We start from the raw sequence: 84,169 nt of genomic DNA, 5'->3' as shown, positions 1-84,169 counted from the left end.
CGACACGATCGGCTACACGGTCTCGGACGGCCAGGGCGGCAGCGATACGGCCACGGTGACAGTCAACGTGGGCGCGGTGAACGACGCGCCGGTGGCGCAGGACGACAGCGCTGTCACGGCCGAGGACAGCAATGTGCAGATCGCGGTTCTGGACAATGACAGCGATGTTGACGGTGATACGCTGAGCGTGACCCAGGCAACGGCGCAGAACGGCACGGTGCTGATCAATGCGGATGGTACGCTGAGCTATTCCCCGGATGCCGATTTCAACGGGACCGACACGATCGGCTACACGGTCTCGGACGGCCAGGGCGGCAGCGATACGGCCACGGTGACAGTCACGGTAACGCCGGTGAAGGAAAACTCGGGTAAGGACGATCCGGATATCGTCAACGGCACCGAAGGGGATGATCGACTGTTGGGCGGCGCCAGCGCAGACCAAATAAATGGCTTGGGCGGCAATGACCTTATCAAGGGTGCGGCAGGCGATGACACAATTTTCGGAGGCGAGGGGAATGATACGCTAGAGGGTGGTTCAGGCGATGATTTTCTTTCAGGTGGTTCCGGCGTGAACTCGCTCAATGGCGGTCAGGGCGATGACCGTCTGGAGTGGGGTGGTTCAGATGATGTATATAACGGTGATGTTGGTCGCGACGTTTTGGTTGTGGCTGCCGGCAGCAACGTCGGCTCTGATCTGCTTCCTACTTTAAAAGGCAGCGACATCGAGGCAATTGATTTGGAAAATACATCCAGCGAAACACTCAATGTTACTTTTCAGGATGTAATTGGGCTTTCTTCCAAATCCGACACCCTGTTGGAGCAACTTCTGGGAAAGAGTGCAGCAGAGAGCGCGACGATCTACGGAGACAGTAGTGACACGGTGAATTTGGCGGGTGATCCTGCCGGAACATGGTCGTTTAGTGATTCCGTCAATGACGGTGTTAACGATTTTGACGTTTACGAGTTCGTCGATGGGTCTAGTAATGTGCTGGCGACGTTGGCAATTGACGATGATGTTTCGGTTTCGCTTCCAGTTGTTTGACGTGGACGAGCGTCATTTCAGCGAGAGTTGCGGAGATCACCTTGCCAAGACTTACCGGCAATATTTTTTCGGGGCGGAAATCTGAGCACGCCACTTTTTTTGAGTGGTAGCACGCGCATGCTATTGGTGCGTCTGAGCAATTCCGGCGCACTTTAGCAAATGCTGAACATAGGATGATGAGCACGCTGGGTGGTCAGAAAACCATCCGCGAACAACTTGTTACCCGCGCCATGCAACCGGAGGATTGGTTGCGTTACATCGTGGCGCTTTTGGTCCATGACATCGGTTTGTCCCGTGGCTTCCGCGTTGGCGATACCGACAATGACGGTGTGATCAACGAGGCAGCCGACCGGATTTGCCCGCTTCGCGGTGCGCCCGATGCCTTTCTCGCCTCGCACCACATTTACCGCGGCAAGATTTATGCCCGTCACCGCTTTTTGAATTCCGACCTGATTGACTAAGAGCGGATTGCCCAGGCCATTGAATACACCTGCTTTCCCACGCCGGATGATCCGTTTTAGGCGTGCACCGAAAGTGAACCCGCTTTGGTGCAGGCCGAGGACCGTATGGGCCAGATTGCCGATCCTTTCGTCCACCGCAATCGCTGCGGGCTTTATCACTAGTTCGTGGAAACAGTTTTTGCGGAAAAGCCTGGATACAATTCATCCATGGGACTGATGTAACCGTTTCTGAATTTCTTTTGGCGGGAGGTACAACCGCTCATCTGACCGGCGTTTCGGCATTTGGAGCAGACAATGGATGGCAAACACTGGGTGGCGCACCTCTATTGCCACGTCTTCCAAGGTCATCACCGTACCAGCTATCTCGGGCCATTCTCCGGCCCGTCGGATGACTCTCTTGCAGAAGGTGCCACTTGAAACGAACCGGGAGGTTTCGCAGCATTGATTTGTATTGGGAAATCGCCATTCCGTACGATATTTTCGGATCGGCAGCCAGGCATGCGGCGTGACAGGGCATCGCGTCATGGACAGGGATGTCAGCCCTGCCTCTCTCATGGCTCTATTGCAAAGCGCAAACGTCTTGCCTGGGTAAGGGCTCTCCACTCGGCATTACTCGGAGTGAGCCTCCTGCGGGTGCGCGGCGTTCGCCACGAGCCGCCTGGTGACCAAGCGCATCACGGCCATGGCGAATTCGGGGTCTTCATATTGCAATCGCGTAAAGCGTTTCTCGTTGAGTTCATAGACAATCGCATCCTCCAGGCAACGAACCGTCGCTGACCGCGCGGCATTGCTGTTAAAGAAAGCCATCTCGCCGAAAATCTTCCCCGCGTCCACATATACATGCTGATCCTCGACTTCAACGCGACCCTCAGCCAAGTAATAAAGGCTGTCCACCGGATCGCCCTTTTTGAAAATGACATCGCCCGCCTTGATGACACTTTTTTGGCCGTAGGTCATAGCGGCGGAGAAATCAGGTTTCGAGTCGTCGGTCAAATCTGTCACCAATCTGCGCAGTGCGATGAATTGGTAGAGGTGAAAGGCGTTTATGGATAGCAAGGTGATTTCAATCGCCAGAAGCGGCCAGATCTGAAGCACGCCACTATAGATGATGAAGCAGACAGACGACACCATTGCGAGCATCCGAAGCCGGATCATTGAATGCATTGAGAGAGTGGCCACTTTCAACAGGACAGCGAGCCAGCCAACGGCCTCAATGATGTAGTGCGCAGTGATTAGTTCCATTGGCTTATTTTCCTAATGAGCCCATCGAGCCAGGATCCAATTCATGAAGTGGGTAAGGCACTGCAGTGCTGTTGCCGCTTCCGTTAGGGACTATACAGGTCGAGGACGAGTTAACAAAAGAGTTTCACATCGGTGAGCAGGCATGCTGCAAGCTTTTACCTGCTTTAGAGACCAGCTTGGCACGAGACCTAGTGTCAGAAAAGAAATAGGCGTTCTTTGAATAGCATATCCTGTTCGGCCCCTGCGCCAAACGAGCGCAACAAGGGGGAGATTTGGCGACAGGGTTTTTGCCTCTTGGTGAGGATCATTTGCCCCCCGCGTGCTTGTTTAGAGTATACGCGATAAGGCTGCCGTGGCCAAACAGGGGGTGATGATGGCGATGCCATAGGTTGTCCTGCGGTGGGTTTTTGATCAACCGCCAGCCCATCCAAATCGCGATTGATGCAAAGACGACGCTTCCAAGTGCCTGTCCGATCAGAACCCCATGCGCACCCAGCAACATACCGCCAGTGACCACAAAGGGCCAAGTGCCTAGCGTGTTCTGCCCCCAGCCCAACCACGTCGAATAAGATGGGCGGCCCAGCGTATTAAACGAGGCGCTGGCGACGAATATTGCGCCACTGAAGAACGATGAAAGTGCCACCGGAAAACAGTAGAGGAAAATCAGTGATTTCGTTAAGTTCTCGGCACCGAACAACTCGGCGATCTGGCCACGGAAAACCAGCAATAACATGGTGATGGACATCACATAGATCGCAACAAACTTAAGAGCGTCGACATAAGCTCTTTTGACCCTATCCATATTGCCTGCGCCAAAATTCTGGCCGATGATCGGCCCGATGGTGCCCGAGAGTGCCCAAATTACTGAGAATGCAACCGGGGTCATCCTTCCGATCACCGCCATGCCGGCGACTGCCTCAGGGCCAAATTTCGACATTTCACGGGTAACGATCGCAGTGCCGATTGGCGTGGCCACGGTAGCTAATACAGCCCTAACGGCGAAGTGTGAAACCGTCTGAAAATCTCGCCAGAGCAACCTTGCTCGTGGGTAAACAAAAGCCTTGTGCCGGCGCAACGCCGGATAAAATGCAAAGCCGAGCGTAACGAACCTTGCTGCAACCGTTGCCCAGGCAGCACCCTGCAGGCCCATGTCCAAACCGAAGATCAAGATAGGGTCAAGTACGGCGTTGGTCACCGCCCCCAAAAGCGATGGGTACATCGCTAGCCTGTTCTCACCATAACAACGTAGCGCCGTTACCGCGACCATGGACAGTCCCGATACCCACGTAAATGGGATGACTATCCAAAGATAGGTTGCGGCCAGTTCGGCCACCTCACCCGTAGCCCCGAGAAGTCCTACAAAAAATTGAATATTCAACAATAAAACAAATGGTATAGCGAGCCCGGTAAACACAACAAACATCGCCGTGCTTGTGGCATATTCACGGGCCTCTTGCTCGTCGTCCTCACCGATTGACCGTGATACCAAGACACCTGCAGCTACCGATAGGCCGATATTGATAGCGCTGGTAAAGAACATAAGGGCGCTGGCATAGCCAGCAGCGGCGGCCATCTCCTCGTACCCGAGCATCGAAATGAATATCAGGTCGATCAGATCGACCGCATAGATCGCCATCAGGCCGATGCTAGCCGTGAAAGATGACACCGACACGTGACGCATGATGCTGCCAGTGGTAAACACGGCATTTTTCTTGGTCGTCATCTCAAATCTCTCATAGTTGTGCCGACCATCGGCTGTGCAAGTGTTCTGGAGTCGCAGAATTCTCCATTGCACTAAGCCAGTGTACAAGAATTAGTCGGTCTTGTCCGAGAAAACGGCATTGAGGCGGGCAGGGTGGCTTCGTAACCTTGCTATAATGACAAAATGCTCCTTTTTTAGGCGTTTCAAAACCCGCCCCGGGATCATTCGCGTGGCTGTGATGTTGTACGTCCGGTTTCAACTATCACTTCGCAATGTCGAGAATTTGTTGCATAAACGCGGCATCGAAGTCAGCTGTGACGCTGTGAGATATTGGAGGCGTCGGTTCAGCCAGATGTTCGCATCCGGGAGCCGAAAATACCGGGTAGCGGGGATGAAATCGAACAGGTTTGGATCTGTCCCGTTTTTGTGCCGCCCCAAGTGCTCGTTTAAGCCACCTTTCGTTCGAAAGCGGCAGGACTTTTCCGGCCCAGGGCTGAATGACGTCGCCTCGGATTGTAAAAGCCATTGATGTATTCGAGATTGCCATCTCAGCCTTCCGTCGTGTTTCCCATGACCATCGCCAGATCAACTCAACTTTTATGGTCTTGAAGAAGATCTCGACAGCCGCATCATCATAGCAATTGCCCTTGCCGGTCATGGATGCCTTGAACCCGTGCTGAGGCAGGATCTTCTGATAATCAATAGAACAGTATTGGCTGCCACGACCGGTGTGATGGATTCAGACTTTGGGAGGCGACCTGAACCCAATCGCCATCTTCAATGCCCGGATCGCCAAGCTTGAATGCCAACGCTAGTGAAGTGGCTATCCCGTGAGGCCGTTGCGATAGGTTTTTGAACTAAATCTCTTCAGGAACAGCCAGCCAGGTATTTAACCCCAGGTTAATCAGCATTTATTCATCCACGTCATCCATATCCGCCTGACCGGAAATTTTGCGGCGTACGTGGCTCCAGCTGAGGCCGATGCCTAGAACAGACGAGAGCGCCAGAAGGCCCAGCCAGACATTGAGAGAACGATTCTCAAGGCTCAGGATGCCGTAATCGTAGAGCACCCACAGCACAGCCGCGACAATTGCCAGTATCAGCCCCATGCCAAAGCCACCGATCGAGCGTAGCGTCGCGCGCAGGTAGATGATGTAGCCGACCAGCAGCAAAAGCCCCAGCAGCACAGCCAGCGGCATCTGATCGCTGAAATTGTTTTGCGCCCAGCGGGTATAGTTCAACTCGGTTGGATTGAATGTCGCCGACAGCAATCCAAAGGCCACCAGCCAGCGCAATACGAATCCCATGACACCTCTCCGTGACCGCTTGTGTCCGTATGGATTGCCCAAGTAGCAGGTACTGTCCAGAGCCTGCGGCGATTTAGAGGTTTCCCAGCCTCGCACAGATAGGTATACGGGCGCGGGTTTTATCTGGATAATCAAGAGGACCAGCATGGCAAATGTCGTCGTCGTAGGCGCCCAGTGGGGTGACGAGGGAAAAGGCAAGATCGTTGACTGGCTGTCGGAACGCGCCGATGTGATCGCGCGGTTTCAGGGCGGCCACAACGCGGGCCATACGCTGGTGATTGACGGCAAGGTTTACAAACTGAACGCGCTGCCTTCGGGTGTGGTGCGCGGCGGCAAGCTGAGCGTGATTGGCAACGGCGTGGTGCTGGACCCCTGGCATCTGGTGACCGAGATCGCGTCGATCCGCGAGCAGGGGGTCGACATCTCGCCCGAGACGCTGATGATCGCCGAAAATACGCCGCTGATCCTGCCCATTCATGGTGAATTGGACCGTGCCCGCGAAGAGGCAGCCAGCAAAGGCACCAAGATCGGCACCACAGGCCGCGGTATTGGCCCGGCGTATGAAGATAAGGTGGGCCGCCGCTCGGTTCGGGTGGCGGATCTGGCGGATGACGCCACGCTTGAGGCCCGGGTTGACCGCGCGTTGCAGCATCATGACCCGCTGCGCAAGGGACTGGGAATCGAGCCGGTGAACCGCGATGCGCTGCTGGCACAACTGCGCGAGATAGCGCCCCAGATCCTGCAATACGCCGCCCCTGTGTGGAAGGTACTGAACGAAAAGCGCAAAGCAGGGAAACGGATTTTGTTCGAGGGTGCGCAGGGGGCGCTGCTGGACATTGATTTTGGCACCTATCCCTTTGTGACATCGTCGAATGTCATTGCCGGGCAGGCGGCGACTGGCAGCGGCCTTGGCCCCGGCGCAATCGATTTTGTGCTGGGCATCGTCAAGGCCTATACCACCCGCGTCGGCGAAGGCCCGTTCCCGACCGAGCTGGATGACGAGGATGGCAACCGCCTGGGCACGCGTGGCCGCGAATTCGGCACCGTCACCGGGCGCAAGCGCCGCTGCGGCTGGTTCGATGCCTGCCTGTTACGTCAGACCTGCGCCACCAGTGGTGTCAATGGCATTGCTTTGACCAAGCTGGATGTGCTGGACGGATTCGAGGTGCTGAAGGTCTGTGTCGGCTACGATCTGGACGGCAAGCGCCTGGACTATCTGCCGACAGCGGCCGATCAACAGGCGCGTTGCACACCGGTTTATGAAGAACTGCCGGGGTGGTCGGAATCGACCGAGGGCGCGCGCAGTTGGGCAGATTTGCCTGCCAACGCGATCAAATATGTGCGCCGCGTGGAAGAGCTGATTGATTGCCCGGTGGCCATGGTGTCGACCTCGCCCGAGCGCGAGGATACGATCCTTGTCACCGACCCGTTTGCGGATTGATCCGTGGCACTGAGTTACAAAGCCCGACGTCGCTGGTCGCTGGTGATTCTGCTGATCGGACTGCCGGTCTATGTTGTGGTCGCGGTCACTCTTACGGATTGGCTCAGGGCCAGTTTTGAAAAACTGCCGTTTCTGGTGGAGTTGTTGGTTTTTGTCGGGTTGGGGGTTTTGTGGGTGTTGCCGTTTAAATTTGTGTTCAAAGGCGTCGGGCAAGCTGATCCCGAAGCCACTGATCAAGACTGATCAGAACTAAAGAACACCGAAGGGGCGCAGTGCCAGCACCACCTGTCAGGCAAAGCCCGCCAGAAGCGCCATCGTGCGAATAGTATAAATCAAGCCCGTAAGGGGTCAATTGGTAGGCAGGCAATAGCCGGTGCGAATTCGATTTTATCATCGTCGGCGCGGTGGCAATGGCCCTTTGAAGGTGGCGCGCGGGGCCTACCCCAACCCGCTTTATGACGCCTTTCTGCAGGCCGGTGCGCAGGCAGGGCAAGTCGTGTCGGATGATCTGAATGGTCGGAAGTGCGATGGCGTCGCCCGGCTGGATGCCACCAAAAGCACCAGCCGACGGTGCAGCGCGGTCGTGGCCTTTCTGAAACCCGCCATGTCGCGGAAAAACCTTGTGCTACGCACTGGGGCCGAGGCCCGGCGGATGCTGATCGAAGGCAGCCGCGCCGCCGGAATTGTCTATGTTCATAAGGGCGTTTCCAGAACTTCGCGGGCCACGGGTGAAGGGATTCTGACCGGTGGCATATCCCAATCTGCAGTACCATTTTGGTCCTTTGGGGTTTGAGATGCGTGGCGGCAGGATTGAGGTCAATCAAGCGGTTTCACTGAATGTCGATCATTCGGGCCCCCGGTCACGGGGGCATATTGCGCTTGATGCGGACAGCCCGGCCCTGGCGCCAAGGTTGCACTTCAACTACCTGCAAGATTCTGACGATCTGCGCGAGATCGTAGAAGGGGGCGCCAAAGCACGCGAGTTGGTTGCGCAGCCCGCCTTTAATGAATTCCGCGGGGCCGAGATGATCCCCGGGGCCTAAATTTCTACGGCCGCAGATGTTGGAAAAATGCTGCGTGCCCGGGTGGAAACAGCGTTTCACCCGTCGTGCACCTGCAAAATGGGGCAGGATGCGGTGGCGGTGGTCGACGGGCAGCTGCGGGTGCATGGGCTGGAGGGGCTGCGTGTGGTTGATGCGTCTGTACTGCCGCGAATCACCAGCGCAAATCTGAATGCGCCGACGGTGATGATTGCGGCCCGGGCAGCAGACTTCATTCTTGGAGTGCCGCAGCTAGACCCGATGGAAGAGGTTGCCGCGCAGACCCTGAGAAATGAAATGGTCTGAAACTCAGAGCAGGTGGCCCGACTTTTTCGCCTTTGTCGCCAGATAGGCGCGGTTATGGGTGTTTTCACCCACCTTCAGCGGCACGCGCTCGACCACGTCGATGCCGTTTTGCTGCATCATCGCAATCTTGCCGGGGTTGTTGGTCAGCAGACGTACCGCTTTGAACCCCATTAGCGCCAGAATATGGGCGCCGATGCGGAAATCACGCTCGTCATCCTCGAATCCCAGCCGGTGATTGGCCTCGACCGTGTCAAACCCCTGATCCTGCAGGCTGTAGGCGCGCATCTTGTTGGCCAGGCCTATGCCGCGCCCTTCCTGATTGAGGTACAGAAGAACACCGGCCCCTTCGGCCCCCATCTGCGCCAACGCGCCGCGCAACTGCGGGCCGCAGTCGCATTTCAGGCTGCCCATCAGATCGCCGGTAAAACAGGCCGAATGCAATCGCGCCAGCACCGGTTTATCACGCGAGGGCTGGCCAATTTCGATGGCGTAATGTTCTTCGCCACCGTCTTCGGGGCGGAAGATGTGCAGGCGGCCTGCCTCGGATACCTCAAGCGGCAGACGGGCGCTGACGACAGGATGCAACCGGCTGGTGTCGCTGAATTGCGCCGCGGCCTGCGTTGTGTCGATCAGTGTCAGACCATTGTTCAAGGCAAATCCCGCGCCATCCGTCAGGGGCAGCAAAATCGCTGCGGGCAACAGCCGGGCGGATTTCGCCAGTTGCAGCGCAAGCCGGTGCAGGTCGGCAGGCCCGTCGCGTTCCGAGATCAACGGGCCCTTCATCGGGGTTTTCAGATCATCGGCCGGATCGGCCACCCCCAGAACCCAGGGCATGGTAGCATCGGGCGGCAGGATCACGCGGGCCAGATCACCATCATAGGCGCGCGCCTTTAGCGTTTCAGCCCGGCGTGCGGTAATCACCAGTACAGGCTGGCCGCCCAGGGCGCGGATATCCGCCAGGCGTTGCGCGTCGAGTGTTTCTGCCGCCAGCATACACGCCGCCCCTTCGGCGCTGGCCAGAACCACCGGCACACCCATACGGATGTCGGCGCGGGCGCGGGCCAGGATCTCGGCAATATCTGGTGCAAGGCTCATGATGGAACGTATCTGTGTTGTGACAACCCCGATGTACAGGCTTTTGTAACGAAATGAAACAATCGCTCGCGCCGCTACACTTGGGCGTGATTGGAATGTAGCAGACCTTGTGGGATGGGGTATCGTCACACAAATGTGTCAAAACAACACGAGGAACTCACCCATGGGACAGCTTAAGAAAATTCTGTTGGTCGACGACGAAGAGGATCTGCGCGAAGCGTTGAGTGAACAGTTAGTCATGACCGAGGATTTTGATGTCTTCGAGGCCGGCAGCGGCGCCGAGGCGATGGCCAAGGCCAAAGACGGTTTTTACGATCTGGTCATTCTGGACGTGGGCCTGCCTGATACTGACGGCCGCGAGTTGTGTCGGTTGATGCGCAAGCAGGGCATCAAGGCGCCTATCATGATGTTGACCGGACATGACGGTGATGCCGACACGATTCTGGGCCTTGATGCGGGTGCCAATGATTATGTCAGCAAACCTTTCAAATTCCCGGTACTTCTGGCGCGGATACGCGCACAGCTGCGCCAGCACGAGCAATCCGAAGATGCCGTTTTCCAGCTGGGGCCGTATACGTTCAAACCTGCGATGAAGATGCTGGTTGACGAAAATGACCGCAAGATCCGGCTGACCGAAAAAGAGACCAATATCCTTAAATTCCTTTATCGTTCGACCGAAGGTGTGGTGCAGCGCGATGTGCTGCTGCACGAGGTCTGGGGCTACAATGCGGGGGTTACCACGCACACGCTTGAGACCCATATCTACCGTCTGCGCCAGAAGATCGAACCCGATCCAGGCAACGCCCGGCTTCTTGTTACAGAGGCGGGTGGTTATCGTCTTCTTGCCTAGGTTGTATTATTTTTATTTCCGGTCTAGGCTGACCTTATCGTGGACGAAATGACGGACCCCGTCGCATGTGCGGGTAATCACATGCACCTCCCTGTTGGACTGGCCCCGGCACAACGCCGGGGTCTTTTTCATTTGTGGGATATGCCGCTGGACCGACCACGGCGATTGCCGATGCGCAAAGATGCCCGGCAACCGGAAATTCCCGCCAGCGCCCCCTTTCTTCTTTGATCTGGGTCGTTATGTTGCCGGACGCCAGTCAAACTGAACGGAACGCCCCCATGCCCTTTACTCTTGCCACCTGGAACATCAACTCGGTCCGCCTGCGCGAACCTATTGTCAGTAAACTGCTGACCGAGGAAGGGCCGGATATCTTGTGCCTGCAGGAATGCAAAAGCCCGGTGGACCTGATGCCGCTCGAGAAGTTTGCCGAGCTGGGGTATGGCCATGTCGTGGCGCGGGGGCAAAAGGGGTACAACGGCGTCGCGATCCTTTCAAAGTTGCCGATCCAGGATGCGGGGGACATGGATTTCGCCGGGCTTGGCCATGCGCGTCATGTGGCGGGGAGGCTGGAAAACGGGGTGGTGATCCACAATTTTTATGTGCCGGCAGGGGGTGACATTCCCGACCGCGAGAAGAATGAAAAGTTCGGTCAGAAACTGGATTACCTGTCGGATATGCGTGACTGGTTTCGGGGTAGTCGTCCGGAAAAGGCGATTCTGGTCGGTGACCTGAACATTGCCCCTCGTGAAGATGACGTATGGAATCACAAGCAGCTTCTGAAGATCGTCAGTCATACTCCGGTAGAGGTGGAACATTTTGGCGCTGTAATGGACGCGGGCGGCTGGTCTGATGTTACCCGCGCCGATATCCCCCAGGGGCTGCTTTACAGCTGGTGGTCGTATCGGGCCAAAGATTGGGATGCCGCAGACAAGGGCCGACGCCTGGATCACGTCTGGGCCAGCGCTGATATCAAGGCAGCCGCGCATTCCAGTCGCATCCTGCGCGGCGCACGCGGATGGGAAAAACCCAGCGACCACGCCCCGGTATTTGCAACATTTGACCTTTGAATTTTACGGTTTCTTGCCCATATAGAGGGCAACTGGATTGAAGGAAGACAAAAGATGCTTGAACTGGGCCAAAATCAGAATGCCCCTGCCGCAGCCGACCTGATCAAGGATGTCTCAGAGGTCGATTTTATGGCCGAAGTGGTTGAAGCGTCAAAAACCGTGCCCGTGATCGTGGATTTCTGGGCGCCGTGGTGTGGGCCTTGCAAAACGCTGGGACCGGCACTGGAAGCGGCTGTGACCAAGGCCAAAGGCGCTGTCAAAATGGCCAAGGTCAATGTTGATGAAAATCAGATGATCGCCGGTCAGTTGCAAGTGCAGTCGATCCCGACGGTTCTTGCGTTTTGGCAGGGCCAGCCGATTGACGGATTTCAGGGCGCCGTTGCCGGGTCCGAGGTTGATGCCTTTGTCGCGCGCACAGTCGACGCCGCCGGTGGCGATTCCAGCGGGGGGCTGGATGAAGCTGTGGCCGCGGCCGAGGAAATGCTTGACGAGGGCGCCGCCGCCGACGCAGCCCAGACCTTTGCCGCGATCCTGCAAGAGGATCCGGTCAATGCGCCGGCCTATGCCGGACTGGCGCGGGCGCATATTGCGCTTGACGATCTGGATCAGGCCGAAGCCATTCTGAATGGCGCGCCGGCAGAAATCAGCCACGCCCCCGAGATGGAAGCCGCCCATGCCCAGCTGGAGCTGGCGCGTCAGGCCGCTGGCGCCGGGCCCGTGGACGACCTGAAAGCAGCGGTCGAGGCCGACCCGGACAACTTGCAGGCGCGGTTTGATCTGGCGCAGGCGTTACATGCCAATGGCCAGACCGAACAGGCAGTGGATGAACTGCTGGAGCTTTTTCGTCGGGACCGCGAATGGAATGATGGCGCTGCCAAACAGCAGCTTTTCACCATTTTTGACGCACTCAAACCAAACGATCCGGTGGTCCTGAACGGCCGGCGCAAGCTGAGTTCGATGATATTTGTCTAAGGCCCGGGCCGAACTAGATAAAAGGTATGATGAACCAGACCGATCTGCCAGAGATTCTGCCGGTGTTCCCCTTGCCGGGGGCTTTGTTGCTGCCGCGTTCGCGTCTTCCGCTGCACCTGTTTGAGCCGCGCTATCTGGCGATGCTGGAGGATGCGCTGAAAACTCCCCACCGGCTGATCGGGATGATCCAGCCCAACGAGGTGCCCGGGCGAGACGGCACAGGGCTGCACACCATCGGCTGCGCCGGTCGGGTCACACAGTTTTCGGAAACCGAAGATGGTCGCTATATGATTACGCTGACAGGTGTGTCACGCTATCGCATCAGCGAAGAGGTCGACGGATTTCCGCCTTATCGCAGGGCCAGAGTTTCCTGGGTGGGTTTTGATCGTGATCTGGGCCCGACGGATGTGGATACTTGTTTCGACAGGCCCGGCTTTCTGCGGTTACTAAGCCGGTATTTTGCAGCCCGAGAACTGCAGACAGATTGGGATACTCTGAAAGAAGCCGATGACGAACTGCTGATCAATTCTTTGTCGATGATGCTGGGGTTCGAGCCCGAGGACAAACAGGCCCTGCTTGAAGCGCCATCGCTCAGCACGAGGCGCGAAACCTTGATGACGCTGATTGAATACGCCCTGCGCGGGGGCAATGGAGAGGAGATCATGCAATGACCGAAACCGATAGTGCCCCCGCCTTTGACCGTCGCATGCTGGAGGCGCTGATCTGCCCGCAGTCGCAGACCACTTTGTCCTATGACGCCGAACGGCAGGAACTGGTCAGCAAGGCGGCCGGACTGGCCTTTCCCATTCGCAATGGTATCCCGGTGATGCTGGTGGATGAGGCGCGGGTGCTGGACTAGCCCCGTGTGGCTGTCAGCGCAAAACTGATCTGCACATCATGGCCCAATGTGCCCGCATCCTGGGTGCCCATGCCAATGTCGAAATCTCGACGATCAACGCTCAGGCTGCCACTGGCCTGCGCAGTGTCGCCTTCCAGCGTCAGTTCAAACGGCATTTCAACCGGCACTGCCTGATCGCGAATGGTCAGGCTGCCGCGTGCGATATGACCGTCGCCTTCGCGTAGCAAATCGGCGCTGAACGTTGCAGTGGGAAAGGCCTCGGCGTTGAAAAACTCTTTGCCCATGGCCTGATTGGTGACCGAGCCCAGCGTCAGCGATCCGATCGAAACAATAACCGTCACCTCACCCTGTTTGCCCATCCCCTCGGACGGGTCATAGCGGATGTCGGCAGTCCAGTCGGCAAAGCTTCCATTCACATCCGAGCCAAGCTGTTTCACCAAAATTTGCAATTGGCCGTCCTGTACCTGCCAGTCACTGGTAACCTGGGCCAAGGTGGCCTGAGGCGTGGTTGGCGCTTGGCTTTGCGTAAACCAGCCCAGCATCGCCGCACCGCCAAGTGCCCCGATCCAAATGGCCACAGCGGTGACGAAAGGCGCGACATGGCCCGGCTGTTGTTGCGTCGGCTGACCGGGCGTGCGACCCGGCAACATCCGGCGCAGAGTTGCATCGCCGTCGATCACATGATGTTTCAGCGCACCTGCGATATGTGCCCCGATGGCGCCGATCAGCACCCATTGCAGGATGTAGTGCAGTGTCGCGGTAAAATCGGCCAGACTAAGGCTTTTGGGCACAAAAGGCAGGTTTTGTCCGAAGGGCCACCAGATCGGGGCGAAACCGGTGGTTGCCGCGTGGTGCACCCAGCCCGATAAGGGCACCGCCACAAGCGAGCCGTAAAGCAGCCAGTGCACGGTTTCAGCGGCCCATGCCTCGGCCCGGCGGTCGCCGTTTAGAAGGCCGGGCTTGGTCTGTGTCAGGGCCCACATGATACGGGCAAGCGCCACGAAAAAAACGGTGACACCAAGGGTTTTGTGCACTGAGAACAGCCATTTTGCCCGGGCGATCATGGCCTCATCGGCTGTGATGTCTGGGTTGGAGATGTCATGCGCCAGATCATTGGCAAAAAGACCAACCGGAATGATCGTGAGAATCAGCAAGGCGGTCAGCCAGTGAAAGCCTTTGGTGATAGCGCCATACGTGCTGGCCGAGTTGCTGAGCGGCATGATCCAGGCCCTTTGCTCAAAAATTTTTATCAACCTAGATGATCCGCGCACCTAGGCAATTGCAATGGTTGCACAATAGCCGTGCAAACATGCAGCAACGGTGTTGACCGTTGCCTCTGCTGAGTAGTCGCGGTATCGGAGAAGGGTACATCAGGGAGCATTTCAGACATGAGCCGAGCATTGGTATTTCCCGGACAGGGCGCACAGACGATCGGTATGGGGCAGGAGTTGGCACAGGCCTATCCGGCAGCCCGCGCCGTATTTGATGAAGTTGATGATGCTTTGGGCGAAAAACTGTCCACGCTGATCTGGGAGGGAGAGCAGGATCAGCTGACCCTCACACAAAATGCACAACCGGCATTGATGGCCACATCGCTTGCCGCCATGCGCGCGCTCGAAGCCGAAGGCGTGGTGCTGGCCGATGTGGCAAGCCATGTCGCGGGGCATTCTCTGGGTGAATATTCGGCCCTGGCCGCCGCAGGAGCGCTGAGCATCGCCGACGCGGCCCGCCTGCTGCGTATCCGCGGCGAGGCGATGCAAAAGGCCGTTCCCGTGGGCGTGGGCGCCATGGCAGCGCTGCTTGGACTGGATTTCGAAACTGTCCGCGAGGTGGCCGCAGAGGCCGCGATGGGCGAGGTCTGTCAGGCGGCTAATGACAACGATCCGGGTCAGGTCGTGGTGTCGGGTCACAAGGATGCCGTTGAACGCGCCGTTGAAATTGCCAAGGAACGTGGAGCGCGGCGGGCGATGTTGCTGCCCGTCAGTGCCCCGTTCCATTGCGTGTTGATGGAACCCGCGGCTGGGGCCATGGCCGAAGCGCTGGACCATGTCGAGATTAGCGAACCCGTCGTTCCGCTGGTCGCCAATGTGGTGGCCAAAGCGGTAAGTGACCCGACAACCATCCGGTCGTTGCTGGTGGATCAGGTCATGGGGTCGGTCCGGTGGCGCGAATCCGTTCTGTTCATGGCTCAGGCAGGTGTGACAGAGATGTGGGAGGTCGGCGCAGGCAAGGCCCTTTCGGGCATGGTGCGGCGGATCGACAAAACCATCGCCTGTCAGGCTGTGGGCACCTCTGAAGAGGTGAAGGCTGCCGCTGCAAGCATGCTCGCGTAACGTACTTATTTACAAGGAGATATCATGTTCGATTTGACAGGAAAAACCGCTTTAGTAACAGGGGCATCCGGTGGTATTGGCAGCGAGATCGCCAGAGTATTGCATGGTGCGGGTGCAACCGTGGGCATTAGCGGAACCCGTGTTGAACCGCTGGAAGCTTTGGCTGCGGAATTGGGCGAGCGCACGCATGTCCTGACCTGCAACCTGAGCGACGCCGAAGCGGTCGACGCGCTGCCCAAGCAGGCACAGACCGCCCTGGGCGGACTTGATATTCTGGTTAACAATGCCGGGATCACACGCGATCAGCTTTTCATGCGCATGTCGGATGATGAATGGAACAGCGTGATTGACGTGAACCTGACCGCAACAATGCGTCTGTGTCGTGGCGCGATACGCCCGATGATGAAGGCCCGTTGGGGGCGGATTATCAATATCAGTTCGATCGTTGGCGCCACAGGCAACCCTGGTCAGGCGAATTATGCGGCCTCAAAGGCGGGCATGATCGGTATGACCAAATCCATTGCCAGCGAGGTTGCCAGCCGGGGTATTACCGCCAACGCCGTTGCGCCAGGATTTATTGCGACAGCCATGACAGACAAGCTGACCGAAGAGCAAAAGGCGGTGATCTACGCCAAAATCCCAGCCAACCGAATGGGCACCCCGCATGAGATTGCAGCAGCGGTTCTGTTTCTGGCCAGTTCAGAAGCAGGGTATATCAATGGTGCAACGCTGCATGTGAACGGTGGGATGTCGATGCGCTAGTTCAGATCAGGGCAATTTCCCCTGACAGGGAATCAACTCTGATGGCATTTGCGGTTTTAGTAAGGGCTGTTCCAGATACGGATATTACCAGCGCCAGCGCCGAAAAATGATCTGGCTAAGTGAAAAGTACAATATATCTGAAACCCGTGGTAAAAGCTCTTTTGCCCTTGCGCACAGTATCTTGCTGAATACAACTTGGGCTTTGTGAGAAATCTAAGGGCTTGCAATTTTCGCTCCGCTGCCCAATTTGGGAAAACGTTTGCCTAAGACGCGCCATGTGCTATAGGCGGCGCAGATTTGCCGGAGGTTTCCCCCGGTGGCCCGCGAAACGGGCGATCACAAACCGCCCGCTTGGGGCGTTATCAAGGCCGCTACCCGGCTTGGGCGGGGGCAGAAAACGGGCGATGCGCCCAAAAAACGATGAGGATTATGACATGAGCGATATCGCAGACCGCGTTAAAAAGATCGTTGTAGAGCACCTGGGTGTGGAAGAGGACAAGGTGACTGAAAAAGCCTCGTTCATCGACGATCTGGGCGCTGACAGCCTGGACACGGTTGAGCTGGTCATGGCCTTCGAAGAGGAATTCGGTATCGAGATTCCCGACGATGCCGCCGAAACAATCCAAACCTTTGGTGACGCGGTAAGCTTTATCACCGAAGCGTCGTAAACCGACGAATTCAACGCCCAGGCGTTTTAGGGCTCTGCCAGGCCGGCAGGGCCCTTTTTTGACTCTGCGCGCTTTCACGGGGGCCGCGAATGGACGATATCATGCCGATTTGAAGATAGTGACGCTTTTGGTTACACTGCATAGGTGTACTGACCCGGCGGATGACTGCGGGTCAGGGATCAATACAAAGGGCGCTGCTGTCATGATCATCTATCCCACACTTGAAATTCTGAATGGTAAATGCGTGTCACTCACCCGCGGCCGTCTGGACGAGCCGGTGATCTGGCATGTGGACCCGGTTGAAACCGCGCGCAGCTTTGCTGCTGAAGGGGCCCAATGGATGCACCTGACCGACATTGACGGGCTGCGAGGCGGTGACGGCAACAATGAACTGCTGGAAGAGATTATCCGCAGTGTTGGCATTCCGGTCCAGTTGGGGGGCGGGTTCCGTACCCGCGAAAGTGTCACACGCTGGATCGACAAGGGGGCAGGGCGGATTGTGATCGGCACAATGGCTGCTCAGGATCCGCATATGGTTAAGGGTCTTATCGAACAATATCCCGATCAGATCGTTCTGGCCGTCGATATCTATCAGGGCCAGATGATGACTGATGGCTGGCGCCAGGTCAGCAGTTTCAGCCCTGAAACCTTTATTCAGGCGTTTGAAAATGCGCCGCTGGCCGGCGTCATCGTGACCGATATTGATGCAGATATCGAAGATCGGGATGGTAGCCTGGGGGTAATCAGTGGCCTTGCCAGCGCCACCCGGCACCCTGTCATTGCCCGCGGGACGGTGCGCAGTGTCGATGATGTGGCACGGCTGAAATATGTTGCGAACATTGCGGGCACACTTATTGGCCGGGCGCTGCTGTCAAAAGACGTGGACCTGTCCGAAGCCCTTGCCGTCGCGCAGCCTACGCCTGAGCCCACAGCTGAATTTCAGTAATAAAAGGCCTTCCCGGCGACAGAAGCGTATTTCTGCCGCCGGGTAGATGCGCGATGGACTTGCCCCCCGGGTGCAAGGCAGGGTATGAGCAGCCAAAGAGATAAGAATTGAAAGGGCAGCATCATGCGTCGTGTCGTTGTCACAGGTCTGGGCCTGGTTACTCCGCTGGCTTCCGGGGTTGAGGAAACGTGGAAACGGCTGCTGGCAGGAGAATCCGGTGCGGGGAAGATTACCCGCTTTGATGCCAGTAACGTGGCCACCGATTATGCCTGCGAAGTACCGCTGGGCGATGGCAGTGACGGCACTTTCAATGCCGACGACTACATGCTGCCGAAAGAACGCCGTAAAGTGGATGACTTCATCCTGTATGGCGTTGCCGCAGCCCAGCAGGCGGTAGAAGATGCCGGTTGGATGCCCGAAGACGAGGAAGGCCGCGAACGTACCGGCGTTATGCTGGGATCAGGTATCGGCGGGCTGCGTTCGATCGAAGAAACCACGCTGACCATTCGTGATAAGGGCGTGCGCCGCGTGTCGCCGTTTTTCATCCCCGGCGCGCTGATCAATCTGATCAGCGGGCAGGTCAGCATCAAATACGGCTTCAAAGGCCCGAACCACTCGGTGGTAACAGCTTGCTCTACCGGGGCGCATGCCATTGGCGATGCCTCGCGCCTGATCAAATATGGCGATGCTGACGTAATGATCGCCGGTGGGGCCGAAGCTGCAATCTGTGAGATTGGCATTGCCGGGTTCAATGCGTGCAAGGCGCTGTCAACCAAGCGTAGCGACAACCCCAAAGCCGCCAGCCGCCCTTATGATGCAGATCGCGACGGGTTCGTGATGGGCGAAGGGGCCGGTGTTGTGGTGCTGGAAGAGTTGGAGCATGCCAAGGCCCGTGGCGCCAAGATCTACGCCGAGGTGTTGGGCTATGGCTTGTCGGGCGATGCCTATCACATCACCGCCCCCGCTGAAGATGGTGATGGCGGTTTCCGGGCAATGACAGCCGCGCTGAAACATGCCGGGCTTGACCCGTCGGATGTGGATTACATCAACGCGCATGGCACCTCGACCATGGCGGATACCATTGAGTTGGGGGCAGTCGAGCGTCTTTTGGGCAATGCAGCCGCCAAGACTTCGATGAGCTCGACCAAATCGGCCACGGGGCACCTTTTGGGGGCAGCCGGGGCGATTGAAGCAATCTTTTCGATCCTGGCCGTACGCGATCAGGTGGTGCCGCCAACGATCAATCTGGATAACCCCGCGGTCGATACACCGCTGGATCTGGTGCCCAACGTAAAACGCGAGCGCGAGGTGAATGTGGCCATGTCCAACAGCTTTGGCTTTGGCGGCACAAATGCGTCGGTCTGTATCGGGAAACTGCGGTGATGTGGCGGCATATTGCCTCTAACGCACTGACTTTTCTTGTTGTTTTGATCTTCCTTCTGGGGGGGGTAATCCTTTGGGGGCAGAACGAATATGTCACCCAAGGCCCGCTGGACGAGCAGATTTGCCTGCGCGTAAAACCCGGAAGCACCATGCGCGGCGTGTCCCGCGAGCTGGAGTCGTTGGGAGCCATCACCAACGGCTCGATCTTTCGGGTCGGGTCTGAATATTCTAATAAAAAAAGTCAATTGAAGGCTGGCAGCTGGCTTATTCCCGAGGGCTCCAGCATGTCCCAGATCACCGATCTTATAACGCGGGGCGGGGCAAGCACCTGCGGCACCGAGGTGGTCTACCGCATCGGGGTGACAAAATCTGAAGTGCAGGTGCGCGAACTGGATCCGGCGACGGACCGGTATGTCGAAAAAGCCGCCTTTGACCCCGCGGAAGACGATCAGCCCGAGGCCTTCAAAACCGTTCGGAAACAACAGGATACAAGGTATCGCGTTGCCGTCGCCGAAGGCGTTACCAGTTGGCAGATCGTGGATGCCCTGGCGCGTGTGGATGTCCTGGAGGGCGATGTCGCCAAAGTGCCGCCCGAAGGCAGCCTTGCGCCGGACAGTTATGAGGTAAGCGTCGGGCAGGACCGTACCAGCGTCATCGAAAAAATGCGGCAGTCCCAGGATCTTATCCTTGCCGCCGCGTGGGAGAACAGGGCCGACGGACTGCCGTTGGAAAACCCCTATGAGGCGCTGATCCTGGCTTCGATCATCGAAAAGGAAACCGGGGTTCCGGAAGAGCGCGGGCAGGTCGCCAGTGTTTTTACCAACCGACTGAACAGGGGCATGAGACTGCAGACAGACCCGACAGTGATTTACGGTGTCACCAAAGGGCAGGGTGTGCTGGGCCGTGGCCTGAGGCAAAGTGAACTACGTGCTGAAACCCCTTGGAATACCTATGTAATTGATGCTTTGCCGCCAACGCCCATTGCCAACCCCGGCCGCGCCAGCATCGAGGCGGCTGTAAATCCGGATGACACAAATTTCGTGTTCTTCGTCGCCGACGGCACGGGGGGACATGCCTTTGCCGAAACGCTGGAAGAGCATAACAAAAACGTCGCCAAGTGGCGCGAGATTGAAGCCAAGCGCGCGTCGGAGTAAGGCATAGCCCGAGGCCAAGGCGTATCGCAACGCCCGGTTTGCACTTTTTGGGATGTGAAGAAAGTTCGGCCCACTTCGCTGTCATGTCGAACTTTACCACCTTCCGACGCAAAATCAGGGTGCGCCAGTCAGTATATTTTTCGGCTTTGACTCTGATCAAAGCGGAAAAATGAGGTTTGCGCTAACCCTTCGCGATACCAGCGAAGGAGACGCACATATGACCGAGGCCACCGCCCCTAAACCCCCCGTGGCACCTGCCAAAAATGCAAAGGCGCCCGCTAGGCCTGCGCCCGATACTGCTCATGTACCAGAGGCTGAAACCCCGATAAGTCTGCGGCAAGCGTTTGAGAATGGTGAATATCCCTATCAGGACAAACTGGGCCGTGGCCCCTATGAGCGGCAAAAGGCACTTTTGCAGGCGGAGTTGCTGAAAGTGCAAATCTGGGCACAGGACACCGGTCAGAAGTTTGTTCTGCTGTTCGAGGGGCGTGATGCGGCAGGGAAGGGTGGTACGATCAAGCGCTTTACCGAGCATCTGAATCCACGATTGGCGCGGGTTGTAGCGCTGAACAAGCCAACGGACGAGGAGCGTGGCAACTGGTTTTTCCAGCGCTATGTCCAGCATCTGCCAACCAGCGGTGAAATGGTGTTTTATGACCGCTCGTGGTACAACCGCGCGGGCGTTGAGCGGGTGATGGGATTCTGCCAGCCAGGTGAATATCTTGAATTTATGCGCCAGACGCCTGAACTGGAGCGGATGCTGACACGGTCCGGTATCCGACTGTACAAGTATTGGTTCTCGGTCACGCAAGAGGAACAGCGCCGCCGTTTTGCCAGCCGCGAAACCGACCCGCTGAAGCAGTGGAAGCTCAGCCCGATTGACAAGGCCAGCCTGGACAAATGGGACGATTATACCGAAGCCAAAGAGGCGATGTTCTTTTACACCGACACCGCCGATGCGCCCTGGACCGTGATCAAGTCGAATGACAAGAAACGCGCCCGCCTGAACTGCATGTTGCATTTCCTGAACTCACTGGATTATCCTGGTAAAGACCCCGAGATTGTGCACGCACCTGACCCGCTGATCGTGTCAACAGCGCAGCATGTCCTGCACGAATCTGACCACATTCTGGGCAAGGCGCTGCATCCGGACAATCGCAAACCCAGATAAGCCTGTCACCTTATTGCCGCCACGCCCCTGTACTTGACGGTGCCGTGGCGACCGTGGCTTGCCCGGTGGTGCGCCCCCGCGTAGGAGGGGCGCATGACCACAGGACTTTCATACCGTCAACATGCCCGAGCCACGTTGCTTTTGGGGATGCCGTTGATTGGCAGCCATCTGGCACAGTTTGCCATCAACCTGAGTGATGCCGTGATGTTGGGCTGGTATTCGGTGGATGCCCTGGCCGCCGAGGTGCTGGGCGGCACCTTGTGGTTTGTGCTTTTTATCGTCGGCTCGGGATTTGCCTGGGCGGTGATGCCGATGGTGGCCTCTGCACAGGCGTCGGGACAGGACACACAGGTGCGCCGGGTCACACGTATGGGCATATGGGCTTCGCTGATGTTTGGCGTGGCGGTGCTGCCGGTCATGATCTGGTCAGAACCGCTGTTGCTGGTTTTGGGCCAGGACCCCGGCACATCGACACTGGCGGCCGACTACCTGCGGATTGTCGGCTGGTCAATCTTGCCCGCCCTTCTGGTCATGGTGTTGAAATCCTATCTGGCCGCGCTCGAACGGACACAGGTGGTGCTGTGGATCACTGTCCTGGCGGTCGGACTGAACATCGTCGTCAACTACCTGTTGATTTTTGGCAACGGGGGTTTTCCTGAAATGGGCGTGCGCGGTGCCGCGATTGCCTCGCTTTGCGTCAGCGTGGCATCGCTGCTGGTGTTGATGATCTATGTGGTGTGGGCAACGCCCGAACACGCCCTTTTCCAGCGCTTCTGGCGTCCCGACTGGGAGGCCTTCGGCCAGGTGTTCCGGCTGGGCTGGCCCATCGGCGTCACAAGTCTGGCCGAGGTTGCTCTTTTTGCCGCCTCCTCGGTTATGATGGGTTGGCTGGGAACAGTGGCGCTGGCCGCACACGGCATTGCGCTGCAGGTCACGTCAGCGATTTTCATGATCCACCTTGGCCTGTCGAACGCCGCCACTGTGCGAGCGGCGCAGGCCTATGGCCGCGGCGACGTGTCGGGTGTACGCGACGGCGCCAGCGTTGTGATCGTCATGTCCGGAATGATAGCGGCCCTGACGGTCGTTTTGTTTCTGGCAATGCCGGAGATCCTGATCGGCCTGTTCCTGAATCCCGACGAGCCCGCCCGCATCGAAGTGATTGCCATCGGCACCGGGCTTCTGGCGGCGGCAGCGCTGTTTCAGCTGGTCGATGCCGGGCAGGTCATGGCCCTGGGATTGCTGCGCGGGGTGCAGGACACCCGCGTGCCGATGATCATCGCCGCCCTCAGCTATTGGGTGGTGGGGGTGCCGATCAGCTATCTGCTGGGATTTACCTTTGGCATGGGCGGTGTCGGCATCTGGCTGGGCCTTGCCGTAGGGCTGGCTTTTGCCGGGGTTTTCATGATGGCCCGGTTCTGGGGCTGGTCGGCACGCTTAGGCGGTTAGATATCTGTCTTCAGCTGACTTTTCTGATGCCCATCACCCGCGCGCGGGCACGCGGATCGCTGTCAAACAAAGCGGCCAGTTGTTCGGTCATGGCGCCCGCCAGCTGATCTACATCCGTGATCGTCACGGCACGTTCGTAATACCGGGTCACGTCATGGCCGATGCCGATGGCCAGCAGTTCTACCTGCTTGCGCTTTTCCACCATGGCGATGACGTCACGCAGGTGTTTTTCCAGATAGTTGGCCGGGTTGACCGACAGGGTACTGTCATCGACCGGGGCGCCGTCGCTGATCACCATCAGGATCTTGCGCGCCTCTTTGCGCGTTGCCATGCGCCGGTGGGCCCATTCCAGTGCTTCGCCGTCGATATTTTCCTTTAGCAGCCCTTCTTTCATCATCAGGCCAAGATTGTCGCGTGTCCGGCGCATCGGGGCGTCGGCGGATTTGTAGATGATGTGGCGCAGGTCATTCAGGCGACCGGGTAGTTGCGGGCGTCCGCTCGTCAGCCACTCCTCGCGGCTTTGTCCGCCTTTCCAGGCGCGGGTGGTAAAGCCCAGGATCTCTACCTTCACGCTGCACCGTTCCAGCGTGCGGGCCAGAACATCGGCGCAGATGGCAGCGATTGAAATCGGACGGCCCCGCATCGAGCCAGAGTTGTCCAGCAAGAGCGTCACCACGGTATCGCGGAAATCAGTGTCTTTTTCCACCTTGAAGCTCAGCGGTGTTGTCGGGCTGGCCACCACGCGCGCCAGGCGTCCGGCATCCAGAATGCCCTCTTCGCGGTCAAATTCCCAAGAGCGGCTTTGCTGGGCCTGAAGGCGGCGCTGCAACTTGTTGGCCAGACGGCTGACCGCGCCTTTCAGCGGCTCAAGCTGCTGATCCAGATAGGCGCGCAGACGTTCAAGCTCGACCGGTTCAGCCAGATCCTCGGCGCGGATTTCCTCGTCATATTCCGTGCTGAAAACGGTATAATTAGGGTCGGCGTCCGATACGGGCTGCGGCGCGGGCGGCTCTAGCGGGGCCTCGCCCTCGGGCATTTCGGTCTCGTCCCCCATGTCCTGATCGGCCATGTCGTCCATGCTGACCTGGGCCTGACTTTGATCCTGGCTATCGTCTTGGCTTTGCTCGGGGTCGGCGTCGGCCTGATCGTCCTGACTGTCATCATCGCCGCTGCTGTCGGGCTCTTCCTGATCTTCGCCCGCCTCTTCGGCCTCGTCTTCCTGATCGTCATCCATAATGTCGGGGTCATCGCCCAGCTGATCGCCATAACCCAGATCCTCGATGATCTGGCGCGCGAACTTGGCAAATGCTGCCTGGTCGGCAAGGATATCCTGCAGGTTTTCCAGCGTGCCGCCGGCCTGTTCCTCGATAAAGCCCTGCCACAGCTCCATCACGTTCTGCGCGCCCGCAGGCAGATCGCGGCCCGTGGCCAAATGGCGGATCAGGTATCCGGCAGCCACCGGCAAGGGCGCTTCGGCGGTGGTGCTGATCTGCTCATAGCCCAGCCGGGTGGCCTCGGCGTTGATCTTGGCGTCGATATTGCTGGCGGTGCCGGGCATTTCGCGCGCACCTACGGCTTCGCAGCGGGCGGTTTCCATGGCGTCATACAACTCGCGTGCCATTTCGCCTTGGGGATTATAGCGCGCATGCAACCCGTCATCGTGAAACTTGTGCCGCAGCGCCAGCGCATCGGCGGTGCCACGGGCCAGCAGAACCTCTTCGCGGGTCATCCGGCGCGAAACCTGCGGTAAGCGCATCGCATCGCCGCTAATGCCCGACGGATCAACCGAATAGGACACCGTCAGATCGGCGTCATCGGCCATCACCTTGGTGGCCTGCGCCAGCGCCTTTTTGAACGGATCGGCGGGGTTGTCGGTGGGTTTGTTCATTAATCCAAAGTCCGCCAAAGTTTCTTATCAGATCTCAATTCGTCGACCTGTTCTTCCACTTCCTCGAAGATATCAGGGTGTTCTCTAAAGATCGACACTCTTTCGCTACGCAGCAAATTTCGATGCGTTTGGCAATCGCGGCGCCGAGGTCAACTGCGGCTGATATCGCTAGTTCTCTTTTTTTCACCCCAAACTAACACTCGCCGCGCTTTCCGGCAGTTCCTCGTCAAAGCAGCGCTGATAGAACTCGGCCACGGTCTGGCGTTCCAATTCATCGCATTTGTTGAGGAAGGTCAGGCGGAAGGCATAGCCGACATTGCGGAAGATTGTGGCATTCTGCGCCCAGGCGATCACCGTCCGGGGGCTCATCACTGTCGACAGCTCACCATTCATGAAGGCGGTGCGCGACAGATCGGCGACCGTCACCATCCGGCTGATGGTCTTGCGGCCATCGGCGGTGTTGAACACCGGGTTCTTGGCGATCACGATGGCGGTTTCGGCGTCATGCGACAGATAGTTCAGCGTCGCGACCAGTGACCAGCGGTCCATCTGGCCCTGGTTGATCTGCTGGGTGCCGTGATACAGCCCCGTCGTGTCGCCCAGACCCACAGTGTTGGCCGTGGCAAACAGGCGGAAATACGGGTTGGGTGTGATCACCTCGTTCTGGTCCAGCAGCGTCAGCTTGCCGTCGGCTTCCAACACCCGCTGGATCACGAACATCACATCGGCACGACCGGCGTCGTATTCATCGAACACAATGGCGGTGGGATTGCGCAGGGCCCATGGCAGGATGCCCTCGTGGAATTCGGTAACCTGAACGCCATCGCGCAGCTTGATCGCGTCCTTGCCGATCAGGTCGATCCGGCTGATGTGGCTATCCAGATTTACCCGCACCGTGGGCCAGTTCAGCCGGCTGGCCACCTGTTCGATATGGGTTGATTTGCCGGTGCCGTGATAGCCCTGAATCATCACTCGGCGGTTATGGGAAAACCCCGCCAGGATCGCCAGTGTCGTATCCGCGTCAAATTTGTAGGTCGTGTCCAGATCGGGCACACGCTCGGTCCGGTGGTCAAAGCCTTTCACGATCATGTCGGTGTCGATACCGAACACTTCGCGGACGGAAACCTCTTCGGTTGGTTTCGCATTGATGTCCAGAGTTCCGTCAGCCATTTCCGGGTCCTTCATTCGATCCTGATATTTGCGCTATGTGGTGCAACATATTGCGAACAAGGGCAAGGGGAAGGGGGAACAATCCTGTGGCCTTATCAACGCCCGGGACTGGTTATATCGCATCGACGGGAAAATCCCGCTGAAAAGGTTATTCCGCCCGGCAACCGGAAACCGCGCGGCACCTTTCGGGTGTGTGTTTTTGCAAGGCATGAACGGCCCTGCGGTAACACTGCTCACCGGATTGTGCAGTGCGGTGGTCTTGCCGGGCTATCCTGCCGGTCATATCTCAACTTTACGCTGACAGGAGATTTCAGATGAACAGACGCAGCTTTTTGAAGGCGGGTGTGGCCACCGGCACCTTGTTTGGTCTGGGCGCTGGTGCCCGCGCGGAAGAACGGTTCGAGGTCGCCCGCACCGAGGCCGAATGGCGCGCGATGCTGGATGACCTTGAATATTACGTGATGCGCGAAGAAGGTACCGAGCGCGCGGGCAGTTCACCGTTGGACAAGAATTATGCCGAAGGTGTCTATCATTGCCGGGGCTGTGATCTGGCACTGTATTCGTCCGAGCACAAGTACGACAGCGGCACGGGCTGGCCAAGTTTCTGGCAGGCACTGCCCGGTGCGATTGCAACCAAAGCCGATCGCAAGCTGTTTTCTGTCCGCACGGAATGCCATTGCCGCCGCTGTGGCAGCCATCTTGGCCATATTTTTGACGATGGTCCGGCCCCCACCGGGAAACGCCACTGCCTGAACGGGGTGTCATTGGTATTCAAGCCTGCCTGATCTGCTGAAAAATTGCACAACTGCCCTGCAGGATCAGCGCAAAACATCTGATAAACGGTCTTTGGAAAGCATCAAGCCAGAGGCCGTTTCCATGCCTATTTACATTGGGTTACGTCGAAATATTGCGATTGCAGGGCTTGTCGGGCTATGCGGGGTGGCGGTTGCTATCACCATGCTGATCAGCTTTCCAGCCGAAGCTGAAATGTGGTTGCCCGTCTTGTCATTTATAGGGGCTTTCGGTGGTGGTGTGGTTGCGGCCCCTTTATTTGGTCACGCCAAATGGTTGGGGTGGTTCTTGGCGTTTTTGGCTGGTCTTTTTGCCACATATCTAGGCTCTGCAATCACAATTTTCATTGCGGGGATTTTAGTCTTCATTTTGTTGGCACCGATCAAGGCAATCATCGCCGGTCCGGTTTTTGTATTTGCGTATTTGGTCGAATATCCATTGGGGTTTGTTGTCTGGCTGTTTTTTATGGCGCTCATACACGTGAAGGCACGGCATTGGCGAAGAAGGGGGCGAGACAGATCAATTTTGTAAGGTATACACGTACAAACCTTACAGACCTTACAAAACTTCGGGCGGTTCGCTTCGAGCGAATTACTTGAAGTTCCTGCTGACCTTGACCTGATCCCAGGCCCAGACAACCTGCTGCAACTGTTCTTCCTGCGCACGGTCACCGCCGTTGAGATCAGGATGAAGAACCTTGATCAATGCCTTGTAAGATTTACGAATTTCAGCCTTGGTCCAGTTGTCCTGGGCCTCCAGAATTTCAATCGCACGCCGTTCGGTCGGGGGCAGTTTACGGTTGCCTGTGCGGGTCTTGCCGGGATTCTGCGTGGCATTGACGCCAAGCACCTGATGCGGGTCCTCAATCCCCAACCGCGCCCACGCCCGCGCTTCGGGGTCGGTGAACTCTTTGGTTTCGCGCTCCCAGACTTTATCCTTTGACATCTGAGCGTTAATCTCGGCTTCTGTTGTGCCGTCAAAAAAATTCCACTTCAGATTATACTCGCGGATGTGGTCCTTGCAGAACCAGAAATAGTCGTCCAGCACATCCGGTGCCTTGGGCGCGCGGTATTTGCCCGCCTCCTGACATCCCTCGTGTTCACACACCCTGGTCGAGGTTTCGGACGCCCCCGACATCCCGCGGCGGCCGCGGGGGTTTTTCTTTTTGGCCGAAGAGACGGACATATCGAAACCGAATGGATCAGACTTGGACATAAGGTAACCTTTGCGAGTCGGAGACGAGAGTTTAATCTAAAACGCGGTGAATTGAAGGGGGCCAAAGCGAAAAATATTTTGTCTTCAGCGGTGACATGCTGGTGGCCAGGTATGGCGTTTTCAGGTTAGTGAATTGATGTCATTCAGGAATCTGGCTTTGTGGGGTTCCAATATAGAAAAACAAAATTCTCATTCCTCGTGAGCAAGCTGATTTTTCCTGGTTCAGGGGCGCTGTGACCGTTCTGTGATCAATCGCCGCTTTTGGTTGTGTCGTCGCCCTCGGACTTGGGGTTGTCCGAAGTTAATTCCTCATCGTAAGAATCTGATTTCTCACCCTTTATTTCGGGGTCACCCGTCGGGTTTTCAAGGGCGTTTTCCTTGATTTCTTCCCCTATGACACCCCTGCGAAACACCAGAACGCTGCGATAGACCGTGTGCGACGAGGTCAGGCCCTGACGTTCTTCGCTGGGCAGGACATCAGCACGCTGATATTCCCAGCCTTCGACGGCCATTTCGTTCATAAGCTCTTCTAAAGTGCGTGAAAATCGATCTTCTGGTTTTTTGAGTCCGGGCGCCTTGCGTCCCTTTGACGGAGCGGGAATGACCTTGTATTCATAAGTCTGCATAAAAATGTCCAATAGTTAACGGGCGCTGTATCCTAGCTGCCCTGACCGGTAGTGCAAGGCACATCGCGATTTGTACGTTTCAGCCGATGTTTCGGACAAGGCACATGCAAAATGTAGCTTATTGGGCTTTTTGCAGGCCGGGCAAGGGCGTGTGCCGAGGCCTCGCGCTGCAACAGGCGGTTGCCGACTACCCCTTGAGAGCGGTCCTGGCCAGCGACTGGTTAGGTGGTGCGTGTCACCGCCCCCGGATGCGTGTCCGCGGGTCAAGCGCATCGCGCAGCCCGTCGCCCAGATAGTTCACGCTGAGCACCGTCAGCGATATCGCAAGGCCCGGCCAGAACACCCGTTCGGGGTAGTCCTGAAGATATTGGGTGGCATCGTTCAGCAGCCGCCCCCAGGTGGGAAAATCAGGCGGAAAGCCGAGCCCAAGGAAACTAAGCGCGGATTCCGTGATGATGGCGTTGGCGATACCCAGAGTGGCCGAAACCATGATCGGTGAAAGAATGTTGGGCAGGATATGCCTGGTGATCATCCCGAAATTTGTCGTCCCGATCGAGCGTGCTGCCAGTACAAACTCGCGCTCTTTCAGGGCCAGAACATCAGCGCGGACGATTCGGGCGGTGGGCATCCAGCTGGTGGCACCGATAGCGACGACAATCAGAAAGAAGATGCCGGTTTCGGGGCCGAAGGTCGCGCTTAACGTTTCGCGGAACAGCATGACCATGACCAGCAGCAGCGGCAAAAGCGGCAGGGACAGGAAGAGATCGGTCAGCCGCATCAGCGGGCCGTCCAGCCGCCGGAAGTACCCTGCAATAACGCCCATGAAACCGCCGAGCGCCAGTGCCAGCGCCATGGCTGTCAGACCCACGGCGATTGAGGTTTGGCCGCCTGCCATCATCCGCGCCAGTGTATCGCGGCCCAGCTGATCTGTGCCGAAGGGGTGCGCCCATGTGGGCCCCTGATTGCGCGCGCGAATGTCGATATAGGTGGCATCCAGCGTCCAGATCAGCGGGCCCAGAAAGACGATTGCGATGATCAGCAGAAACAGGATGCCGCCAATCAGGGCGCCGCGATGGCGCTTGAACTGGCCCCAGATCTCGGACCACTGGCTGCGGGGTGGGGGCATGGCAGGATCAGTCATAGCGGATCCTTGGGTCCAACACGGCGTAGAGCAGATCGGCGATGATGTTGAAGGCCACGATCAGAACGGCCAGCATGAAGGTCACGGTCTGCACCATGGGCAGGTCGTTGGCCTGAATGGCGGTTATCAGCAGCTGGCCGAGTCCGTTAACCTTGAAAATCTGTTCGGTGATGATGGCGCCACCAAAGATTTGCGGCACGCCCAAAGCGATCACGGTGATCACCGGAATCATCGAGTTGCGCAGCACATGAACCATGACAACTGTGGTTTCGCCCAGGCCCTTGGCGCGGGCGGTGCGCACGTAATCCTGCCCCAGATTGTCCAGCATCGAGGCGCGCATGTAGCGGCTGATCTGGGCGGTGGTCTGCAGGGCCAGAACCATCACCGGCATGATCATCTGCTTGAATTGCATAACAAATGTATCCCAGCTGGTGACGCGCAGGGTGGTGTCATAGATCGAGGGCAGCCAGCCGAGGTGAACCGAGAAGATCACAATCACCAGAACACCGGAAAAGAAGGGCGGGACCGAATAGCCGACCATAGTTATGAAGGTGCCGACCTGGTCGAAGACCGAATACTGCCGGTAGGCCGAGTAGATGCCGATGGGCAGGGCAATGAGGATGCCCACCACATAGGACATGCCCACGACCCATAGGGTCTGGGGCATGCGTTGTACGATGACATCCATGACAGGGCTGCGGAATTGCCAGCTGAGCACGCGTTGCTGACCCTCGGCCAGGGTGGTGCCAAGAATATGGTCGCTTAGCACCATCGGCTCGACCACGAAGAACTGCCACAGCCATTTGCCAAAGCGGATGTGTGTAGGCTCGCCCAGACCAAGCGCGATGCGCATTTTTTCCTTAACATCGGGCGGGACGGTCAGCGGTACATTGGCCATCGGATCGCCGGGGGCGAGTTCAAGCAGCAGAAAGATCACTAGACTGATGAACAAAAGCGTCGGTACCGCCAGCACCAGTCGTCGGATCGTGTAGGTGAGCATTCGCGGCGCCCTTGTGTTTCAGCCTGTTGTTTTGTCGGCGCAGAGGGGTCTGATCACTTGATACGATACCAGTCGGCGGCATTCCACAGTTCGCTGTCCCACATGTTCAGTTTGACGCCGCCAAGGGTGTTGGACCGGGCCGAGACACGACCGCGATCAACCAACGGGATGATGACATAACTGTCTCGGGTCAACATGTCATTCAGTTTGCGGGCAATATCGCCGCGTTTATCCAGACCGGCGGTGCGGGTCAGCTCCTTGATCAGGGCGTCATAGTCGGGGTTGCAGTAGCGGTTGATATTCTCGCCCTGCCACTGGGTTTCGGGGCGCGGAGCCTTGTCACAGGTGTATTGCGCCAAGTAGGATTGCGGATCGGTGCCGTCAAAGTTGTTGGCGTACATTTCGACATCGGCGTAGAACTTCTGGAAGGTGTCCGGGCTGCCCGGATCGCCGCCAAAGAACACCGAGGCAGAGATATTGCGCAATTCGGTTTCAACCCCGATGTCGCGCCACCATTGTTTGATCAGGGCCTGAAAGTCCTGACGCACGGCATTGGTCGAAGTCTGGAAGAGCAGCGACAATTTGCGGCCGTCTTTTTCGCGGATGCCGTCGCCGTTGCTGTCGATCCAGCCGGCCTGATCCAGCAGGGCCCTGGCGCCGTCGACATCCTGCAAAAGGCATTCGGTGTTGTTTGACGCATAGATGGCAGGCGCCGGTACAAGGTTGCAGGTCGGGCGGCCAGCCTGACCATAGCCGATTTCGACCAGCAATTCGCGGTCGATAGCCATGCTGAGTGCCTTTCGCACGCGCATATCCGACAGGATGGGATGGGGATGTTTGGCGGTCGCGCGTTCGCCTTCGGGGAGGTTTGGCGAGGGGTCGGTCAGGTTGATCTCGATGCGCTCAACCAACGAGCCGAAGGAGGAAACAGGCACGCCTTTGCCGGCCTTGGCCATGTTCGCCAGAACATCCGGTGCCAGTTGCAGATTCCAAGCATAGTCGAACTCGCCGGTTTCAAGAACGGCACGGCCTGCGGCAGTTGCATCGCCGCCGCCCTTGAAAGTCATGCTGGCAAAGGCGGGTTTGGCTGGATCGCGATAATTGGGGTTGGCCGAGAACGAGATGACATCGTTTGGGCGAAACTCATCCACTTTGAATGGACCGGTGCCGATGGGGTGAAAATTGGCGTCGGTGCATTCGGGGGCCTTGGCGCCAAGACAGTTGGCGAATTGTGCCGCCTGCAGAATCGGGGCCTGACCGCCCATGAAGGGGCCGTAGGGGTTGGGGGTGGAATCCTCGAAATTCACTTTGACGGTCAGGTCATCAATGACCTCGACCAAGATCACGCCCTCGTATTTGGCCAACTGGGCGCAGCCGCCTTCGGGATGCATGCAGTAGTCTGCGGTAAATTTGGCGTCATGGGCCGTAAAGGGCGTGCCATCGGACCAGACAAGTCCCGGTTTGATGCGCCAAGTGATGGATTTGAGATCAGCCGAGACCCCGCCGTTTTCCACGGTTGGGATATCAGTGGCCAGGTAAGGCACCATATTGCCTTGCGCATTGAAACGTCCCAGCGGTTCCAGCACCAGACTGGCGGCTTCCAGCTCTTTTGTGCCGCCGGAAAGATAGGGGTTCAAGATGGAGGGGGCCTGCCAGTAAATGACATTGACGTGGCCATCGGCCCCGCGCTTGGCCCAGGTTGCCGGTGCAAAGCTGGTGGCAAATGCCACAGCAAACAGGATTTCTCTAACGGCCATAAGGATCAACTACCTCCTGATATCGGGCAGACCGAACGACGAACGCTTTATTTTATGCTGTTCGCCCGGTTTTCGGAACATCTGTATGAGATATGAAATGTCAGCGCGGGTGGCCCAAACACAGAACGCTGAATTGCGGCAACCTTTAAAAGATGAGGTATCACAAACCGGAATGGGCAAAATTGCAAGGTTTGTCTGGGCCGATGAATGAAACAGGTGTTATTTGGCACCAACCGGCGTTTGACAGCGCAGGGTTGAACTGGATACCGTCGTGACACTTTCCTGAACGACAAAAAGTGACGCGCATGCTGGACCACCCGATTGCCCGGATCGAGAATCTGCGGGTTGAATTCCAGACCCGCGATGGCCCGGTGGTCGGTGTCGAGGATGTCTCGTTCAAGGTGCAGGCGGGTGAGACGGTCTGTATTGTGGGCGAATCCGGGGCCGGGAAAACAGTGTCGTCTCTGGCGTTGATGCGTCTGGAAGGGTTTGGCGGCGGTGAAATCAAGGGCGGACGTCTGATTTTTGACCGCAAGGCGGGCGGCGAGGTGGATCTGGCGCAGGCCGGGCAGGGCCTGATGCGGACGATCCGGGGCAATGAGATTGGCATGATCTTTCAGGAGCCGATGACGGCACTGAATCCGGTGTTCACCGTAGGACGGCAACTGACCGAAGGCTTGCGCCTGCACAAGGGGTTGGGGCGGCATGCCGCCCGGGTAAAGGCCCTGGCGTTGTTGCAAGAGCTACGCATCCCCGAGCCCGAACGGCGGCTGGAGCAATATCCGCACGAATTGTCGGGGGGCATGCGGCAACGGGTAGTGATTGCCATGGCGCTGGCCTGCGGGCCACGTCTGTTGATAGCGGACGAGCCGACAACGGCGCTGGATGTAACCATTCAGGCCGAGATACTGGCCCTGATTGAACGGCTGAAACGCGAGACCGGCACGGCGGTGGTATTTATAACCCATGATATGGCCGTGGTGGCGCAGATGGCTGACCGGGTGGTGGTGATGCATCGCGGTCGCAAGGTGGAAGAAGGGCCGGTTGAACAAATATTCGAGGCGCCCCGGCACGAGTATACCAAGGCGTTGCTGGCCGCCGTGCCCAGGCTGGGCGAGATGCGCGGTAAAACTGCGCCTGAGCCGATGAAGCTGATGGGGTCAGAGACGCGTGCGGTGCCGGTCAGGGGCGGCGAAGAGGTGCTCCTGAAGGTTCAGGGGCTGACAACGCGCTTTGCTGTCAGAGGCGGATTTTTCCGCCGGACGGTGGCCAATGTGCACGCGGTCGAGGATGTGTCTTTTACGCTGAACAAGGGACGCACACTGTCGCTGGTGGGCGAGTCGGGCTGCGGCAAATCCACCACCGGGCGGTCGATCCTGCGGCTGGTCGAACCGCTGGAGGGACAGGTGCACCTGGATGGCGTGGATATCATGGCGCTGGACGCGCGCGGTTTACGTCAGGCAAGGATGAACATGCAGATGGTTTTTCAGGATCCGTTTGCATCGCTTAATCCGCAGATGAAGCTGGTCGATCAGGTGGCCGAGCCGATGCGCAACTACGGGCTGGTCCACCGTGGCGAGATCAAGGACCGGGTTGCGATGCTGTTTGACCGGGTGGAACTGCCGCGCAGTTATCTCGGGCGGTTTCCGCATGAGCTGAGCGGCGGGCAAAGGCAGAGAGTGGCGATTGCCCGGGCGCTGGCACTGAACCCGAAGCTGATCGTGGCCGATGAGGCGGTCTCGGCGCTGGATGTAAGCGTGCAGGCACGGGTGCTGAACCTGATGATGGAACTGCAGGCCGAACTGGGGTTGAGTTATCTTTTCATCAGCCACGACATGGCGGTGGTGGAACGCATCAGCCATGATGTGGCGGTGATGTATCTGGGCCGGATCGTGGAAAAGGGGCCGAGGGCGGCGGTTTTCGAAAACCCGCAGCACGCCTATACGCGGGCATTGCTGAAGGCGGTGCCGATTGCTGATCCGCGTCAGCGAAAATATGAAAAAGATATGATATTCAAGCCCATACCTTCGCCGGTTCATCCGGTTGGCTATGAGCCTGAGGCGTCAGTTTACATCAAGGTAGAGCCCGACCATTTTGTGCTGACCTCGGAAAGCGGGTATTGAGGGCAAGGGGGTAATGTCCGGTTTGTGAACTTAGCTGCCCGGCGGCGCGGTGCGCCTTGATTCCTGGCAACAGGGTTCGCCCGCTCTGGGCGCCTAGTGGATTTGGGGCAATTTTCGCTTTGGGTTGCTGTCTCGATGAAGAAGCGAAGCCTTGCTGACGTTTCGCAAGGCCAGTCTGGCGATCCCGGGAGGACTCGAACCCCCAACATCCTGATTAGAAGTCAGGTGCTCTATCCAGTTGAGCTACGGGACCGCTTGTGCGCAGCTTTACCCGCTACAAAGACCGAGATCAAAGGCAAATCGCTGGTTTACCCAAAAGGATCTTCTGGATAGCTCACACCGGCCAGGTACAGGCCGTACGGTGGGCAGACCGGGCCGCAGGCGGCGCGATCACGCGCCTCAAGTGCGGTTTTGACATCCTCGGGTGCCCACGATCCGTCACCGACACGTTCAAGCGTACCGACAAAACTGCGCACCTGGTTGTGCAGGAACGAGCGCGCCCGAATATGAAAATGCATTTCCGGCCCGCCCCGGCCCGTGGCTTCGACGATATCCAGCGAATCCAGTGTTTTTACCGGGCTGGCTGCCTGACAGATGGTTGACCGGAAGGTGGTGAAATCATGCTTGCCCAGCAGATAGGAAACGCCTTGGCGCATCGCATCGGCATCCAGCAGCCGGGGCACCTGCCACACCAGCCCCCGATCATGGGTGGCCGGGGCACGCCGCATCAGCACGCGAAAGAAATAGTGCCGCTCGAGCGCTGAAAACCGCGCGTGCCAGTCATCGGGCACAACTGCGCATCCGACAATTGCCACCGGCTGTGGCTTGAGATGGAAATTCAACGCCTCGGACAGGCGAAACGGGCTCCAGTCCTTGACCGTATCGCAATGGGCTACCTGCGCCAGCGCATGTACGCCCGCATCTGTACGCCCTGCCGCTGCAATCGTGTGGGGACCCGGCTCCAGCTTGTCCAGGGCGGCCTCGATCGCACCCTGTACCGTCGACAGATCGACCTGCTTTTGCCATCCGGCAAAAGGGGCACCATGGTATTCGACTTTCAGGGCGTATCTGGGCATGAAGCGTCCAATAGCCCGGCAACACCGGGGGAACAATCCCCCAAACCTCCCCTCTGGCATGTAGGTCCGGGCGCGCCTATCTTGAACATCAAGAAGGCGCAAAGGGGTAGTGGCTTGGTAATAGCGACGATAGCGGACGGGCTGACACGCGGGGTTGAAACCGTTACCGACACGATTTCCGAGGCATTGTTCGAACCGGTGATTCGCCTTGGCGTGACCGGGTTGGCGCGGTCGGGCAAGACGGTGTTTATCACGTCGCTGGTGGCCAATCTGATGGACAGGGGCCGGATGCCGGGCCTGCTGGCGGCGTCAGACGGCCGGATTTCAGCGGCGTTCCTGCAGCCGCAACCGGACGATACCGTTCCCCGTTTTGATTTTGAGGCGCATCTTGGGTCGCTGACCGCCGCCACGCCCCATTGGCCCGACAGCACACGGGCCGTATCGGAACTGCGCCTGTCGTTGCGGGTGCGACCGGCGGGCCTGCTGGCCGGCCTTTCCGGGCCGCGCACCGTGCATCTGGATATCGTGGACTATCCCGGGGAATGGCTGCTGGATCTGGCGCTGCTGGACAAGACCTATACCCAGTGGTCCGCCGAGGTGCTGTCGCGGTTTGATTCGCGCGCGCAGGCGGCCGACTATCTCAGGCATGCTCGGGCCACCGATACCACCGCCAGGCTGGACGAGCCTACGGCCCGATTGCTGGCGGAAAGCTTTACCGCCTACCTGCATGCGGCGCGGGATGCGGGCTTTTACGACTGCACGCCGGGGCGCTTCTTGCTGCCGGGCGATCTGGCGGGCTCTCCGGCGATCACCTTTGCGCCACTCTCGGCACCCGCGTCACCGCCCCGAAAATCGCTTTGGCGTGAGATGGAGCGGCGGTTCGAGGCCTATAAATCGCAGGTGGTCAAACCCTTCTTTCGCGATCATTTTGCCCGCATTGACCGGCAGGTGGTGCTGGTAGATGCCCTTGGTGCCATCCACAAAGGCCCCCAGGCGGTCGAGGATATGCGCCGTGCCATGACAGATATTCTTAGCGCCTTTCGCCCTGGACGGAACGCCTTTCTGTCTCAGCTTTTTCTGGGTCGCCGGGTTGAAAAAATCCTGTTTGCGGCGACCAAGGCCGATCACCTGCATCATTCCCAGCACGCCCGTCTGGCCGCGATCATGCAGGCGTTGACCCGCGAGGCGCGCGACCGTGCCGATTTTGCCGGGGCGGATACGCAGGCCATGGCTATCGCCGCCCTGCGCGCCACGGTCGAGCAAACCATCACCCATGACGGCAGGCCGCTGGATTGCGTGCGCGGCCAGCTTCTGGACAGTGGTAAACAGGCGGCTTTTTACCCCGGCGACTTACCTGAAGACCCTGCGCGCCTGCTGTCACCCGCCCGCCAAGGCGCCGAAAAATGGCTGGACGCCGATTATCAGGTGATGTCCTTTGCGCCTGCCAAACTCAGCCTCAGACCCGGTGAAGGCCCGCCGCATATCCGTCTGGATCGCGCCGCACAGTTTCTGATCGGGGACAGGTTATGAGCCCGTCGCCCGCCCGGCTCAGGCACGTGCCGCAGCTGGCGGCGATTCTGTGGTCTTTTACCCGGGATACGCCGTGGCTGCCGCAGGTGCGCAGCCGCAGGACGGACCTTGGGCTTCTGACAAAGGTGGTTCGGCGGGGCTGGGTCAGACTGATCCGTGACGGGCGGGGTCCGGCCGGGTTTATTGCGCGTGACGGTGCACGTGTCCATGCGATCTATGTGCATCCGCGGGCGCGCGGCAAGGGGTTGGGACGGCTCCTGCTGGACGATGCCAAATCCTGCGCCGACCGGCTTGAGCTTTACGTCGTGCAGGCCAACAAACCGGCCCGTCAGTTCTATGCCGCGCAGGGCTTTGCCGAAGTGTCCCGCAGTTCCGGCGTTGGCAATGATGAAAGCCTGCCGGACATCCTGATGGTCTGGCCACCACATAAACCGGCACCAGAAAAGGCAATGACATGACCCAAGGCCCGATCCTGATTGACCTTGAAGGGGTCGCCCCCGCGCCTGCACCGGATGCCGCCCCGCCGGTGCCCGATGACGATGTCACACCGCCGCCTTCGGGCCGAGCGATGCAGACAGTGGCCTTGCTTGCCGCGCGGAACCCTTCGCGTCTGGCGCGGCTTTTCTGGTCTTTGCTGCTGACCCTCATGGGGGTGATGATTTCTGTGGCGGCATGGGACTTTGTTACCGGTCTGATCGCGCGCTCACCGCTGCTGGGTTATGCGGTGACCGGGCTGATCACCGCTTTTGCCCTGGTTTTGCTGGTCATTGCCCTGCGCGAACTGGCTGCATTTTCACGCCTTGGCAAAATTGACAGTCTGCACCGCGCCGCCAGCGCGGCCCTGTCACAGCAGGACCTGGGGCAGGCGCGGGCGGTCGTTACCCGGCTGACCCAGCTATACAAGGGTCGCGAGGATACCCGCTGGGGTCGTGACCGGCTGGCGGAATATGGCCCCGAACAGTTTGATGCCGCAGGTCTGCTGGGCCTTGCGGAAACCGAACTTCTGACCCCGCTTGATGCCGTCGCCATGCGCGAGATCGAGGCCGCTTCGCGTCAGGTGGCCACAGTCACGGCCATTGTCCCGCTGGCATTGGCCGACGTTGTAACCGCCCTGACGGCCAATCTGCGGATGATTCGCCGCATTGCCGAAGTTTATGGCGGCCGCTCGGGCACCTTGGGCAGTTGGCGACTGGCGCGTGCTGTCATGACGCATCTTGTGGCCACAGGTGCGGTGGCCGTGGGCGATGACTTGATCGGCTCTGTCGCCGGGGGCGGGGTGTTGTCCAAATTGTCCCGCCGGTTTGGCGAGGGCGTGGTAAACGGCGCCCTTACCGCCCGTGTCGGTGTCGCCGCAATGGAGGTCTGCCGCCCCTTGCCCTTTACCCGCGCCAAACGCCCGTCGGTTACTGGGCTGGTCAAACGCGCGCTTGCGGGTCTGTTTTCAACAGGCTAACGTCGTCTAGCCGCGAAATTTAAGACAGTTTGCTGATGGAATTTCTGCTTAACCTCGCTGGACTTTTTGGTCTCGTCATCCTGTTTGGCGTGCCCTATCTGCTGGTTTCGCACGCCCGTCTGAAAACCCGCGTTGGCAGGCTTGAAGAAGCCTTGAAAGAGGTCTCGCCCCATATCGCCGCGCCAGAGCAGGGGCCTCTGTCGAGCCCCCCCGCGGATGCAGACAAAACCGCTTACACGACCGCAGAACAGGAACCGCAACCCTCTGTGTCGCAACCCAAGGCCCGGCCCCAGGCCAAACGCATTGTCACGCCGCCTGACGATGTGATCGAAAATGAGGGCGAAACGCCCCGCGCTTATGTCTTTCGCGCTGACAAGGCTGCCGCCCTGGGGGACTGGTTGCGGGACAATTGGGCACTGGCCGTGGCCGGGGTGTCGCTGGCGCTGGCAGGCGTGTTCATGGTTCAATATGGCGTCGAAAAAGGTCTTTTGACCCCGTTCTGGCGCGTCATGGGGGCGCTTGGCCTTGGGACGGCACTGATTGCGGGCGGAGAGGGGATTCGCCGCCGCTATGGTGACGAAACCCAGGGAACAAGCCAGTACCTGCCGTCAACCCTGTCAGGGGCCGGTCTGGTGGCGCTGTTTGCCGGAGTGATGGCAGCGCATGTGTTGTACGGTCTGATTTCACCGGGCACGGCCCTTGCCGGACTTGTGATCGTCTGTGCTCTGGCCATAGTGCTGGGCTGGTTCTACGGCCCGTTTCTGGCTGCGGGTGGCATTATCGGCGCCACTGCCGCGCCGTTCCTGCTGGATGGGCAATCGGATGCGCCCTGGCTGTTTTACTATTACTTCGCCCTGATCGCGCTGGCCGGGCTGGCGGTGGACTCGGTCAAACGCTGGGCGTGGGTTTCGGCCATTGTCTTGTTGGCCACGGTGCTGGCGTCGAGCATCTTGTACCTTGGCGGTGCCGGAGAGCTGCATTTTTTGGTCTTCATGCCGCTTGTCACGGGGCTGGCGTTGATCGTGCCGGAGCGCCGGATAGTTCCGGCCCACGGCGGCACCTCTTTGTTGGGCGCAATAACCGGCACCCGCCCGTTTCCCGAGTTTCCAACCCGCCTGGCCATCGCCATGGTGCCCGCCACAACCGTTGCCGGGGCCTATGTCGCTTCGCAGGCCGCTACGGCCGATACGGTCTGGCTGGCGCTTTTCATGCTGGCGATCCTGTTGGTGGCCACAACCATGTGGATGCGCCATGCCTCCGCACTCGAGGATCTGTCGCTGGTGCCCGCTGCGGGCCTGTTGACCGTTATTGCCCATCAGGCCCTGACCAATGGGCCGCTTTATACCGCATTTCAGGCGATGATCGAACGCGGCCCTGAAACCGCACCACCTCTCACCGTCACTATCCTCACGGTTCTGGGGGCCGCCGGATCGCTGCTGGTGTTCTGGCGAATGCAACAGGCGGTCACGCAGTGGGAAAATTCGGCCCCGGCGATCATATGGGCTTTGGGCGCTGCGGCCTTCGGACCTGCTGTAGTTTTCACATTCGAGTTTCTGTGGGCGCCGGCGCCGGTCCTGGGCAGCTACCTGTGGGCGCTGCACGCGATTGCCCTGGCCGCCGCCATGACACTTTTGGCCGAACGCACCGCCCATGGCCCTGACCGCGCCGAACGCAGGCTGCGCACCGCCCTTTTTGCCATTGCCGCGCTCACCCTGATCGCGCTGGCGCTCTTCCTGATCCTGACAAAAACCGCGCTGACACTGGCACTGGCGGTTATGCTGCTGGGTACAGCGCTGGTTGATCGCCGTTACGATCTGCCGCTTTTGGGCTGGTTCATCCAGACCGGCGCGGTGGTGATTGGCTATCGGCTGGTGATTGATCCGGGATTCATCTGGGCCGCCGATGACGCGCCGCTGATGCAGGTATTGCTGGCCTATACAGGTACGCTTGTGCTGCTGACCACAACTTGGTTCACTCTGTCGCACCGCGCAGATACGGCGACCAGAGTGATCGTCGAAAGTGCGATATGGACCATTGCTGCGGTCTTTGCCTGTGTTCTGCTGTTCCGGATTTTCGGTGAAAACGAACTTGGCAGTCACTGGGGCTTTGGCCTGCTGGCGACGGTCTGGTTCATTTCTTCTGCCAATCAGCTTTACCGGCTTCGGGCCGGTCATCGTGTGCTCCGCCTGATCAGAATCGGTCTGGCATTGATATTCGGCGCAATTGGCGCGGTCTTTGTCTTGCTGCAGAGCACTATGGCAAACCCGTTGATCTCCGGAGGTGAAACCGTGTCTGGTCCATTGGTCTTTGACAGCCTTGCGGTGGCGTATCTGCCACTGGCACTTACATTTGCCGTTGCGGCGTGGAAGCTGGAACATCTGCACCGTTGGTTGCGGGCAACCCTTGTGGTGATTTCAGCGGGGTTTGCCAGCTATTACACCGGTCTTGAAATTCGCCGTTTCTGGCAGGGCGATGATCTGAGCGTGTCTGGTGTCACCCAGCCCGAGCTTTATACCTACACCGTGGCCCTTTTGCTGGTTTCGGTCGTGTTGCTTTTTGTGGCCTTCTCGCGTCGTTCCGATTTGCTGCGTAAAATCGCGATGGCGGGCGTGGCCCTGACCATTGCCAAGGTTTTCCTGATTGACATGTCCGGCCTGACCGGACTGATCCGGGTGGCCTCGTTCATGGGGTTGGGTCTTGGGCTGGCGGGCCTTGGATGGCTAGATCGGATAATGACGCAGCAATGGCAAAGGGGTACGCCCGAAACCTAACGCAGTTTTGGTATGCCGCCAGGCAACGTCTCGCGGTCCACCAACCCGGCGCGCAGACTGCGGCCGATACGATGCGCCAGGGCCGACCAGGCGGCGGCCTGATCGGGGTTCAATTCGGCCCTGAGTACAGAGTCAAACAGGTCAAGCCAGGTTGAAAACATGCCCGGCCTTACATTGCGTGCGGCCACATGCGCCGCCATCGGGCTGCCATCATAGCACCGCTCGTGCAGGATGGAATTTGCCCAGAAATTTGCGATCTTGGCTTCGTGCCTGGGCCAGTCCGTAACATGCGCGGCAAACACCGGCCCCAAACCGGGGTGGCGGCGAATTGCCTCGTAAAAGGTGGCGACAACCCGCTCGATCTGCGCGCGTGTGATGTCAAACCGTGGGGGCAGGGCGTTACTCATTCCCTTTACTTGCCCATCCAGACACGTCCTTGCAAGACCTCAGATGTCGCGCCCCCGCATTGGCGCGGCCAGATCACCGCAGACCAGCCGCCCCGGCGCCGACCCGGTCAGGCACCGCCTGACCGACCGGCCGAATAAACAGACCCGAGCCAACCGGCCGGGGCGCCTCAAACTGATCATGCACCGTGACAGCATGGCCATCCCGTGCCAGTACCGCTGCCGCGGCCAGCCCGCCAATGCCGGGTCCTGCGATCCCGATTCTCAAACCCGCTATACCATGCCTTTATACCCGCTCGCAGGCCAACCCAGGCTAGTCTCTTGGCCTGTGCACCTGACAATCTGGCGCACCCTGCACGCGGCTCTGGACGCCGCCGGGACAGCGGCCTATAAGGCCTGCATGACACGGATACTGGCGATCATTATTCGAATTACATGCCCGGCGCTCTGATATATTCGAGCCGCCGGGAAAAGGCGTATGTACCAGCGCGCCGCCCCCTGACACCCTGACAAGACCAGTAGACAAAGGACGCCACCGATGTGCGCCGAAACACCCGATTACAAAGACACGCTGAACCTGCCGCAGACCGATTTCCCGATGCGCGCTGGCCTGCCCAAACGCGAGCCTGAATGGCTGGAACGCTGGAACCGTATCGGTATCTACGACCGCCTGCGCGACAAGGCCGAAGGGCGTGCGCCCTTTACCCTGCATGATGGCCCGCCCTATGCCAACGGCCACCTGCATATCGGCCACGCGCTGAACAAGATCCTCAAGGATATGGTGGTGCGCAGCCAGCAGATGATGGGCAAGGACGCTCGCTATATTCCCGGCTGGGATTGTCATGGCCTGCCCATCGAGTGGAAGATCGAGGAACAATACCGTGCCAAAGGCCAGAACAAGGACGACGTGAATATCGTCGACTTCCGTCAGGAATGCCGCAAATTCGCCGAAGGCTGGATCGACATCCAGCGCGACGAATTCAAGCGCTTGGGCGTCACCGGCAAATGGTCGAAACCCTACCTGACAATGGATTTCCGCGCCGAGCGCATCATCGCCGAGGAATTCCAGAAGTTCCTGATGACCGGCACGCTTTATCAGGGGTCGAAACCCGTGATGTGGTCGCCGATTGAACAGACGGCGCTGGCCGAGGCCGAGGTCGAATATCACGACAAGGAAAGTTTTACGATCTGGGTGAAGTTCAAGGTTGTTGATCCGGTCGCAGGGAGCGGCGCAAAACTTCAAAATCGTGATTTGGTTGGCGCCTATGTTGTCATCTGGACGACCACCCCCTGGACCATACCAAGCAACAAGGCCGTGGTTTATGGCGAAAACTTCGCTTACGGCCTTTACGAAGTCACGGGCACGCCGGATGAAAGCTGGGCCAATGTCGGCGACCGCTTCATTCTGGCCGACAAGCTGGCCGGGGATGTAATGACCCGCGCCCGTCTTGAGGACGGCATGTATGTCCGCGTACGCGATGTGACGGCAGATGAGCTTTCCACACTATCACTGCAACACCCCCTGGCCGGTGCCGAAGGTGGCAATGGCGAATGGGACGATCTTCGCGATTTCCGCGCGGCTGATTTCGTCACGGATGAAGAAGGCACCGGGTTCGTTCACTGCGCTCCCTCCCACGGGATGGAGGAATATGAACTGTATCGTGATTTGGGTATGCTGGAACAGGTCATCACCTACAACGTGCTGGATGACGGTTCTTTCCGCCCCGATCTGCCGTTCTTTGGGGGCAAATACATCCTCAACCGCAAGGGCAAAGAGGGTGACGCCAACAAGGCCGTGATCGACAAGCTGATCGAAGTGGGCGGGTTGCTGGCGCGTGGCAAGATCAAGCACAGCTATCCACATTCCTGGCGGTCCAAGGCGCCGGTGATCTATCGCAACACGCCGCAATGGTTTGCCGCCATCGACCGCCCCATCGGCGACGGGCAGGACGACTATGGCACCACGATCCGCGAACGTGCGCTCAATTCCATTGACCAGTTGGTGACATGGACGCCCAAGACCGGGCGCAACCGGCTTTATTCGATGATCGAAGCACGGCCCGACTGGGTGCTGTCGCGTCAACGTGCCTGGGGTGTGCCGCTGACCTGCTTTACCAAAGTGGGCGCGCTGCCGACCGACGCCGACTACCTGCTGCGCGACGAGGCCGTGAATGCCCGCATCCTTGAGGCGTTCGAGGCCGAAGGGGCGGATGCGTGGTACAAGGACGGGGCCAAGGAACGGTTCCTTGGCAATGATTACAGCCATGATGACTGGAACAAGGTCGACGATATCCTTGACGTCTGGTTCGATAGCGGCTCGACCCATGCCTTTGTCCTGCGCGACCGCGAAGACGGCTCCGAGGACGGCATGGCTGACCTCTATCTTGAAGGCACAGACCAGCACCGCGGCTGGTTTCATTCCTCGATGCTGCAGGCCTGCGGCACCATCGGCCACGCACCCTATCGCGGCGTGTTGACCCATGGTTTTACGCTGGATGCAAAGGGCGTGAAAATGTCCAAATCCATCGGTAACACCATCGTGCCCGAAGAGGTGGTAAAACAATATGGCGCCGATATCCTGCGGCTATGGGTGGCGCAAACCGATTATACCAATGACCAGCGGATCGGGCCCGAAATCCTGAAAGGCACCGCCGACAGCTATCGCCGTCTGCGCAATACCATGCGGTTCCTGCTGGGCGCACTGGCGCATTTTGACGAATCCGACCGGGTTGACCCCGCTGATATGCCTGAGCTGGAACGCTGGGTGCTGCACCGTCTGGCCGAGCTGGATCACCGCGTGCGTACTGGCTATGCTGCTTATGATTTCCAGGGGGTGTTTCAGGCGCTGTTTACCTTCGCCACTGTCGAACTCAGCGCCTTTTACTTCGATATCCGCAAGGATGCGCTTTATACCGATGGCGATACACCGCGCCGCCGCGCTGCGCGCACCGTGTTGGACATCCTGTTCCACCGGTTGACCACTTGGCTGGCCCCGGTTCTGGTCTTCACCATGGAAGAGGTCTGGCTTGAGCGGTTCCCGGGTGAGGACAACAGCCTGCATCTCATGGATATCCCTGACACGCCTGCCGACTGGCTGGACGAGCCGCTGGCAGCAAAATGGGCCCAGGTCCGTCAGGCCCGCCGGGTGGTCACTGCCGCACTGGAGGTGCAGCGCACCGACAAAGTGATCGGTGCCTCGCTTGAGGCCGCCCCGGTGGTCCATGTGCGCGACCCCGAGTTGCTGGCCCTGTTGAAAACAGTGGTGTTCGAGGATGTCTGTATAACCTCTGACATCTCGTTGACCGCAGACCCCAGCCCGACCGAGGCTTTCCGCCTGCCGGAAGTGGATGGCATTGGGGTTGTGTTCGAGCCGGCCGAAGGCGAAAAATGTCAGCGTTGCTGGAAAATTCTGCCAGATGTGGGTCACCATGCCCACCCCGGCACCTGTGCGCGCTGTAACGACGCCTTGAGCTGAGCCGCCAAGACAGCGCAGCTTCACGGACGGGATTTGGATATTTTTGGCAAGAAGAAAACGCCTGCAGCGCTTTCATTTTCTTCTTGCTGGAAATACCCCCGCCGGAGGCATCCAACGGTTTCGCGGGCCCGATAGCAGAGGTCTAACGCCGTTCTTCTGCCTTGGCCGCATCCCACAGCGCATCCATTTCAGCCAGATCCGATTGCCCGGGCGTCTTGCCGCGCTCGGCCAGCAAGGCCTCGACCCGCCCGAACCGGCGGGTGAATTTGGCATTGGCGGCGCGCAGAGCCTCTTCGGGGCAGACCTTCATGTGACGCGCCAGATTTGCCATTACAAACAACAGATCGCCAAATTCCTCTTCCACTTTTTCGTGGGACAGATGTTCGGATGCCTCGCGCAACTCGGCGGCCTCTTCGGTGATCTTGTCCAGCACATGGCTGGCGTCGGGCCAGTCAAATCCCACCCTTGCCGCACGTTTTTGCAACTTGACCGCCCGCAGCAGGGCAGGCAGGCCCACCGCGACCCCATCCAGTACGCCGATCTGTGCCTTTGCGGCGCGTTCGGCGGCCTTGATCGTCTCCCAGTCGCGGGTCTGCTGCTCGGCTGATTTTTCACGGCTTTCATCGCCAAAGACATGCGGATGGCGCGCGACCATCTTGTCGGCGATGTCAGTCACCACATCGTTGAAATCGAACAACCCCTTGTCGTCAGCGATCTGCGCATGAAATACGGCCTGCAACAGAAGATCCCCCAGTTCACCACGCAGTTCCTGCCAGTTCTTGCGTTCAATCGCATCGGCGACCTCGTAGGCCTCTTCGATCGTGTAGGGTGCGATTGTGGTGAAGTCCTGCTCGATATCCCAGGGGCAGCCGGTATCGGGGTCGCGCAGGCGGCGCATGATTTCAACCAGACGGGGCATGCCGCCCTTGGGATCGTGAATCAGCGAGTCATCTGGCATTGCGCACCTTTCAACTTTGGGGTTGAGTGGACCCTGACGGTCAAACAAAAGGAAGTCCAGACATGGCTGTGATCAACCGCATTTCCGGGTTTGCCGATGATATGACCGTCTGGCGCCGACATCTTCATGAAAAACCCGAATTGGGGTTCGACTGCTATGAAACCGCGCGTTTTGTGGCAGAGCGTTTGCGCGAATTTGGAATTGAACAGATTGAGGAAGGCATCGCCACCACCGGTATTGTCGCAGTGATCGAAGGACAGGGTGACGGGCCGGTGATTGGTCTGCGTGCAGATATGGACGCCCTTCCCATTGACGAGGCAACAGGGGCGGAATGGAGCTCAAAAATACCAGGCAAGATGCACGCCTGTGGCCATGACGGCCACACTACCATGCTGCTGGGGGCGGCAAGATACCTTGCCGAGACCCGTAATTTTCGGGGGCGCGTGGCGCTGATCTTTCAGCCAGCCGAAGAGGGGCCCGGCGGCGGGCAGGTGATGGTCGACGACGGTATATTGGAACGCTACGGGATTGAGCAGCTCTATGCCCTGCACACGGCCCCGGGACACGCGCCGGGTAGTTTTCACACCGCACCGGGCCCGATCATGGCTGCGGTCGATACCTTTCACATCGACATCACGGGTGTGGGCGGGCATGGTGCGATGCCGCACGAAACCCGCGACCCGGTTGTGGCCGCTGTGGGGATGGTGCAGGCGATTCAGACGATCGTCAGCCGCAACAATTTTGCGCTGAATGATCTGGTAATCTCGGTCACCCAGATTCATACTGGCAGCGCCGAGAACATCGTGCCGGAAACGGCTTATGTGAATGGTACCGTGCGCAGTTTTGATCCGGAGGTCAAAGCGATGGTGCGTCAGCGGATGCAGGACATCGTCGGGGGGCAGGCCGCCGCCTATGGGGTAGGGGCCGAGTTGCGCTATGAAGAGGGCTATCCGGCCACGGTCAACGATCCTGCCTGTACCGAACTCGCGGTTCAGGTGGCGCGGGAAATTTCGGGTGCAGAGGCCGTCAACGACCGGCACGTACGTGAAATGGGGGCCGAGGATTTTTCCTATATGCTCAATGCGCGCCCCGGATCTTATCTTTTTATCGGACAGGGCGATGGCGCGACATGGCATCACCCGGCCTTTGATTTCAACGATGAGATTGCCCCTGTGGGCGCGTCGTTTTTTGCCCGCCTTGTCGAGCGGGCCCAGCCGTTGGGTTGATGCCCTTCTGAGCATCGTCCACCCTCCCACCCCGATCCTCAAAAAGGGCATCAGTACCATGGCACTTGAAGACGCTAAAAATCAGGTAGATCAGGCATTTACACGCGAAAGCTTGCGTGGTGAAAGCAGCGAAAACGCATTTGGTGGCGCAACTTCATTCTTGCGACGGCGCTATACCAAGGACCTGACAGGTGTTGATATAGCTATCACCGGTGTTCCGTTTGATCAGGCCGTGACGAACCGCACGGGCACCCGTCTGGGGCCGCGCGCCATTCGCGAGGCCAGCACCCTGCAGCCTTTCGATGCCCCATATGGTTGGGACGGGTACGACCCGATGACCGAGCTGGACATTGTGGATTACGGCGACCTGGCCTTTGACTATGCCATGGTCAGTGATTTTCCCGATGCGTTGACGGCCCATATTCGCGGGATACTGGATGCAGGCGCTGCCAGTATCTGTCTGGGCGGGGATCACTATATCTCGTTTCCTATCCTCAAGGCCTATGCTGAAAAATTCGGCCCCCTGGCGCTGTTGCAATTTGATGCCCATACCGACACCTGGGTGGATGACAACATGGAGCGGATCGACCATGGCACCATGTTCTACAAGGCGATCAAGCTGGGGCTGATTGACCCCAAACGTTCGGTTCAGGTGGGTATTAGAACCGTAAATACCGACACAATGGGGGTTAACATCATTGATGCGCGCGAGGTTCATGAACGTGGACCCGTGGAAACAGCCAGGAAGATCAAGGAGATACTGGGCGATTCTCAGGTATATGTAACCTTCGATATCGATTGTCTGGATCCCGCCTTTGCCCCCGGCACCGGCACACCGGTCTGGGGCGGGCTTTCAACAGCGCAGGCGGCCATCCTTCTGCGCGATATTGCCGGGATCAACATGGTTGGCGGCGATATCGTCGAAGTCTCGCCGCCCTTTGATACAACCGGGGCCACGGCCGTTGCCGGTGCGCATGTGGCGACGGAGCTTTTGTGTCTCTGGGGCTGGGCACGGCGAAAAACCGGCTAAAGGGTTTCGACGCATTGCTGGTTCAGAAAAATAAGCCGAAACGCTTTAGAACCGCTCATTCTGAAAGGCACGGCGGATTGCGTCGGTCATGCCTTTTCGCGCCGGGGTTTCACCTGTTCCGGCTGTGCCCAGCACAAGGTTTGAAACCGGCATCACGGCAAACCCCTGTTCTGGTGTGAGCTGCACCAGAGTATCGTTAAGGCTGCTTTCTCCCAGCAGGCCAATGGCAATACCGGCCTCGATCGCGGCGGCGACACCGGTTACGCTCTGGCTGGAAAAGATCACACGATACGGGCGACCAAGCCGGTTCAACGCCTCAAGTGCCGCGTCCCGCCACCAGCAGTCCCGGTCAAACAAGGCCACAGGCAGCACGTCTTGTGTTAGCAGATCATGATGCCGCGAGGCGACCCAATATGTCTGGTCGCGCCAGAGTACGCTATCCGGGTTGTCCGGGCGCTCAACTTCATAGACGGCTAGATCAAGCGCTCCGTTCGCCAGGGCCTGCGGAAACCGTGCACTCAGATCGCAGGTTACGTGCAGTTCTACCGAAGGGTGTGATTGCGCAAATTCGGCGATAATCTGCGCCAGAAACCTGTGGCTGTGGTCATCTGGCACTCCGATACGCAGGCTGCCGGTCATACCATCGGCACGAAGGCTTCTCAGGGTTTGATCCAATCTGCTGGTCACCTCCCGTGCGACGGGTATCAGCTGCTCCCCGGCTTCGGTCAGTGTCACACCGCGCCCGTGCCGGTCGAACACAGGTTGTCCAAGCGTTTCTTCCAGCCGTTTGATCTGCAGGCTGGCTGCGGATTGTGATCGAAAGATGCGGGCCGCCCCGTCTGTCACTGAGCCTGCATCAGCGATTGCAAGGAAGGTGCGCAGCAGATCGCTATCAAGAGTATCCATTCAAATTACTCATAGTAGATATAGGAGGTATTCGTTTTACGACTAATTTCTGAACATGCATACTGCAAATCAGCAGCAGGAGATTTTGTGGTGTTTTCACGTACAAACCTTACAGACCTTACGCATCATCGCAGAAGATACAATTTTCTGTGGGGTGGCCTTGCCGTTGTTCTGGCCGGTTTAACCTTGGTGATGCCAATGGCGATGTGGGGGGCGGGGGTCTTTGTGGTCAAAGGGCTTTTCTCTGTCGCACCGCTGGTTGTTCCGGGTATTGTGTTGGCGGCATGGATCATGGCCAGCGGCGCCGATGGTCATATCGCAAAGGTCTTTGAGGGGCGTTTGGGCTGGACCATTGTTGCCGCATCCGCCATCGGGGCGGTGACGCCGGTTTGCGGGGTCACTGTCCTGCCACTCATGACAGGGCTATTGGCGGCAGGCGTGCCCCTGGCGCCCGTGATGGCCTTCTGGCTGTCTTCGCCGGTCACAGATCCGGCCATGCTGGCCACCACAGCGGCCACGCTAGGATTTGCATTTGCATTTGGTAAAACCTTGGCTGCCTTTGGCCTGGGCCTGTGGGCCGGGGTAGTTGCGGGGTTTTTCTTTAATCGTGGATGGTACGTAAACCCCTTACAGAACAATCGTTTAGTTGCCACAATTTCAGCAGCGCGTTGCGGAGAATCCCTTGCGTTTAAAATCAACGTCTGGGCTGACGCGTCTCGCCGAGCGATGTTTCGTAAACAGTTTATTGCCACTATGAAACTGATCCTGATCTGCCTGATCCCGGCCTTTGCGGCCGAGCATTTTCTGAATCAGTTTTTGCACCCAGAAGCGCTTGGCGTGTATCTGGGGGATGATGCGTGGTGGGCTATTCCGCTTGCCGTCTTGGTGGGTGCCCCTGCCTATGTCGACGGATACGCTGCCCTGCCATTGACCCGCAGCCTGCTGGACCACGGAATGTCACCGGGGGCTGCCATGGGCTTTCTTGTGTCGGGCGGAGTGGTCAGCATCTGGGGGGCCATGGCGATATTTCCGGTTTTACGGTTCATACCCTTTTTCCTGTATCTGATACTGGCGGTATCGGGTTCGCTTGTGGCGGGGTATGCCTTTGATTTTGTGATGTAACTGTCATGCCGCCACCGTGGCCGTGGCTTTGTTTGCGGCACGCTCATCGCGAGAGAACAGGATGTCATAGAAAACAGGCGCCGCGATCAATGTCAGGACCGACGCAAAGGCCAGACCGCCCATAATGGTGACGGCCATCGAAACAAAGAACGCATCACCCAGCAACGGTGCCATGCCCAGAATGGTTGTCGCCGCCGCCAGCACCACCGGGCGGACACGAGAGACGCAGGCCTCGACAATCGCCTCGCGCAGCGCTTTTCCCTCGCGGCGCACGATGTCGATCTCTTCGACCAGAACAATGCCATTTTTCAACAACATACCCGACAGGCTGAGAAGCCCCAGCAGCGCGGTAAAGGTAAACGGCAGGCCCGTGCCCAGCAGGCCCAGAACCACGCCGTTGACCGACATGGGGACCAGCAGCCAGATGATCAGCGGCTGTCGCAAGGCAGTGAAAAGCAGGATCGAGATCAGCACCATGATCAGAATGCTGGCGGGCAGTTGCGCAGCAAGGCTTTTGTTGGCATCGCGCGCGCTTTCGAATTCGCCGCCCCATTCCATCTTGTAGCCAAGAGGAATCTCCATGGCCTCGATGGTATTGCGTATTTCTGCATGTACCGTGGCGGCTGTAAGGTCAGGTGGAATATCGGCGCTGACCGTCAGCGTTTTCAGGCGGTCGCGCCGATGCACCAGAGTGTTCTGTGCCTCGAACGTCATGCCGTCGATCACCTGCTCGAGGGGCACAAAGCTATTTGCTGAGGTGGACCAGACCAGATGATCGACAAGGCCGGTGTCCGAGTCTTTCGCCTGTCGGACAATGATCGGGATCAGGCGTTCATCTTCCCGCAGCACGCCACCAGTGATCCCTTCGGTCGCGAAACGGATTGTGTCGGCGATGTCATCGCGGGTGATCCCGGCGGTTTGCGCCCGATCGGTTGCGTAAATGGGTTTGAGTACCAGTTCCTGTTCACGCCAGTTGGTGCGCAGGTCGCGAATGTTGTCGCTGTCCGCTGCCATGCGCCGGGCGGCCTCGGCCCCAAGCGTTCGCAACACAGCAGGGTCGCTTCCCGAGAATCGCACCTGTATCGGATCACCGCCGCCAGGGCCAAAAACCAGACGTTTTACGCGAAATTCACCCTCGGGCAGGGTTTCGGCGGCAAAGCTTTCTAGTTCGGCGCGCAGGGGCGGAATCTGATCCAGATTTTCGGTCCGTATGATCATATGCCCGTATGACGGGTTGGGCTTTTCCGCCGCATAGGTCAGCATGAAGCGGGTCGCCCCCTGACCAACGTAGGTTGTTGTTGAAACCACGTCCTCACGTCCTGAGAGCCATTTTTCAAGGCGCATCATATGGGCCGATGTCGTTTCAATCGAAGTGCCTTGCGGCAATTTGTAATGCACAAAGAAAAGCGGTGTGTTGGAATTGGGAAAGAATTGCTGCTTGATCTGGCCGAAGCCTGCAAAGCAGGCGATTGTCACCGCCATCAACCCCAGAACCACCAGCCAGCGCTGCCGCAGCGCCCCGCGCAACACCGTCGCGTAGATGCGAAACATCAGGCCGCCATAGGCATCCGGCTGATCATCCGCGCCTTTAACTTGTTTGAAGAAATAATGTGCCAGCAGTGGGGTGGCGGTCAGGGCAAGCCCCCAACTCAGCAGCAGCGAGATGCCAATCACGGCGAAAAGCGAGAACAGGAATTCACCGGTTGAATCCGGGCTGAGACCAATCCCGGCAAAGGCCATGATTCCGATTACGGTGGCCCCCAATAAAGGGATCTGGGTTTTCGAAGCGGCCTCATCTGCGGCCTCCCGCGAGGATTTTCCACGCTGCATGGAAACCTGCATGCCCTCGGCCACCACGATGGCATTGTCCACTAGCATGCCCATCGCAATGATCAGCGCGCCCAGCGAAATCCGTTCCATCTCGATTGAAAATATTGCCATGAAAAACAACGTGCCAACCACGGTCAGCAAAAGAGTAGAGCCGACCACAACCGCCGCCCGCCAGCCCATGAAAATCGCCAGAACGATAACGACAATGGCAACTGACATTGCAAGGTTTACCAGAAAGTCGGTGCTGGCTTCATCAACGACAACGTGCTGCTGGTAGATGGGATGCAGGTCAACGCCATAGGGGATCTCGGGGTCAAGCTGTGCCAGATGGGCATCTACCCGTTTGCCGACTTCCACGATGTTTTCGGTTGCCAGGCCTGCAATCCCAAGGGTGAACGCCTCGGTGCCGTCGAACCGGACGATCAGGCTGGGGTCGTCTTGGCGACCGCGGTGCACTTCGGCGAAATCGAACAGGTTCAGCACCTCGCCGCCAACCCCGATTGACAGACCGGCGATGGATTCCACCGTATCGGATCCCTCGGGCCTCTGAATCAGGCTGCGGGTGCCATGGTTTTCAAGTTTACCGGAATCGGTGACGGAATCTGCTGTCGCTATTGCGTTGACGATGGCCGAAGGAGGGATGTTCTGATTGGCGGCCAGCGCCAGATTGGGTTCAACAAAAATGGCCTCGTCGGGAAGCCCGGACACGTCGACATCCGCGACACCCGGAACAGCCAGAATTTCCCGGCGTAAGAACGTGGCAAGCCGGTGGCGCTCTGCGTCCGAAAATCCCGGCGCCGTCACGGCATAATAGATACCAAAGACGTCCCCGAATGAATCGTTGACCAAGGGCGACGAGACACCATCGGGCAAAGCGCGCGCTGCATCACGCACCCGGCTTCTGAGTTTGTCCCAGACCTGAGGCAGTTCCGAGCCATCATAGGTTGCCTTGATTTCAATCTCGATCAGCGAACTGCCCGGCTGATTGACCGATGTGATGGTATCGACTTCGCCCATCTTCTGAATGGCGGATTCAAGAGGCTCAGACACTTCCCGCGCCACTTGTTCAGCGGATGCTCCGGGATAGCGCGTCGAGATTACAGCGTTCTTGATTGTAAAAGCCGGGTCTTCCAGTCGGCCAAGGGCGCTAAATCCCCACAGGCCACCAAACAGACAACCCAGGATAATGAGCCAGGTAACAACAGGCTTGTCGATAGAGACACGGGCGACTGACATGGTGCGCTCCTAATTCGGGAAACCGGTAAACCGGCGCACGTTTTGCCCGTCGTGCAATGCGTTGCCACCTGCCGCGACAACCTGCTCCCCCGGGGTCAGGCCGTCCAAAACGCGAAACTGCCCGTTCTGGGCGGCCTCAAGCGTGACGGGGCGCCGCATGACGGTGCCGGTTTCCGCGCCAGAGTAAAGCATGACCGACGTGGCCCCATCATTGCCGATCATCACCGCAGACGAGGGCAGGGCGATGCTTTCCTTGCCTTCCAGAATGGTAGCAAACACTGTCACTGACGATCCGGGCAATACCCGCATACTGTCCGGCAGATCCAATCCAAAGGTCAGGCGGAATGTTTGACCAACCTGAGAGGTTTCAGCGTTGAATTCGCGCACTTCCAAAGGAAACTTCCGGTCACTGGTCGGAAAGCTGGCATAGACCTTGACGTTAGGATCTTTTCCGGCGCGCTGAAACAGGATTTCGGGGACATCAATTTCAATTCGAAGCTCTGACATATCATGCAGACGCACTACGGGCGTTCCCGCCGAAATGGTGGTGAAATTTGCCACGTCCCGCACAGCCACCAGCGCATCATAGGGGGCGTAAAGTGTGGCTTCTTCCAGAGAACGCTCAGCATTGCGCAGGGCAATCGCCGCCAGGCCGGCCTGGGTTTTGGCATCATCCACACTGACTTGTGCCACGGTATTGCCTTCCAGCTTTTGCAGGCGGGCAAGATTTCTGTCGGCCTGTTCCTTTTCCAGCCGGGCTTGTGCCAGGGCCAGTTCAAAAGGCTCCAGATCAAGCCGCGCAATCAGGCTGCCCTTGGACAAGGGATCACCTTCGATCACCGGAAATTCCACGATTTGCCCCCCCACCTGAAACGCCAGATCAACGGTTTCCCGCGCCACGACCTGACCAAAAAACTGGCGGGAAATTGCGCTGGACGTTGACTGAACCGTAATCAATTTGACAGGTTTTAGCGCCTCTTGCGCGGCGGAAGGTGAGGTCAAAACCATGATGAAAGCAGCGAGATGAAAAAAGCGCATGGAAATAAAACTACCCCTTCTGCAAGATCAGATTCGGCTTAATCTAAGCTGATCGTAACTTTGTGAGCATAAGTATTGTAGCCTTATTTCGCGTTGCATGCCTGTGGCATCCTGCAAAGCAATACGCGCCCGACAGAAAGTCGGACGCGAGAGGGCCGTGAGTGGTACGGGCTTGCCCGAAGGATCAGGCGACTTGCATTGGCACAAAGCGCCATGCATCGCCAGTTTCAATGATCCGGCCAATTCCGGGGAATGGAAAATGATAACCGGCGACCAGCGTTTTCGAGTCCGCGGCTGTCCTGAACAGTTTCCGGCGTGTCGCAGCTGCAATGTCGGGGGCCATTTCGACCGCCAGTGCCCAGTCCGGCTCTTGCGGGCCCACTAGGTAATGCACTGCGGCATCCATCAGGTGCAGCAGGCTTGCACCACCGTCTTCCAGCAGAAAGGCGTGATGACCCAGAGTGTGACCAGGGGCCGCTACGGCGGCGATTCCCGGTACAATTTTATCGCCATCACCATATGTCTTGATGAGGCCTTGCAATGGAGACAGCTTGGCATTGCCTACGGCGATCATCGTGTTCATGAAATTTTGCTCGTCGCCCGGTTTCTGGGTCCAGAATTCCAGTTCGTCCGGTGGGATGTGATAAATGGCATTCGGGAAACAGGGCTGACCGTCCAGCGTGCAGCCGCCGATATGGTCGGGGTGGCCGTGGCTGATGATAACATCGGTAATGTCATCCGGCGTCACCCCGATTGAAGCCAGACCAGCCAAAAGGCGCCCGTTGTCGGGATCGTTCCCAGGAAAGGTGATGTCCCCCATACCGGCGTCCAGCAGTACCTTGTGACTACCTGTTTCTACCAGGGTGATTTGCATATGCGCCGACACGGTATCGGTTGGCAGGCCGTAGTTGGCCAAAAATTTGGCCATGCTGCCTTCTGGCTGGTTCATCGCAAACATGGGGGCCGGAAATGTAAAACGGGCATCGTCGATGATCGTGATCCGCATGGCCCCGATTGAAAAGCGGTACAAGGCACGAAACGGCGCCAGTTCGGCTGCGGCCCGTGCTGGCGCTGCCAGTCCGATCAAAGGTGTGGCCGCGCTTGTCGCCAGGGCCGAAGTCAGAAAGGTGCGGCGGGTGGTTTTGAGGTTGGTCATGATCTGTTCCTGTAAGTTGCGGTTCGATAGTGCCAACCTGAAGGTGATCTGCCGGACAGGGTATATGCGTCTGTTCAAAAGAATTGATCCTGCGTTCACAGGTGCAGTGCCCGGGCTTGCCCCAAGCCCTGTAAAGGTAAAAGATTTGATCCAGATTTCAGCTTTGGAGAACCGGATATGAACAATGCCCCGGATGCCACCGACGCCCTGAGCGACGTATTGCGGTTGGTCCGCCTGCGTGCCTGTGTGTATTTCGTGCGGGATATGGCGCCGGGGTGGGGGCTTGAGGCGCCGACCTGCACCAATGGGCCACTTCACATGGTTCTGGAGGGCCGTTGCGTTCTGCGTCACGACGGGCGCGATACCGAATTGAGGGCAGGGGACGCGGTGCTGTTGCCCCATGGGGCGCCTCACGCCATGCTGGAAACCGCTGATGCCCGGGCCGAGCCGGGACCGGAGGTGATGAAACGCCTCATGGATAGCCCTAACGAAAAACCCGCCCATCCGTCTACACGGATGTTATGCGGACATTTCGAGTGGGACGGTACGCTGGATCATCCTATGTTCGCGGAACTGCCGGACCTGATTGTGGTGCGCGATGTCTTTGCGCGTGATGGGGCCGGGTTGTTCCGGATCGTCGTGGATCTGATCACAAATGAGCAAACGGGCGATGCGCCGGGGGCGTCGGCGGTGGCAGACAGAATGGGGGAAGTGTTGTTTGTCAGTCTGTTACGCGCCTGGATGGCCGATCATTCGCCGGTGCAAGGGGTGCTGGCGACGATGCACGATGCACGGTTGAACCGGGCGCTGACCTATATCCACGAAAACCACGCCGCCAACGTAGACCTGACACTGCTGGCGCGTGAGGCAGGCATGTCACGCACATCATTTGCCACAAGATTTCATGATGTTATGGGAAAGCCACCTGCTACTTATCTGACTGAATGGCGGATGCTGCAGGCGCGCAAATTGCTGGTCCGGACCGAAACACCGATTTCCGAGATTACCGAGGCGGTGGGCTATGGCTCGGATGCGGCCTTTACACGAGCGTTCAAGCGGCGCTTTGGCGAAACACCGGCCAGATTGCGGCGTACGGCGGGGGGATAGGGGCGTACGAAGCGTACAGTTTGTACGTGGATTTCGTACGCGACAGGGCCCGAATGCAAAGGCAGGCGTACAAAACGTACGTCTTGGCGAGGAATCCCGCAGAATGAAGGACGATGTCGCAAGGCTTGTCGGCGTCCGCACGCGGCCTTTGGCGTGCTGTGGGCTTGGATTGCGGCGGGCCGAAATGTAGCCAGCCTGTCGCGCTTTTTCGAATCCCGGTTCGCCTGGTGAACCCCGAGCTGTGAAACCTCAGATAACTTTGACCTTCACGTCACAAACTGACCCAAAATGGAAAAACCGACCTTCGCGCACGATGCAGCGAAAGAGGAAAAAGAGCCCATTTGTATGTACCGGCTGCTGTTCGCAACTGAGATTTTGGCGTGGCTTGCGGTAGTCGCTCATATGTATTCGGCCTGTTTATCGGCTCGCGGGCCGTGGCCATTGTGGGTTACGCACGCGCCTTGATCTCATTACTAACCAGATCGGTGACGACCATTTGGGCTCTCAGATTCTGGGGGCGTAGTTTCTCCGTTCCATGCTGTTCTCCTTCGCGAACTCCGTTGGGTCTTGGCCGCTAGATCGCGGCCAAAGCCTCGTCTCTCTCAACCTCGTACTTCGATCCGTAGCGCAGAACGCTCCAGGCGGTGCGGGCGAGTTTGTTGGCCAAGGCGACCGCAGCCTTATTGTGCGGCATGCGTGCTACAACGCCCCGAAGCCATGGGCCTAATCCCAAGCTGTCCCAACGATGTGGGCGCATCAGAATGACATTGGCGGCCTGCACCAGCAGCATCCTCAGATAGCTGTTGCCGCGTTTGCTGATCCGACCAAGGATAGTCTTCCCGCCGGTATTGAACTGGCGCGGCACCAGGCCCACCCAAGCTGCAAAGTCCCGACCTCGATCAAACACCTCGCCCTTGCCAATGGCGGCAACGATGGCCGTCGAGATAAGCGGGCCGATCCCAGGAATGGTCATGATGTTGACGCTGTTCTCCTCCGATCGGCTGATCTCCTCGATCTTCGACGAGATTGCCTTGATCCGCTCATCGACCCAAAGCCAATCGCCATAGAGACCCATCAGGATCGCGCGCATGCGTGATGAGATTTCATCGCGCCGGTTTTCGAGGATCGCCTCAAACGAGCTCTGCAGTGCATGCCGTCCCGACCGCACGGTGATGCCTTGCTCAATCAGGAACGCCCGGATCTGATTGATCGTCGCGGTGCGGCGGGCCACCAGCCTGGAACGCACGCGATGCAATGCCTGTAGGTCCAACTGGTCCTGGCTCTTCTCGGTGACCGTACGCAGGTTTGGCCTCATCGCTGCCTCTGCGATTGCCTCCGCATCGTTGTAATCGTTCTTTTGTCCCTTGTTGAAAGGCTTTACGTAGATCGCCGGGATGATCCGAGGCTCAAAACCGAGCCTTCGCAGCATTCGACTGACAAAGTGCGCGCTCATGCATGCTTCCATGCCAACTACGCAGCGTGCAAATTTCTCGAACGTCGGCTTCAACGCCAACCGCTTAATCTTCTTGCGTAAAATGCGCTCACCCGCGTGATCAAACCCAACGAGGTGAAAGGTGTCCTTGCCGATATCGACGCCAATGACTGCGATGTCTTCTGGGCTTTTGGATTTCATGACTGCTTCTCCTGATTTGCAGAAATAGGCAAAGCCTAACCTGCTGGGTGAAGCAGCCGGTACATCCCATTAGTAACAAATGCTGTAAACAGCGCTGCGGGCAGCAACGGACGGAGAGCGGAAGTTGTGTGCGATTGCGCAGAAGCTGGGTTATCTCAAATTGAAGCGGAGATTCCTGCCTTAGAGAAATCACAAGAGGGTTCGGGTTGCTCTATGGCGTAGAGGGAATCCAACTTATAAATCAAGTTCGTATCGGGCGCTCGTCGCAATCCTTCGCACAACGGACTAAGCTAGCTTTTTGTGCCAGGCGGGATTTATGCTAAATTGCAGTATTCTGATCGCTGCATTTTTAGAAAAACCAAAAGGAGGTTCCTCCATGAAACCCATATTAGTGATGTTAGCAACGGCGATGGCACTATTGGTGCCTCTGGCTGCAAATGCGCAAGATGAGATGCGCACCGAGCAAGTGCGCTTTGCTGCGGGCACGTCCGGCACAACGATCAATGATTCCATTACAGGCTATGACAGCGTCCTATACAAAGTTGGTGCAGAGGCAGGCCAGCAGATGAAAGTGCGGCTGGAGCCATCCAACTCCGCCACCTATTTCAATATTTATGAGCCGGGCAGCGGACCTGGCGATCAGGCGCTGGCCAATAGCCAGTTCACCGGGCCCATGGTGCCAGATCTTAATCTCTTCGACGGGCCCCTACCCACCTCGGGCGAATATACCGTCTCGGTCTACATGATGCGGAGTGCTGCACGCCGCAATGAGAGATCGGACTATATGATCGCGATCAGCATTGATGGCGAAATCGATGATACCGTACAGGCCGACTATGCTGACGGGCTGCAAGGTGGGCCTGATTTCTATCAGGTGGCAACGTCGGGTGGCGGAATGTTGAACCTGCGTGCAGGCCCGTCTGCAGGCGCAGGGCTTGTGGCCCGTCTGAACAGTGGACAAAACCTGCGCAACCTTGGTTGCCGGATGTCGGAAGGCCGTCGTTGGTGTCGCGTCGCAACACTGGCCGACCCCGGCTATGAGGGGTGGGCCGCAGGCGATTTTCTGATTGAGGGAAGTGGCAAGCCCTCTTCGACAGTTTTGTCCGGCGATAGTACGTCGACAGTCGTCGTGCGATTTCCGTCGGGAAGCACAGGAACCGAGCTGACAGGGTCGTTAGAGCCAGGCGAGTCTCGTCGGTATGTGCTTGGGGCCGCCAGCGGGCAGAACCTATATGTTCGGGTCGCTGCACAAGGCGAAGGTATGTCCTATCAGATCTTTAACCCCGACCAGTCTTTCCTGCTTGATCAGATGACGGCAGCACAAGAATACCGCGGCCAGCTTTGGCAGTCTGGGGATCACGTGATCGAGGTGATCAACCGCGGTAGCGCCCAGACGTCATACAATGTGATCTTTGGCATCGACTAAGCCAAAAACGCCCGTTGTCTGCTCTGCCGCAGATGGGCGGCGCAGGGCGGTCTGTCCGCCAGGTAGGATTTTAGGGAAGGGTTGCAGATGCAGATGAAAATGTTGGTCAACGCGGAATTGGGTGCTGGCGAGGGTGTCGCTTTGGACGCTTGCGCGGCGGCGGTTCAACAATGATGCGGCTGGCTGGCAAACGCGCCTTTGTGACAGGCGGACGGCAAGGGATCGGTCGTGGGATCGTCGACGCCTTTATAAGCGAAGGGTCGAGGGTGATAACATGTGGTCGCGGCCCGCGGCCCGCTGATCTGCCCAACGGTGTCGGCTGGTTTGAACTGGACGTCGCACATGCCTTGGATGTTCAATCGGTGTGCGACGAGATCGGACCCATCGATACCTTGGTAAACAATGCCGGCGTTCAGGTTGAAAAGACCGTGGTGGACAGCACGGATTCGGATTGGGACTTGGTCATGGGGGCAAACGCACGCGGCGTTTTCAACGTTTGCCGTGCGTTTATCCCGCAGATGACGACTGGTGGCTCGATCATCAATATCGGCTCCATTTCCGGCAGTGTCGCCGATCCCTCCATGGCGCTTTACAACGCGTCAAAGGCGTTTGTTCACGGGCTGACGCGCTCGATCGCGGTTGATCATGGCCCCGGCGTGCGGTGTAATGCGATCTGCCCGGGATGGATTGAGACCGGGATGTTGGAAGCAGGCTTTGATCTTGCACAGGATCCCGCCAAGGCACGCGCGGACGCACTTGCCCGCCACGCAACCCGGCGCTTTGGCAAGCCTGCCGATGTCGCATCCATGGCGGTTTGGTTGGCGTCGGACGAGGCTGATTTTGCCACAGGTCAGCTTTTTACGATCGACGGTGGCATGACATCCGCTTCGCCGCTCAATCCGGGGTTATTCTGATGCCAGACATCCAAGAAAGAGCTGTCACGGGCGGTGGCGACAGGGGACTGCAGGCCTTTTGCGACCGTTTTAAAGACACGTTCAATGGCTGGTGGGGTGACTTAGGCACGCCGCAACTCGACGCGGCAGCAATCGCGAAACTTGTGGCAGTCATGGCCAAATAAGTGCGCTGTGGCGATGTGTGTAAAGTAGCCATTTGTTGTTTAGCGGACATGGGTCGCTCTGCAGTAAATTGGTGGGTTTGGGCTGGTTCCGGGCTGTCGCCGCGTTTTGCACGAAAGGCGGCCATGAGCGGCTGAGGCGGGCAAAAAGAATCGATACCAGATCGGTGCCCTGCAAGAAAAGTTCTGGCTTGTTGCCTGGCTGTCATACGTGCATGATCGATTGAAAACAGGTCTATCGGGCCAGGGAAAGACAGATGACGGGCACAATTCGTGCGCTATACAAACAGTTTAGCGGAACCGCCCGGGATATTGCTCCAATTTTGATCATCGTGGCGTTCTTCCAGATGGTGGTGCTGCGTCAGCCCTTCGAAAACATCTCTGATCTTGCGATTGGCTTTGCCTTTGTCCTGCTAGGGCTGACGCTGTTCATCCGCGGGCTGGAAATGGCGTTGTTTCCATTGGGTGAAACCCTGGCCAATGCACTGGCCGCGCGCGGATCACTGCCGCTGCTGCTGATTTTTTCGTTCTGGTTGGGGTTTGGCACGACCGTGGCCGAACCGGCGCTGATCGCCGTGGGCGAAGAGGCCACACGTGTCATGGCCGCAGCGGGGGTGATCGAGAGTGATCCGGCCAGCCAGAAAGCCCATGCCAATGCGCTGCGCTATACGGTGGCGGCCTCGGTCGGGGCTTCGCTGGTTATCGGTGTGTTTCGTATTCTCAAGGGCTGGCCGATTCACTGGCTGATCATTGGCGGCTATATTGTGGTTGTGGCGCTCACGCCTATCGCCCCGCGCGCGATTATCGGCATCGCTTATGATTCAGGCGGGGTGACGACCTCGACCATCACCGTGCCGCTTGTCACCTCATTGGGGGTCGGGCTGGCGCACGCGATCAAGGGGCGCAACCCGATGATTGACGGCTTTGGTCTGATTGCGTTTGCCAGCCTGATGCCGATCATTTTCGTGTTGCTGTTCGGATTGGTGGTGGCGGCATGATCTGGTCGATGGTCACAGAACTGAGCCAGGTTTTCATCAGCATTCTGAAGGATGTCGCCCCCATCGTGGTGGTGCTGCTGGGTTTTCAACTGGGCATACTCCGCCGTAAGCTGCCACATCTTCGCAAGGTGCTGTTCGGTTTGTTTTATGTGGTGGTGGGGTTGACGTTTTTCCTGTTCGGCCTGGAACGAGCGCTGTTCCCGCTGGGCCGCGAAATGGCAAGACAACTGACTGACCCTGCCTTTATCGGCGGTGGTCCGGGTGTCGTGCCGGGGTGGGCGGATTACTACTGGACCTACCTTTTTGCCTTTGCCATCGGCTTTGCCACCACCATCGCCGAGCCTTCGTTGATTGCAGTGGCGATAAAGGCGCAAGATGTTTCGGGCGGCTCGGTCGGGGCTTTCGGCCTGCGTGTCGCGGTCGCCGTCGGTGTCGCGTTAAGCCTGTCGGTGGGCACGTTCCGCATCGTCAGCGGCACGCCGCTTTATGTGTATATGATCGTCGGTTACGCCATTGTTGTGGTTCAAACCATGTTTGCTCCGCGTATGATTGTGCCTCTGGCTTACGATTCAGGCGGGGTGACGACATCAACCGTAACCGTACCGCTGGTGGCGGCGCTTGGGTTGGGGCTGGCGTCGAACGTGCCGGGCCGTTCGGCGCTGCTTGACGGGTTCGGTCTGATCGCGCTTGCGAGCCTGTTTCCAATGATTACGGTTATGGGCTATGCCCAAATCGGCACCTGGCTAGAGAAACGGCGACAGAAACCAATTCCCACCACTTCCACTCCCGAAGGAGGCCCGTGATGAAATTCAAACTGCTCATCGTGATGACCCAGGACGAACTGACCGACAAGGCCATCGAAGCCGCCCGCTCAGAGGGGGCCACGGGGTGCACCGTGATCACAGGTGCCCGTGGCGAGGGGCTGACGCCGCAAAAGACATTTCTTGGTCTGAATTTGGCCGGGCAACGCGATGTGGTGCTGTTTCTGGTCGAAGAACACATCAGCCGAGACATTCTGGAAGCAATTGCCGCGGCCTGCGGATTCGAGGAAACGCCAGGTGCGGGGGTTACCTTTCAGATCGACATCGAGGACGCTATCGGCATGAAAGGTCAGATGCAGAGCATCATGCAGGATATCAGCAAGGAGGATCTGTGATGGAAGAGACATTCGTCAGGGTTGATACGCTCATGCGCACCGATCTGCACCGGATCGACGGCTTTGCCAACATCCATGAGGCACTAGCAATGATGCGCGAAAACAAGGTCAGCTCGCTGATCATCGACCGGCGGCATCCCGGAGACGAATACGGTTTTCTGACGGTCAACGAGATTGCCTCGAGGGTGATCGCAGAAAACCGATCATTCGAACGCACCTCTGTCTATCAGGTCATGGAAAAGCCGGTCCTGACCATTGTTCCGGACATGAACGTAAAATACGCCGTGCGGTTGCTGACACAGCTTGGCAGGCGGCGGGCACTGGTACATGGCGATACCGGGCTTCTGGGTTTCGTGTCGCTGCGGGATCTGGTGCTGAGCTATGCCGGATAAGGGTTTCACAGCGTCGGGCGATGCGACGCTTTAACGTTTCGCCGTGCCCCGTTTAATCCAAACCTTTTGAACGGCTTTATTTGATGCGTGGTTTGGCCGGTAGAGTGGGCCCTGTTTTCAAGGCCCGGGTGCCACGCCATATTGCGTGTCCGAGACCTTTTCCAGCCAATCCACCGGCGAGCCATCCAGTGCTTCCTGAATCGCCAGATGGACCATCGCGACATCGGGTGCGGCCCCGTGCCAATGTTTCTCGCCCGGCTCGAACCACACGGTGTCACCGGGGCGGATTACCTGCACCGGGCCACCCCATGTCTGCGCCAGCCCCAGCCCCGAAAGCACAAGCAGCGTCTGACCCAGCGGATGGGTATGCCAGGCAGTCCGCGCGCCCGGTTCAAACGTCACAACCACAGACCGCACCCGCGCCGGATCGGGCGCCGACAAGACCGGATCAATCCGGACCGTCCCGGTAAAATAAGCCTCTGACCCTGCCTCGGATGGCCGTGCGCCGCTTTGTTTGATATCCATTGGAAATCCTTTTGCCAGTCCCGTCCGTCATCAGACGCCCCACTCTATGCGACAGGGCAGGCAGCGTGCAAACGCTGTTCCTGTTCCCTGCAGGCTGTTAGACAGAAAGCTGTGCGGCCTCGTGTCATATAGATTTGCAGGCTCTGGACGACCGACCGGCCCGGATATCGTCAGGCGGCACCCCGCGCCCGGCGCCTTTCAATTGAGAAAACGGTGAATTCAGGCAGGCCACCGTCACCTCTGTCACAAATAGTCCTTGTGTTTACGTGTTATTTCAGCATCATATTCACTTAATGGAATTTATATGAGGTTTGCCAATGACCCCCGACAGACGACAGGTTCTGACCATGCTGGGCGCCACCGTTTTTGGCAGCATCGCAGCCCGGACCTTTGCCGCCGACAGGTTTGATCTGGGTGGCATCCGCATCACCACTGTAAGCGATGGCAATCTGGTGTTGCCGGGCGATTTCATGTTCGGCGGTTTGCCCGAGGAAGAACTGGCTGACATCCTGATGCGCCACGGTGTCTCTCGCGACGAAGTGCACCCGCCTTGCAACGTTACCCTGTTACAGGACGCTGACCGTACCATTCTGTTCGATGCCGGTTCAGGTTCGGGTTTCATGCCAAGTGCGGGGGATCTGGTTGATACGCTTGATGCGCTTGATGTGGCGCCTGACGATATTACTCATGTGGTCTTTACCCATGCCCATCCCGATCATCTCTGGGGGGTGCTGGATGATTTCGACGATCCTGTTTTTACCAACGCCAGTTATCTGATCAACCAGGTTGAATGGGACTACTGGCGCGATCCAGACACCGTAAACACCATCGGCGAGGCGCGCGCAGCTTTTGCCGTGGGGGCCGCCCGTCGTCTGGAAGCTATCGAAGACGCCTGTGAATTCTTTACTGCCGGACAAGAGGTGTTGCCCGGAATCATGTCCCACGCCACATATGGCCACACCCCAGGTCACACGTCATTCGAGGTGCGCAATGGCAATGACGCGGTGATGGTGGTGGGCGATGCCATTGCCAACGCCCATGTGGCGTTTGAACGCCCCGACTGGGCCAGCGGATCGGATCAGGATACGGAATTGGGGGCGGCAACCCGGCAACGCCTGCTGGACCAACTGGCCACAGATCAGATTCCGATGGTCGGATTCCACCTGCCGCATGGCGGTCTTGGCCGTGTCACGCGCAAGGACGGTGTCTTTCGTTTTATCAGCGAGGTTTAACCATGTTCCGCTATACGCTTACCGCCCTGGTGCTATTCACCGCCAGCACCGCCATCTCCAGTGAAAACATTGCCGATAAATATCCCGGCTCGCTGCTTTACGACGAACCGGTCGAGGTGATCCCCGGCGTCTGGTCCGCGATCGGGGCCACCGCGCCGCCCACTTATGAAAACTCGGGCCATAACAACAACCTGAGCTTTATCGTCACCGGCGACGGGGTTGTCGTGATCAACGGCAGCGCCGCCTATGCCCTGGCAAAGGCCCTGCATGACGAGATCAAGCGCATCACCGACCAGCCGGTAAAACTGGTGTTCAACGAAAACGGGCAGGGCCACGCCACGCTTGGGAATTCCTACTGGGCTGAACAGGGCGTGCCGATTGTCGCGCATGTCGATGCCGCCCACGAAGTTGAGGAGAACGGCGGCCCCAACCTTCAGGCGATGAAGGGCTACAATCGCGACAAGGCCGAGGGCACCACCGTGCAGGTCCCGACCGAAACCTTCAGCGACGAATATATTGTTGAAATGGGTGATTTCCGCATCGAGGCGCGCCACCTTGGCCCCGCCCACAGCCCTGGCGATATCGTTGTCTGGCTGCCCGAGCAAAGCCTGGTGATCTCGGGCGATATGGCGTTTCACGAACGCATGCTGCCGATCTTTGCCGACACGATCACCGCCGACTGGCTTGAGACATGGGAGAATGAATTCGAGGCCCTGGGCGCCACCTATGTCATTCCCGGCCACGGCCATCCCACCAACATGGCGCAGGTGCGCCGCTATACCCGTGACTATTTGATCTATCTGCGTGGCAAGATCCGCGACCATATCGACGCGGGCGGCGAACTGACCGATGCCTATTATGTCGATCAGACGCCCTATACCCACCTTGATACGTTTGAGGAGTTGGCCAAGAAAAACGCTGGCCGGGTGTTTGAACAGATGGAATGGGAATAGCCTGCACGCCCGGAGCCGCTGAATTTTTTCAGGCCATAAATATTCGCTGAGCGGCGACGCGATGCGCCTTGAACCTGGACGGGTGCTGATTTTGAGGTCCGACAGGTGCCGTGAGATGATATTCATCCACAAAAAAAGCCCTGCGGAAGCAGGGCCTTTTTGTTCAAGACCGGGCCTGTGGTCAGGCGTTGGCTTCGCGGATCTTGTCGGCGGCGGCTTTGTCGTAGGGGACGCCGTTTTGGTCAAACAGCGTGTCAAGTTCGCCCGAGAGGGTCATTTCGGTGATGATGTCACATCCGCCGACAAATTCGCCTTTGACGTAAAGCTGCGGAACGGTGGGCCAGTCGGAATAGTCCTTGATTCCCTGGCGGATCGCCTCGTCGGCCAGAACGTTCACATCAGCAAATTCGACACCCATGAAATTGAGCACGCCAGCCACGCGGCTTGAGAACCCGCATTGCGGCATATCCTTGGTACCCTTCATATAGAGCACCACGTCATTGGCTTTTACGGTCTCGTCGATCTGGGTTTTGGCGTCGGTTGTCGTCATGTCAATCTCCGGGTTAATTTGCATCACTGCCAAGGCCATTTTCCGTCGTATTTGTCGGCTAGGCGGGCGTTTCGTTTCATGGCTTGGGTCATCAGCGCGATGTCGGTGGCTTCCATGCCAAGCGGCGGTTTGTTCTCGGGGCGGCGGTGAACCGCGTGGCGCGACAGAGGGCGTTTGGTACGGCGGCGCAGCAATGCCTCGGCTATGGCCGCCACCACAGCGACCACCAGAAGACCAAGGAGCGCCCAGGCCATGGTTACTCTGGTGCCTTGGTGGTCAGGGCGAGCGCGTGCACTTCGCCCTTGGGCCCGTCCATCTTGCCCTTGAGGGCGGCATAAACGGCGCGTTGCTGCTGGACGCGGTTCATGCCGCGAAAGCTTTCGTCGATCACATGGGCCGCGAAATGCACACCGTCGTCACCCTCAACCGTAATCTTGGCATTGGGCAGGGTTTCGCGGATCAGCTCTTCGATATCAGAGGCGGTCAGGGCCATAAGGCGTCTCCTTGGCTGGTTTCCTAGGATGTAGAGCGGGGCCGGGGCGAGTGCAAGATGCAGCGTGGATCGCTTTGGGTCTCTGGTGGTGAATTCAAGCGGAACGGCAGCGCCGCGCAGTATATCTGGGAAATGAGGGACGCTGTCCGCCAAGTTGAAATTCAAGAAATTTCAACGCCCTCCCTAGGATAGTTTGGGGGATAAGAAATTGGCACCTGAGGGGTTAAATTTCCTGACCTTTTTTTAGAAGGTCGTCGATCAGTTTGCGTTGTATCGCACCGCTGTCGCCGCCACCATATTGCAGCGCGCCGCCGGAATAAAGCGTGCCGTAGCTTTGCGCGAGGTTGACCACCTGACCCAGCCCGGAGATGAATTCATCCTTCTCGAGCGGAGACAGGGGATGGATGAAAGCGGCCCAGAGCGTTTCCTGCGCTATGGCATAGCGCGCATCGAGGGCGGAATCGAAATTGGCCTGCATCATGCGGGTCATTTCCTCGGGTGATATGTCGGCCGATTTGCGGATGGGGGTGATGGCCCGCATGCGATTTGCGGTTTCATCGGTAACAATCAGGATGGCCGTGTCCGAGATCATCAGTTGCCAGACGTGGCCGTTGGATTTGGCATCGGGATCGAGCGCACGGATGATTTTATCAAGCCGGTCGAGTGTCATTGCGGCCTCGGGCTGAACCTGTTGTTCAGGGGCGGTTGTATCCTGGGCGTGCAGGGCAAGCGGGAACAGGAGAAGAATGGCGGCCAGCAGGTTGCGGAGCATCAGTAATCCTTTCGTGCGATTGCTGATGAGACTGACACAGAGTTTCGATGCGCGCTATTGGGCTGATGAAAATGTGATCATCAGCCAAAGGTTGCGCCAAAGCTGCTGCGGAAGATCTGCGAAAGGCCTGACAGTGGCGCGCGCGAGTGGCCCAACTGCACGGAATCGCCGGTGAATTTGCCCACCGAATGGATCACGATACCTGCCTCGGCCGCCGCAGACATCAGTGCCTCGGCCTGATCAAAATTACAGGCCACAAGATAGCGCGCCTGATCTTCGCCAAACAGTGTGGCGGTGTCTTCGCTATCAAGATGCACGCCGACGCCAGCTGTTTCGGCCATTTCAAACGCGGCCAGCGCAAGGCCGCCATCCGAGAGGTCGGTACAGGCCTTGATCAGGGCATGGTTCGCCCGGATGAAATCGCCATGGCGTTTTTCGGCATCAAGATCAACGGCGGGTGCGTCGCCCTCGACCCGGTTGAAGACCTCGGCCAGAAGGGCGGACTGGCCCAGATGACCGGTAGTTTCACCGACCACCAGCGCAACATGCCCGTCGCGGGCCTGACCTGTGATAGCGGTTTCTGGATCGCGGATCAGACCCACGGCGCCAATGGTGGGCGTGGGCAGGATCGCGGTGCCATCGGTTTCGTTGTAAAGCGAGACATTGCCTGAAACGATGGGCATATCAAGAGCTTTAACTGCGGCCCCTATACCTTTGATTGCGCATACAAACTGGCCCATGATTTCGGGTTTTTCCGGGTTGCCGAAGTTCATGTTGTCGGTTGTGGCCAGCGGCACGGCGCCCAGGGCAGTAAGGTTGCGATAGGCCTCGGCCACAGCCTGTTTGCCGCCCATTGCCGGGTTGGCCTTGACGTAGCGTGGTGTGACATCCGAAGTGAAGGCCAGCAACTTGTCGGTGCCATGTACACGCACCAGGCCAGCGCCCTGACCGGGCGTGCGGGCCGTATCGGCCATGACCATGGTGTCATATTGTTCATACACCCATTCGCGTGAGCAGTAGTTGGGCGATGCAATCAGCGCCTTGAGCGCGTCAATCGGATCAATCTGCGGGACGGTGTCGGCATCAAGCGGCGTGGCCGGGGCCGGTTCAACCCACGGGCGGTCGTATTCAGGCGCGGAGCCCGACAGAGTGGCCAGCGGCAGGTCTGCCTTGATCTGGTTGCCGTGCATGATCAGGAATCGGTCTTCGGCAATTGTTTCTCCGACAATGGCGAAATCGAGGTCCCATTTTTCGAATACTGCGCGCGCCTGGGCTTCTTTTTCGGGGCGCAGGACCATGAGCATGCGTTCTTGCGATTCCGACAGCATCATTTCATAGGCGGTCATGTTGTCTTCGCGCTGCGGGACGCGGTCGAGGTTGAGTTTGACGCCAAGCCCGCCCTTGTCGCCCATTTCAACGGCGGAGCAGGTCAGGCCCGCCGCGCCCATATCCTGAATCGAGATCACGGCGCCGGTCTGCATCAGTTCCAGCGTGGCTTCCATCAGGCGTTTTTCAGTGAACGGGTCACCGACCTGAACGGTAGGGCGCTTTTCCTCGATTGAATCGTCGAATTCGGCACTGGCCATGGTCGCGCCGCCAACACCATCGCGGCCGGTTTTGGCGCCAAGGTAGACGACAGGCATGCCGACGCCCGAGGCCGCGGAATAGAAAATCTTGTCAGTGTCCGCGATGCCCGCAGCAAAAGCATTGACCAGACAGTTGCCATTATAGGCCGGGTCAAACCGCACCTCGCCACCCGCGCAGGGCACGCCAAAGCAGTTGCCGTAGCCGCCAACACCCGCGACAACGCCGTGCACCAGCTGGCGGGTTTTGGGGTGGTCCGGTTCACCAAACGAGAGCGAGTTCATCGAGGCGACCGGGCGCGCGCCCATGGTAAAGACGTCCCGGAGGATGCCGCCCACGCCGGTGGCGGCGCCCTGATAGGGTTCAATATAGCTGGGGTGGTTGTGGCTTTCCATTTTGAAAACCACGCACTGGCCATCGCCGATATCGACGATACCTGCGTTTTCACCGGGGCCGCAGATGACCTGAGGACCCTCGGTCGGCAGCGTGCGGAGCCATTTCTTGGATGACTTGTAGGAACAATGTTCGTTCCACATGGCCGAGAAAATGCCCAACTCGGTGAACGTCGGTTCGCGGCCGATGATTTCGAGGATACGTTCGTATTCGTCGGGCTTGAGCCCGTGGGCCTCAATCAGTTCGGGAGTGATTGCCGGATCCTGCATATGAAAACTATCCCCCAAGGTGGCTATGTTTGGCGTCTCTTTAGGGTATCGCGCGGCGGGGGGGAAGGGGCTGTGTAATGCTCGCTTGACCAATTGTGGCTTATGGTCTTCTGTTGGGCGAAAATCTGGAGGGATCATGGAGAATTTGCAGAACCCCTGGCGGGGCAAGGGCCTGAGCGAGGCCGTGCTTTCAGGCGCGCCCGCTCCCAGCGTGGATGCCGCCGCACCTTTGGGGTTGCTCAAGCAATGCCCGGCGGCAGCGCAAACGCCGGTAATCCGAATTGAAGGTCTGGGTGCGCAGGTCTGGGCCAAGGATGAACGCCAGCGCATGAATCTGGGAAGCTTCAAGGCGCTTGGGGCGGCATATGTGATTGCACACAGGGCCGCCAACAGTGGCGCCGATGATCTGACAAAGGCGCTGCAGGGCCAGACATTTGTCACGGCCAGTGCTGGAAATCACGGGCTATCAGTTGCCGCGGGTGCGCGGGCCTTTGGCGCCAAATCGGCGGTCTATCTGGCAGAAACGGTGCCGGAAAGTTTTGCCGTGCGGTTGCGCGACAAGGGGGCGATCGTCGTGCGTGCCGGATCGGACTATCAGGGCAGCATGGACGCGGCGATGCAGGCGGCCGAAGATAACGGCTGGACGTTGCTTTCTGACACCTCGTGGCCGGGATATTTCGACATTCCACATCGTCTGATGGAAGGCTATCTGGCGATGGCGGCCGAAGCAGCCGAACAAATACCGGATGTGCCGACGCATATTTTTTTGCAGGCCGGTGTTGGCGGACTGGCCGGGGCCGGGGCGGCGTATTTCCGCAAGGTCTGGGGCGATGCGCCAAAGATCATCGTGGTCGAGCCGGAATTTGCCCCGGCACTGCAGGTCAGTATCCGCGAGGGCAAATGTGTGAATACCGAAGGTCCGGTATCGGACATGGGGCGGCTGGATTGCAAAGAGCCGTCGCTGATTGCGCTGAAGGGGCTGGCGCGGGATGCCGATGAATTCGTGACCATCACCGAGGAAGAGGCTTTTGCGGTGTTGCCTGTGCTGGCCGAACAGGGGGCAGCGACCACCACATCGGGGGGCGCGGGGCTTGCGGCCGTAATGGCCATGGAGTTGGGTGCGGAGGCCCGTGTGCTGTGCGTCATCAGTGAAGAGGCGTGATCGTAAAGGCGGTTTCGGCAACCGAATTTCAGGCGCGCGCGGCTTGGTTTAGCCGCTTGCAGGGGCTGGCTTGCCAGCGCTCTGATGCGGGCGCCTGATTGACAGAATGCCGTTCCACTGTTCCAGCTGGCGGTGTTGATTTCTTGGAATTTATACCCCCGGGGGGCCAGTAATGCAGTTATTGCATCTTACCGAAGACGCGCAGGGTGTTTCGCATTTTAAGGATGTTGAAATTGCTTTGAATGAAGGTGACTTTGCACCGCCTGCGCCTGTCATGCCGATATCTGACAAAGAAGCCTGCAAAAATCTTCTGTATCTGGTGTTGCCCGCGGGGTGGGGCGGGGCAAAGCACCCGTCGCCCCGCCGTCAGGTTGCGTTTTGCCTGTCAGGTTGGTTGCGGGTAGAGGCCGGAGATGGCGAAGTAAGAGAATTTGGTGCCGGTGCAATCTGGCGGATGGAAGATGTATCCGGATCAGGGCACAAGACAACAGTTATTGGGTCTGAGGATGTTCAGCTGGCAATCGTGCAGCTGGAATAATCAGCGTTCTGCCAAATAAGCGGGCAATGCAAAAAAAAGGCCGAGCACTAAGCTCGGCCATAGTCCAACAGGGAGGTATGAAGGCGACGCACCATGTGGCTGTCACCATCAAGAGTGGAATTAGGGATGCGTTTCGAGTCGTTCAAGGGAAATAATGCCGCACTTGCAGCATTTCCGCTATGCGATATGTGCATGGCTTGCCTAAAAAATCAGCTAACAGATTGTTCTTTAAGCTTTTTGCGATAGGCAAAAATTTCTTCCTGAACGAAGTCACGAAATGCTGCAATACGTTTTGAGTGCCGCAGCTCCTCGGGGTAGGCGAGAAAAACGGGAACTTCGATGGACTCGACTTCTGGCAGGACCCGCACCAGATCGGGGAAATCCTGGGTCAGATAGTCTGGCAGTACACCTATTCCAAGGTTGTTGAGCGTCCCCTGCAATACGCCAAAATAGTTGTTGATCGTCAGCAACGGAGGGATGTCATAGGACATGATTTCCTGCACGAGCGTGGCACCTGCGCCTACCTGGGCCGAGCGCGGGTTCTGGCAAATCAGCCGGTGCTCGTTCAAATCGGACAGCGTTTCGGGTGTGCCGCGTTCCGCCAGATATTTTGGCGACGCATAGAGGCGCATATGCACACTCATCAACCGTTTGCGAATCAGGTCGGCCTGGCTGGGCTCTTTCATGCGGATGGCGACATCGGCCTCGCGCATGGGCAGGTCAAGCACGCGTTCCTCAAGCATCAGGTCGATCTTGAGGTCCGGAAACTTTTCATAAAGCTGAGGCAGGCGAGGGGCCAGCCATAGGGTGCCAAAGCCGATAGTGGTGGTGACACGCAATTCGCCAAAGACTTCTTCTTCGCTGTCGCGGATGCGGGCGGTGGCCGTGTCCAGCCGTTTCATCATGGCGCGGGTCGCATCGAACAAAAGTTCGCCCTGTTCCGTCAGAATCAGCCCGCGCGCGTGGCGGTGAAACAGGGTGGCGTTCAGCGAATCTTCGAGCGCACGAATCTGTCGTGACACGGCAGATTGCGACAGGTGCAGTTGATCGCCCGCGTGTGTCAGGCTGCCGACGTCTGCCACAGCGTGAAATATTCTGAGTTTGTCCCAATCCATACGTGAAACTTTCTATTCCTTACCGCGCTCAAGACGCAATAGCAGATAACCCCCGCGTGTTTACATGCTTTACGGCTTGGATACCAAATTTTCTCCTTGGTAGGTCAGGAATTTTGACCTAATATTGCACTATATTAAGATCAAACTCCGTACAACAGGGGATGCACACCATGAGCACGCAACAGGTATCATTGAATGATCGGTTCGATCTGGAAAAACCCCAGGTATTGTTGAACGGAACCCAGGCGCTGGTGCGGCTGATGCTGGTCCAATCCGCGCGGGACCGTTTGGCCGGGCTGAACACGGCAGGATATGTGACCGGGTATCGGGGATCGCCCCTCGGGGCGGTGGATATGCAGATGAACCGGGCCGCAAAACAGCTGGCCGAAGCGCATGTGCGCTTCGAGGAGGGGCTGAACGAAGATCTGGCCGCAACAGCGCTGTGGGGCAGTCAACAGGCCGAGTTGCGCGGCGAAGGCAAATATGATGGCGTATTCGGCCTTTGGTACGGCAAGGGCCCCGGCGTGGACCGCACCGGTGATGTGATGCGTCATGCCAATATGGCAGGCACCAGCGCCCATGGTGGTGTGTTGATGGCGATGGGGGATGACCATACCGGCGAAAGCTCGACCGTGCTGCACCAAAGCGAATGGGCGATGGTGGATGCCTATATGCCGGTTGTCAGTCCGGCAGGGGTGCAGGAAATCATCGACTATGGCCTGTATGGTTTTGCCCTGTCGCGGTTTTCCGGCCTTTGGGTCGGGTTGAAAACGATGAAAGATACGGTCGAGGCCACATCGGTTGTCGATGGTCGCACAGACCGGATGCAGTTTGTAACGCCCGAATTCGATATGCCCGAGGGCGGGTTGAACATTCGTATGGGCGATACCCCACACGCGCAAGAAGCGCGGATGATTGACCATAAACGCTTTGCCGCCGAGGCGTTCAGCCATGCCAACAAGATGGACAAGCGGGTTTGGGGTAAGCCCGGTGCCAAGATCGGCTTGGTCGCCGCGGGCAAGAACTGGCTGGATCTGGTGCATGCGCTGGATCTGCTGGGGGTGGATGCGGCTGAGGCCGAGCGACTGGGGATAACAACCTACAAGGTAGGTCAGACTTTTCCGCTGGACATGAAGGGCTTTCACGACTGGGCCGAAGGGCTGGACCTGATCGTGGTGGTCGAGGAAAAGCGCAAACTGATCGAGGTTCAGATCAAGGAAGCGATCTTTGATGATCGCAAGGGCCGCAGGGTTTACGGTTGGCACAAGGGCGGCGGCGCCGGCTCGATGCACGGCGAAGAGCTGTTTCCCACGCGCGGGGCGCTGGACCCCATCATGATTGCCGAAAAACTGGGGCAGATCCTGATCGAAGAGGGGCGCGGGACCGAGGCCGTGAAAGCCGGGCTGGAGGCGTTGAGTGAGGCGCGCCGCAACGACAATGTCAAAGAGATTGCCACCCGCACGCCCTATTTCTGTTCGGGCTGCCCGCATAACAGTTCCACCAAACTGCCAGAAGGCAGCCGCGCTTATGCGGGAATCGGATGTCACTATATGGTGCAGTGGATGGACCGCGAGACAACCGGCTTTACCCATATGGGTGGTGAGGGGGCCAACTGGATCGGCGAGGCACCGTTTTCAAACCGCAAGCATGTGTTTCAGAATCTTGGCGACGGCACCTACAACCATTCCGGCGTGCAGGCCATTCGGGCGGCCTTGGCGGCGGGCACCAATATTACCTACAAGATCCTCTATAACGATGCCGTGGCTATGACGGGCGGGCAGCCTAATGAAGGTGGATTGGATGCGCCGCGTATTGCCGCCGAACTTAAGGCGATGGGGGTGAATAACCTGTCTGTCGTTTATGACGAAAAGGAAGATATCGACTTTAAAGCATTCCCTCAGGGCATTGAAATAAAAGAACGTTCCGAACTAATGGATGTGCAGAAACGCCTGCGCGAAGTCGAAGGCGTTTCGGCGATCATATACATTCAGACCTGTGCCGCGGAAAAGCGCCGCCGCCGCAAGCGTGGGCTGTTTCCTGACCCCGACAAACGGGTTTTCATCAACACGGATGTCTGCGAGGGCTGCGGCGATTGCGGGGTGCAGTCGAACTGTGTGTCGATCGTGCCGGTAGAAACCGAACTGGGGCGCAAACGAGCGATTGATCAGTCCAGTTGCAACAAAGATTTTAGCTGCCTCAAGGGGTTTTGCCCGTCTTTTGTAACGCTGGAAGGTGCGAAAATCCGCAAGGAACAGGCGATTGACCTGGACCTGCCTAATCTGCCACTTCCGAACCTGCCCCAGATCAACGGCACCCATAATGTGGTCATCACAGGTGTGGGAGGTACCGGCGTGGTGACCATTGGCGCGGTGCTGGCGCAGGCGGCACAGATCGACGGTAAGGGCGCGGGTATGATGGAAATGGCCGGGCTGGCGCAAAAAGGTGGCGCTGTGCATATCCATTGTCGCCTGGCAGAACGCCCCGAGGACATCAATGCCATCCGCGTGGCCACGGGTGAATGCGATGCGCTGATTGGCGGGGATCTGGTGGTGTCGGCAGGGGCCAAAACGCTGGGCCTGACGAAGCGCGGCCGTACCGGGGCGGTGGTGAACCGTCATGAGATCATTACCGGCGATTTCACCCGCGACACCGAATTCAGACTGCCCGCCGACCGGTTGGAACTTGCGCTTGAGGCGCGGTTGGGTGAGGCGGTGCAACTGTTTGATGCCTCAGATCTGGCCAAGACGGCGATGGGCGATTCTATTTTCTCGAACATGATGATATTTGGCGCGGCATGGCAGCGCGGGCTGATCCCGCTGAGCCATGACGCGATCACACAGGCCATCACGCTGAACGGGGCTGCCGTGGCACAGAACCTGCGGGCCTTTGAAATCGGTCGCTGGGCGGCAGTGCATCCTGATCAGGTCGCAAAGCTGCTGGCGCCGAACGTTGTTGAGCTGCCCAAATCGCTGGAGGATAAGATTGCCTTTCGCGCCGATCACCTTGTGGCCTATCAGGGCAAGCGACTGGCCAAACGCTATCGCAAACTGGTCGAGGCTGTCAGGGATCCGGCCCTGCAAGAGGCCGTGGCCAAGGGCTATCACAAACTGCTGTCCTACAAGGATGAATACGAGGTGGCGCGGCTTTTGCTGAGCAGCCGGGAGAAGGCGGCGAAGGAATTTGACGGCGATTTTCGCATGTCGTTTCATCTGGCCCCGCCTATTTTGGCAAAGGTCGGCGCGGATGGGCGGCCCAGAAAGCGCGCGTTCGGGCCGTGGATGGCGGGGCCATTGAAATGGCTGGCACGGATGAAGCCCCTGCGCGGTACACCACTGGATGTGTTTGGTTATTCGTCTGAACGGCGAATGGAACGCGCGCTGATCAAGCAGTATGAAAAAGACATCAGGGCAGTAATGCCACTGCTGGGGCCTGATACCCGGGATGCGTTGCTTGCGCTGGCTGAACTGCCTCTGCAAATCCGTGGGTTTGGCCCGGTGAAGTCTGCCAATGCAGCGAAAGCCGCCAAACGTCGCGAGGAATTGCTGTCGGTAATCAACGCAGGTGGCAAGCCTTCGGCGCAGGCGGCGGAATAAGCGGCAGAATTCCTGTATCGTGGCCGTTGACACGCTGTTATTGCCGCTTGTCGCCAGGATAAAGGTTGCAAAATCCCGGATGGAATTCTTGCGCCGCAGGGCGTATGAGCTTTCTTCAGGACAGAATGATCCCTTTGATCAGGGATTCGCAATTTAATAGCAGCCTTGGGGCCTGACAGATGGCAGTGGGTATCTTTGACAGTGGTCTCGGCGGCCTGACCGTTCTGGACGCGGTGGAAAAGCGGCTGCCAGAGGTGCCGTTTGTCTATCTGGGCGACAATGCCCATGCGCCTTACGGCGTGCGCGACGCCGAGGATGTTTATCAACTGACCACCAAAGCGGTTGAGCGGCTGTGGGAAGCGGGCTGTGATCTGGTGATTCTGGCCTGCAATACGGCCTCGGCGGCGGCACTGCGACGGATGCAGGAAAGCTGGATTCCTTCCGACAAGCGGGTATTGGGTGTGTTTGTACCCCTGATCGAGGCACTGACCGAACGCCAGTGGGGCGACAACTCTCCGCCGCGCGAAGTGGCGGTGAAACATGTGGCCCTGTTTGCCACGCCTGCCACTGTCAGCAGCCGGGCGTTTCAACGCGAACTGGCGTTTCGGGCTATCGGTGTGGATGTCGAGGCGCAGGCCTGCGGCGGCGTGGTGGATGCCATTGAAGAAGGTGACATGATCCTGGCCGAGGCACTGGTACGCAGCCATGTGGATGCGTTGAAACGCAAAATGCCTGACCCGCAGGCGGCAATTCTGGGCTGCACCCATTATCCGCTGATGCTGGATATATTCCAGGACGCGCTTGGGGTTGATGTGGCGGTTTACAGTCAGGCCAATCTGGTGGCGGAAAGCCTGGCGGATTACCTTGACCGGCACCCCAACATGCTGGGCAATGGTGTTGAGCGCAAGTTCCTGACAACCGGCGATCCCAAACTCGTGTCAGCGCGGGCGACGCAGTTTCTACGACGACAGATCACGTTTCAATCTGCCTGAGGGCCTGATCCTGCAGGCCGTGGCCCAGAGGCCACCTCAGGGTGGATGAGTGCCCACGTCGCATTGCCGTGGCGTTAAAACTCTCTTAAATGCACACAACACTTGCAGAAAGCAGACGTCTGACATGACCCATAAAATCGCAATTCTGGGCGCCAGCGGATATACCGGCGCCGAACTGGTCCGGCTTATTGCCACCCATCCCACTATGGAAATTTCAGCGCTTGCCGCCAATTCCAAGGCCGGGCAGGCCATGGCGGATGTGTTTCCCCATCTGCGCCATCTGGATTTGCCTGAACTGGTGACAATCGATGAAATTGATTTCGCCGGGATTGACCTGTGTTTTTGCGCCTTGCCGCACAAGACCAGCCAGGAAGTTATCAGCGCTCTGCCGAAGGATCTGAAAATCATCGATCTTTCCGCTGATTTCCGGCTGCGCGACCCGTCGGCTTATGAAAAATGGTACGGCAACCCGCATGCGGCGACAGAGATGCAGAAAGAGGCGATATACGGCCTGACCGAGTTTTATCGGAACGAGATTGCCAGCGCCCGCCTTGTGGCTGGGACGGGCTGCAACGCGGCAACCGGGCAATATATTCTTCGGCCGCTGATCGCGGCGGGGGTGATTGATCTGGACGAGATCATCCTTGACCTGAAATGCGGTGTGTCCGGGGCCGGGCGCAGTTTGAAAGAAAACCTGCTGCATGCCGAACTTTCCGAAGGCTATCACGCCTATGCCGTGGGCGGCACGCACCGGCATCTGGGCGAATTCGACCAGGAGTTTTCGGCGGTTGCAGGCCGAGAGGTGAAAATCCAGTTCACGCCGCATCTGATTCCCGCAAACCGGGGCATTCTGGCGACCGCCTATGTGAAAGGCGACGCGCAGACTGTGCTGGATACGTTGAATGCGGCCTATGATGATGAGCCCTTTGTTGTGGTACTGCCCTTGGGTCAGACACCCAGCACCCGGCATGTCCGGGGCAGTAATTTCTGTCATATTGGCGTTGTCGCTGATCGGCTGCCGGGCCGGGTGATAGTTGTGGCGGCACTGGACAACCTGACCAAGGGCTCTAGCGGGCAGGCCTTGCAGAATGCAAATCTGATGTTAGGTGAAGATGAGACGGCGGGCCTGATGCTTGCCCCGGTATTTCCTTGAAGAATGCGAGGTAGAGGAGTGAAATCGCTTAAGAAAAAACGCCGGGTTCAGGTGATATCACTTGCGGCCGTGGCCTTGATCGCGGCCACTGCGTTGATTGGATACGCGATGCGTGACGGGATCAATTTCTTTCGCTCGCCCAGTCAGGTCATCGCCGAACCGCCGGCGCCGAACGAGGTGTTTCGTATCGGGGGTCTTGTGGAAGAGGGCAGCCTGATACGTGGCGAGGGGGAAGTCATCAGCTTTAGCGTGACGGATGGCGGCGGTGTGGTGCCTGTTACCTACAAGGGTGTTCTGCCAGATCTCTTTGAGGAAAATCAGGGAATGGTCGGCACCGGAACTTACGTTAACGGTGTCTTCAAGGCCACTGAAATTCTTGCGAAACATGATGAAGATTACATGCCGAAAGAGGTCGTTGATGCGCTGAAGGAACAGGGCGTCTACAAGGAACCGGACGGTAGTTAAGCCAGCCGTTAACCGAACCGGTCGCAGCCTGTTGCCCGATTGAGGTAGCAGGCGGATGGCCAGATGCGAAGCGTTTCAGAGATTGCAAAAGAGATTGTCGCCCGTGAAGGCGGCTTTGTTGATGACCCCGACGATCCGGGCGGGGCTACCAAATACGGCGTGACATTTCACACGATGCGCCGACTGGGGCTGGACCTGACCGGGGATGGGCGGGTGAGTGTCGAGGATGTCAAACACCTGACCCGCGCCCGGGCCGAAAACATATTCATCACCCACTATTTTAACCAACCGCGCATCGCAGAGCTGCCGCAAGTGTTGCAGGCCAGCGTGTTCGATATGTATGTCAACGCCGGCGCCAATGCGGTGAAAATCCTGCAGCGGCTTTTGCGCCAGATGGGGCAGGCGGTGGACGTGGACGGCGTGATTGGACCGCAAACCATCCAGGCTGCCGATACTGCGGCCACGGAAGCCCCCGATCATATTGCCGATGCGTACGGCATTGCCCGGCGCAATTACTATTTCGGCCTGGCCGACCGGCGCGCAGCCAGCCGCAAATACGCCCGATCACGGGCCGGGGGCAAAGGCGGATGGATCCGCCGCGCGGAAGAGTTCATTTCGCTACGGTTTCATCTGCAAGACGCCGAATTTCAGAAAAGGACAGCGGCATGGGATTGATCGAGCGGGTTCTGACGGTCGTTTTTGGCGGGGCGCGCAACATCGTGGCGGACACAGCCGAAGTGTTTCGTGAAAACACCGAGGCCGGGGCCGGGCGACAGGCAGAGTTCAAAAAACAGGTCGTGACGCAATACGGGCAAGAGTTTCATAGCAATCAGCGCGGTTGGTTCGACCGTGTCATGGATGCGGTCAACCGCCTGCCACGCCCGGCCATGGCACTTGGGACGCTGGCGCTGTTTGTCTCGGCCATGACCGATCCGATCTGGTTTGCCGAGCGGATGCAGGGCATTGCGCTGGTGCCCGAACCGCTTTGGTGGCTTCTTGGTGCAATTGTATCGTTTTACTTTGGGGCGCGACATCAGGCGAAAGGGCAGGAGTTTCAACGCTCTGTCGCGGTAACGATGGCGCGCGCACCGCAGGTTGTTGAAAACATCACCGCCCTGCGCAAACTGCGTGCCGGCAGCCCCGGCGTGGCAGATACCGGGCCGGATGCAAAGCTGGCCCTGGCAGCTTTCACACCGGGCGAAAACCCGGCACTGGATGACTGGCACAAGTCGCGGGGCTGACCCCCGCGACAAAGTGATCGATTTGTGGGCGAGATTGACGTTGGCCCGGCTGGCACTGCGCCCTATACTTGGGTCATGATTACAGAACTTGGCCACTTCGCCCTTATCCTCGCCTTTGTGACCGCCTGCTTTCAGGTGGTCGTTCCCCTTTACGGTGCACACAAGCGCTGGCCCGGCTGGATGGCCGCGGCTGAACCTGCCGCGACCTTGCAGTTTCTGCTGACAGCGGGGGCCTTTGCATCGCTGACCTGGGCTTTTCTGACCTCTGATTTCTCACTCAAGCTGGTGACGCTGAACAGTCATACGGCCAAGCCGCTGCTGTACAAGATCACTGGTGTGTGGGGCAATCACGAAGGATCCATGTTGTTGTGGGTGTTGATCGTGGCGCTATTCGGCGGTTCGGTCGCCTGGTTCGGCAGCAATCTGCCACCCAGCCTGAAGGCGCGTGTTCTGGCAGTGCAGGGCATGATCGGGGCGGCTTTTTTCGCCTTTATTTTGTTCACATCCAATCCGTTCTTGCGGCTGGCAGTGCCACCCTTTGACGGCAATGACCTGAATCCGCTGTTGCAGGATCCGGGTTTGGCATTTCATCCGCCGTTCCTTTATCTGGGCTATGTCGGCCTTTCGATGACTTTTTCATTCGCGGTGGCCGCCCTGATCGAAGGTCGGGTCGACGCAGCATGGGGACGCTGGGTGCGGCCCTATACGTTGGCGGCATGGATATTCCTGACGATCGGTATCGGTCTGGGCAGCTGGTGGGCCTATTACGAGCTGGGCTGGGGCGGTTTCTGGTTCTGGGACCCGGTGGAAAACGCCAGTTTCATGCCTTGGCTGATCGCTGCGGCCTTGTTGCATTCCTCGATCGTGGTGGAAAAACGCGAATCGCTCAAAAGCTGGACTGTTTTGCTAGCGATCATCGCCTTCGGTTTTTCGATGGTTGGCGCGTTTATCACCCGCTCGGGTATCATCACCTCGGTGCATGCCTTTGCCAGTGATCCGGAGCGGGGTGTTTTCCTGCTGGCGATACTTGCTGTGTTCATGCTGGGCGCGCTGACGCTGTTTGCGGCGCGGGCTAATGTCATGCAGGCCAAAGGTGTCTTTGGGCTGGTCAGCCGCGAATCCATGCTGGTGATAAACAACATTCTGCTGGGCGTCTCCGCTTTTGTTGTCTTCACGGGTACTATCTGGCCTCTAGTGGCTGAATTGTTCTTTGATCGGAAACTGTCAGTCGGGGCGCCGTTTTTCAACATGGCGTTCACGCCTTTCATGCTGCTGCTGGGGTTGATCCTGCCGGTAGGAGCCATGCTGCCGTGGAAGCGGGCGAATCTGGGCCGGGTGATCCGACAGCTGAGGGGCGCCTTTGTTCTGGCGATCGCCATCGGGGCACTGGCCTGGGCCTTGCAGACCGGGCGGTCTGCCCTTGGGCCGGTTGGCCTGTTTCTGGCGGCGTGGCTGGTGTCAGGCTCGGCCGTGGATCTGTGGAGCCGCACGGGGCGCGGTTCAGGCCGTCTGGCGCGCCTCAGGCGCCTGCCAAGGGCCGATTGGGGGAAATCCGTGGCCCATGGGGGGCTAGGTATCACAATTGCGGGTATCGCGGGCATGATGGCGTGGTCGGTAGAAGATATCCGGGTGGTGCAGCCCGGTGAGGCATTCGAAGTTGCGGGCTTTACCCTGTCGCTGGACAATGTCGCGCGCGTCGAGGGGCCCAACTATATCTCGACGATGGGAGAGGTTTCGCTTCGGCGTGGCGACAGTCTGATCAATACGCTTTACCCGGAAAAACGGATTTATCCGGTAGCGGGTATGCCGACCACCGAGGCCGCCATCGACAATGGTTTCCTGCGCGACGTGTATGTCGTGGTGGGGGACCCGCAGGGCAACGGCGGATGGGCGATCCGGACCTATTACAAACCTCTGGCCAACTGGATCTGGGGGGGCGCCATCCTGATGGCGTTTGGTGGTGCGCTTTCCTTGAGTGACCGGCGCTACCGTGTGGCGGCGGGCAGCCACAAGGCGGCCGCGGTCGGAGTGCCCGCGGAATGAAACGGCTGGTTTTGTGCCTGTGTCTGATTGCGGCCCCGGTTTTTGCGGTTCAGCCTGACGAAATTCTGGACGATCCCGCGCTTGAAGCGCGGGCGCGAGAACTGAGCCAGGGATTACGCTGTCTGGTTTGCCGCAACGAAAACATCGACGATTCAAGTGCGCAGCTTGCCCGCGATCTGCGCCTGCTGGTGCGCGAAAGACTTGTTGCAGGCGATACGGATGAAGAGGCCGTTGCGTTCATTGTGGACCGCTACGGTGAATATGTACTGCTGAAACCCCAGTCGGGCGGCTCAAACCTGATCCTCTGGGGGGCGGGTCCATTGATGCTGCTTTTGGGCGGCTTGATTGCTGTTGTCTATTTGCGAAGGCGCTCCAGGTCGGTTGAAGGCGGGGATGCGAGCCTGAGCGACGACGAAAAGGCAAGATTACGCGAAATCATGAAAAACTGACGTGTCGTTTCTCTTTTACGCAGGGCGGTATTGGGGTTTGATTGACACAGATTTTATCCTGGAAGGCGCGCCCGAATGAAAGACTATCAAACCATTTCCCTGTTCATCGAGGATGATATCGCTGTCCTGAGCCTGAATCGTCCGGACAAGATGAATGCCCTCAACGCGCAGATGCGGGCTGAGATCCGGGACGCGGCCATATTTGCGGCCAGGGAGGCCCGCGTTCTGGTCATGACCGGCAACGGAAAAGCATTCTGTTCGGGCCAGGATCTGAGTGACGGCGGGAATGTCGCCGCGATGGACCTGGAGCGGGTTCTGCGCGATGAATATGTTCCGATGCTGCGTGCAATTACCGATTGCCCGGTTCCGACGATCAGCGCGGTCAATGGCCCGGCCGCAGGAGCCGGGGCGAACCTGGCGCTGGCGGCGGATGTGGTGATAGCCACCGAAAGCGCCTATTTCCTGCAGGCCTTTACCCGGATCGGCCTGATCCCGGATGCAGGCGGCACCTATTGGCTGCCTCGCCAGATGGGCACCGCCAAGGCGATGGGGGCCGCGCTTTTTGCCGAACCGATCAGCGCGCGGCAAGCCAGCGACTGGGGAATGATCTGGGAGTCCGTTGAGGACGACGCGTTTGACGGCAAATGGCGGGCCCGTGCCACGCATCTGGCCAAGGGGCCGACGCTGGCC

Annotated in this window: 78 protein-coding genes, 1 tRNA gene and 3 pseudogenes (1 of these 82 cut by a window edge); 52 read left to right on the top strand and 30 right to left on the bottom strand. The window is 58.4% G+C overall.

The annotated features are described in order from the left end of the window. Positions 1-1,042 (top strand): Ig-like domain-containing protein (locus tag PEL8287_RS03435; protein WP_139837675.1); only part of this gene is annotated, 1,042 nt, incomplete at its 5' end. A 122-nt stretch (positions 1,043-1,164) separates the two neighbouring features. Beyond that, positions 1,165-1,503, top strand: a complete 339-nt coding sequence (locus PEL8287_RS03430; RefSeq protein WP_503167645.1) for a hypothetical protein — start codon at positions 1,165-1,167, stop codon at positions 1,501-1,503. A 609-nt stretch (positions 1,504-2,112) separates the two neighbouring features. On the opposite strand, the gene PEL8287_RS03425 is transcribed toward PEL8287_RS03430, so the two are convergent. After that, complete coding sequence (locus PEL8287_RS03425) at positions 2,113-2,745, bottom strand: cyclic nucleotide-binding domain-containing protein (RefSeq protein WP_085890921.1); 633 nt, start codon at positions 2,743-2,745, stop codon at positions 2,113-2,115. Between the two features lie 304 nt (positions 2,746-3,049). Beyond that, positions 3,050-4,468 (bottom strand): MATE family efflux transporter, encoded by a 1,419-nt coding sequence (locus PEL8287_RS03420; protein WP_085890920.1) that lies wholly within the window; start codon positions 4,466-4,468, stop codon positions 3,050-3,052. A 154-nt stretch (positions 4,469-4,622) separates the two neighbouring features. Here PEL8287_RS03420 and PEL8287_RS20245 point away from each other — a divergent pair. Further along, a pseudogene (locus PEL8287_RS20245) lies at positions 4,623-4,847 on the top strand (IS6 family transposase); the annotation flags it as partial. A gap of 46 nt (positions 4,848-4,893) precedes the next feature. Here the strand turns inward: PEL8287_RS20245 and PEL8287_RS03415 are convergent. Together PEL8287_RS03415 and PEL8287_RS03410 are read right to left on the bottom strand one after the other, a co-directional pair. Beyond that, positions 4,894-5,258: pseudogene (locus tag PEL8287_RS03415) on the bottom strand (DDE-type integrase/transposase/recombinase); the annotation flags it as partial. Between the two features lie 100 nt (positions 5,259-5,358). Continuing rightward, positions 5,359-5,754: a DUF6524 family protein gene (locus tag PEL8287_RS03410; protein WP_085890919.1), complete on the bottom strand. Its 396-nt coding sequence runs from the start codon at positions 5,752-5,754 to the stop codon at positions 5,359-5,361. Positions 5,755-5,899: 145 nt separating this feature from the next. On the opposite strand from PEL8287_RS03410, the gene PEL8287_RS03405 reads away from it, so the two are divergent. From PEL8287_RS03405 to PEL8287_RS20240, 4 genes and pseudogenes are all read left to right on the top strand, one after another. Beyond that, the gene (locus tag PEL8287_RS03405; RefSeq protein WP_085890918.1) at positions 5,900-7,195 is read left to right on the top strand and encodes an adenylosuccinate synthase; all 1,296 of its coding nucleotides are present in this window, start codon (positions 5,900-5,902) and stop codon (positions 7,193-7,195) included. 3 nt (positions 7,196-7,198) lie between these two features. Next, a complete protein-coding gene (locus PEL8287_RS03400) occupies positions 7,199-7,438 on the top strand; it encodes a DUF2842 domain-containing protein (protein ID WP_085890917.1) in 240 nt (79 codons plus the stop codon). A 130-nt stretch (positions 7,439-7,568) separates the two neighbouring features. Next, positions 7,569-7,988 (top strand): GMC family oxidoreductase N-terminal domain-containing protein, encoded by a 420-nt coding sequence (locus PEL8287_RS03395; protein ID WP_085890916.1) that lies wholly within the window; start codon positions 7,569-7,571, stop codon positions 7,986-7,988. Between the two features lies 1 nt (position 7,989). Beyond that, a pseudogene (locus PEL8287_RS20240) lies at positions 7,990-8,541 on the top strand (GMC oxidoreductase). A 3-nt stretch (positions 8,542-8,544) separates the two neighbouring features. Here the strand turns inward: PEL8287_RS20240 and ribA are convergent. Further along, complete coding sequence (ribA, locus tag PEL8287_RS03380) at positions 8,545-9,636, bottom strand: GTP cyclohydrolase II (protein ID WP_085890913.1); 1,092 nt, start codon at positions 9,634-9,636, stop codon at positions 8,545-8,547. Positions 9,637-9,799: 163 nt separating this feature from the next. Between ribA and PEL8287_RS03375 the strand changes: the two genes are divergently transcribed. From PEL8287_RS03375 to PEL8287_RS03355, 5 genes are all read left to right on the top strand, one after another. Further along, positions 9,800-10,486: a response regulator transcription factor gene (locus PEL8287_RS03375; protein WP_085890912.1), complete on the top strand. Its 687-nt coding sequence runs from the start codon at positions 9,800-9,802 to the stop codon at positions 10,484-10,486. 278 nt (positions 10,487-10,764) lie between these two features. Beyond that, complete coding sequence (locus PEL8287_RS03370) at positions 10,765-11,553, top strand: exodeoxyribonuclease III (RefSeq protein ID WP_085890987.1); 789 nt, start codon at positions 10,765-10,767, stop codon at positions 11,551-11,553. A gap of 54 nt (positions 11,554-11,607) precedes the next feature. After that, on the top strand, positions 11,608-12,525 hold the full coding sequence (locus PEL8287_RS03365) for a thioredoxin family protein (protein ID WP_085890911.1): 918 nt from the start codon (positions 11,608-11,610) through the stop codon (positions 12,523-12,525). Positions 12,526-12,551: 26 nt separating this feature from the next. After that, a complete protein-coding gene (locus PEL8287_RS03360) occupies positions 12,552-13,196 on the top strand; it encodes an LON peptidase substrate-binding domain-containing protein (protein ID WP_085890910.1) in 645 nt (214 codons plus the stop codon). Continuing rightward, the gene (locus PEL8287_RS03355; RefSeq protein ID WP_085890909.1) at positions 13,193-13,384 is read left to right on the top strand and encodes a Trm112 family protein; all 192 of its coding nucleotides are present in this window, start codon (positions 13,193-13,195) and stop codon (positions 13,382-13,384) included. The genes PEL8287_RS03360 and PEL8287_RS03355 overlap by 4 nt, the downstream gene beginning before the upstream one ends. On the opposite strand, the gene PEL8287_RS03350 is transcribed toward PEL8287_RS03355, so the two are convergent. Next, positions 13,381-14,604: a cytochrome b/b6 domain-containing protein gene (locus PEL8287_RS03350; protein WP_085890908.1), complete on the bottom strand. Its 1,224-nt coding sequence runs from the start codon at positions 14,602-14,604 to the stop codon at positions 13,381-13,383. The genes PEL8287_RS03355 and PEL8287_RS03350 overlap by 4 nt on opposite strands. 168 nt (positions 14,605-14,772) lie before the next feature. On the opposite strand from PEL8287_RS03350, the gene fabD reads away from it, so the two are divergent. The 8 genes from fabD (at position 14,773) to PEL8287_RS03310 (ending at position 23,247) form a co-directional block, all read left to right on the top strand. After that, positions 14,773-15,717 carry an ACP S-malonyltransferase gene (gene fabD / locus PEL8287_RS03345; RefSeq protein ID WP_085890907.1) on the top strand — a complete coding sequence of 315 codons (945 nt, stop codon included), beginning with the start codon at positions 14,773-14,775 and terminating at the stop codon, positions 15,715-15,717. 24 nt (positions 15,718-15,741) lie between these two features. Beyond that, positions 15,742-16,479 carry a 3-oxoacyl-[acyl-carrier-protein] reductase gene (fabG, locus tag PEL8287_RS03340; RefSeq protein ID WP_085890906.1) on the top strand — a complete coding sequence of 246 codons (738 nt, stop codon included), beginning with the start codon at positions 15,742-15,744 and terminating at the stop codon, positions 16,477-16,479. 434 nt (positions 16,480-16,913) lie between these two features. Then, entirely contained in the window at positions 16,914-17,147 is a 234-nt protein-coding gene (locus PEL8287_RS03335; protein ID WP_085890986.1) for an acyl carrier protein, read from the top strand. A gap of 202 nt (positions 17,148-17,349) precedes the next feature. After that, the gene (locus tag PEL8287_RS03330) at positions 17,350-18,093 is read left to right on the top strand and encodes a 1-(5-phosphoribosyl)-5-[(5-phosphoribosylamino)methylideneamino]imidazole-4-carboxamide isomerase (protein WP_085890985.1); all 744 of its coding nucleotides are present in this window, start codon (positions 17,350-17,352) and stop codon (positions 18,091-18,093) included. Between the two features lie 123 nt (positions 18,094-18,216). After that, entirely contained in the window at positions 18,217-19,476 is a 1,260-nt protein-coding gene (fabF, locus tag PEL8287_RS03325; RefSeq protein WP_085890905.1) for a beta-ketoacyl-ACP synthase II, read from the top strand. Next, entirely contained in the window at positions 19,476-20,630 is a 1,155-nt protein-coding gene (mltG, locus tag PEL8287_RS03320; protein WP_085890904.1) for an endolytic transglycosylase MltG, read from the top strand. Before fabF ends, mltG begins: the two co-directional genes overlap by 1 nt. A 217-nt stretch (positions 20,631-20,847) precedes the next feature. Further along, a complete protein-coding gene (gene ppk2 / locus PEL8287_RS03315; RefSeq protein ID WP_085890984.1) occupies positions 20,848-21,801 on the top strand; it encodes a polyphosphate kinase 2 in 954 nt (317 codons plus the stop codon). A 93-nt stretch (positions 21,802-21,894) separates the two neighbouring features. Then, complete coding sequence (locus PEL8287_RS03310) at positions 21,895-23,247, top strand: MATE family efflux transporter (RefSeq protein WP_085890903.1); 1,353 nt, start codon at positions 21,895-21,897, stop codon at positions 23,245-23,247. A 10-nt stretch (positions 23,248-23,257) separates the two neighbouring features. Here the strand turns inward: PEL8287_RS03310 and cobT are convergent, their stop codons facing one another. Both cobT and cobS read right to left on the bottom strand, forming a co-directional pair. Then, a complete protein-coding gene (cobT, locus tag PEL8287_RS03305) occupies positions 23,258-25,135 on the bottom strand; it encodes a cobaltochelatase subunit CobT (RefSeq protein WP_085890902.1) in 1,878 nt (625 codons plus the stop codon). Between the two features lie 183 nt (positions 25,136-25,318). Then, the gene (gene cobS / locus PEL8287_RS03300; protein WP_085890983.1) at positions 25,319-26,305 is read right to left on the bottom strand and encodes a cobaltochelatase subunit CobS; all 987 of its coding nucleotides are present in this window, start codon (positions 26,303-26,305) and stop codon (positions 25,319-25,321) included. A 314-nt stretch (positions 26,306-26,619) separates the two neighbouring features. Between cobS and msrB the strand changes: the two genes are divergently transcribed. Both msrB and PEL8287_RS03285 read left to right on the top strand, forming a co-directional pair. Continuing rightward, entirely contained in the window at positions 26,620-27,090 is a 471-nt protein-coding gene (gene msrB / locus PEL8287_RS03290; protein WP_085890900.1) for a peptide-methionine (R)-S-oxide reductase MsrB, read from the top strand. 91 nt (positions 27,091-27,181) lie between these two features. Beyond that, positions 27,182-27,628, top strand: a complete 447-nt coding sequence (locus tag PEL8287_RS03285) for a hypothetical protein (RefSeq protein ID WP_139837672.1) — start codon at positions 27,182-27,184, stop codon at positions 27,626-27,628. A 60-nt stretch (positions 27,629-27,688) separates the two neighbouring features. On the opposite strand, the gene PEL8287_RS03280 is transcribed toward PEL8287_RS03285, so the two are convergent. From PEL8287_RS03280 to PEL8287_RS03260, 5 genes are all read right to left on the bottom strand, one after another. Beyond that, positions 27,689-28,312, bottom strand: a complete 624-nt coding sequence (locus PEL8287_RS03280; protein ID WP_085890898.1) for a J domain-containing protein — start codon at positions 28,310-28,312, stop codon at positions 27,689-27,691. A 248-nt stretch (positions 28,313-28,560) separates the two neighbouring features. Further along, positions 28,561-28,938 (bottom strand): hypothetical protein, encoded by a 378-nt coding sequence (locus PEL8287_RS19940; protein ID WP_176228540.1) that lies wholly within the window; start codon positions 28,936-28,938, stop codon positions 28,561-28,563. Positions 28,939-29,173: 235 nt separating this feature from the next. Continuing rightward, positions 29,174-30,079, bottom strand: a complete 906-nt coding sequence (locus PEL8287_RS03270) for an ABC transporter permease (protein ID WP_085890897.1) — start codon at positions 30,077-30,079, stop codon at positions 29,174-29,176. Next, the gene (locus PEL8287_RS03265) at positions 30,072-31,079 is read right to left on the bottom strand and encodes an ABC transporter permease (protein WP_085890896.1); all 1,008 of its coding nucleotides are present in this window, start codon (positions 31,077-31,079) and stop codon (positions 30,072-30,074) included. The genes PEL8287_RS03270 and PEL8287_RS03265 overlap by 8 nt, the downstream gene beginning before the upstream one ends. Positions 31,080-31,132: 53 nt before the next feature. Beyond that, positions 31,133-32,836 carry a peptide ABC transporter substrate-binding protein gene (locus PEL8287_RS03260; protein WP_085890895.1) on the bottom strand — a complete coding sequence of 568 codons (1,704 nt, stop codon included), beginning with the start codon at positions 32,834-32,836 and terminating at the stop codon, positions 31,133-31,135. A 305-nt stretch (positions 32,837-33,141) separates the two neighbouring features. Between PEL8287_RS03260 and PEL8287_RS03255 the strand changes: the two genes are divergently transcribed. Further along, a complete protein-coding gene (locus tag PEL8287_RS03255; RefSeq protein ID WP_085890894.1) occupies positions 33,142-34,959 on the top strand; it encodes an ABC transporter ATP-binding protein in 1,818 nt (605 codons plus the stop codon). A gap of 176 nt (positions 34,960-35,135) precedes the next feature. Here PEL8287_RS03255 and PEL8287_RS03250 read toward each other — a convergent pair. Further along, positions 35,136-35,212, bottom strand: a tRNA-Arg gene (locus PEL8287_RS03250). A 55-nt stretch (positions 35,213-35,267) separates the two neighbouring features. Further along, the gene (gene truA / locus PEL8287_RS03245) at positions 35,268-36,035 is read right to left on the bottom strand and encodes a tRNA pseudouridine(38-40) synthase TruA (protein WP_085890893.1); all 768 of its coding nucleotides are present in this window, start codon (positions 36,033-36,035) and stop codon (positions 35,268-35,270) included. A 114-nt stretch (positions 36,036-36,149) separates the two neighbouring features. Between truA and PEL8287_RS03240 the strand changes: the two genes are divergently transcribed. Genes PEL8287_RS03240 through PEL8287_RS03225 form a run of 4 tightly spaced genes read left to right on the top strand, consistent with a single transcriptional unit; the run spans position 36,150 to position 41,789 of the window. Beyond that, the gene (locus tag PEL8287_RS03240; RefSeq protein ID WP_085890892.1) at positions 36,150-37,565 is read left to right on the top strand and encodes a YcjX family GTP-binding protein; all 1,416 of its coding nucleotides are present in this window, start codon (positions 36,150-36,152) and stop codon (positions 37,563-37,565) included. Beyond that, positions 37,562-38,023, top strand: coding sequence for a GNAT family N-acetyltransferase (locus tag PEL8287_RS03235; protein WP_085890891.1), 462 nt, complete (start codon positions 37,562-37,564; stop codon positions 38,021-38,023). Before PEL8287_RS03240 ends, PEL8287_RS03235 begins: the two co-directional genes overlap by 4 nt. Then, on the top strand, positions 38,020-39,018 hold the full coding sequence (locus PEL8287_RS03230) for a YcjF family protein (protein WP_085890890.1): 999 nt from the start codon (positions 38,020-38,022) through the stop codon (positions 39,016-39,018). Before PEL8287_RS03235 ends, PEL8287_RS03230 begins: the two co-directional genes overlap by 4 nt. 35 nt (positions 39,019-39,053) lie before the next feature. Then, entirely contained in the window at positions 39,054-41,789 is a 2,736-nt protein-coding gene (locus PEL8287_RS03225; protein ID WP_176228539.1) for a DUF2339 domain-containing protein, read from the top strand. On the opposite strand, the gene PEL8287_RS03220 is transcribed toward PEL8287_RS03225, so the two are convergent. Both PEL8287_RS03220 and PEL8287_RS03215 read right to left on the bottom strand, forming a co-directional pair. Further along, on the bottom strand, positions 41,786-42,196 hold the full coding sequence (locus PEL8287_RS03220) for a group III truncated hemoglobin (RefSeq protein ID WP_085890889.1): 411 nt from the start codon (positions 42,194-42,196) through the stop codon (positions 41,786-41,788). The two genes, PEL8287_RS03225 and PEL8287_RS03220, sit on opposite strands and share 4 nt — an antisense overlap. 73 nt (positions 42,197-42,269) lie before the next feature. Next, complete coding sequence (locus tag PEL8287_RS03215) at positions 42,270-42,461, bottom strand: hypothetical protein (RefSeq protein ID WP_085890888.1); 192 nt, start codon at positions 42,459-42,461, stop codon at positions 42,270-42,272. Positions 42,462-42,731: 270 nt separating this feature from the next. Between PEL8287_RS03215 and ileS the strand changes: the two genes are divergently transcribed. Further along, positions 42,732-45,668 (top strand): isoleucine--tRNA ligase, encoded by a 2,937-nt coding sequence (gene ileS, locus PEL8287_RS03210; RefSeq protein ID WP_085890887.1) that lies wholly within the window; start codon positions 42,732-42,734, stop codon positions 45,666-45,668. A 142-nt stretch (positions 45,669-45,810) separates the two neighbouring features. Here ileS and mazG read toward each other — a convergent pair whose 3' ends face one another. Next, a complete protein-coding gene (gene mazG, locus PEL8287_RS03205) occupies positions 45,811-46,626 on the bottom strand; it encodes a nucleoside triphosphate pyrophosphohydrolase (RefSeq protein WP_085890886.1) in 816 nt (271 codons plus the stop codon). Between the two features lie 62 nt (positions 46,627-46,688). Between mazG and PEL8287_RS03200 the strand changes: the two genes are divergently transcribed. Both PEL8287_RS03200 and speB read left to right on the top strand, forming a co-directional pair. Beyond that, a complete protein-coding gene (locus PEL8287_RS03200; RefSeq protein WP_085890885.1) occupies positions 46,689-47,852 on the top strand; it encodes a M20 aminoacylase family protein in 1,164 nt (387 codons plus the stop codon). A gap of 58 nt (positions 47,853-47,910) precedes the next feature. Then, entirely contained in the window at positions 47,911-48,882 is a 972-nt protein-coding gene (gene speB / locus PEL8287_RS03195; RefSeq protein WP_085890884.1) for an agmatinase, read from the top strand. Between the two features lie 45 nt (positions 48,883-48,927). On the opposite strand, the gene PEL8287_RS03190 is transcribed toward speB, so the two are convergent. Then, the gene (locus PEL8287_RS03190) at positions 48,928-49,788 is read right to left on the bottom strand and encodes a LysR family transcriptional regulator (RefSeq protein WP_085890883.1); all 861 of its coding nucleotides are present in this window, start codon (positions 49,786-49,788) and stop codon (positions 48,928-48,930) included. A gap of 90 nt (positions 49,789-49,878) precedes the next feature. Here PEL8287_RS03190 and PEL8287_RS03185 point away from each other — a divergent pair, with 90 nt between their 5' ends. Then, positions 49,879-50,910 (top strand): permease, encoded by a 1,032-nt coding sequence (locus PEL8287_RS03185; RefSeq protein ID WP_235862143.1) that lies wholly within the window; start codon positions 49,879-49,881, stop codon positions 50,908-50,910. A 3-nt stretch (positions 50,911-50,913) separates the two neighbouring features. Here the strand turns inward: PEL8287_RS03185 and PEL8287_RS03180 are convergent, their stop codons facing one another. The 3 genes from PEL8287_RS03180 to PEL8287_RS03170 form a co-directional block, all read right to left on the bottom strand. Continuing rightward, on the bottom strand, positions 50,914-53,976 hold the full coding sequence (locus PEL8287_RS03180) for an efflux RND transporter permease subunit (protein ID WP_085890882.1): 3,063 nt from the start codon (positions 53,974-53,976) through the stop codon (positions 50,914-50,916). Positions 53,977-53,985: 9 nt separating this feature from the next. Further along, entirely contained in the window at positions 53,986-55,014 is a 1,029-nt protein-coding gene (locus tag PEL8287_RS03175) for an efflux RND transporter periplasmic adaptor subunit (RefSeq protein WP_085890881.1), read from the bottom strand. 184 nt (positions 55,015-55,198) lie between these two features. Continuing rightward, positions 55,199-56,170, bottom strand: coding sequence for an MBL fold metallo-hydrolase (locus PEL8287_RS03170; RefSeq protein WP_085890880.1), 972 nt, complete (start codon positions 56,168-56,170; stop codon positions 55,199-55,201). Between the two features lie 177 nt (positions 56,171-56,347). Here PEL8287_RS03170 and PEL8287_RS03160 point away from each other — a divergent pair, with 177 nt between their 5' ends. Beyond that, positions 56,348-57,277: an AraC family transcriptional regulator gene (locus tag PEL8287_RS03160; RefSeq protein WP_085890878.1), complete on the top strand. Its 930-nt coding sequence runs from the start codon at positions 56,348-56,350 to the stop codon at positions 57,275-57,277. 574 nt (positions 57,278-57,851) lie between these two features. Here the strand turns inward: PEL8287_RS03160 and PEL8287_RS03155 are convergent. Continuing rightward, the gene (locus tag PEL8287_RS03155) at positions 57,852-58,910 is read right to left on the bottom strand and encodes an IS110 family RNA-guided transposase (protein ID WP_085890877.1); all 1,059 of its coding nucleotides are present in this window, start codon (positions 58,908-58,910) and stop codon (positions 57,852-57,854) included. A 376-nt stretch (positions 58,911-59,286) separates the two neighbouring features. On the opposite strand from PEL8287_RS03155, the gene PEL8287_RS19935 reads away from it, so the two are divergent. From PEL8287_RS19935 to PEL8287_RS03125, 7 genes are all read left to right on the top strand, one after another. After that, positions 59,287-60,336: an SH3 domain-containing protein gene (locus PEL8287_RS19935; RefSeq protein ID WP_176228538.1), complete on the top strand. Its 1,050-nt coding sequence runs from the start codon at positions 59,287-59,289 to the stop codon at positions 60,334-60,336. A gap of 170 nt (positions 60,337-60,506) precedes the next feature. Next, a complete protein-coding gene (locus tag PEL8287_RS03145) occupies positions 60,507-61,250 on the top strand; it encodes an SDR family NAD(P)-dependent oxidoreductase (protein ID WP_235862141.1) in 744 nt (247 codons plus the stop codon). Then, positions 61,250-61,414, top strand: a complete 165-nt coding sequence (locus PEL8287_RS19930; protein WP_176228537.1) for a hypothetical protein — start codon at positions 61,250-61,252, stop codon at positions 61,412-61,414. Before PEL8287_RS03145 ends, PEL8287_RS19930 begins: the two co-directional genes overlap by 1 nt. A 254-nt stretch (positions 61,415-61,668) precedes the next feature. Continuing rightward, positions 61,669-62,409 carry a DUF1538 domain-containing protein gene (locus PEL8287_RS03140; RefSeq protein WP_085890874.1) on the top strand — a complete coding sequence of 247 codons (741 nt, stop codon included), beginning with the start codon at positions 61,669-61,671 and terminating at the stop codon, positions 62,407-62,409. An 8-nt stretch (positions 62,410-62,417) separates the two neighbouring features. Beyond that, on the top strand, positions 62,418-63,212 hold the full coding sequence (locus tag PEL8287_RS03135) for a DUF1538 domain-containing protein (RefSeq protein WP_217807657.1): 795 nt from the start codon (positions 62,418-62,420) through the stop codon (positions 63,210-63,212). Then, on the top strand, positions 63,212-63,565 hold the full coding sequence (locus PEL8287_RS03130; RefSeq protein WP_085890872.1) for a P-II family nitrogen regulator: 354 nt from the start codon (positions 63,212-63,214) through the stop codon (positions 63,563-63,565). The genes PEL8287_RS03135 and PEL8287_RS03130 overlap by 1 nt, the downstream gene beginning before the upstream one ends. Beyond that, positions 63,565-63,957: a CBS domain-containing protein gene (locus tag PEL8287_RS03125; RefSeq protein WP_085890871.1), complete on the top strand. Its 393-nt coding sequence runs from the start codon at positions 63,565-63,567 to the stop codon at positions 63,955-63,957. The genes PEL8287_RS03130 and PEL8287_RS03125 overlap by 1 nt, the downstream gene beginning before the upstream one ends. A 117-nt stretch (positions 63,958-64,074) precedes the next feature. Here the strand turns inward: PEL8287_RS03125 and PEL8287_RS03120 are convergent, their stop codons facing one another. Then, the gene (locus PEL8287_RS03120; protein ID WP_085890870.1) at positions 64,075-64,482 is read right to left on the bottom strand and encodes a (R)-mandelonitrile lyase; all 408 of its coding nucleotides are present in this window, start codon (positions 64,480-64,482) and stop codon (positions 64,075-64,077) included. Positions 64,483-64,799: 317 nt separating this feature from the next. Here PEL8287_RS03120 and PEL8287_RS03115 point away from each other — a divergent pair, with 317 nt between their 5' ends. Next, complete coding sequence (locus PEL8287_RS03115) at positions 64,800-65,714, top strand: MBL fold metallo-hydrolase (protein WP_085890869.1); 915 nt, start codon at positions 64,800-64,802, stop codon at positions 65,712-65,714. 2 nt (positions 65,715-65,716) lie between these two features. Next, positions 65,717-66,667: an MBL fold metallo-hydrolase gene (locus tag PEL8287_RS03110; RefSeq protein WP_085890868.1), complete on the top strand. Its 951-nt coding sequence runs from the start codon at positions 65,717-65,719 to the stop codon at positions 66,665-66,667. Between the two features lie 181 nt (positions 66,668-66,848). Here the strand turns inward: PEL8287_RS03110 and grxD are convergent, their stop codons facing one another. The 5 genes from grxD to purL all read right to left on the bottom strand — a co-directional run bounded on the left by grxD (position 66,849) and on the right by purL (position 70,728). Continuing rightward, positions 66,849-67,217: a Grx4 family monothiol glutaredoxin gene (grxD, locus tag PEL8287_RS03105; RefSeq protein WP_085890980.1), complete on the bottom strand. Its 369-nt coding sequence runs from the start codon at positions 67,215-67,217 to the stop codon at positions 66,849-66,851. A 23-nt stretch (positions 67,218-67,240) separates the two neighbouring features. Beyond that, positions 67,241-67,471: a hypothetical protein gene (locus PEL8287_RS03100; protein ID WP_085890867.1), complete on the bottom strand. Its 231-nt coding sequence runs from the start codon at positions 67,469-67,471 to the stop codon at positions 67,241-67,243. A gap of 2 nt (positions 67,472-67,473) precedes the next feature. Further along, complete coding sequence (locus tag PEL8287_RS03095) at positions 67,474-67,710, bottom strand: BolA/IbaG family iron-sulfur metabolism protein (RefSeq protein ID WP_085890866.1); 237 nt, start codon at positions 67,708-67,710, stop codon at positions 67,474-67,476. Between the two features lie 223 nt (positions 67,711-67,933). Beyond that, on the bottom strand, positions 67,934-68,482 hold the full coding sequence (locus tag PEL8287_RS03090) for a hypothetical protein (RefSeq protein WP_085890865.1): 549 nt from the start codon (positions 68,480-68,482) through the stop codon (positions 67,934-67,936). 80 nt (positions 68,483-68,562) lie between these two features. Continuing rightward, the gene (gene purL, locus PEL8287_RS03085) at positions 68,563-70,728 is read right to left on the bottom strand and encodes a phosphoribosylformylglycinamidine synthase subunit PurL (RefSeq protein WP_085890864.1); all 2,166 of its coding nucleotides are present in this window, start codon (positions 70,726-70,728) and stop codon (positions 68,563-68,565) included. A 136-nt stretch (positions 70,729-70,864) separates the two neighbouring features. Here purL and PEL8287_RS03080 point away from each other — a divergent pair, with 136 nt between their 5' ends. Both PEL8287_RS03080 and PEL8287_RS03075 read left to right on the top strand, forming a co-directional pair. Then, a complete protein-coding gene (locus PEL8287_RS03080) occupies positions 70,865-71,890 on the top strand; it encodes a pyridoxal-phosphate dependent enzyme (RefSeq protein ID WP_085890863.1) in 1,026 nt (341 codons plus the stop codon). Between the two features lie 172 nt (positions 71,891-72,062). Then, positions 72,063-72,428: a cupin domain-containing protein gene (locus PEL8287_RS03075; protein WP_085890862.1), complete on the top strand. Its 366-nt coding sequence runs from the start codon at positions 72,063-72,065 to the stop codon at positions 72,426-72,428. Between the two features lie 209 nt (positions 72,429-72,637). Here PEL8287_RS03075 and PEL8287_RS03070 read toward each other — a convergent pair whose 3' ends face one another. Next, positions 72,638-73,543 carry a LysR family transcriptional regulator gene (locus PEL8287_RS03070; RefSeq protein ID WP_085890861.1) on the bottom strand — a complete coding sequence of 302 codons (906 nt, stop codon included), beginning with the start codon at positions 73,541-73,543 and terminating at the stop codon, positions 72,638-72,640. Between the two features lie 170 nt (positions 73,544-73,713). Here PEL8287_RS03070 and PEL8287_RS03065 point away from each other — a divergent pair, with 170 nt between their 5' ends. The 9 genes from PEL8287_RS03065 to PEL8287_RS03025 all read left to right on the top strand — a co-directional run. Next, a complete protein-coding gene (locus PEL8287_RS03065) occupies positions 73,714-77,136 on the top strand; it encodes an indolepyruvate ferredoxin oxidoreductase family protein (protein WP_085890860.1) in 3,423 nt (1,140 codons plus the stop codon). Between the two features lie 179 nt (positions 77,137-77,315). After that, a complete protein-coding gene (murI, locus tag PEL8287_RS03060) occupies positions 77,316-78,128 on the top strand; it encodes a glutamate racemase (RefSeq protein ID WP_085890859.1) in 813 nt (270 codons plus the stop codon). A 124-nt stretch (positions 78,129-78,252) separates the two neighbouring features. Continuing rightward, positions 78,253-79,281, top strand: coding sequence for an N-acetyl-gamma-glutamyl-phosphate reductase (argC, locus tag PEL8287_RS03055; protein WP_085890858.1), 1,029 nt, complete (start codon positions 78,253-78,255; stop codon positions 79,279-79,281). 18 nt (positions 79,282-79,299) lie between these two features. Next, positions 79,300-79,746 carry a cytochrome c maturation protein CcmE gene (ccmE, locus tag PEL8287_RS03050; protein WP_085890857.1) on the top strand — a complete coding sequence of 149 codons (447 nt, stop codon included), beginning with the start codon at positions 79,300-79,302 and terminating at the stop codon, positions 79,744-79,746. 63 nt (positions 79,747-79,809) lie between these two features. Next, on the top strand, positions 79,810-80,421 hold the full coding sequence (locus PEL8287_RS03045; RefSeq protein ID WP_085890856.1) for a holin-associated N-acetylmuramidase: 612 nt from the start codon (positions 79,810-79,812) through the stop codon (positions 80,419-80,421). Further along, on the top strand, positions 80,412-80,987 hold the full coding sequence (locus PEL8287_RS03040) for a holin family protein (protein WP_085890855.1): 576 nt from the start codon (positions 80,412-80,414) through the stop codon (positions 80,985-80,987). Before PEL8287_RS03045 ends, PEL8287_RS03040 begins: the two co-directional genes overlap by 10 nt. Before the next feature lie 75 nt (positions 80,988-81,062). Beyond that, positions 81,063-83,030, top strand: coding sequence for a heme lyase CcmF/NrfE family subunit (locus PEL8287_RS03035; protein WP_085890979.1), 1,968 nt, complete (start codon positions 81,063-81,065; stop codon positions 83,028-83,030). Further along, positions 83,027-83,479: a cytochrome c-type biogenesis protein gene (locus tag PEL8287_RS03030; RefSeq protein ID WP_085890854.1), complete on the top strand. Its 453-nt coding sequence runs from the start codon at positions 83,027-83,029 to the stop codon at positions 83,477-83,479. Before PEL8287_RS03035 ends, PEL8287_RS03030 begins: the two co-directional genes overlap by 4 nt. A 75-nt stretch (positions 83,480-83,554) precedes the next feature. Beyond that, a protein-coding gene (locus PEL8287_RS03025; RefSeq protein WP_085890853.1) for an enoyl-CoA hydratase-related protein crosses the window boundary here: on the top strand, positions 83,555-84,169 show its 5' portion. Its footprint extends 165 nt past the window's final position; the window shows 615 of its 780 coding nt (coding positions 1-615); it begins with the start codon at positions 83,555-83,557; its stop codon lies beyond the right edge, outside the window.

Source organism: Roseovarius litorisediminis (assembly GCF_900172295.1).
Lineage (GTDB): Bacteria > Pseudomonadota > Alphaproteobacteria > Rhodobacterales > Rhodobacteraceae > Roseovarius > Roseovarius litorisediminis.
This window is presented reverse-complemented; position numbering and strand designations above follow the sequence as displayed.

Excerpts from the sequence above, each read along its gene's own strand:
- PEL8287_RS03260 (WP_085890895.1), bottom strand. The coding sequence starts at position 32,836 with ATGGCCGTTAGAGAAATCCTGTTTGCTGTGGCATTTGCCACCAGCTTT.
- PEL8287_RS19940 (WP_176228540.1), bottom strand. The coding sequence starts at position 28,938 with ATGCAGACTTATGAATACAAGGTCATTCCCGCTCCGTCAAAGGGACGC.
- PEL8287_RS03235 (WP_085890891.1), top strand. The coding sequence starts at position 37,562 with ATGAGCCCGTCGCCCGCCCGGCTCAGGCACGTGCCGCAGCTGGCGGCG.
- PEL8287_RS03355 (WP_085890909.1), top strand. The coding sequence starts at position 13,193 with ATGACCGAAACCGATAGTGCCCCCGCCTTTGACCGTCGCATGCTGGAG.
- PEL8287_RS03420 (WP_085890920.1), bottom strand. The coding sequence starts at position 4,468 with ATGACGACCAAGAAAAATGCCGTGTTTACCACTGGCAGCATCATGCGT.
- PEL8287_RS03095 (WP_085890866.1), bottom strand. The coding sequence starts at position 67,710 with ATGGCCCTGACCGCCTCTGATATCGAAGAGCTGATCCGCGAAACCCTG.
- fabF (WP_085890905.1), top strand. The coding sequence starts at position 18,217 with ATGCGTCGTGTCGTTGTCACAGGTCTGGGCCTGGTTACTCCGCTGGCT.
- cobS (WP_085890983.1), bottom strand. The coding sequence starts at position 26,305 with ATGGCTGACGGAACTCTGGACATCAATGCGAAACCAACCGAAGAGGTT.
- ppk2 (WP_085890984.1), top strand. The coding sequence starts at position 20,848 with ATGACCGAGGCCACCGCCCCTAAACCCCCCGTGGCACCTGCCAAAAAT.
- PEL8287_RS03425 (WP_085890921.1), bottom strand. The coding sequence starts at position 2,745 with ATGGAACTAATCACTGCGCACTACATCATTGAGGCCGTTGGCTGGCTC.
- PEL8287_RS03130 (WP_085890872.1), top strand. The coding sequence starts at position 63,212 with ATGAAATTCAAACTGCTCATCGTGATGACCCAGGACGAACTGACCGAC.
- PEL8287_RS03115 (WP_085890869.1), top strand. The coding sequence starts at position 64,800 with ATGACCCCCGACAGACGACAGGTTCTGACCATGCTGGGCGCCACCGTT.
- PEL8287_RS03200 (WP_085890885.1), top strand. The coding sequence starts at position 46,689 with ATGGCTGTGATCAACCGCATTTCCGGGTTTGCCGATGATATGACCGTC.
- PEL8287_RS03220 (WP_085890889.1), bottom strand. The coding sequence starts at position 42,196 with ATGAGTAACGCCCTGCCCCCACGGTTTGACATCACACGCGCGCAGATC.
- PEL8287_RS03045 (WP_085890856.1), top strand. The coding sequence starts at position 79,810 with ATGCGAAGCGTTTCAGAGATTGCAAAAGAGATTGTCGCCCGTGAAGGC.
- PEL8287_RS03070 (WP_085890861.1), bottom strand. The coding sequence starts at position 73,543 with ATGGATTGGGACAAACTCAGAATATTTCACGCTGTGGCAGACGTCGGC.
- PEL8287_RS03035 (WP_085890979.1), top strand. The coding sequence starts at position 81,063 with ATGATTACAGAACTTGGCCACTTCGCCCTTATCCTCGCCTTTGTGACC.
- PEL8287_RS03065 (WP_085890860.1), top strand. The coding sequence starts at position 73,714 with ATGAGCACGCAACAGGTATCATTGAATGATCGGTTCGATCTGGAAAAA.
- PEL8287_RS03080 (WP_085890863.1), top strand. The coding sequence starts at position 70,865 with ATGGAGAATTTGCAGAACCCCTGGCGGGGCAAGGGCCTGAGCGAGGCC.
- fabD (WP_085890907.1), top strand. The coding sequence starts at position 14,773 with ATGAGCCGAGCATTGGTATTTCCCGGACAGGGCGCACAGACGATCGGT.
- PEL8287_RS03285 (WP_139837672.1), top strand. The coding sequence starts at position 27,182 with ATGCCTATTTACATTGGGTTACGTCGAAATATTGCGATTGCAGGGCTT.
- PEL8287_RS03100 (WP_085890867.1), bottom strand. The coding sequence starts at position 67,471 with ATGGCCTGGGCGCTCCTTGGTCTTCTGGTGGTCGCTGTGGTGGCGGCC.
- PEL8287_RS03180 (WP_085890882.1), bottom strand. The coding sequence starts at position 53,976 with ATGTCAGTCGCCCGTGTCTCTATCGACAAGCCTGTTGTTACCTGGCTC.
- PEL8287_RS03160 (WP_085890878.1), top strand. The coding sequence starts at position 56,348 with ATGAACAATGCCCCGGATGCCACCGACGCCCTGAGCGACGTATTGCGG.
- PEL8287_RS03270 (WP_085890897.1), bottom strand. The coding sequence starts at position 30,079 with ATGACTGATCCTGCCATGCCCCCACCCCGCAGCCAGTGGTCCGAGATC.
- PEL8287_RS03075 (WP_085890862.1), top strand. The coding sequence starts at position 72,063 with ATGCAGTTATTGCATCTTACCGAAGACGCGCAGGGTGTTTCGCATTTT.
- speB (WP_085890884.1), top strand. The coding sequence starts at position 47,911 with ATGGCACTTGAAGACGCTAAAAATCAGGTAGATCAGGCATTTACACGC.
- PEL8287_RS03255 (WP_085890894.1), top strand. The coding sequence starts at position 33,142 with ATGCTGGACCACCCGATTGCCCGGATCGAGAATCTGCGGGTTGAATTC.
- PEL8287_RS03155 (WP_085890877.1), bottom strand. The coding sequence starts at position 58,910 with ATGAAATCCAAAAGCCCAGAAGACATCGCAGTCATTGGCGTCGATATC.
- PEL8287_RS03120 (WP_085890870.1), bottom strand. The coding sequence starts at position 64,482 with ATGGATATCAAACAAAGCGGCGCACGGCCATCCGAGGCAGGGTCAGAG.
- PEL8287_RS03370 (WP_085890987.1), top strand. The coding sequence starts at position 10,765 with ATGCCCTTTACTCTTGCCACCTGGAACATCAACTCGGTCCGCCTGCGC.
- PEL8287_RS19930 (WP_176228537.1), top strand. The coding sequence starts at position 61,250 with ATGCCAGACATCCAAGAAAGAGCTGTCACGGGCGGTGGCGACAGGGGA.
- ileS (WP_085890887.1), top strand. The coding sequence starts at position 42,732 with ATGTGCGCCGAAACACCCGATTACAAAGACACGCTGAACCTGCCGCAG.
- PEL8287_RS03225 (WP_176228539.1), top strand. The coding sequence starts at position 39,054 with ATGGAATTTCTGCTTAACCTCGCTGGACTTTTTGGTCTCGTCATCCTG.
- PEL8287_RS03365 (WP_085890911.1), top strand. The coding sequence starts at position 11,608 with ATGCTTGAACTGGGCCAAAATCAGAATGCCCCTGCCGCAGCCGACCTG.
- PEL8287_RS03145 (WP_235862141.1), top strand. The coding sequence starts at position 60,507 with ATGATGCGGCTGGCTGGCAAACGCGCCTTTGTGACAGGCGGACGGCAA.
- PEL8287_RS03175 (WP_085890881.1), bottom strand. The coding sequence starts at position 55,014 with ATGCGCTTTTTTCATCTCGCTGCTTTCATCATGGTTTTGACCTCACCT.
- PEL8287_RS03265 (WP_085890896.1), bottom strand. The coding sequence starts at position 31,079 with ATGCTCACCTACACGATCCGACGACTGGTGCTGGCGGTACCGACGCTT.
- PEL8287_RS03140 (WP_085890874.1), top strand. The coding sequence starts at position 61,669 with ATGACGGGCACAATTCGTGCGCTATACAAACAGTTTAGCGGAACCGCC.
- PEL8287_RS03330 (WP_085890985.1), top strand. The coding sequence starts at position 17,350 with ATGATCATCTATCCCACACTTGAAATTCTGAATGGTAAATGCGTGTCA.
- purL (WP_085890864.1), bottom strand. The coding sequence starts at position 70,728 with ATGCAGGATCCGGCAATCACTCCCGAACTGATTGAGGCCCACGGGCTC.
- msrB (WP_085890900.1), top strand. The coding sequence starts at position 26,620 with ATGAACAGACGCAGCTTTTTGAAGGCGGGTGTGGCCACCGGCACCTTG.
- PEL8287_RS19935 (WP_176228538.1), top strand. The coding sequence starts at position 59,287 with ATGAAACCCATATTAGTGATGTTAGCAACGGCGATGGCACTATTGGTG.
- PEL8287_RS03360 (WP_085890910.1), top strand. The coding sequence starts at position 12,552 with ATGATGAACCAGACCGATCTGCCAGAGATTCTGCCGGTGTTCCCCTTG.
- PEL8287_RS03110 (WP_085890868.1), top strand. The coding sequence starts at position 65,717 with ATGTTCCGCTATACGCTTACCGCCCTGGTGCTATTCACCGCCAGCACC.
- argC (WP_085890858.1), top strand. The coding sequence starts at position 78,253 with ATGACCCATAAAATCGCAATTCTGGGCGCCAGCGGATATACCGGCGCC.
- PEL8287_RS03125 (WP_085890871.1), top strand. The coding sequence starts at position 63,565 with ATGGAAGAGACATTCGTCAGGGTTGATACGCTCATGCGCACCGATCTG.
- PEL8287_RS03190 (WP_085890883.1), bottom strand. The coding sequence starts at position 49,788 with ATGGATACTCTTGATAGCGATCTGCTGCGCACCTTCCTTGCAATCGCT.
- PEL8287_RS03135 (WP_217807657.1), top strand. The coding sequence starts at position 62,418 with ATGGTCACAGAACTGAGCCAGGTTTTCATCAGCATTCTGAAGGATGTC.
- PEL8287_RS03040 (WP_085890855.1), top strand. The coding sequence starts at position 80,412 with ATGGGATTGATCGAGCGGGTTCTGACGGTCGTTTTTGGCGGGGCGCGC.
- murI (WP_085890859.1), top strand. The coding sequence starts at position 77,316 with ATGGCAGTGGGTATCTTTGACAGTGGTCTCGGCGGCCTGACCGTTCTG.
- PEL8287_RS03350 (WP_085890908.1), bottom strand. The coding sequence starts at position 14,604 with ATGCCGCTCAGCAACTCGGCCAGCACGTATGGCGCTATCACCAAAGGC.
- fabG (WP_085890906.1), top strand. The coding sequence starts at position 15,742 with ATGTTCGATTTGACAGGAAAAACCGCTTTAGTAACAGGGGCATCCGGT.
- PEL8287_RS03375 (WP_085890912.1), top strand. The coding sequence starts at position 9,800 with ATGGGACAGCTTAAGAAAATTCTGTTGGTCGACGACGAAGAGGATCTG.
- PEL8287_RS03170 (WP_085890880.1), bottom strand. The coding sequence starts at position 56,170 with ATGACCAACCTCAAAACCACCCGCCGCACCTTTCTGACTTCGGCCCTG.
- truA (WP_085890893.1), bottom strand. The coding sequence starts at position 36,035 with ATGCCCAGATACGCCCTGAAAGTCGAATACCATGGTGCCCCTTTTGCC.
- grxD (WP_085890980.1), bottom strand. The coding sequence starts at position 67,217 with ATGACGACAACCGACGCCAAAACCCAGATCGACGAGACCGTAAAAGCC.
- PEL8287_RS03280 (WP_085890898.1), bottom strand. The coding sequence starts at position 28,312 with ATGTCCAAGTCTGATCCATTCGGTTTCGATATGTCCGTCTCTTCGGCC.
- PEL8287_RS03405 (WP_085890918.1), top strand. The coding sequence starts at position 5,900 with ATGGCAAATGTCGTCGTCGTAGGCGCCCAGTGGGGTGACGAGGGAAAA.
- PEL8287_RS03090 (WP_085890865.1), bottom strand. The coding sequence starts at position 68,482 with ATGCTCCGCAACCTGCTGGCCGCCATTCTTCTCCTGTTCCCGCTTGCC.
- PEL8287_RS03310 (WP_085890903.1), top strand. The coding sequence starts at position 21,895 with ATGACCACAGGACTTTCATACCGTCAACATGCCCGAGCCACGTTGCTT.
- PEL8287_RS03030 (WP_085890854.1), top strand. The coding sequence starts at position 83,027 with ATGAAACGGCTGGTTTTGTGCCTGTGTCTGATTGCGGCCCCGGTTTTT.
- cobT (WP_085890902.1), bottom strand. The coding sequence starts at position 25,135 with ATGAACAAACCCACCGACAACCCCGCCGATCCGTTCAAAAAGGCGCTG.
- PEL8287_RS03230 (WP_085890890.1), top strand. The coding sequence starts at position 38,020 with ATGACCCAAGGCCCGATCCTGATTGACCTTGAAGGGGTCGCCCCCGCG.
- mltG (WP_085890904.1), top strand. The coding sequence starts at position 19,476 with ATGTGGCGGCATATTGCCTCTAACGCACTGACTTTTCTTGTTGTTTTG.
- PEL8287_RS03410 (WP_085890919.1), bottom strand. The coding sequence starts at position 5,754 with ATGGGATTCGTATTGCGCTGGCTGGTGGCCTTTGGATTGCTGTCGGCG.
- ribA (WP_085890913.1), bottom strand. The coding sequence starts at position 9,636 with ATGAGCCTTGCACCAGATATTGCCGAGATCCTGGCCCGCGCCCGCGCC.
- PEL8287_RS03335 (WP_085890986.1), top strand. The coding sequence starts at position 16,914 with ATGAGCGATATCGCAGACCGCGTTAAAAAGATCGTTGTAGAGCACCTG.
- mazG (WP_085890886.1), bottom strand. The coding sequence starts at position 46,626 with ATGCCAGATGACTCGCTGATTCACGATCCCAAGGGCGGCATGCCCCGT.